Source organism: Leptolyngbya sp. PCC 6406 (genome assembly GCF_000332095.2).
Taxonomy (GTDB): domain Bacteria; phylum Cyanobacteriota; class Cyanobacteriia; order Phormidesmidales; family Phormidesmidaceae; genus PCC-6406.
The window spans coordinates 971,198-1,084,359 of sequence record NZ_KI913949.1 but is presented as its reverse complement, the minus strand read 5'-3'; the positions used below and the strand labels follow the sequence as shown (position 1 = coordinate 1,084,359).

113 protein-coding genes and 2 tRNA genes (1 of these 115 cut by a window edge) are annotated in these 113,162 nt (G+C 55.8%); 71 read left to right on the top strand and 44 right to left on the bottom strand.

The genetic code is table 11. From position 1 onward, the window contains the following. The 4 genes from LEP6406_RS29965 to LEP6406_RS0205075 form a co-directional block, all read right to left on the bottom strand. Positions 1–2,638, bottom strand: the 5' portion of a protein-coding gene (locus tag LEP6406_RS29965) for a PAS domain S-box protein (RefSeq protein ID WP_008308472.1). 1,664 nt of this gene lie to the left of the window's left edge; only the first 2,638 of its 4,302 coding nucleotides appear in the window; its start codon is at positions 2,636–2,638; the stop codon falls past the left edge of the window. Between the two features lie 129 nt (positions 2,639–2,767). Beyond that, on the bottom strand, positions 2,768–5,026 hold the full coding sequence (locus LEP6406_RS0205085; protein ID WP_008308473.1) for a transglycosylase domain-containing protein: 2,259 nt from the start codon (positions 5,024–5,026) through the stop codon (positions 2,768–2,770). A gap of 28 nt (positions 5,027–5,054) precedes the next feature. Next, on the bottom strand, positions 5,055–7,013 hold the full coding sequence (locus LEP6406_RS0205080) for an NERD domain-containing protein (protein ID WP_008308474.1): 1,959 nt from the start codon (positions 7,011–7,013) through the stop codon (positions 5,055–5,057). A 20-nt stretch (positions 7,014–7,033) separates the two neighbouring features. Further along, positions 7,034–7,240 carry a hypothetical protein gene (locus LEP6406_RS0205075; RefSeq protein ID WP_008308475.1) on the bottom strand — a complete coding sequence of 69 codons (207 nt, stop codon included), beginning with the start codon at positions 7,238–7,240 and terminating at the stop codon, positions 7,034–7,036. Positions 7,241–7,601: 361 nt separating this feature from the next. On the opposite strand from LEP6406_RS0205075, the gene LEP6406_RS33765 reads away from it, so the two are divergent. The 5 genes from LEP6406_RS33765 to LEP6406_RS32655 all read left to right on the top strand — a co-directional run bounded on the left by LEP6406_RS33765 (position 7,602) and on the right by LEP6406_RS32655 (position 10,170). Next, complete coding sequence (locus tag LEP6406_RS33765; protein ID WP_008308476.1) at positions 7,602–7,778, top strand: hypothetical protein; 177 nt, start codon at positions 7,602–7,604, stop codon at positions 7,776–7,778. After that, positions 7,736–8,176, top strand: a complete 441-nt coding sequence (locus tag LEP6406_RS26615) for a tyrosine-type recombinase/integrase (RefSeq protein WP_008308477.1) — start codon at positions 7,736–7,738, stop codon at positions 8,174–8,176. The genes LEP6406_RS33765 and LEP6406_RS26615 overlap by 43 nt, the downstream gene beginning before the upstream one ends. Positions 8,177–8,302: 126 nt before the next feature. Beyond that, positions 8,303–8,632, top strand: coding sequence for a competence protein CoiA family protein (locus tag LEP6406_RS0205065; RefSeq protein WP_008308478.1), 330 nt, complete (start codon positions 8,303–8,305; stop codon positions 8,630–8,632). A 70-nt stretch (positions 8,633–8,702) separates the two neighbouring features. Then, positions 8,703–9,497 carry an IS5 family transposase gene (locus tag LEP6406_RS0205060; protein ID WP_027268711.1) on the top strand — a complete coding sequence of 265 codons (795 nt, stop codon included), beginning with the start codon at positions 8,703–8,705 and terminating at the stop codon, positions 9,495–9,497. Positions 9,498–9,618: 121 nt separating this feature from the next. Then, positions 9,619–10,170, top strand: coding sequence for a hypothetical protein (locus tag LEP6406_RS32655; RefSeq protein ID WP_155834633.1), 552 nt, complete (start codon positions 9,619–9,621; stop codon positions 10,168–10,170). Between the two features lie 204 nt (positions 10,171–10,374). On the opposite strand, the gene LEP6406_RS26610 is transcribed toward LEP6406_RS32655, so the two are convergent. After that, positions 10,375–10,701, bottom strand: coding sequence for a hypothetical protein (locus LEP6406_RS26610; RefSeq protein ID WP_008315790.1), 327 nt, complete (start codon positions 10,699–10,701; stop codon positions 10,375–10,377). A gap of 119 nt (positions 10,702–10,820) precedes the next feature. Between LEP6406_RS26610 and LEP6406_RS0205050 the strand changes: the two genes are divergently transcribed. The 3 genes from LEP6406_RS0205050 to LEP6406_RS0205040 all read left to right on the top strand — a co-directional run bounded on the left by LEP6406_RS0205050 (position 10,821) and on the right by LEP6406_RS0205040 (position 12,818). Beyond that, a complete protein-coding gene (locus tag LEP6406_RS0205050) occupies positions 10,821–11,291 on the top strand; it encodes a hypothetical protein (protein WP_008315789.1) in 471 nt (156 codons plus the stop codon). After that, positions 11,288–11,944, top strand: a complete 657-nt coding sequence (locus tag LEP6406_RS0205045; RefSeq protein ID WP_225886417.1) for a hypothetical protein — start codon at positions 11,288–11,290, stop codon at positions 11,942–11,944. Before LEP6406_RS0205050 ends, LEP6406_RS0205045 begins: the two co-directional genes overlap by 4 nt. Before the next feature lie 82 nt (positions 11,945–12,026). Next, the gene (locus LEP6406_RS0205040; protein ID WP_027268856.1) at positions 12,027–12,818 is read left to right on the top strand and encodes an IS5 family transposase; all 792 of its coding nucleotides are present in this window, start codon (positions 12,027–12,029) and stop codon (positions 12,816–12,818) included. Positions 12,819–12,922: 104 nt separating this feature from the next. Here the strand turns inward: LEP6406_RS0205040 and LEP6406_RS0205035 are convergent. Continuing rightward, positions 12,923–12,996: transfer RNA gene (locus LEP6406_RS0205035), tRNA-Val, on the bottom strand. Positions 12,997–13,096: 100 nt separating this feature from the next. Further along, a complete protein-coding gene (locus tag LEP6406_RS30905) occupies positions 13,097–13,258 on the bottom strand; it encodes a DUF2256 domain-containing protein (protein WP_071992201.1) in 162 nt (53 codons plus the stop codon). A gap of 173 nt (positions 13,259–13,431) precedes the next feature. Here LEP6406_RS30905 and LEP6406_RS0205030 point away from each other — a divergent pair, with 173 nt between their 5' ends. After that, a complete protein-coding gene (locus LEP6406_RS0205030; RefSeq protein ID WP_008313338.1) occupies positions 13,432–14,532 on the top strand; it encodes a glycosyltransferase family 2 protein in 1,101 nt (366 codons plus the stop codon). Positions 14,533–14,572: 40 nt separating this feature from the next. Then, positions 14,573–15,559, top strand: a complete 987-nt coding sequence (locus LEP6406_RS0205025; RefSeq protein WP_008313340.1) for a glycosyltransferase family 2 protein — start codon at positions 14,573–14,575, stop codon at positions 15,557–15,559. A gap of 165 nt (positions 15,560–15,724) precedes the next feature. On the opposite strand, the gene LEP6406_RS0205020 is transcribed toward LEP6406_RS0205025, so the two are convergent. Then, a complete protein-coding gene (locus LEP6406_RS0205020; RefSeq protein WP_008313342.1) occupies positions 15,725–16,513 on the bottom strand; it encodes a hypothetical protein in 789 nt (262 codons plus the stop codon). 87 nt (positions 16,514–16,600) lie between these two features. Beyond that, positions 16,601–17,476, bottom strand: a complete 876-nt coding sequence (locus LEP6406_RS0205015; RefSeq protein ID WP_008313344.1) for an S-methyl-5'-thioadenosine phosphorylase — start codon at positions 17,474–17,476, stop codon at positions 16,601–16,603. Positions 17,477–17,740: 264 nt separating this feature from the next. On the opposite strand from LEP6406_RS0205015, the gene LEP6406_RS0205010 reads away from it, so the two are divergent. Continuing rightward, the gene (locus LEP6406_RS0205010; protein WP_008313346.1) at positions 17,741–18,994 is read left to right on the top strand and encodes a hypothetical protein; all 1,254 of its coding nucleotides are present in this window, start codon (positions 17,741–17,743) and stop codon (positions 18,992–18,994) included. Between the two features lie 104 nt (positions 18,995–19,098). Here the strand turns inward: LEP6406_RS0205010 and LEP6406_RS0205005 are convergent, their stop codons facing one another. After that, the gene (locus LEP6406_RS0205005; protein WP_263971136.1) at positions 19,099–21,369 is read right to left on the bottom strand and encodes a glycosyltransferase; all 2,271 of its coding nucleotides are present in this window, start codon (positions 21,367–21,369) and stop codon (positions 19,099–19,101) included. Between the two features lie 208 nt (positions 21,370–21,577). Between LEP6406_RS0205005 and LEP6406_RS0205000 the strand changes: the two genes are divergently transcribed. Genes LEP6406_RS0205000 through LEP6406_RS0204990 form a run of 3 tightly spaced genes read left to right on the top strand, consistent with a single transcriptional unit; the run spans position 21,578 to position 23,897 of the window. Further along, positions 21,578–23,107 (top strand): YifB family Mg chelatase-like AAA ATPase, encoded by a 1,530-nt coding sequence (locus LEP6406_RS0205000; protein ID WP_008313349.1) that lies wholly within the window; start codon positions 21,578–21,580, stop codon positions 23,105–23,107. Between the two features lie 10 nt (positions 23,108–23,117). Beyond that, entirely contained in the window at positions 23,118–23,624 is a 507-nt protein-coding gene (locus LEP6406_RS0204995; RefSeq protein WP_008313352.1) for an ureidoglycolate lyase, read from the top strand. 3 nt (positions 23,625–23,627) lie between these two features. Next, positions 23,628–23,897 (top strand): YciI family protein, encoded by a 270-nt coding sequence (locus tag LEP6406_RS0204990; protein ID WP_008313354.1) that lies wholly within the window; start codon positions 23,628–23,630, stop codon positions 23,895–23,897. Positions 23,898–24,023: 126 nt separating this feature from the next. Here the strand turns inward: LEP6406_RS0204990 and LEP6406_RS0204985 are convergent, their stop codons facing one another. Then, positions 24,024–24,692: an SDR family oxidoreductase gene (locus LEP6406_RS0204985; RefSeq protein ID WP_317133820.1), complete on the bottom strand. Its 669-nt coding sequence runs from the start codon at positions 24,690–24,692 to the stop codon at positions 24,024–24,026. Positions 24,693–25,050: 358 nt separating this feature from the next. Between LEP6406_RS0204985 and LEP6406_RS0204980 the strand changes: the two genes are divergently transcribed. Further along, positions 25,051–25,773, top strand: coding sequence for a DUF1997 domain-containing protein (locus LEP6406_RS0204980; protein WP_008313358.1), 723 nt, complete (start codon positions 25,051–25,053; stop codon positions 25,771–25,773). 81 nt (positions 25,774–25,854) lie between these two features. On the opposite strand, the gene LEP6406_RS0204975 is transcribed toward LEP6406_RS0204980, so the two are convergent. The 4 genes from LEP6406_RS0204975 to LEP6406_RS0204960 form a co-directional block, all read right to left on the bottom strand. After that, positions 25,855–26,682: a TlyA family RNA methyltransferase gene (locus LEP6406_RS0204975; RefSeq protein WP_008313360.1), complete on the bottom strand. Its 828-nt coding sequence runs from the start codon at positions 26,680–26,682 to the stop codon at positions 25,855–25,857. Between the two features lie 171 nt (positions 26,683–26,853). Beyond that, positions 26,854–27,204 (bottom strand): DUF1257 domain-containing protein, encoded by a 351-nt coding sequence (locus LEP6406_RS0204970; RefSeq protein WP_008313363.1) that lies wholly within the window; start codon positions 27,202–27,204, stop codon positions 26,854–26,856. Between the two features lie 141 nt (positions 27,205–27,345). Further along, complete coding sequence (locus LEP6406_RS0204965) at positions 27,346–28,860, bottom strand: stress-responsive protein Ycf46 (RefSeq protein WP_008313364.1); 1,515 nt, start codon at positions 28,858–28,860, stop codon at positions 27,346–27,348. A gap of 111 nt (positions 28,861–28,971) precedes the next feature. Then, on the bottom strand, positions 28,972–29,328 hold the full coding sequence (locus LEP6406_RS0204960; RefSeq protein WP_008313365.1) for a slr0373 family blue light stress response protein: 357 nt from the start codon (positions 29,326–29,328) through the stop codon (positions 28,972–28,974). 330 nt (positions 29,329–29,658) lie between these two features. On the opposite strand from LEP6406_RS0204960, the gene LEP6406_RS0204955 reads away from it, so the two are divergent. From LEP6406_RS0204955 to LEP6406_RS0204910, 10 genes are all read left to right on the top strand, one after another. Next, entirely contained in the window at positions 29,659–30,132 is a 474-nt protein-coding gene (locus tag LEP6406_RS0204955; RefSeq protein ID WP_008313366.1) for a tetratricopeptide repeat protein, read from the top strand. Between the two features lie 47 nt (positions 30,133–30,179). Further along, entirely contained in the window at positions 30,180–32,342 is a 2,163-nt protein-coding gene (recQ, locus tag LEP6406_RS0204950) for a DNA helicase RecQ (RefSeq protein WP_008313368.1), read from the top strand. A gap of 161 nt (positions 32,343–32,503) precedes the next feature. Continuing rightward, positions 32,504–33,463 carry a phosphoribulokinase gene (locus tag LEP6406_RS0204945; protein ID WP_008313370.1) on the top strand — a complete coding sequence of 320 codons (960 nt, stop codon included), beginning with the start codon at positions 32,504–32,506 and terminating at the stop codon, positions 33,461–33,463. A 218-nt stretch (positions 33,464–33,681) separates the two neighbouring features. Further along, positions 33,682–33,858, top strand: a complete 177-nt coding sequence (locus tag LEP6406_RS33515) for a hypothetical protein (protein WP_008313372.1) — start codon at positions 33,682–33,684, stop codon at positions 33,856–33,858. Positions 33,859–33,895: 37 nt separating this feature from the next. Continuing rightward, entirely contained in the window at positions 33,896–34,216 is a 321-nt protein-coding gene (locus LEP6406_RS0204935; protein ID WP_008313374.1) for a 2Fe-2S iron-sulfur cluster-binding protein, read from the top strand. A gap of 300 nt (positions 34,217–34,516) precedes the next feature. After that, positions 34,517–34,705: a hypothetical protein gene (locus LEP6406_RS0204930; protein ID WP_008313376.1), complete on the top strand. Its 189-nt coding sequence runs from the start codon at positions 34,517–34,519 to the stop codon at positions 34,703–34,705. Next, positions 34,702–35,787, top strand: coding sequence for a DUF3326 domain-containing protein (locus tag LEP6406_RS0204925; RefSeq protein WP_008313378.1), 1,086 nt, complete (start codon positions 34,702–34,704; stop codon positions 35,785–35,787). The genes LEP6406_RS0204930 and LEP6406_RS0204925 overlap by 4 nt, the downstream gene beginning before the upstream one ends. Before the next feature lie 372 nt (positions 35,788–36,159). Beyond that, a complete protein-coding gene (rpsP, locus tag LEP6406_RS0204920; RefSeq protein WP_008313380.1) occupies positions 36,160–36,417 on the top strand; it encodes a 30S ribosomal protein S16 in 258 nt (85 codons plus the stop codon). A 4-nt stretch (positions 36,418–36,421) separates the two neighbouring features. After that, a complete protein-coding gene (locus LEP6406_RS29960; protein WP_225886413.1) occupies positions 36,422–36,844 on the top strand; it encodes a KH domain-containing protein in 423 nt (140 codons plus the stop codon). A 14-nt stretch (positions 36,845–36,858) separates the two neighbouring features. Next, positions 36,859–37,842, top strand: coding sequence for a PhoH family protein (locus tag LEP6406_RS0204910; RefSeq protein WP_008313383.1), 984 nt, complete (start codon positions 36,859–36,861; stop codon positions 37,840–37,842). 126 nt (positions 37,843–37,968) lie between these two features. Here LEP6406_RS0204910 and LEP6406_RS0204905 read toward each other — a convergent pair whose 3' ends face one another. From LEP6406_RS0204905 to LEP6406_RS26600, 3 genes are all read right to left on the bottom strand, one after another. Continuing rightward, positions 37,969–38,496: a gamma-glutamylcyclotransferase gene (locus tag LEP6406_RS0204905; protein ID WP_027268854.1), complete on the bottom strand. Its 528-nt coding sequence runs from the start codon at positions 38,494–38,496 to the stop codon at positions 37,969–37,971. A 289-nt stretch (positions 38,497–38,785) separates the two neighbouring features. Beyond that, positions 38,786–40,150, bottom strand: coding sequence for a UDP-N-acetylmuramoyl-tripeptide--D-alanyl-D-alanine ligase (murF, locus tag LEP6406_RS0204900; RefSeq protein WP_008313387.1), 1,365 nt, complete (start codon positions 40,148–40,150; stop codon positions 38,786–38,788). A 204-nt stretch (positions 40,151–40,354) separates the two neighbouring features. After that, a complete protein-coding gene (locus LEP6406_RS26600) occupies positions 40,355–40,840 on the bottom strand; it encodes a pentapeptide repeat-containing protein (RefSeq protein ID WP_225886412.1) in 486 nt (161 codons plus the stop codon). A 322-nt stretch (positions 40,841–41,162) separates the two neighbouring features. Between LEP6406_RS26600 and LEP6406_RS0204890 the strand changes: the two genes are divergently transcribed. From LEP6406_RS0204890 to LEP6406_RS35580, 5 genes are all read left to right on the top strand, one after another. Then, positions 41,163–41,498: a CU044_2847 family protein gene (locus tag LEP6406_RS0204890; RefSeq protein ID WP_008313391.1), complete on the top strand. Its 336-nt coding sequence runs from the start codon at positions 41,163–41,165 to the stop codon at positions 41,496–41,498. Positions 41,499–41,514: 16 nt separating this feature from the next. Then, a complete protein-coding gene (locus LEP6406_RS26595) occupies positions 41,515–43,620 on the top strand; it encodes a serine protease (RefSeq protein ID WP_008313393.1) in 2,106 nt (701 codons plus the stop codon). Beyond that, positions 43,617–44,561 carry an IS630 family transposase gene (locus tag LEP6406_RS30900; RefSeq protein WP_027268853.1) on the top strand — a complete coding sequence of 315 codons (945 nt, stop codon included), beginning with the start codon at positions 43,617–43,619 and terminating at the stop codon, positions 44,559–44,561. The genes LEP6406_RS26595 and LEP6406_RS30900 overlap by 4 nt, the downstream gene beginning before the upstream one ends. Before the next feature lie 216 nt (positions 44,562–44,777). Then, complete coding sequence (locus tag LEP6406_RS0204870) at positions 44,778–45,035, top strand: hypothetical protein (RefSeq protein ID WP_027268851.1); 258 nt, start codon at positions 44,778–44,780, stop codon at positions 45,033–45,035. Continuing rightward, entirely contained in the window at positions 45,025–45,129 is a 105-nt protein-coding gene (locus LEP6406_RS35580) for a type II toxin-antitoxin system HicB family antitoxin (protein ID WP_409978140.1), read from the top strand. The genes LEP6406_RS0204870 and LEP6406_RS35580 overlap by 11 nt, the downstream gene beginning before the upstream one ends. Positions 45,130–45,181: 52 nt before the next feature. On the opposite strand, the gene tnpC is transcribed toward LEP6406_RS35580, so the two are convergent. Beyond that, a complete protein-coding gene (gene tnpC, locus LEP6406_RS0204860) occupies positions 45,182–46,639 on the bottom strand; it encodes an IS66 family transposase (RefSeq protein ID WP_008315340.1) in 1,458 nt (485 codons plus the stop codon). Positions 46,640–46,836: 197 nt separating this feature from the next. After that, positions 46,837–47,631 carry an IS5 family transposase gene (locus LEP6406_RS0204855; protein WP_027268711.1) on the bottom strand — a complete coding sequence of 265 codons (795 nt, stop codon included), beginning with the start codon at positions 47,629–47,631 and terminating at the stop codon, positions 46,837–46,839. 304 nt (positions 47,632–47,935) lie between these two features. Here LEP6406_RS0204855 and LEP6406_RS0204850 point away from each other — a divergent pair, with 304 nt between their 5' ends. Both LEP6406_RS0204850 and LEP6406_RS0204845 read left to right on the top strand, forming a co-directional pair. Then, a complete protein-coding gene (locus LEP6406_RS0204850; RefSeq protein ID WP_263971135.1) occupies positions 47,936–48,130 on the top strand; it encodes a type II toxin-antitoxin system HicA family toxin in 195 nt (64 codons plus the stop codon). Further along, the gene (locus LEP6406_RS0204845; protein ID WP_008315265.1) at positions 48,127–48,342 is read left to right on the top strand and encodes a type II toxin-antitoxin system HicB family antitoxin; all 216 of its coding nucleotides are present in this window, start codon (positions 48,127–48,129) and stop codon (positions 48,340–48,342) included. The genes LEP6406_RS0204850 and LEP6406_RS0204845 overlap by 4 nt, the downstream gene beginning before the upstream one ends. Before the next feature lie 586 nt (positions 48,343–48,928). On the opposite strand, the gene LEP6406_RS0204840 is transcribed toward LEP6406_RS0204845, so the two are convergent. Further along, positions 48,929–49,702 carry a transposase gene (locus LEP6406_RS0204840; RefSeq protein ID WP_263971134.1) on the bottom strand — a complete coding sequence of 258 codons (774 nt, stop codon included), beginning with the start codon at positions 49,700–49,702 and terminating at the stop codon, positions 48,929–48,931. Then, positions 49,626–50,129 carry a helix-turn-helix domain-containing protein gene (locus LEP6406_RS26585; RefSeq protein ID WP_036028160.1) on the bottom strand — a complete coding sequence of 168 codons (504 nt, stop codon included), beginning with the start codon at positions 50,127–50,129 and terminating at the stop codon, positions 49,626–49,628. The genes LEP6406_RS0204840 and LEP6406_RS26585 overlap by 77 nt, the downstream gene beginning before the upstream one ends. A 136-nt stretch (positions 50,130–50,265) precedes the next feature. Between LEP6406_RS26585 and LEP6406_RS0204830 the strand changes: the two genes are divergently transcribed. Further along, positions 50,266–50,502 carry an AbrB/MazE/SpoVT family DNA-binding domain-containing protein gene (locus tag LEP6406_RS0204830; RefSeq protein WP_027268849.1) on the top strand — a complete coding sequence of 79 codons (237 nt, stop codon included), beginning with the start codon at positions 50,266–50,268 and terminating at the stop codon, positions 50,500–50,502. Between the two features lie 671 nt (positions 50,503–51,173). Here LEP6406_RS0204830 and murD read toward each other — a convergent pair. Continuing rightward, positions 51,174–52,550: a UDP-N-acetylmuramoyl-L-alanine--D-glutamate ligase gene (murD, locus tag LEP6406_RS0204825; protein ID WP_317133816.1), complete on the bottom strand. Its 1,377-nt coding sequence runs from the start codon at positions 52,548–52,550 to the stop codon at positions 51,174–51,176. Between the two features lie 106 nt (positions 52,551–52,656). Then, positions 52,657–54,813 carry a glycine--tRNA ligase subunit beta gene (glyS, locus tag LEP6406_RS0204820; RefSeq protein ID WP_008316618.1) on the bottom strand — a complete coding sequence of 719 codons (2,157 nt, stop codon included), beginning with the start codon at positions 54,811–54,813 and terminating at the stop codon, positions 52,657–52,659. 1,227 nt (positions 54,814–56,040) lie between these two features. Between glyS and LEP6406_RS29955 the strand changes: the two genes are divergently transcribed. Continuing rightward, entirely contained in the window at positions 56,041–57,060 is a 1,020-nt protein-coding gene (locus tag LEP6406_RS29955) for a PEP-CTERM sorting domain-containing protein (RefSeq protein ID WP_051463616.1), read from the top strand. A 50-nt stretch (positions 57,061–57,110) separates the two neighbouring features. Here LEP6406_RS29955 and arsB read toward each other — a convergent pair whose 3' ends face one another. Both arsB and LEP6406_RS0204805 read right to left on the bottom strand, forming a co-directional pair. Next, the gene (gene arsB, locus LEP6406_RS0204810; protein ID WP_008316898.1) at positions 57,111–58,256 is read right to left on the bottom strand and encodes an ACR3 family arsenite efflux transporter; all 1,146 of its coding nucleotides are present in this window, start codon (positions 58,254–58,256) and stop codon (positions 57,111–57,113) included. Positions 58,257–58,826: 570 nt separating this feature from the next. Beyond that, positions 58,827–58,899 (bottom strand) — tRNA-His (locus LEP6406_RS0204805). A 211-nt stretch (positions 58,900–59,110) separates the two neighbouring features. Here LEP6406_RS0204805 and LEP6406_RS0204800 point away from each other — a divergent pair. From LEP6406_RS0204800 to LEP6406_RS0204775, 6 genes are all read left to right on the top strand, one after another. Then, positions 59,111–59,491, top strand: coding sequence for a DUF4359 domain-containing protein (locus LEP6406_RS0204800; protein ID WP_008316899.1), 381 nt, complete (start codon positions 59,111–59,113; stop codon positions 59,489–59,491). A 203-nt stretch (positions 59,492–59,694) separates the two neighbouring features. After that, positions 59,695–60,633, top strand: a complete 939-nt coding sequence (locus tag LEP6406_RS26575; protein WP_008316901.1) for a sirohydrochlorin chelatase — start codon at positions 59,695–59,697, stop codon at positions 60,631–60,633. An 18-nt stretch (positions 60,634–60,651) separates the two neighbouring features. Further along, positions 60,652–61,530: a uroporphyrinogen-III C-methyltransferase gene (cobA, locus tag LEP6406_RS26570; RefSeq protein WP_008316903.1), complete on the top strand. Its 879-nt coding sequence runs from the start codon at positions 60,652–60,654 to the stop codon at positions 61,528–61,530. A 202-nt stretch (positions 61,531–61,732) separates the two neighbouring features. After that, complete coding sequence (gene def / locus LEP6406_RS0204785) at positions 61,733–62,299, top strand: peptide deformylase (RefSeq protein ID WP_008316905.1); 567 nt, start codon at positions 61,733–61,735, stop codon at positions 62,297–62,299. Between the two features lie 108 nt (positions 62,300–62,407). Beyond that, positions 62,408–62,605: a hypothetical protein gene (locus LEP6406_RS0204780; protein WP_027268847.1), complete on the top strand. Its 198-nt coding sequence runs from the start codon at positions 62,408–62,410 to the stop codon at positions 62,603–62,605. A gap of 242 nt (positions 62,606–62,847) precedes the next feature. Beyond that, positions 62,848–63,753: an urease accessory protein UreD gene (locus LEP6406_RS0204775; protein ID WP_008316908.1), complete on the top strand. Its 906-nt coding sequence runs from the start codon at positions 62,848–62,850 to the stop codon at positions 63,751–63,753. A gap of 116 nt (positions 63,754–63,869) precedes the next feature. Here the strand turns inward: LEP6406_RS0204775 and patD are convergent, their stop codons facing one another. The 3 genes from patD to LEP6406_RS0204760 all read right to left on the bottom strand — a co-directional run bounded on the left by patD (position 63,870) and on the right by LEP6406_RS0204760 (position 65,316). Further along, complete coding sequence (patD, locus tag LEP6406_RS26565; protein ID WP_008316698.1) at positions 63,870–64,286, bottom strand: heterocyst frequency control protein PatD; 417 nt, start codon at positions 64,284–64,286, stop codon at positions 63,870–63,872. Between the two features lie 122 nt (positions 64,287–64,408). After that, the gene (locus LEP6406_RS0204765) at positions 64,409–64,711 is read right to left on the bottom strand and encodes a DUF7734 family protein (RefSeq protein WP_008316700.1); all 303 of its coding nucleotides are present in this window, start codon (positions 64,709–64,711) and stop codon (positions 64,409–64,411) included. Positions 64,712–64,722: 11 nt separating this feature from the next. Next, positions 64,723–65,316: a DUF3177 family protein gene (locus LEP6406_RS0204760; protein WP_008316702.1), complete on the bottom strand. Its 594-nt coding sequence runs from the start codon at positions 65,314–65,316 to the stop codon at positions 64,723–64,725. A 114-nt stretch (positions 65,317–65,430) separates the two neighbouring features. Between LEP6406_RS0204760 and ttcA the strand changes: the two genes are divergently transcribed. Next, complete coding sequence (gene ttcA / locus LEP6406_RS0204755; RefSeq protein WP_008316704.1) at positions 65,431–66,243, top strand: tRNA 2-thiocytidine(32) synthetase TtcA; 813 nt, start codon at positions 65,431–65,433, stop codon at positions 66,241–66,243. A 140-nt stretch (positions 66,244–66,383) separates the two neighbouring features. Here ttcA and LEP6406_RS0204750 read toward each other — a convergent pair whose 3' ends face one another. Next, positions 66,384–67,670, bottom strand: coding sequence for a Zn-dependent hydrolase (locus LEP6406_RS0204750; RefSeq protein ID WP_008316707.1), 1,287 nt, complete (start codon positions 67,668–67,670; stop codon positions 66,384–66,386). A gap of 217 nt (positions 67,671–67,887) precedes the next feature. Between LEP6406_RS0204750 and LEP6406_RS0204745 the strand changes: the two genes are divergently transcribed. Together LEP6406_RS0204745 and LEP6406_RS0204740 are read left to right on the top strand one after the other, a co-directional pair. Next, positions 67,888–68,319 (top strand): allophanate hydrolase-related protein, encoded by a 432-nt coding sequence (locus LEP6406_RS0204745; protein WP_008316708.1) that lies wholly within the window; start codon positions 67,888–67,890, stop codon positions 68,317–68,319. A gap of 496 nt (positions 68,320–68,815) precedes the next feature. Beyond that, a complete protein-coding gene (locus LEP6406_RS0204740) occupies positions 68,816–69,067 on the top strand; it encodes a hypothetical protein (protein WP_008316711.1) in 252 nt (83 codons plus the stop codon). Between the two features lie 3 nt (positions 69,068–69,070). Here the strand turns inward: LEP6406_RS0204740 and rpsU are convergent, their stop codons facing one another. Further along, entirely contained in the window at positions 69,071–69,265 is a 195-nt protein-coding gene (rpsU, locus tag LEP6406_RS0204735) for a 30S ribosomal protein S21 (RefSeq protein ID WP_008316713.1), read from the bottom strand. A 111-nt stretch (positions 69,266–69,376) separates the two neighbouring features. Continuing rightward, positions 69,377–69,703, bottom strand: coding sequence for an RNA recognition motif domain-containing protein (locus LEP6406_RS0204730; RefSeq protein WP_008316715.1), 327 nt, complete (start codon positions 69,701–69,703; stop codon positions 69,377–69,379). Positions 69,704–70,165: 462 nt separating this feature from the next. Between LEP6406_RS0204730 and LEP6406_RS0204715 the strand changes: the two genes are divergently transcribed. The 8 genes from LEP6406_RS0204715 to rpsN all read left to right on the top strand — a co-directional run bounded on the left by LEP6406_RS0204715 (position 70,166) and on the right by rpsN (position 75,844). Further along, on the top strand, positions 70,166–70,489 hold the full coding sequence (locus tag LEP6406_RS0204715; RefSeq protein WP_008313959.1) for a hypothetical protein: 324 nt from the start codon (positions 70,166–70,168) through the stop codon (positions 70,487–70,489). 124 nt (positions 70,490–70,613) lie between these two features. Continuing rightward, positions 70,614–71,000, top strand: coding sequence for a hypothetical protein (locus LEP6406_RS0204710; protein WP_008313961.1), 387 nt, complete (start codon positions 70,614–70,616; stop codon positions 70,998–71,000). 132 nt (positions 71,001–71,132) lie between these two features. Then, the gene (locus tag LEP6406_RS0204705; RefSeq protein ID WP_008313963.1) at positions 71,133–71,318 is read left to right on the top strand and encodes a TLTLP motif-containing protein; all 186 of its coding nucleotides are present in this window, start codon (positions 71,133–71,135) and stop codon (positions 71,316–71,318) included. A 151-nt stretch (positions 71,319–71,469) separates the two neighbouring features. Next, positions 71,470–71,979, top strand: a complete 510-nt coding sequence (locus tag LEP6406_RS0204700) for an inorganic diphosphatase (RefSeq protein ID WP_008313964.1) — start codon at positions 71,470–71,472, stop codon at positions 71,977–71,979. 346 nt (positions 71,980–72,325) lie between these two features. Further along, positions 72,326–73,231 (top strand): MBL fold metallo-hydrolase, encoded by a 906-nt coding sequence (locus LEP6406_RS0204695; protein ID WP_027268842.1) that lies wholly within the window; start codon positions 72,326–72,328, stop codon positions 73,229–73,231. 412 nt (positions 73,232–73,643) lie between these two features. Continuing rightward, positions 73,644–74,738, top strand: coding sequence for an RIP metalloprotease RseP (rseP, locus tag LEP6406_RS0204690; RefSeq protein ID WP_008313966.1), 1,095 nt, complete (start codon positions 73,644–73,646; stop codon positions 74,736–74,738). After that, positions 74,735–75,409, top strand: coding sequence for an endonuclease III (gene nth / locus LEP6406_RS0204685; protein WP_008313967.1), 675 nt, complete (start codon positions 74,735–74,737; stop codon positions 75,407–75,409). Before rseP ends, nth begins: the two co-directional genes overlap by 4 nt. A gap of 132 nt (positions 75,410–75,541) precedes the next feature. Further along, complete coding sequence (gene rpsN / locus LEP6406_RS0204680) at positions 75,542–75,844, top strand: 30S ribosomal protein S14 (protein ID WP_008313968.1); 303 nt, start codon at positions 75,542–75,544, stop codon at positions 75,842–75,844. A 191-nt stretch (positions 75,845–76,035) separates the two neighbouring features. Here the strand turns inward: rpsN and LEP6406_RS29950 are convergent, their stop codons facing one another. Next, the gene (locus tag LEP6406_RS29950; protein WP_008313970.1) at positions 76,036–79,032 is read right to left on the bottom strand and encodes a GGDEF domain-containing protein; all 2,997 of its coding nucleotides are present in this window, start codon (positions 79,030–79,032) and stop codon (positions 76,036–76,038) included. A gap of 222 nt (positions 79,033–79,254) precedes the next feature. Then, on the bottom strand, positions 79,255–80,139 hold the full coding sequence (locus LEP6406_RS0204670; RefSeq protein ID WP_027268841.1) for a tetratricopeptide repeat protein: 885 nt from the start codon (positions 80,137–80,139) through the stop codon (positions 79,255–79,257). 389 nt (positions 80,140–80,528) lie between these two features. Here LEP6406_RS0204670 and psb28 point away from each other — a divergent pair, with 389 nt between their 5' ends. The 8 genes from psb28 (at position 80,529) to LEP6406_RS0204630 (ending at position 90,500) form a co-directional block, all read left to right on the top strand. Further along, a complete protein-coding gene (gene psb28, locus LEP6406_RS0204665; protein ID WP_008313972.1) occupies positions 80,529–80,864 on the top strand; it encodes a photosystem II reaction center protein Psb28 in 336 nt (111 codons plus the stop codon). 8 nt (positions 80,865–80,872) lie between these two features. Continuing rightward, positions 80,873–81,379, top strand: coding sequence for a MogA/MoaB family molybdenum cofactor biosynthesis protein (locus LEP6406_RS0204660; RefSeq protein WP_008313973.1), 507 nt, complete (start codon positions 80,873–80,875; stop codon positions 81,377–81,379). Between the two features lie 212 nt (positions 81,380–81,591). After that, positions 81,592–82,671 carry a class 1 fructose-bisphosphatase gene (gene fbp, locus LEP6406_RS0204655; RefSeq protein WP_008313974.1) on the top strand — a complete coding sequence of 360 codons (1,080 nt, stop codon included), beginning with the start codon at positions 81,592–81,594 and terminating at the stop codon, positions 82,669–82,671. 332 nt (positions 82,672–83,003) lie between these two features. After that, positions 83,004–84,533 (top strand): glucose-6-phosphate dehydrogenase, encoded by a 1,530-nt coding sequence (gene zwf / locus LEP6406_RS0204650; RefSeq protein ID WP_008313975.1) that lies wholly within the window; start codon positions 83,004–83,006, stop codon positions 84,531–84,533. 113 nt (positions 84,534–84,646) lie between these two features. Then, a complete protein-coding gene (gene opcA, locus LEP6406_RS0204645; RefSeq protein WP_008313976.1) occupies positions 84,647–85,996 on the top strand; it encodes a glucose-6-phosphate dehydrogenase assembly protein OpcA in 1,350 nt (449 codons plus the stop codon). 43 nt (positions 85,997–86,039) lie between these two features. Next, the gene (locus LEP6406_RS32640; protein WP_008313979.1) at positions 86,040–86,204 is read left to right on the top strand and encodes a hypothetical protein; all 165 of its coding nucleotides are present in this window, start codon (positions 86,040–86,042) and stop codon (positions 86,202–86,204) included. A gap of 451 nt (positions 86,205–86,655) precedes the next feature. Further along, complete coding sequence (locus LEP6406_RS29945; RefSeq protein ID WP_008313982.1) at positions 86,656–89,157, top strand: NACHT domain-containing protein; 2,502 nt, start codon at positions 86,656–86,658, stop codon at positions 89,155–89,157. Between the two features lie 350 nt (positions 89,158–89,507). Then, positions 89,508–90,500: a caspase family protein gene (locus LEP6406_RS0204630; protein ID WP_008313984.1), complete on the top strand. Its 993-nt coding sequence runs from the start codon at positions 89,508–89,510 to the stop codon at positions 90,498–90,500. Between the two features lie 131 nt (positions 90,501–90,631). Here LEP6406_RS0204630 and LEP6406_RS26550 read toward each other — a convergent pair whose 3' ends face one another. Then, entirely contained in the window at positions 90,632–91,102 is a 471-nt protein-coding gene (locus LEP6406_RS26550) for a DUF29 domain-containing protein (RefSeq protein ID WP_008313986.1), read from the bottom strand. A 1,047-nt stretch (positions 91,103–92,149) separates the two neighbouring features. On the opposite strand from LEP6406_RS26550, the gene LEP6406_RS0204620 reads away from it, so the two are divergent. The 4 genes from LEP6406_RS0204620 to LEP6406_RS0204605 all read left to right on the top strand — a co-directional run bounded on the left by LEP6406_RS0204620 (position 92,150) and on the right by LEP6406_RS0204605 (position 96,205). Next, the gene (locus LEP6406_RS0204620) at positions 92,150–93,001 is read left to right on the top strand and encodes a helix-turn-helix domain-containing protein (RefSeq protein ID WP_008313988.1); all 852 of its coding nucleotides are present in this window, start codon (positions 92,150–92,152) and stop codon (positions 92,999–93,001) included. A 101-nt stretch (positions 93,002–93,102) separates the two neighbouring features. Further along, a complete protein-coding gene (gene tatC / locus LEP6406_RS0204615) occupies positions 93,103–93,882 on the top strand; it encodes a twin-arginine translocase subunit TatC (RefSeq protein ID WP_008313990.1) in 780 nt (259 codons plus the stop codon). A gap of 418 nt (positions 93,883–94,300) precedes the next feature. Then, positions 94,301–94,843, top strand: coding sequence for a universal stress protein (locus LEP6406_RS0204610; RefSeq protein ID WP_008313992.1), 543 nt, complete (start codon positions 94,301–94,303; stop codon positions 94,841–94,843). A gap of 63 nt (positions 94,844–94,906) precedes the next feature. Further along, the gene (locus LEP6406_RS0204605) at positions 94,907–96,205 is read left to right on the top strand and encodes a lipid-A-disaccharide synthase-related protein (protein ID WP_008313993.1); all 1,299 of its coding nucleotides are present in this window, start codon (positions 94,907–94,909) and stop codon (positions 96,203–96,205) included. 88 nt (positions 96,206–96,293) lie between these two features. On the opposite strand, the gene LEP6406_RS0204600 is transcribed toward LEP6406_RS0204605, so the two are convergent. Both LEP6406_RS0204600 and LEP6406_RS26540 read right to left on the bottom strand, forming a co-directional pair. Then, on the bottom strand, positions 96,294–96,722 hold the full coding sequence (locus LEP6406_RS0204600) for a hypothetical protein (protein ID WP_008313994.1): 429 nt from the start codon (positions 96,720–96,722) through the stop codon (positions 96,294–96,296). 46 nt (positions 96,723–96,768) lie between these two features. After that, on the bottom strand, positions 96,769–98,322 hold the full coding sequence (locus LEP6406_RS26540) for a GTP-binding protein (RefSeq protein WP_317133815.1): 1,554 nt from the start codon (positions 98,320–98,322) through the stop codon (positions 96,769–96,771). 75 nt (positions 98,323–98,397) lie between these two features. On the opposite strand from LEP6406_RS26540, the gene LEP6406_RS0204590 reads away from it, so the two are divergent. Further along, the gene (locus tag LEP6406_RS0204590) at positions 98,398–98,847 is read left to right on the top strand and encodes a T3SS (YopN, CesT) and YbjN peptide-binding chaperone 1 (RefSeq protein ID WP_008313997.1); all 450 of its coding nucleotides are present in this window, start codon (positions 98,398–98,400) and stop codon (positions 98,845–98,847) included. A gap of 63 nt (positions 98,848–98,910) precedes the next feature. On the opposite strand, the gene LEP6406_RS0204585 is transcribed toward LEP6406_RS0204590, so the two are convergent. From LEP6406_RS0204585 to LEP6406_RS0204570, 4 genes are all read right to left on the bottom strand, one after another. Continuing rightward, positions 98,911–99,357 carry a YaiI/YqxD family protein gene (locus LEP6406_RS0204585; RefSeq protein WP_008313998.1) on the bottom strand — a complete coding sequence of 149 codons (447 nt, stop codon included), beginning with the start codon at positions 99,355–99,357 and terminating at the stop codon, positions 98,911–98,913. Positions 99,358–99,381: 24 nt separating this feature from the next. Continuing rightward, positions 99,382–100,002 carry an ABC transporter permease gene (locus LEP6406_RS0204580; protein ID WP_008313999.1) on the bottom strand — a complete coding sequence of 207 codons (621 nt, stop codon included), beginning with the start codon at positions 100,000–100,002 and terminating at the stop codon, positions 99,382–99,384. Then, positions 100,002–100,967 carry an ABC transporter ATP-binding protein gene (locus LEP6406_RS0204575; RefSeq protein ID WP_008314000.1) on the bottom strand — a complete coding sequence of 322 codons (966 nt, stop codon included), beginning with the start codon at positions 100,965–100,967 and terminating at the stop codon, positions 100,002–100,004. The genes LEP6406_RS0204580 and LEP6406_RS0204575 overlap by 1 nt, the downstream gene beginning before the upstream one ends. A 66-nt stretch (positions 100,968–101,033) precedes the next feature. Next, on the bottom strand, positions 101,034–101,942 hold the full coding sequence (locus tag LEP6406_RS0204570) for a glycine betaine ABC transporter substrate-binding protein (protein ID WP_008314001.1): 909 nt from the start codon (positions 101,940–101,942) through the stop codon (positions 101,034–101,036). Positions 101,943–102,095: 153 nt separating this feature from the next. Here LEP6406_RS0204570 and LEP6406_RS0204565 point away from each other — a divergent pair, with 153 nt between their 5' ends. The 3 genes from LEP6406_RS0204565 to LEP6406_RS32635 all read left to right on the top strand — a co-directional run bounded on the left by LEP6406_RS0204565 (position 102,096) and on the right by LEP6406_RS32635 (position 104,644). Next, positions 102,096–103,472, top strand: a complete 1,377-nt coding sequence (locus LEP6406_RS0204565; RefSeq protein ID WP_008314002.1) for a hypothetical protein — start codon at positions 102,096–102,098, stop codon at positions 103,470–103,472. A 172-nt stretch (positions 103,473–103,644) separates the two neighbouring features. After that, a complete protein-coding gene (locus LEP6406_RS0204560) occupies positions 103,645–104,244 on the top strand; it encodes a fasciclin domain-containing protein (protein WP_008314003.1) in 600 nt (199 codons plus the stop codon). Positions 104,245–104,500: 256 nt separating this feature from the next. Beyond that, positions 104,501–104,644, top strand: coding sequence for a hypothetical protein (locus tag LEP6406_RS32635; protein ID WP_008314006.1), 144 nt, complete (start codon positions 104,501–104,503; stop codon positions 104,642–104,644). Positions 104,645–104,804: 160 nt separating this feature from the next. Here the strand turns inward: LEP6406_RS32635 and LEP6406_RS0204550 are convergent, their stop codons facing one another. After that, complete coding sequence (locus LEP6406_RS0204550; RefSeq protein WP_008307857.1) at positions 104,805–106,106, bottom strand: DUF4336 domain-containing protein; 1,302 nt, start codon at positions 106,104–106,106, stop codon at positions 104,805–104,807. 10 nt (positions 106,107–106,116) lie between these two features. Next, positions 106,117–107,910: a PP2C family protein-serine/threonine phosphatase gene (locus LEP6406_RS0204545; protein WP_155834629.1), complete on the bottom strand. Its 1,794-nt coding sequence runs from the start codon at positions 107,908–107,910 to the stop codon at positions 106,117–106,119. 217 nt (positions 107,911–108,127) lie between these two features. Here LEP6406_RS0204545 and LEP6406_RS0204540 point away from each other — a divergent pair, with 217 nt between their 5' ends. Both LEP6406_RS0204540 and LEP6406_RS0204535 read left to right on the top strand, forming a co-directional pair. Beyond that, on the top strand, positions 108,128–108,541 hold the full coding sequence (locus LEP6406_RS0204540) for an NfeD family protein (RefSeq protein ID WP_008307855.1): 414 nt from the start codon (positions 108,128–108,130) through the stop codon (positions 108,539–108,541). 170 nt (positions 108,542–108,711) lie between these two features. Continuing rightward, positions 108,712–109,665 carry an SPFH domain-containing protein gene (locus LEP6406_RS0204535; protein ID WP_008307854.1) on the top strand — a complete coding sequence of 318 codons (954 nt, stop codon included), beginning with the start codon at positions 108,712–108,714 and terminating at the stop codon, positions 109,663–109,665. Here the strand turns inward: LEP6406_RS0204535 and LEP6406_RS0204530 are convergent, their stop codons facing one another. Beyond that, on the bottom strand, positions 109,666–110,337 hold the full coding sequence (locus tag LEP6406_RS0204530) for a HEAT repeat domain-containing protein (RefSeq protein ID WP_008307853.1): 672 nt from the start codon (positions 110,335–110,337) through the stop codon (positions 109,666–109,668). A 252-nt stretch (positions 110,338–110,589) separates the two neighbouring features. On the opposite strand from LEP6406_RS0204530, the gene LEP6406_RS0204525 reads away from it, so the two are divergent. Both LEP6406_RS0204525 and LEP6406_RS0204520 read left to right on the top strand, forming a co-directional pair. Then, complete coding sequence (locus LEP6406_RS0204525; RefSeq protein WP_008307852.1) at positions 110,590–111,261, top strand: response regulator transcription factor; 672 nt, start codon at positions 110,590–110,592, stop codon at positions 111,259–111,261. A gap of 542 nt (positions 111,262–111,803) precedes the next feature. Then, positions 111,804–113,159 carry an IS110 family RNA-guided transposase gene (locus LEP6406_RS0204520; RefSeq protein ID WP_008307734.1) on the top strand — a complete coding sequence of 452 codons (1,356 nt, stop codon included), beginning with the start codon at positions 111,804–111,806 and terminating at the stop codon, positions 113,157–113,159. Positions 113,160–113,162: the final 3 nt, after the last annotated feature.

Here is a 113,162-nt window from a genome sequence, read left to right as displayed (position 1 = left end):
ACCAAACGGTGCCCTGATCAATGGCCACCTGGATGGACTGACTGAATCCTGCGACATCGTCGGGATGGACCAAGGCCCAAACAGATCTGCTGTCGGCGTACACCGTTTCGGGGTCTAGTCCCCACAGATTGCGACAGGCGGCACTGACATAGCTAAAGCTGTCCCGGCCATCGGGGTAAGTGTGGTAGCGGCAGATAATTCCCGGCATATTCGCCGCTAGTCGTTGAAAGCGGACTTCACTGGCCTGGAGGGCTGAATTGGATCGCTGACGCTCTAACTCGGCGGTGGCGCGGGCGGCAAAAATCTGCAAAATATCTCGGATGTATTCTGGATCTGCCATGGGTCGAGTATCCAGAACACAAATTTCCCCCAACGTTTCTCCATCGCGGCTCACAAGGGCAACGCCCACGTAGCTCTGGGCCTGCATAGTCACCAAATCTAAGTCCGCTGGAAACGCCTCCATTACGCCCTGGGGACAGAGGTAATACCCTTGGCGTAAGGTACGTTCGCAGGGGGTGCTGTTGACGACATAGGTAAAGCAAGATTGGGGCTGGTTGTGGCTCCAGAAGGCCAAGGTCGAGAGCTGCCCCGCCTGGGAAACTTCGCTAATGAGGACGTAAACGACGCCGAGGGCGGTGGCCAGATGTTGGGCTAGGGCGTCGAAAAAATCCTCCCCGGTGAGGGCGGCGGTGCCTTCAATCACATGACGGAGAGCCTTTTCGGCCCGGACCCGATCGGTCACATCTCGGCAGTGGGTGACAATGCCGTGAACAATGGGGTCGTGGAGCAGGTTGATGCTGCTGGATTCAAAGGTACGCCAGGAACCGTTTTGGTGTCGTAGGCGATAGGTGATGAAGGGAAGATTCACACCAGGTTGGGCCACGATCAATCGCATCCGGTCTAGAACTATAGTCTGATCTTCAGGATGCAGATATTCGGCGACATGGCGGCCCACCAGGGCTTGGGGAGTATAGCCCAGGTTCCGTTCTACGGCGGGGGACACGTACTGAATGATGTCCTGGTCGCGGGTAATCACCACAATTTCTGAGGCTTGTTCCGTCAGAGCTTGAAAATAGTGCTGCTGGCGGCGCAGGGTGTTCTCTAGCTGTTTGCGATCGCGGATGTCTCGAATGGTGGTGGAGAGCATAGACACCATGCCGCTGTCGTCCTGATGGGCGGTGATGACTTGGGAGACGGGCACAACTTCCCCCGCCGCACTAATCAAGGCAGATTCGCCCCGCCAAGTCCCCGTCGCGATCGCAGTGGGAATCCCAGTTTCCAAGAGGGTAGTCCAGGCTTCGGAGGGATAAAAATCCTGAATCAGACCCTGATGGATCCACCCGCTCTCTCCGAGCTGGGAACTGGCACTCTTGCCCAAAAAACCCTCCAGAGCCGGGTTCAGATAGATAACCCGCCCATCCAATGTGGCCATGCCAATGAAATCAGCAGTACTTTCGATGATTTCCAACAGCTCCTGCTGCCGAACCATAGCCAACTTAAGATCCGTCAAGTCTCGAATGGTGGTGACAAAGCCAGAAACCTCCCCATTGGCTTCCGCATAGGGAATGCAGGTGACACTCCGGAACCGCCGCCCTAAGTGAGGAAAGTCAAACCAACGGGCATAGTGAATGGTTTCTCCGGCCAAACATCGCTTCAGGAGGGGCTGGAGACGATGGATAAAGGCATCCCGCCCCAGCACCTCCGCCACGGTACGCCCCAAAATAGACTGGCCATCCTCGCCATACCACTCGGTATAGGTTTGGTTGGCAACTTGATAGCGATAGTTTCGATCCACCAGACAGATGCCATCGTTGGCAGCCTCCACCATTTGCACATAGCGATGGAGGGACTGTTCGGTCTGCTTTTGGGTGAGGATGTCCTCGTAGGCACCCACGACGCCGACAATGGCGTCTTCTGAAGATTCTCCAGCACCTCCCCTAGACTGCCGCAGAGGAACCTTGTTGGTCCTCACCCAACGTTGCAGGCCATCGGGGTAGTTTTGGCAATGTTCGACTTGGAGATGGGGGCGACCCGTGGCGATCACGGCCTCATCAGCCCTGCGATATTGGCTGATTTGTTGTGGACTAAGCCCCAGCTCCTCATCGGTTTTGCCAATAATCTGAGCCGGGTCCGAACGCCCCATGTCCTCGGCGAATTGGCGATTGCAGCCCAAAAATCGTCCCTGGACATCTTTCCAGAACACTCGCTGGGGCAGGGTGTCTAGGATCGTCTGGAGCAGTTGCTGGGAAGCCGAACAGTCTGCCATGGCGACGGTGGCATAGCTGGGCTGACCCGCTGTATCCCGAATACCCGATACACTCCAGGTGATGGGGCGATAGGTTCCCTCAGAGGTGACCAAATTGCAGTGAACGGTTGTGGGCTCTCCATCCCCCTGCCAGCAGCCTTGCCAAGCCTGGGTCACGGCTGATCGCGCTGGAGGGTCGATAAAGGCGATCGCAGGTTGCCCCACTACCTGCTTTCGGCTATAGCCTAGGGTCTTGAGCCAATAATCACTGACGAGGGCAATGGTGCCATTGGGGCGTAAGGTCCAGAGCAGGGCTGGGGTGCGTTCGTAGAGGGTGCGATAGCCCCTTGGGGTCGGTCTCTGACCATCACAACTATTGCTAAGGGTGACCATGATGGATTGGGGTTGGGTGAGATTCAGGAACGATCCATCCCGGCCCCGTCTTTCCACGACAGGCGGAAAGCGGAGCCCATGGGCTGCATCCAGTCTGGGTAGTCTGGATGGGTGGCTCCACCGACGACCCTACAGGCCATTCATATACCGGCCCCAGAGGGCGGCGGCTTGGCCACTACTGCCGCTGGTGGGTTCATTATCATCATTGCCTAGCCAAATACCGGTCACCAGATTGCGACTGGGGACATAGCCCACAAACCACAGATCTCGGTTGTCATTCGTGGTCCCGGTTTTCCCCGCTTCTCCCAGTCCCAGGGCCGCTGCCCGTCCGGTGCCGCTCTGTACCACCCCCTGAAGGAGGCCCGTGAGCTGATCGGCAATTTGCGGGGCCAGCACCTGCTGCTGGGTGTCTCCGGTTTGGCCAAATTCGTAGATCACCCGACAGCTATTGGCATCGTTAGGGTCGGTGCAGTCGCTGCTGTCCAGTACCCGCCGAATGCCATGGGGCGGATTCCAGACCCCGCTATTTGAGATCGCACCAAAGGCTCCCGTCAGATCTATCGGTGTCACCTCACTTTCCCCCAACACCAATCCCGGCGACAGCCGCAGTTCTGTGGTGATGCCGAGGCGCTGGGCCACCCGCACCACCGCGTCTAACCCCACCTCCTGGGCCATCCGCAGCGCCACCACATTGTCTGAGCGGGCCATGCCCCCATACATATCCACCGCGCCGCCGCCAGAGCGACAGCCTTCAAAAAACTGGCCCTCCCAGTTCAGTCCGCTACAGTCCCAAGCCCGACCGGGGGAGATCCCCGCCTCCAACGCCGCCGCAAAGGCAAACACCTTGAAGGTAGATCCCGGTTGCCGCAGGGCCTGGGTCGCCCGATTGAACTGGCTGGTCTGGTAGTCGGCCCCCCCCACGAGAGCTTGGATTTCGCCATTTTGGCTGTTCAAAGTCACCAGGGCTCCCTGGGAATAGCCCAGGGCTTGGCCATTACTGGCGATATCCTCCGCCAGGGTCCGTTCCGCCCGCGTTTGCAGGGTTAAATTAAGGCTGGTCTCAACAATGAAATTGCCCTCCCGCGCCAACTCTGCCCCCAGTACCCGATCCAGCTCATCAAAGACATGGCTGTAAAAGTAGGGAGCACGAATACTCTGCAACTCCTGCCGTGCCCTAGGGCTAATCTCAATCCGCGATCGCCGTGCCCGCCGCGCCTCCTCAGTGCTGACCATCCCCAAAGCCGCCATACGATCTAAAACGCGATCGCGATAGGCCACCGCCGCCTCATAGTTCTGCACCGGGTTAAACGCATTGGGGGCAGGCAAAATCCCCACCAGCGTCGCCGCCTCCGACAGATCCAGATCTGACGCCGACTTGCCAAAGTAAAACTGAGCCGCATCCTCAAAGCCGTAGAGATTGCCCCCCAAATACACCCGATTCAGGTACAGCAACAACAAATCATTCTTGCTGTAGAAGCTCTCCAGCTTCAGCGCCACCACCGCCTCTCGCACCTTGCGTCCGGCAGAATCCTCCGTCCCCACATATTCCCGATAGATGCTACGGGCAAGCTGCTGGGTCAGCGTACTGCCCCCCTCGCGAATCTCCCCCCCGCGCACATTGGTCACCAAGGCCCGCGTCACCCCCAGGGGATCCACCCCCAAGTGCCAGTAGTAGCGGGAATCCTCCGACGCCACCACCGCCTTGGGCAGAAAGGCCGAAAACTCCCCCAGTCGTCGCTTTTCCTGGTGGGCTTGGGTGGGCTCGGGCCGCAGAGGCACCGTCTGCCCCCCCTCCTCGGCGTAGATAATCACCGGCCCCTGCACCGACTCCGGCAGCGGTCGCAGGGGAATCCGAGGCCATTCCAACCCCACAATCCACAGCCCCACCAGCGCCGTGAGGCCACTGAAGCCGTAGAGGCTATAGCGAGCAGTCCGCACATACCAAGGCGGCGGATCAATGTAATGTACCGTTACCGCATCGGCCAAGTCCGCTGGCCCCAGGGTGAGCCGATCCCCGTGCTGCAAGATCCAGTAGTTCAGCCGCTTTTTGCCCCGATACAGGCCGTTGGTAGAGTTTTTATCCTTGAGGATAAAGGGCCGTCCGGGCCGATTGGGGTCGCGGGTGAGGGAGGCGTGAACCTGGCTGACGATGGGGCTATCAATCGTGATGTCGCTGTTCTGGGAGCTGCGGCCCACAATGTAACGGTCCCCCAGCAAGGGATAGCGCTGCTGTTCGCCCTTCACCTCTACCTCTAGGAGGGCTGGACGCGCCCCCGATTTGAGAGTCAGTTCTTTGAAGTTGACCTGCTGTTTAACCGCCTTCAGAGCATGGGTAACAGTACCCAAAAAGGTCCGAGGGGGCGGGTTCGGCGGCGGGGAGGGGCTCATACGGATCTAGAGAAAGCTTTGCCCTATTCTACGAACAATATCGGGTAACGGCGGTTTCTCCTAGGGACTGCATCTGGCCCCCTAGAAACTCAGGGCAATCCGTTTCCCCACAATCCTTCAACTCCCCCACCAGTCGCGCATACTTGCCAGCAAACAGGTGGAGCTCATCTTGGGCGCGGGTCATGGCGACATAGAGCTGACGGCGGGCGATCGCTGCAATTTCCCCATCGTCATTGCAGCAATCGGCAAACTGCTCCACCCACAGCAGCAGCACCACTTTGAACTCCAGACCCAGGGATGATAGAGCCGTTACGATGCGAATACCGGAAGCAGTGGCACTGTAGGTCTGTTTGCTGGCCGTGCTCTGGGTTACCCAGTAGGGCCGCAGATCCATATCAGTCAAGCGCTTCAACAGGTCTTGGAAGAGGGCTTCATCTCGTTTTTCCTTGCGGCGGTAGACGATGGCCAGATCTGCTGGTGAATAGCCGCTCTCACACAGCGATCGCACTTTCTCCAACAATGCCTCAACCGCATCGGGGCGGCTGGTGGCCAGGTGGAGTGTAGGCCGGGGGCCACGGCGGAGAGCCGCTGAGGGCTCGACGGCGGGAAAAGTTTCATCATCCCCATCGGTGCCTGTTCCCTGCACCACTGACCAAGCCGCTGACAAAATCTCTTGGGTGTTGCGATAGTTCTGGTTGAGGCGCTTGGAGCGGCCTAGGGCTTGGACGCCAACTGACTTCCAAGTGAACTTACGGCGCTTGTAGAGACTCTGGCTACCATCATTTACGATCAGCAAATCACCGTTCTCAGGGTCTTTCAGGGCCGCCACACAGCATAGGAACCAACTGCTGGAGAAGGTATGTCCTTCATCCACCAACACGGAATCGTAGTGATCTGTGGGGGGCAGTTCAACGAGGCGTTTCAAGACCTGCTGGCCTAGAAAGTCGTTATATTCCTCTTCATCAGCAAATTCTCGATGGTTGGGCAAACTGCCCAGCAGCGATCGCGCCCAATCGTGGAAATGTCGCACTTCTATTCGTTGGCGATACTGAGGGTTACGGCCATCCCCATGGAGAGTAGATCGCAGGTGAGCCGCTAGGGTGGTGTTGAAGCACAGCACCAAAATGCGGTGGGCCTGGAGACGATTGGCCAACGCTTTGGCACGGGCCAGCAGAATTAGGGTTTTACCGCTGCCAGCCACCCCAGAGAACACCCGATGGCCATCTTTCATGCGGCGGGTCAGGCGCTCCTGCTCCACATCCAGACTCAGCAGCACCGTGGCATCTTCAGGCAGATCTGGCACTTCATCGCCGGGGTAGAGCGGCAGGCTCATTTGGGTGGCAGGCACCTCTTTGATAGCCATTTCAGGATGAAGACAGCCCTTGATCGTGCTGATTTGATCAGGGGTGAGACAGGAAAAGGCAAAGTCCACGGTAAACATGGCTTTGAGGCGCTGGACCAAGGCATCGCCTGTGCAGTTAGCCCAGTCCAAAACTTCGTCTCGGTAGGCTGTTTGGGGCTTTTCTAGGAGGCCATAGAGGTTATCTTCACGAGCCTGGGCCTCAGTCATGTTGCTCATGATCGCCCCCACCCCCACGGGGAAGGACAATCGGCCCTGGTAGTTGCCCTCTGGTTGGCAGATGATGGGATAGCCCATCAGCACATCAGATACCTGCCCAAAGTAGCCATGACCCTGGCGCAGCGGAGAGGGATAGCTTTCTAACTTGACCGTATTTCCCCGCTTCCAGCGCACGTCAAAAGTGCGATCGCTAGCCCGTTCAATCTGCTTGGCATACCAGCCCTTCACCTCCAGAATCAGCACCCCAAACCCCGGCCCCAACACCAGGAAGTCAGGGTAGAAATTTTTCACCCGAGGTTCGTACCACACCAGAAAGTCATGGGGTAAGCGATCGCGCAAAATTGCGAACAGCATCTGCTCTCCCTGACTAGCCTTTCCCGGAATAGCTTCGGGAATCATTTGAGCCATTGGGTTTCAGCCGACAGACCCTAATGAGCCTGAAGTGCGGCCTCCAGCTTGGCAATACGGGCCTTTAGTCGTTTCGTTTGGGGGCTGCTGTCATTACTGGGACTCAGAGAATGCTCCAGCGCTGGGATAGTCACCTTGGCGCGATCGCAGCCTTCTTCAGCAGCACAGGTTTCGATTTGTTGATATAGCTCAGGCGCAATCCGCACAGAGCCCAGTGGTTTCGGCATGGTGGGTAATGATGACACTGATTTAATTCTCAGATTACCCCTGATGACAATTTAATAACGTCACCCCTGATTGCTGATGACACTCTCCGACCCAACCTGATGACAGATAGTGATGACAATCTGATTACACGATGATGGCAACTTGATGACACCCCCACAGCAGGCTATTTTCAGCCTGTCATCAGCGCTTCTTATGAATTGGCAGACAATCCACGGAAAATCAAGGGTTTCAGCCGTTTGCCCCATGATGACCACTGATAAGGAATCCTGAAGCCAACTTGCTCCAACGAGAAACCAAGGGTTTCAGCACCCCCAACTGTCCGAAAAGAAGCTATTTTATGGACAGTAGTACAGAAAGACTATGATGCTGGTTCGGCAGAAGAATTGGGTCTATCGCAGCCGCGAACACCTCACCGCCGAGGAAGTGGAGCGGTTGATCGAGGTGGCCGGGTTGCGGGGCGCTATCCATGGCGAGACAGCACCCTGCTACTGGTTATGTTTCGCCACGGCCTCAGGGCCGGGGAAGCTTGTTTGCTGAAGTGGGATGCCGTCATGGTGGAAGCCCGCAGCATCAGCATCACCAGGCTCAAAGGCAGCATGAGCGGAGTGCATCGCCTCCAGGAGGATGAACTAGAGGCCCTGGCGGAGCTGCGATCGCAGTTTCCCGACAGCGCCCACGTATTCACGGGAGAACGACGCAAGGCGTTGACCACAGGCGCGATCGCCAAAATCATGAAGCGGGCTGGGGAGTTGGCAGAGCTGCCCTTACCTGTTCACCTCCACATGCTGCGCCACTCCTGCGGTTACTTTCTGGCGGAACAGGGCTTACCCACCCGCGACATTCAGGAATACCTGGGCCACAAAAACATCCAGCACACGGTTAGGTATACCGCTGCCAACCCAGCTAGGTTTGATCGCATTCAGTGGGAATGTTGAAGGTAGTTATCTCTGAAGAATGTACGAATTTTAAGCTGAGAGTAGTCTGGCATCAGACTGGAACCCAGAATCTCTTCTCTTGCTTACGCAGTGTTTCCTGTTCGCGCTGATTTTACAATATCTGAGATGGAAAAATCCAAACAAATTCTGTACACTGCCGCGCTTGATAGCACAGGGAAATTAGTTCTTATTGATGCAGCAGACAAGATACAGATTTATGCCTGCCCAATTTGCAAGGGGCAGATGATTCCTCGGAAAGGAGAAAAAAAACGTCACCACTTTTCTCACAAAGCACTGACAGAGAACTGTACACCTGAATCAGTACTGCACTACAGCTTCAAAAAGCTTATAGCCCAAAAGCTTGAAGCACACATCGCATCCAAGGAGGCACTACAGATTACTTGGGGGTGTCGCTATTGCCTAGAAGAACATACTGGCAACTTAGAGGGTGTCTGAGAAGTAGAAAGGCCCTCAAAAACGCTACTCTATCAGTCAGTAAGTACACTTGATAGGGTTTTTGAGGGCAATGCGATTATCCTACCCCACCGATTTGACTGATGAACAATGGGATATTCTCTCTCTCTTGATTCCTCCGGCGAAGCCTGGTGGACGACCTCGGAGCACGGATATGCGAGAAGTGGTCAATGCGATTCTGTACGTTCTGGACAATAGCACCAAGTGGCGGTGCTTACCCCATGATTTCCCGAAGGCCAAAACGGTCTACCATTATTTTCGCCAATGGCGCAATGATGGGGTGTGGGAACACATCAATCACCGATTGCGGGAGTTGGTGCGGTTAACGGAGGGGCGCGAAGCGTCTCCCAGTGCAGCGGTGATGGATAGTCAGTCGGTGAACAGCGATGTCTACATTTCGGAGTCGGTCGGCTTCGATGCAAACAAAAAGGTCAAAGGTCGGAAGCGAAACGTGGTGGTCGACACAATGGGTTTAGTGCTGATGGTTGTGGTTACCGCAGCGAGTCTCCCTGAGCGGGATGGCGCACGAAAGGTGCTAGAAAAAATGCATCAGGTTAGTCAGTGGTTCACTCGCCTGTGTGTCATTTGGGTTGATGGGGGATATAGCGGTAACGATTTCATGAAAGAGATCATGGACCGCTTTCGATGGGTGATTGAGGTGATCAAGCGCCCCGACTGTGCGCAGGGATTTGTGCTGTTACCCAAGCGGTGGGTGGTGGAGCGCACATTTGGCTGGTTTACTTTTTGCCGCCGCTTGAGTAAAGACTATGAGCGCCTACCAGAGACCGCTGAGGCATGGATTTATGTGGCCAATATTCGAGTCATGTTAAGGCGACTAACGTGCTAATTCATACCTACATTCCAGCTTTTCAGACACCCTCTTAATTAAACAGGCGACTCGTGTTGCAATTGAACATGATCTTGGTCGTTGTCGGCCAGATGTCGCTCTCTTCAATGCATCAGGGAAGGTGATTGCAGTTGTTGAGATTGTCGTCACACATGAACCAGAGACCAAGGTTCTCGACTACTATGAGCGGCAAAAGATTGGGGTAGTTATTTTTCGTATCAAATCTGAAGCAGACCTTGACAGGATTTCATCCTCAATGATTCCAGACGACGTATTGTCCTGCCTGAATCCAACGTGCAAGCGCTGTGGCTGTCGCACCAACCGTAAGGACCTAGCTGTCATCCAAAGTCACTGTAAATGGTGTCAGCAGCCAATGCTGGTTGCAGCAAACTTGAGCAAGGGAATCTTATGCGGCAATTTTTTCCCTTCAGATTTAAAGGTGGCTGAACAGAAAGGCGTGCGGATTCGCTATTGGGATAATAAGCAATCTAATTGGTCATACCCCACCAGTGCCTGCCCTAAATGTAGCAGGACTGTAGGTTTGAAATGGCTTTGGGATGAACATGTAAACCCAGATCTTGACTTGCCAAAGGAGATAATAGCAACTGGACATGTCTGTAGTAACTGCGAGATTAACTTGGACGGTGAAAAAACCGTTTATCGAAAAAGATAAACTTTCACAGCATTGATGATTTACCAGTGTTGAAAATAACATGCATGTCTTCTAGAGCGAATAGAAAATAGTCAGGGTGGCTCTTACAAAGCTGTCCTATGTCCTGTAGGACTGTCCTATGGTTCCCGTGGGTTTGACGACAACCGTTGGCCGTGGCCGCAATTTTTGGCTCAGTTTTTGGCTCACTTTCCGGCCCTTGTCCTGTCAGTGGGTAAGCAACCGCAGGACAAGCAAACCACAGGCTACCCCCAGCAACGGCGTCGAGATGGCCACCACCCGACTCGATAGCCAAGGCGGTAGGTAGATATCCACCACAGGTTGCCCGGTGGGGGTGAGGCGTTCGGCCCAGGTTCTGAGGGGACACTTCATCCCATTGCTGGCATAGATCACCACCTCGATCGCGATAGTGACAAAGGCGATCGCCGTCCACACCGAGAGCTGATTCACCATCCCGCAGTAGAGCAAAAAGAGGATCGCGCCAAACATGACCCCAAAGACCAGGGTGTGTAGCGCTCTGATCAGCGTCAGCATAGCCTTCGCCCAACCGAGGGAACCCCCAAAGCATACCGGGCTCCCGCCTTAGCCCAAAGGGCATGGATGGAGCAGGTCAGGGTCTGGCATGATAGGGGTGCAGCCCCTAGGATGGATACATGAGAACGCCACATCCAGACATTGTTGTCATGAGCCCCGATGGGGAATATCTGGCGGTTGTTGAGATTAAGCTCACCGATACACCAGATGACCATAACGGTGCTGTTATGCAGTTGAAACACCTGATGACAGCTATGGGTTGCTCAGTGGGCCTAGCCGTGACAGGAGAGCGAATTTCTCTGCTAAAAGATTCGCTAGAAAAACCCCACGGAGAATCCATTGCCGTCGTCGGTGAGGCAACCTTACCCGAGTCTCTACTGCCCCCAGCGGACGATCAGTGGAAAGGGCAACGGGGCCTTGAATTTGAATCTCGGGTACAACGGTGGCTAGAACACTTGAAACAGACACCGACAAGCCTAGCAGCGCTCCCTAAAGATCTCAGAACACTGCTAGGAGAGCCGATTATCAACCTGCTAAAGTTAGGTGAAATTCGGGCCGCTGGTCCCAGATGGAGCAGAATTGCCAGTTGAAGCCGAGCATAGTTTTCGTTGAAACCAATTGGGTCGTTGATGTCACCGCCCCCGCCCACTTGCAAAGCCCACAAGCGATTCAGTTGCTAGAACGCGCTGATGCGGGTGAGTTTCAGCTTTTCGTCCCTGCCATCTCTCTGATTGAGGCCCGCGAAACCGTACCCCGTAGGTTTGCCCCGCGATCGCGGTCCACAGATTTGCGAAAATTTGTTCGATGGGCAAGGGAAGCTAATTACATTAGTGCTGATGATGCAGAGGCGACGTTTCGAGTATTTGACCAATTCGATGGACTGGTGACCAACGAAATCACCAAGGTTTCGGAGAGAATCAGTCAACTATCATCCCATTCAGGACTCAAGATTTTTCCACTTTCAGAGGCGATGCTAGCGCGTCAAATCACCATCGGCGCGATGGATCTGACTTTGAAGCCTTATGATCTAGCCATATTAGCGGCTGTATTAGTTAAATCCGAAGAATTGCAGCAAGCAGGGCACCCCTGGACTGGCTTTTGTGAACTGGATTCAGATCTCCAACCCTGGGATAAAACAGGCAGTCGAAAATCCACGCTGAGCGATCTTTACAATCAGTCGCGGGTATGGGTCTATGGCGACTTTTTGTTAGAAGATATTGACCCAATCCCGCCAGCTTGGTAAGAGGGGGTTTGATAAAGGGGTCAGGGTGTAAAAAAGCTCTCCAGGCATAAGCTGAACATGACGCATCAGTTTCCCAGAGAGCATGAGCAAAGCATATCCGAGTGATCTCACCCACGACCAGTTGGAGTTGATTGCCGCTAGATTGCCTGCCAACAAGGAACGGGGCCGGCCTCGCAGCACTGACCTATGGGCAGTCCTCAACGCCATCTTCTACGTGCTGTGCGAAGGGTGCACCTGGCGCGGTCTACCAGGAGACTTCCCCCCCTGGCAAACGGTTTACACCTACTTCCGTCGCTGGAAAAAAGACGGCACCTGGCAGAGGATTCATGACGAGTTCTATGTCCTGACCCGTTTGGTTTCGGGTCGTGCCGAAAGCCCCTCAGAGTTGATCATCGATAGTCAAAGCGTGAAAACGGCTAACTTTACGCATGAGGATGTGGGCTATGACGGGGCCAAGCACATCAAGGGTCGCAAGCGTCACCTAGTCGTCGATACCCTGGGTTTGGTGTTACGGGTGCTGATCACTGCGGCCAATGTCGGTGAACGCGATGGGGCCAAACAAGTGCTGGCAAACGTTAAGGCAATGGGGCAGAGGGTCTCTCGGGTGATCACGGTGTGGGCCGATGGCGGTTATGACGGTAACCCCCTCTATCGCTGGGGCATTGATGTGCTGGACTGGGTGATTTGGGTGACCTTACGCCCCACGGAGCGCAAGGAATTTGTCCCTGTCCCTCAGCGTTGGAAGGTAGAACGTACTTTTGGCTGGTGGAACCGCTACCGACGCTTGAGCAAGGATTATGAACGCTTGACCCAGACCAGTGAGACCTTTATCTATCTGGCCATGATCCGCATTATGGTGCGCCGATTGGCCTAATTCGATACCCGCTTCGATTTCTCAAACACCCTCTAAAGCGCGATCGCCTCTACAAAATCATCCCAGAAACACGAAAAGCCCTAGTGTCAGGGCTTTGGGGAGAATGGACGTAACTGGACTCGAACCAGTGACCCCCACGATGTCAACGTGGTGCTCTAACCAACTGAGCTATACGTCCTTGCAGAGAATCAAAGTAACATACTCGACTGAGGAGATGCAATCGAGGATTGCGGTACGGATTGCGCCAACAAGCGTGTAGAGCCACCCGACCATCCCCCCTACTCCGGCCCAGAAGCTTGGGAGCGGCGGCGGCGGCAGCGCTCCGAACAGTACTTCACCTGATCCCAACAGTCGGCCCATTTTTTGCGCCAAGTGAAGGGCCGCTGGCAGACAGGGCAGACCTTGACGGGCAGATCAGATTTAGCGCGATCGCGTCCCATTCACAGTCCTCCCATTCACAGTCCTCCCATTTACAGTCCAGGGGATGAGGGAAACGGCGAGGAGCCCAGCCCCTTACCCCTAGGCTACCCTGTCGGCAAGTTCTGGGTTCCCGCTTGGCAACCCAGGGGCAATCTGGGGCATACTCCGAAGGCTGGGATGATCTTCCAGAGCCATGCCTTACGATTCTGGAGGGGGATCTGCCCTGTCTCAGATCTACCCCGTCTCAGATCAATGCGGACCAATTGCGATCGCTGTGATGTCTAAGTCCACTGCTACCGCCGCTGCTGATCCAGCCCAGCCCCCTCGGGTGTCTGTGATCGTGCCCATCTACAACGGCGCGGCGGATATCCCCGAGTTGGGGGCTTGCCTCTTGGCCCAGACCTACCCAGCGGCAGGGGTGGAATACTTGCTAGTAGACAACAATAGCCAAGACACCACCCCTGAATTGATCCAAGACTTCGCGACCCAAGCGGCAACCCAGGGACTGCGGGTGGTGTCCTTAACCGAGGCCGAAATTCAAAGCTCCTACGCTGCCCGTAATCGCGGCATTCGGGCAGCGGTGGGGGAACTTTTGGTGTTTACCGATGCCGATTGCCGTCCTGAACCGGACTGGCTGGCAAACATGGTGCAGCCCTTTACCGATCCAGATGTGGCCCTAGTGGTGGGCGAGATCCGAGCCTTACCGGGTCGGACGTGGCTAGAGCAATATGCTGAATATCGGAGCGTGTTGACCCAGGCATACACCTTGGCCCACAGTTTCTATCCCTATGGCCAAACCGCCAACCTGGGGGTACGACGGGTGGCTTTGGAAAAGGCGGGGCTCTTTCGGCCCTACTTAACCACGGGGGGAGACGCCGATCTATGCTGGCGGGTGCAGATGGCGGGGTCTTGGCGGGTCGAGTTTGCAGAAACGGCCATTATTCGCCATCGCCACCGGGCCACGTTTTCAGAACTGGCGAGCCAGTGGCGGCGCTATGGGCGCTCCAATCGCTATCTCCATGACCTGCACGGCGTTCCCCTGCGACCCGAGATCAGCCGCCGACAGCAACAAGCCCATGTCCTGCGCTGGCTGTTTAAGGAATTACCCAAAAGTACTTGGCGCTGGCTGCGGGGGCGGGCTCCAGCGGTGGCGATGGTGGCGGGGCTGGTGGATCTGTTTTGTGCGCGATCGCGGGAGCAAGGGCAGCGCGATGCCCAGTTACCCGAGGCGGCGCGACAGATCGAATGGCTTACCCCACCAGTACCAGACGATCAAGTTTCCCCCTCCAAATAACTCCGAATAACTCCGAATAACTCCGAATAAGCCAGACCCCATGCCCAAAGTCACCGTCTGTATCCCCACCTATAACCGGGCCGAGATCCTGCCCTATGCCGTCAACAGCGTCCTCAACCAGACCTATGGCGACTTTGAGCTGATCATCTGCGATGATGCCTCCCCCGACCAAACCTCGGAAGTTGTAGCCCAGTGGCAGGATCCCCGTCTGCGCTACATTCGTCATCCCCAGAACATCCAGCGCAGCCGCAACATGCGCTCTGGCTACGAAGCTGCCACTGGAGATTATTTTGTCAAATTCGACGATGACGATGCCCTGACCCCGGAATTTCTCGCCCAAACCGTAGCGGTGCTGGATCAGCACCCTGAGGTGGATTTTGTCTGCACCGACCATTGGGTGATCAACGCCCGCAACCAGCGGGATGAAGCCGCTACCCAGGCCAACTCTGCTAAGTGGGGCAAGGATCGGCTGACCCACAGTGTCATTCCCGATCTGGTGACGGAAACCTTTGAGCACCAGAGTTTGCAGGTGGGCTCTACCCTGTTCCGCAGATCCAGCTTGGAGGCAGTGGACTTTATGCGGTTCGAGGCCGATGGCTGTGAGGACTTTGACCTGTTGGTGCGGCTGGCGCTGGCGGGGCAGGTGGGCTATTTCATCCCGGAGCGGCTAATGGAGTACCGCTTCCACGGTGGCCAAACCAGTCTACGGCAGGATATTCATTTCCTCTCCGCCAAACTGTTTTGCCTGGAGGACTATCGCTTTGACCGTCCTGAATTGGAGCAATCCCGCCGGAGCAAGATCCAGGGTCTAAAACAGGTGCTAGCCCTAAGACTGATTGAAAAAGGGGAGGATCAACGGGGGCGGCAACTCCTCACAGAACTCTGGCAATCGGGCCACAACTCCCGTCGCGCCCAGATCGGGCGGCTCCTCTCCCGCCTGCCTCTAGCCCTGCGGCGGTGGGTGTTTCAGGGTTTCCGTCAAGTTCGGGCGAAGGATTATAGTGAGCGGGTGAGGGGTGAGGGGTGAAGGGTGAGGGGTGAAGGGGTGAGGGGTGAATTGTCGCACCAGCCCAACATTTTCCGGTCCCCTCTCCCCGTGGGAGAGGGCTAGGGCTTCGGCGTGAGCTCAGTCGAACGGTGAGGGGCCGAGTGTGCCACGATGGAACGGCCAGGGTATTTACGCCGCACAGTACTAGGCCGACTTGAAAAAGCGGATGATTTCGCGAACATTTTCTAGGACGCGCCCATCCTCAGAAACTTGCGCGATCGCAGTTCGAGCATCACGAGCCAGTTGGGTATGGGCAGCCTGGTTATCGCTCATCAGATTGCGATGTTCTGCCGCCAGATTGGTTAGATCTTGACGCAGGGTTTTCAACGTAGTTTCCTGCGTTGTGGCCCAACTGTCTGAATGGGACTGATCCAGGTTGAGTTGATACCGTAGATCCTTCACCTGAGAGACCATATCCATCACCCGCTGCCGTAACTCCATGACATCCTCACGGGGATACTGCACCTCCTTGCGAATAGCGCTGAGCCGCATCGCCAGATATTGATAAAACGACACCGCAGGCCGCAACCCCGTCAGCAATAGGGCTGCCGCCGAACTGATATAGCCGATGGGACTAATGCCGATCGCCGCCAACCCATACAACCCCAGCGCCGACACCCCATGGAGGGCAATCGCCACCCACAGCGATCGCTGCGCCACCACCTGCACATAGCGCACCTGACCCATATCCACCGTGATCTCCTTCCGGCGAGACTCCGCCGCCTCCGCCAATACCCCCTTGGCATCAAAGTAGATATTCCACGGCACCGTCACAATTACCAACAGCCACCAAAAACTCGCCGTGCCAATCACCCAATCCAAAAAGTTGCCCGCAGGCACTTGCAGCCACTGCAAAAGACCAAATACCAGTAGCAGCACCAGCGCCAGAACGACCGAAGAAAAGGCAAATCCACTCATAGCCCGAGAATTCATAGCCAGCCTCCGCAGCACATATGCTGAATTATGGGCCGACCATGGGGAAATACCGGGAACCTGTGCCAGTTTGCCTAACCTGATCCCCTACAGGTACTTGCCCAGCAGAAGCCGTAGCTTCTCCAGGGTGGCGGCGGGAGCCTTGTCCAAAGGCGTAATCACCGCATATTTGAGGGCCGAGTGGGCCTCAGATGCTGGCGGATTAGCGTGAAGGCGTTCCACCACCGTTTGAATCACCCGCTGAGCATTGGTGGCATTTTTCATCAGATTGCCAATTACCATCTCCACCGTGACGCTGTCATGGTCAGGGTGCCAGCAGTCATAGTCCGTCACCAGCGCCAACGTCGCGTAGGCAATCTCCGCCTCCCGCGCTAGCTTCGCCTCTGGCAGATTAGTCATGCCAATGATCGTCGCGCCCCAACTGCGGTAGAGATTAGACTCCGCTCGGGTAGAAAAAGCCGGTCCTTCCATACAGACATAGGTGCCCCCCCGGTGCAAGGTGACCTCAGGCAGCGCTAGGCTATCCACCGCATCAGCCAGGACTGCTGCCAAATTCCCACAGATGGGGTCGCCAAAGGCAATATGGCCGACAATCCCTTCCCCAAAGAAAGTAGAGACTCGATTTTTCGTGCGATCAATGAACTGATCCGGCACCACCATGTCTAGGGGCTTGGCCGCTGCCTGCAAGGAGCCCACCGCCGAGGCGGAAATCAAGTACTCCACCCCCAGGGTTTTCATAGCGTAGATGTTGGCGCGGAACGGTAGCTCCGAAGGCATCAGGGTATGGTTGCGCCCGTGGCGGGCTAAAAATGCCACCCGTGCCCCCGCCAAGGTGCCCACAATTAGGGCATCGGAGGGAGGCCCAAAGGGGGTCTCGATGCTCACTTCTTCAATATCTGTGAGGGCATCCATTTTATAGAGGCCACTACCGCCGATGATGCCGATTTTTGCCTGGGCTGTCATGGGAATTAGGACGCAACGCCGTTAGTCGCAGCGGGTTGAATAGGAGCGAGTTGATTGTAGCGAGTTGCGTCCAGAGAACGGTACCCCTGTCTTGGATCGGAAAATTTCATCTCCATTCCTTGACAGATTGACACACTACATTTTGCGCTATGCGTAATACGTGCTATCACTGACAATAAGGCATGTGCCCTAGGCACGATCGCTAGGGCTGAGTTATGGCATTTGGATCGGTTTCTACTCCATCCAACTGGGGCATCCACCACCATGAGTTCAATGGACTCCTTTGCATCCTGGTCGAGTCGGCCAGTATCGGATCTACAGGCGCAACTATATGGCCACTTGGCCGAATGTCGCCATCAAGAAAGCACTGAAGCATTGCTCCAGCGATTCCAATCGCTATTTATCGAGGGCAATCGCTACGGGGATGAGGAAATTTGGGCGGCCCTGCTGGAGCTGATTTATCAGCCCGAAGCCGAGCGGGAGTTTAAGTACACCCTAAACCGCTGTAGCTATACCCTCGTCAATCCCTGGTATACCCAACCCCGCGATCACTGGGCTATTCCCGCCTTAGTGGATCTGTTTGACCAGATTCCCGCAACCACCACCGATACGGAGGATGCGACTTGGCGCATTCGTCAGCTTAGCCAAAACTTTACCACCACGGAACAGTTCGCCTCCCTACGACGGTTGGCGGCGCTGTTTGAGCCCACGACTGATGAGGCCGAGGCGGTAAATTTTGAGGATCAGTCCGTTGCCCAGCAGTTGCGTCACTATCCCTTCCTACATGACAGTAGTCTTTTGGTGACCAAGGACAGCGATCGCGAACAAAAGGATCGCGCTCACAATTTGCGCCAGCAGAGTGAAGCTCAGTTGGGCATCAAGCTAGCCCGCTATTGGGCACAGTGCCGATTGGGCACCGGCGGCTCCTTCCCCAACCCCACCCGGCTACCCGACGATGAGCTAAGGCAGGCGCTGGAATACTACACGGGTAAGGTGGAGGGCAATCGCAGTCACCGGGACATCGCCAAGATGTTCGAGACCTATCGACAAACCGTGCGCTCCTTCCGCGAGTTTAAGGAGGAGTTTCTGGAGTATTTACTGGCTCCCCTGACCAATGCTGATTCTCGGTATCACAACAACACCTTTACCCGCTCTCTACGGCAGTTTGTTCGGGAAACCATGCGGGAGTTTGACGATCAATGTCCCAAGGATTTCACCATCGTCACCTTCTGCCGCCGCTTGCTAAACTTCCTGGTGATCCACAGTCGCAAGGAACCTATTTTCCGTCGCTTTCGCCAACTGCTGAATGATGTCGGCTCCAGTGTGACCATGGGAGTGTTGCTACGGGTTGTACTGTTCTGCGCCACGGTGAAGCCCTGGCTGGAGAATAGGATGGCGATCCTGTTCAATCACCACGAACCAACCCGCTGTGGTGAGGCTCCCTGGCTGATTGAAGCTCTGGAGCATACGAATGTGGCCCTGATTACCAACTTCAATAACGTGGGTTATTCCTTCTAGTGCGTGTGGACAATTAACGAGTTCTGTAGGGTGCATTAGCGAAGCAATGCACCGCATAGGTGCCACGCTAAATTTCAGCATTCACAGAGCACGAGAGTCATTCTTCAGCCCTGAACAATGGGGATGGGCTTGACCTGGGTGTTACGGGTGAGGATGCGAGGACGGCAAAAAATACGCAGCAGCAGCCACAGCGATCGCAGTTCTCCTGGGGAATTCCACCGCTGCCACTGGCCGGGACGGCAAAACAGTAGTTCGACTAACTGTCTCTGCTGCGGTAGGGACAGGGGAGCAAAGCGGATCTGTGCTTCCATCCCAACATCGCCACTACCGATTGCCACCAGGGTGCCAGGAAGGGCGAGGGATTCCTCCGCCAGCACCAGCGTCACAGGGCGGGTTTCACCCGGTAGTAAAGGGGGTAAATCCGACTGAGTCAGAGTAATTTTAGCCCCCTTTTCCGAGAGTTCCACCGTGGTTCCCCACCAGGAAGTCCGGGGTGAATTTTCTGCAATGGTTAGAGACTGGCCCCAAGGGGCCATCGCACCTGGGATTTCTGCACCTAGGCCAGGGGATAGGATCAATCGCACCACCCGCCGCAGCCCCAGCCACACGGCGGGGTCTGGATCCGGCACATCCAGCAGGGTAAAAAGTGCGATCGCGATCATCACCAGGTTGTAGGCTCCCCAGATCCACCCCAGTCCCAGCCCAGGGGGAGCATTAAGCGGCGGTGGCGTTGTCCAAGCGATGGCCAGACTAACCGCCGTGAGGCCCCAGGTTATCAGCAGAGGCCATGCCAAAGACCAGTTGAAGCGAAAGCGATCGCGCCGCTGCCCCTTCGGCGTCACGGAAAAACCCTGGGCAAAGGGGCGTAATAGGGCCTGCACCACCGTCACCGCCAGGGGAAACACCAGCACCAGGGAATAGATATCCGACAACAGCGCCGATCGGGAACGGTGGTTGAGCCAGGAAAACACCGTCAGTTGAACGAAATAGTAAGGGGCAAAAAAATACAGCGCCTCCGCTGCCGTCGCCTGGATCGGAATCACGCCAAACAGGGGATAGGCCAAGGGCATCAGCAGGAACACCAAGCGGGGAATACTGCCAAACCAGTGCAATAGCCCCTCCAAATGGCCCAGCCGTTGCAGCGGTCTCAGCCCCGGAATTGTCAGGGGATTGGAGTCGATGAAAAAGGCTTGCAGCGTGCCCCGCGCCCAGCGGATGCGCTGGGTGGCCTGAATGCCGATGGTTTCCGCCGCCAAGCCCGCACTCAGCTTTTCATCCAGGTACACCACCCGATCTCCCTGGGCGGCAAGGCGAATGGCGGTGAAATAGTCTTCGCTGAGGGAATCGGTGACAAAGCCTCCGGCCCGCTCTAGGGCGCTGCGGCGCACCACAAAGGAGGTACCGGAGCAGACCACACTACCCACCCCATCCCGCATGGGCTGGATCTGGCGGTAGAACACCTCTTCATCGGGGGTGAGAATGCCCTCCAGCCCCAAATTGCGGGCAATGGGGTCGGGGTTGTAAAAGCTCTGGGGGGTTTGCACCAAGGCCAAGTGGGACTCTTGAAAAAAGCCTAGGGTGCGGTGCAAAAAGTTTCGCGTCGGCACAAAGTCCGCATCGAAGCAAGCGATGAGTTCCCCTTGGGTGTGGGCAAGGGCGTGGTTGAGGTTGCCCGCCTTGGCATGGCGATTGTCAGGCCGGGTCAGGTATTCACACCCCAGTTCCGTCGCCAAGGCCCGGATTTCAGGACGGCGGGTATCGTCCAGCAGATACACCGTCTTGTGGGGGTAGGCCAACGCCTGACAGCCGATGATTGTGCGCCGTAGGATGAATTCGGGTTCGTCATAGGTGGGGATCAACACGTCCACTGTCGGCTGGTAGTGGCCCGAGATCACGTCTTCCTGGAGTTGCGCGGCCTGGGATCTGCGATCGCGGATTCCCAGCAACAACAGCAGTTGAATCACACTGCCCGCAATCCCCAGCAACTCCATGCCCAGTAGTAGCAAACTGGCAGTCCCATTCAAGGGCGTGCTCAGGTTCAAGGTCGAGAGCATCCGCCAGCCCAGATAACGCATCAACAGCGCCAGCAAAATCACCACCACCCAAAAGCGAGACCAGCGCCTCGGCACCCGAGACCCTTTCGTAATCCCCCAAGCCACCCCACTCAGCACCACCGTCGGCAGCAATAGGGTTTTGACCGTGCCCTCAGGCGCTTGAACCCACATAGGCGGATAGGCTTGGTCTAGAGCCAAAGCCTGGAAAAATTCAGCGACGGGATTGTTCCCGACAAACCAAGCAACCATCAGTACGCAGATTCCCAGCACCGATCCCACCACAATCCCCGTCGCCCAGGGGACCCGAGACCGTTGCGTCACCCGAGGGGTAAATCTCAATGAAGGCTTAGAGGAGAGAGGTTTCACAGGAGTAGATGCCATTGGTAAAAAGAAGCCAACAGAATATTTCTTAGCGTGGAGACCAAAGCTGAAAGGACGCTGAATCTGGGGTGATAGGATAGACCGTTTTTTTCTCCCTTAGGACAGCGGGCATCCTAAACTGGGTTTATCCACAACACATACGAATGCAATGCTGGCACGGATTTGGAGTGCCGCGATCGTCGGCATTGATGCCGTCAAGGTCGGGGTAGAAGTGGATATTTCCGGGGGGTTGCCCGCCATGGTGGTCGTGGGGCTACCGGATACGGCGGTGCAGGAATCCCGAGAGCGCACCAAGGCAGCACTGAAAAATGCCGGATTCCCCTTCCCCATGCGCAAGATCGTGATTAACCTGACCCCGGCGGATCTGCGCAAGGAAGGCCCCAGCTTTGACCTCCCCATTAGTGTCGGCATCCTCGCCGCCTCAGCTCAGGTCCGCACCGAAGCCCTCAACGACCTGCTATTTCTAGGAGAAGTGTCCCTCGACGGATCTCTGCGCCCCGTGGCGGGGGTGCTGGCCATCGCCGCCGCCGCCCAGCGTATGGGCATCAAGGGTCTGGTGGTGCCCAGTGGTAATGCTCAGGAAGCGGCGGTCGTGCCCGATTTGACGGTGTATGGCTGTGCCAATTTGCAGGCCGTCGCTGACTTTTTGAATAATCCTGCCCGCCATACCCCAGTGCAAGTCGATGGACAGGCAGCTCTAGCTCGATCACCCCGCGCCAGTCTGGACTTAAAGGATGTGAAGGGACAGGCCCAGGCCCGCCGCGCCCTAGAGATCGCCGCCGCTGGCGGTCATAACCTGGTCTTTGTCGGCCCCCCCGGCAGCGGTAAAACCATGCTGGCCCGACGGTTGCCCAGCATTTTGCCGCCCCTCACCTTTAGCGAAGCCCTAGAGGTAACCCAGATCCATTCCGTGGCAGGACTGCTCAAAGAAAAGGGCTCCCTCGTCGCCCACCGCCCCTTTCGCAGCCCTCACCATTCCGCCTCCGGCCCCTCCTTGGTCGGGGGGGGGAGCTTTCCCAAGCCGGGAGAAATCTCTCTGGCCCACCGAGGCGTGCTTTTTCTGGACGAGCTGACAGAGTTTAAACGGGATGTGCTGGAGTTTCTGCGCCAGCCCCTAGAGGACGGCTACGTCACCATCACCCGCACCCGCCAGTCCGTCGAGTTTCCCGCCCAGTTCACCCTGATCGCCAGTACCAACCCCTGCCCCTGCGGCTACTACGGCGACCCGGTACAGCCCTGCACCTGTTCCCCCCGCAGCCGGGAGCAATATTGGGCCAGACTTTCCGGCCCGCTGATGGATCGCATTGATCTCCAGGTGGTAGTGGGGCGGCTCAAACCGGAGGAAATGACCCAGACCCAATCGGGGGAGCCCTCCGAAAAAGTGCGCCAGCGGGTGGATAAGGCAAGGGAACGGGCGCGTCAACGGTTCCACTCGGATCCGGAGCTTCAGTGCAACGCCGATATGCAAAGCCGCCACCTGCGCCAGTGGTGTCCTCTGAATGACACCACTCGTACCCTGATCGAGGCCGCCGTGGGCAAGTTGGGCCTCTCTGCCCGCGCTACGGACCGGATTCTCAAAGTAGCTCGCACCATCGCTGACCTAGATGGGGCAGAGCATCTGGAGGCCCAGCACGTGGCGGAAGCGATTCAATATCGCACCATTGACCGAATGCAGTAATTCCCATCCCATGATGCTCTCTACCCTGCGATCGCTACCCGCCAATCCCATTACAACGGAGGGCTTTGCCCCCTTTGGCCAGGTGATTTTTCCCAGTGGTGATGGCGCGGTATTGGGTCCCGAAGATGCCCAGCTTGACCTGAGCCAGGGCATTCCCCGGTTCTACATCATGCAACTCACCCGCAAAGGGCGGCGGTTCCACACCATCACCCGCCACCAGCGCTGTACCCAATGTCTAGGGGCGCTGGCGGGGGCGACTTGGCTCTTGGCGGTGGCTGCCCCCGGTGAAGGTGAGGAACCGGATCCCAATGCCATTCGCGCCTTCCAGATTCCGGGAGACTGTTTTGTCAAACTCCACCGGGGCACCTGGCACGCTGGCCCCTACTTTGATGCCCCTGTGGTCAATTTCTACAACCTAGAACTGAGCGACACCAACCTTACAGACCACCACACCTGTAACCTGCGCAGCCGCTACCACCTAGAATTTGAGATTGTAGATTCCGGCTCAGGAGGATGACCCATGGCGAAATATGTGATGTGGGGCAGCTATTGCGAAAATGCCCTGGAAAAGCGCACCCCCTACCGGGAGGCCCACCTCAAGGGGCTTCAGGAACAGAAGGAGACAGGCATTCTCGTAGCCCTAGGGCCAACGGTGGACAATGCCAAGGTGTTTGGCATTTACGAAGCCGAGGACGAGGCTCAGGTGCGATCGCTGATTGAGCAAGATCCCTACTGGCAAAACGGCATCTGGACCGACTATGAGGTTCACGCCTGGAATCAGGTGTTCTAGGGGCTGTGGACAATCAAAACCAGATTGTTGGTTATGGGGCGGTTACAGCCCCTAGCTTGATTCAGACGGGCGTGGTCATGCCTACCCCGCAAGGGTTTCCCCGTTAATGCTCCACACGCCCGAGAACTACCCCACCACCCCAGCGAATAGGTCACCGTAGGATTGAACGGTGGCGGTATCCTGAGCCACAATCTCCACGGTCTTGTTCTGGGCGGCGGGGAGGGATAGGGCTTCGATACAGGTTTCCGCGACCTTCCAGCGGGGAACATTGCCTTCAAACAGGGTATCGGGGGCAGCCATGATCAAGGGACGGCTATCACTATCGTCACTCTTGAGGCCACCGGGACGGACAATGGTGTAGGTCAGGCCGCTCTTCCGCAGGTAGTCCTCCGCCTGCTTTTTCCACCACAGCACCAGCCAGAACAGGTTCAGGGGATGGAAAAATTGGGAGACACAGAGGGAGGAGACCAGGACAAACTGCTGGATCTGGTGGGCCTTGGCCACGTTTACTAAGTTTTTGGTGCCTTCGTAGTCCACCTGGTAGGGGCCAGTGGGGTCAAAACTGGGTCGGGCTCCAGTTGCGCAGAGGACGACGGTGCAATCTGCGATCGCAATTTCTAAACTCTCCCGCTTCAGCACGTCACCCTGAACACATTCGACCCCAGCGGGAAGTTGAGACCGCGCCTGGTCCAGATCACGCACGAGAGCCTTCACTGAGATATTTTTAGCCACCAACTGCTGCACAATTCGCCGACCCGTCTCACCCGTAGCTCCAGCAACAAGGGCTTTCATCATGGTTTCCTTACAGGATTGAATGGATGTCCCCACAAGAGGGTCACTGGGGGAAAGCGTATCCTAGGCATCATTTTCGGGAGGCGTGCGCCTCTAAGCTACGGCAACGGGAGGCAAACCTCAGCAAATGCCAGTAGGTCTCCGTTGGGAAATAGACCCGCTCTCAGTGTAATTCCCCCTGATGGGATCAAGGATGACTGGGTTAAGCTATCTCCAGCGATCGTGGCATTGGTCCTCAAATTCACCCCCCAGGTAGATCCTGATCACAGGGTACTACTATTAGAATGGGTAAGAATTAAGGGGATTTGGTGAATTGCCCCCTTGGCATCGACGCAAAGACCTGTGAGGTTCCGGCGCATCTATGCAGACACCGTTTACTGATCTATCCTCCGCTAGCCTGCCCGAACAGCCAATCCACGCTGTATCGGGTTGGGGAGACAGCACCGCCCCTCGCGAAATGGTGGGGCCATCCTTAGTGAAGCCATTTATTTTCCATGGGGCCTACGTGGGCAGCATGGAGATGGCAGCAGATCGCCAAACTGTCGCCAATTACCTAGATATCCACCAAGACTGGTTTCGTCGCTGCGCCCACCCTATGACCGCAGAAGCCATTGGGGATACGGGCTATGCCCTGACCGTGGGCCATTTTGGCGCTATGGGCTACGACATTGAGCCCCGCATTGGTCTCAACCTACTGCCCCAAGACCATGGGGTGTATCGTATTGAGACCATTCCAGTACCCGGTTACACCCCCCAGGGGTATGACGTAGACTTCCGGGCCGCCCTAGAACTCAAGGAACAACCCGCCGCACCAGGGGCAGCGGTATTGACCACAGTGGAGTGGACTTTGGATTTAGACGTGGCGGTGCAGTTCCCCCGCTTCATCCGGGCCTTACCCCCCACCCTACTTCAGCGCACGGGGGATCATCTCCTCAGCCAGGTGGTCCGCCAAGTGTCTCGATGTCTGACCCACAAGGTCCAGGAAGACTTCCACAGCACCTTGGGGTTATCCTTGCCAGAAAGTTTCCAAAAGCGCCATCACCAGTTCTTAGAACGGTTTTCCAAGGGATTTAACCGAGCTTAGACCGAGCTTAGTAAGTATCCTTCCTGATGGACTGACAAACCATTTCCGGCAGGTTGGGTGAAACGCAGTTAGGGAACGCAGTTAGGGTTTGCCTTGTCCCAGATCTGTCTTGGCCTGACGGGTCAAGCTGAGCACGGCTTCTGGGGTCAGCAGATCCTCAGTTGGGGCGTCCATCGCCAGCCATAGCAGGTATTCCACGTTGCCCGCTGGTCCTGTGATGGGGGAGTAGGTCAGGCCGCGATCGCGCCACCCCAACGTCCGCGCTGTAGACAGCACCTGGCAGATAGCCTGAGCCTGATCCGCTGGATCTCGCACCACGCCCCCCTTGCCCACCTTATCCTTGCCCACCTCAAACTGGGGCTTCACCAGCAGCACCACCTCCCGAGGTTGCCCTAGTAATGCCCACAGGGCGGGCAGCACCTTACCTAGGGCAATGAAGGACACATCCATCACCCCCAGATCGGGGCGCGGCGCTTCTAAGGTAAATAAATCCTCTGGGGTTAGGTGGCGTAGGTTAGTCCGTTCTCGCAATACCAAACGCTCATCCTGGCGCAGTTTCCAAGCCACCTGACCGTAGCCTACATCAATGCCGTAGACCAAAGCAGCGCCCTGTTGCAGCAGGCAGTCGGTGAATCCTCCAGTGGAAATGCCGCCATCCAGGCAAACCCGGTCTGTGACAGAAATCTCAAAGGTCTGGAGCGCCTTGGCCAGCTTCTCCCCCCCTCGGGACACGTAAGGGGGCTTGGCCTTGACCTGGATCTCGGCTTCAGGTGCGATCGCAGTTCCCGGCTTATCCACCACCTGATGGTTGACCTGCACCTCCCCCGCCCGAATCACCCGCTGAGCCTGCTGGCGAGTTTCGCATAGCCCCAGGTCTACCAGCACCATATCTAGTCGCTGCTTTGCCAAGGGATACCCATTTCCTGGAGGATCGTGACCAAAGTACCATCAGGGCGGCATCGAGTCCAGCGCCCTACGCCTTTCCATGCTATCCATTTACCGATGAAAAATGGACCCATGAAAAAATGGGCTGGTCCAATGGACCAGCCCACAAAGTTTGGGAACGCTCTGGGACGTGCTTTACTGGAGCACCAGCTTGACGTTGGCGTTCTGAAGACCGGGCCGCTTGACTTCAGCCAGGGTCTTATTGACCGCGTACTTCTGGTTAATGGAGTTGATTAGCTCGGTTTGATTGTGCTTTTTAGCAACTCCCCAGAGATCAGCAATGAGATCAAAGCTGCCATCGCCATTGCGAGACCAGCCTAGATCGTACTCGCCTTCTAAAACAGCAACGATGTCGGCACGAACACGCTGACCGTTGTAGCCCCGAACATCAGCGTCATTTCTGACAGAGATGCCCAGATCCCGCAGAGATTGGGTGAGAACCTCGGCGTCGGCAACTTTCGTGCGCAGGGTGCTGAAGTGAGACATGGGTATTTCCTCCTGAAGAGAACTTGAGAGAGACAACGAGTTGAGAGAGAACGGTAACTCAAGATAAAATCAACAGTTACCTGGTGTGCTGCTAGCAAAAGTGCTAGCCCCTTTCTCCGGTGGCTCCGGAGAAAAAGCCTGTTAAAACTCCATGCGCTGATATTCAGCGACGGAGGCTGCTGCTGGTCGTGCCCGCTGCCGCGCCCAGTCCCGGAGCGCGGTGACCTGTTCACTCATGGTCTTCGATAGGGGCAACGTAGCTCGAATCGCAGCAATAATGTCCAGTTGGGTAAACTCTCGACCCTGGGCAAAGGCTTCATACATGGCGGAGATCAAGCCCTGCTCAATCTCTGCCCCGGAAAAGCCCTCACACACTTTGATGAGCTGGTCGAGGTCAAAGCGGGAGATGTCCCCTCGCCGCTTCTGGAGATGAATATGAAAGATTTCTTTGCGCTCTTCTTCGTTGGGTAGATCCACAAAGAAGATTTCATCAAATCGGCCCTTGCGGAGAAACTCACTGGGCAAACGCTCCACCCGGTTAGCCGTGGCCATGACAAACACTGGGGAGGTTTTCTCCTGCATCCAAGTGAGAAAGGTACCAAAAATCCGGCCTGAGGTGCCGCCATCGGAGTCGGAGGAGCCGCTGCTACCGGAAAACGCCTTGTCGATTTCATCAATAAATAGAATGGCGGGGGAAATGGACTCAGCGGTTCGCAGGGCATTCCGTAAATTGGCTTCCGAGCGACCTACCGTAGACCCGTCGTAGACCCGTCCCAAATCTAGGCGCAATAGGGGCAGTCCCCAGAGGCGTGAGGTGGTCTTGGCAATTAGGGACTTACCGCAGCCCGGAACCCCAAGAATTAGCATCCCTTTAGGCTGGGGCAATCCATACTCACGGGCACGCTCGGTAAAGGCATTGGAGCGCTGGGTCAGCCAATGCTTGAGTTCCTCCAAGCCCCCTACGGATTCTATGGTTTCGTCTACCTCCATAAATTCCAGGATGCCATTGCGCCGGATGAGCTGTTTTTTCTCCGACAGGACAATTTCTACCTCGGCTTCGGTCAATTGTCCGGTGATGACACGGGCTTTGCGATATACCTTCTCGGCTTCGTCCCGAGTCAGCCCCAAGGCAGCCTTCAGCAACTTTTCCCGCACATCGGTGGTGATGGTGGTGCTCTTGGACTGCCCTAGCTCCTGGGTGAGGACTTGATTCAGTTCTCCCATGGTGGGCAGTTGGAAGTCGAGGAGGACAACCTCTTTCTCTAGTTCAATGGGAATTTCCTGAACCGGAGACATCAGAATTACCGTTTTCTGGGTGTCTCGGAAGCTAGAGATAGCATCCCGCAAGCATCGAGTAACGGCGGGGGAATCGCGAAAGGGGTGCAGATCCTTAAAGATAAAAATGCCGGGTTCCCGCTGGCGCATCACCCACTCAATGGCCGCTTCGGGAGAAACGGTGCTGTTGTGCTGGGTGACATTACGGGGCTGGCCATATTCCACAATGCCGTGGGTCATGGTCCAGGAAAATATCCGGCGCTGGGGCCGTAGGCGTTGAGCAACGGCGGCGACCATCTGCTCGGCGCGTTCTTCCTCGAAGGTGACCAAATAGATCAGAGGATATTGAGCCTGTATGAGTACGTTGAGATCTTCTCTCACAATCGTCGCTCCCGCTGTGACTGGTGGCCCCATGCATACTTCCCGGTGGGGGAATTCCCTACGCGCCAGTGCTGATGCTCTGGCTTCAAATGATATTCGCCCCCTGCGGGACTAACAGGTCACCAACTCTCCTTCGTCCGGTAGATTGGCCCCTGTTGCTACGCCCTGCATGGCGACGGGTAGGTCGTCGGCCTGGGCAGGTGCGATCGCAGACTGAATCGGTATCAATTCTCCGTCCCGTACCACTAGGGACTCCGAGCAAGAAGGGCAGCTATAGAGGCGGTGGGTCTGACCATAGCCCTCGGAATGGTCATTGACCACTTCAGCATGACTCATGTAGAACTCCAGCGCCCGTTCCGCAATGGCAGACATAGCCTCACCATCGACCGCAGACCGGATCTTTAGCTGCCGGTGGAGTTCAGACGGCAGATAAAGCGTGACTTTGTTGGCCTTTTGCTGGTCTTGCATATCGCGTTTCAAATCTATTGGACCCGGGTATGGGAATTACCGTAACGACTCTGTTCGGTGCTGTCAAGACGGCATACTGGTATGACGGCATTTTGTTTACAAAGCGCAATACATTGACGGTCTGGTCTAGAGAGCGGGGTGGCTTCGGTGCTGGTGAAGTCTGGAAGTCAGATTGTACAAAGATTAGAGATGGATTAACCTGGAGTTAACGTTCTGCAACGAACTGACGGAGCAGGTTTCTCTAGCCCGGTATAGTTGGCCGCAGGGGTATAGCGAGAACACTGACGGTGATCTCTGGGCTGAACTCGAAGGGGAGGATTCGGCAGTTGTATGGAGATTGAGAAACTTATTGCCGCGCACCAATACCAAGCCGTCCTAGATTATTTTCAAGCTGTGGGGGCACCTCAGGGGAGTCGAGATTGGGCTTTTCAGGGAGAAGCCCTAATCAATCTTGGCCAGTACGCCGCCGCCCAGGCTGCCTTCGCCCAAGCGGTGAACTTGGGGGGAGAATCGGCGGACTTGTGGGTCTCTCAGTCAGTGTGCTACCTGCACCTAGAAAAGCCTGAGAAAGCTTTGACCTGCTGTAATCGGGCCTTGGTGTTGATGCCTCGCCATGAGCGGGCAGCCCTATTTCGAGGCGTAGCCCTACAGCAGCTAAATCGCCATGGAGAAGCCTACGCCAGCTACCAGCAAGCTTTGGGGGCAGCGCGTTTTCCCGCCCAGAAACGTCCCTTAGGCCGGATGAAAGCTGGGCTGAAACGCCTAGTTAAGCGCATAGAGAAATTAGCTGTCGTGCCCATGTAAGCCTGTACTACACTGAAACCATTGGGGAATGCATCAGAGTAGGCACTATGACCTCCACCTCCACCGCTGCTTTTCCTTCCCTAGAGGCAGCCCTCAAGCACTTTTTTGGCTACGACCAGTTTCGCCTTCAGCAGCGGGCGGCCATTGAAGCCGTCCTGAATCAGCAGGATGCCCTAGTGGTCATGCCCACTGGGGGCGGCAAGTCCCTCTGCTATCAGCTTCCGGCCCTTCTGCGGTTGGGGGTGACGATTGTGGTCTCTCCCCTGATTGCCCTAATGCAGGATCAGGTGGAGGCGTTGAACAATAACGGGATTGCCGCCACGTTCCTGAATAGCAGTTTAGATCTCATGGAGGCGCGATCGCGGGAATATGATCTGCTCCAGGGCCGCACCAAGTTACTGTACGTCGCTCCCGAACGGCTGCTGAGCGAGAACTTCTGGCCCTTCCTGACCCGGCTCCAGCAGCAGGTCGGACTGGCGGGATTTGCCATTGACGAGGCCCACTGCGTTTCGGAGTGGGGTCACGATTTCCGCCCAGAATATCGCCAACTCCATCGCCTCCGATCCGCCTTTGCCGGGATACCGATGCTGGCCCTGACCGCCACCGCCACAGAACGGGTGCGCCAGGATATCGTGCAGCAGCTCCAGCTTCAAAAGCCTGAAGTACTGGTGGCCAGCTTTAACCGGCCCAACCTCTACTACGAAGTCCGACCCAAGGATCGGCAAACCTACGGCCATCTACTCCAACAGGTGCAAAGTATTAACGGTGCAGGCATCATTTACTGCCTCAGCCGCAAGCGGGTGGATGAAATTGCTCTGCGGTTACAGAATGACGGCATCGCTGCACTGCCCTACCATGCGGGGCTACCGGACCTGACCCGCGCAGAAAATCAGCGGCGCTTTATTCGAGACGATGTGCGGGTGATGGTAGCCACGATCGCCTTTGGGATGGGCATCAACAAGCCAGATGTGCGCTTTGTGGTCCACTACGATCTGCCCCGCACCCTCGAAAGCTACTACCAGGAATCAGGGCGGGCGGGACGAGACGGGGAGCCTGCCCACTGCACGGTGTACTTTGGCTATGCCGATGTCTCCACCGTCAATTATTTAATCGACCAAAAGCCCGACGAACGGGAGCAAAATATTGCCCGCCAGCAGCTCCGCCAGGTGATTGACTATGCCGAAAGCACCGTCTGCCGCCGTCAAATTCAGTTGGGTTATTTTGGCGAATTTCTCAGTGAGTCCTGCGATCGCTGTGATAACTGCCGCTTTCCCAAACCCAAACAGGACTGGACCATCGAGGCCCAAAAATTCCTTTCCTGCGTAGCCCGCTGCCGAGAACGCTTTGGCATGACCCACATTATCGATGTCCTCCGGGGGTCGGGGAAAAAACGGATTCGCGATCTCCAACACGACCAGCTCTCCACCTACGGCATCGGCAAGGACCGGACGGCGGAGGAGTGGAAAATCCTGGGGCGATCGCTCCTGCACCAGGGCCTTTTGGAAGAAACCGTAGATGGCTTTCCCGTATTGAAACTGAATGCCGCCAGTTGGCAGGTATTGCGGAAACAACTCACCGTAGAGGTGGCCATGCCGGAAGGACTCCAAGGCGTAGCGACGGGAACGACTTCGGCGACGGAGGATGGACTCTTGGCCCGCCTAAAGGCGCTGCGGAAACGACTGGCAGATGCCCAGGGGGTGCCGCCCTATGTGGTGTTTACGGAAACTACCCTGCGACAAATGGCCCAGCGACTGCCTCAGTCCCTAGATGCCTTTGCCCGCATTTCCGGGGTCGGCAGCCGCAAGCTAGAACAGTACGGTCAAACCTTTGTGGAGGAAATCACGGCGTTCTGTGGAGAGCAGGGCATCACCGCTACCGCTACACCCCCGCCGCCCCTCCAAACCGGAGATACCCATGCCATTACCCGGCAACTCTACCAACAGGGCCATTCCCCCGATCAGATTGCGGAGCTCCGTGACCTGCGGCGCAGCACCATCATTCGTCATTTGTCGGACCTGATTGAGGCGGATGATGGGGTGGAGCTGGATGATCTGGTGTCGCCGGAACGACAGCAGACCATCTGGGCGGCGTTGGAGGAGGTGGGCGGTGATCGGCTGGGGGAAATCCGCGATCGCTTGGGTGATGGCTATTCCTATGACGAAATTCGCCTCGTGCGGGGCTACTATCACCGCGCCAAATTGGAGTCATAACAGGAAAATCCGACTCTATTCCCAGGGGTTGCCACCATGGGCAAGCCCCCACCTGCCCTAGGTGTCTTGAGTTATGTGTCTTGAGTCGGGAACCATAGATCCCTAGAATTGACACACATTCTTGGATCAGGTTCCCTGTCCAAGTTCAGCCAGGAGGAACTATGCCCAGCCGTCCCATCATTCTCGGTATCGTGGGCGACAGCGCAGCCGGTAAAACCACTTTGACCCGAGGGATTGCCCAAATCCTAGGCGAAGATCAAGTGACCGCCATCTGCACCGACGACTACCATCGCTACGATCGCCAGCAGCGGAAGGAAATGGGCATTTCCGCACTGCATCCGGACTGCAACTATCTAGACATTATTGAGCAGCACCTAGAGCTGTTGCGGGAAGGCAAGTCCATCCTGAAGCCAATTTACAACCATTCCAGCGGGGCCTTTGATCCTCCTGAATATATCCAACCCCGTAAGTTTGTGATTGTGGAGGGGTTGTTGGGCTACTCCACCGCCACCGCCCGCAACTGCTATGACGTGATGGTGTACTTGGCTCCCCCAGAACCCTTGCGGGCCACGTGGAAGGTCAAGCGAGATACGAGCAAGCGGGGCTACACTGAGGCCCAGGTGCTGGAGCAACTCAAACAGCGAGAATCGGATTCTACGGCCTTTATCCAGCCCCAACGGCAGTGGGCCGATGTGATTGTGTCTTTTTATCCCCCCAGCGACAAGACCGATCAGGATGACCTGCTGCTGAATGTACGCCTTGTTCTGCGTCCCACCATTCCCCACCCGGACTTTACCCATTTGTTGGATGACAAGGGCAACCACCTGGGCGATGCGGTACGGCTGGTGCTGGACCGAGACATGGGCAAGCCGGTGGATGTCCTGGAGATTGACGGCAATGCCACCCAGCAACAGGTGCAGGAACTGGAACGCATTCTCTGTAGTGAAGTGCCCTATCTGGGGCGGTTTTGCAGCATTGAGGGCAACGACAACATTGGTAAGCTGGTGGGCACCACCGGAGAAACGCTGCAAAGCTATCCTCTAGCCCTAACGCAATTGCTGATCACTTACCACATGCTGAAGGCAGACAAGGTAGAGAAGCAGCTAGAGGCAGAGAGCTGAGGTTGGTTTTTGGGTCTAAGGGATTTACACCTAAAAAAAGGCCCAAACGAAAAAAGCGCGATAATTCTGGAGCTTCTTCATAAAATTCCGTTTGGTGTTGATGCATCGGTGCTGATTAGGCATCGGTGCTGGCGGATCAAGAGGGCTTCTAGTCGCCTAAAGTGGTGAAAGTTTCCTATGCTGGGAAGCTGGAGTGTTATACAACCTGGACCTGAAGCATGGATACACAGGCGATTCGCGATCGCATTGAGCTCATCCGCAGTAAGCGGGAAGTTCTGCTGAAACTGCTGGAGCAGCCTGATTTAGGCACCCTTCGCATAGATGTCAACCAAGCCCTAGAGGAAATGGATGACTTGCTGGAGGATTTTGACAGCACCTTTACGGTGACGAATTAAGACGGCGACGAATTAACGGATTTTGATTCCAAGACCCATGGCAGAGACCTATACGGTTGAAATTAATCATCAAGGCACCCTGCATCAGCTTCAAGTGGCTGCTGACCAGACGGTACTAGCAGCGGCCCAGGATGCGGGGATCGAAATTCCCTATTCCTGTAGTGCGGGGGTTTGTACCACCTGTGCCGCCTTGATTACAGAGGGTGAGGTAAACCAAGACGAGGGGATGGGGGTAAGCCCAGACCTCCAAGCGGAGGGCTACGCCTTGCTCTGTGTGTCCTATCCCCGCTCTGACTTGAAACTGGAAACGGAAAAGGAAGATATTGTCTACGAAAAGCAGTTTGGCCAACCTAAGTAGGGTGTTACAGCACTCTGCGGCGTAAATACCCTAACCGTTCTATCGTGATACACCTCGGCCCCTCACCCTAACCCTCTCCCACGGGGAGAGGGGACCGGAAAATGTTGGGCTGACGCGACAATGGTGGGCTGATTTACACCGTGCGGTACTAGTACTCTGCGGCGGAAGTGACCCACCTATCTGCTAACGCAGAAGCCCTTATGTGTCCCGGAATCCCCTTTCATCCTTCATCCTTCTGCCTTGCAGCACTAGTCGTCCTACTAGACCATCCACAGTTTCTACACTTCAGGATTCTGACCCATGACAACCCACTTCATCAGCGCTGAGATCACCCTGACCGAAAATCCCGCCGATCTCCCCAGGGCAGTGGAGGCGGAACTGCAAAAACGGGGAGAGCCCCTGCGCTGGGCGGTGACCGCTGTAGATGAGACCGCTCAAACGGCTCAGGTAGAGGCGGTGGTGACCGCTGGCGTGACCGCTGGGGAATGACTCGGCCCTACATCGCTGTCCTGATTGTCCCCACGGGAATTGGCGCTGCCATTGGTGGCTATGCCGGGGATGCACTGCCTGTGGCGCGGGCTATGGCCCAGGTGGCTGATATCCTGATCACCCATCCCAATGTTCTGAATGGAGCCCAGCTCTACTGGCCCCTCCCCCAGGCTCTCTATGTGGAGGGGTACGGGTTGGATCGGTTTGCAGCGGGGGATTGGGGATTGGCTCCGGTGCACCATAACCGGGTGGGGCTATTGCTGGATGCGGCCATTGAGCCGGACCTGCGGGGACGCCACCTGCAAGCGGCGGCGGCGGCGCGGGCCACCCTGGGCATAACCTTGACGGATTATGGTGTCACCGATGCCCCGCTGGGGGTGACTTTAGACCGGGCTGCTTCGGGGGCCACTTGGGGCACGATTGCTAATCCGGGGGCATTGTTACGGGGGGCGGAACGGCTGTTGCAGGCGGGGGCAAATGCGATCGCAGTGGTGGCCCGCTTTCCCGATGACGTTGATTCCCCGGCTCTACACCAGTATCGCCAGGGCCAGGGGGTGGATCCCTTAGCGGGGGCGGAGGCGGTGATCAGCCATCTTGTCGTGCGCCAGTTCCAGGTGCCCTGCGCCCATGCTCCGGCCCTGTTACCCCTGCCCTTTGACGCTACAGTTGCCCCCAAGGCGGCGGCGGAGGAAATCGGCTACACCTTTTTGCCCTGTGTGCTGGCGGGGTTGAGTCGCGCCCCCCAGTTCGTGACGAAGGGGGATGGGACGAAAGGGGTAACGGAGTCTGGTTCCAGGGAGGATCCCCTTTTGGGTGGAACCCTCTGGGCGCATCAAGTGGATGCGGTGGTGGTGCCCGCGACGGCCTGCGGCGGCAGTGCGGTGCTGACCCTGAGTCGGCGGGTGCCGATCATTGCGGTGGAGGAGAACAGGACAGCGTTATCGGTGTCGCCGGAAGCCCTCGGGCTCCGGGCGATTCGGGTGCCCTCCTACCTGGCGGCGATTGGGGTGATGGCGGCCCACAAGGCGGGAATTGATCCCAATTCCCTAACAAGTGCGATCGCACCTCTCGCACCCCTATAGCGACATGCAGTTGGATTGCGTACATCCCTGAGGGCGCACAGCCGTGCGCCCCTACCTCGGAATTTAGATCCTTTATTAATCTGCAATTCTTGTGGGTCAGGCAGAATGCCTGACCCTGGGCAGCCGGGACGGCTATCCCAGGCTCAATGGACAGCCGGGACGGCTATCCCACAGGCTAATTTAATCTCTACGCCTTAGGCCCCTACAGAGGACCAATTCTGGCGATTTTGCTCAGGGGGCTTTATGAGAACCTGGGTAGCCTGCTAAGATTAGAGACTGGTCAAGAGTGTGCGTTTCCGGAATTGGGTTTCCGGGCGTTGGCTAAGTCCTGCACTCCTGCGTAACAGTGTTTAGCGAAGTCCACAACCATTCATGATTAAGTTGCGTTTGAAGCGTTTTGGTAAAAAGCGGGAGGTCAGCTACCGGATTGTAGCGGTCAACAGCACCTCTCGACGAGATGGCCGACCCTTAGAGGAACTGGGATACTACAATCCCCGGACTGATGAAACCCGTCTAGAGGTGCCCGCTATTGTGCGCCGCCTCCAGCAGGGAGCCCAGCCCACCAAAACGGTGCAGCACATTCTGACAAAGGCCAATGTCTTCGAGCAGCTTAAATCCTCCGAGTCCTGAGCCATTGGTTAACCCTGTGGCCCCCAGCCCACCGGACTATCCGGCGATGGTGCGGTTCTTGATGGAGCCCTTTTTAGAAGTAACGGACTCCCTCAAGATCGATTGTGAAACTGCGGCCAACGCCAGTAAGGTTTGGGTACGAGTCGCCTTTGAAGGGGATGATCGAGGGCGCGTCTTTGGTCGCGGGGGGCGTAATATCCAGGCTATTCGCACGGTGTTGAGGGCGACCGCCGCGATCGCCGGGCAGGTGGCTCACCTAGATGTCTATGGCATGTCCCCCGCAGACGAAGAGCACCATGCTCCCCGCCATAGTCCTCCCCATAAAAGCGCTCCCCATAAAAGCGCTCCCCAAAACAACGATGCTCCCAGCCGTGACGAGAGTCCTCGGCCCCGACCCCGGCCCCGACCTCGCACCCAAGGGGATTAGGCTCCACCTGCAATATGCAGACCATTGTCGTCAGCTTGCCCAGTCCTGAAAGTGCGATCGCACTCTCAGGCTACCAAAACGAAAATCTGAATCTCCTGTCCCAGCAAACGGGGGCCACTGTGGTCCTGCGGGGACAGGAGATTCGCATTTCTGGCCCTGAGAATGCGGTGGAGCTGAGCCGACGGCTGATCGGACTCTTGGAACCCCTGTGCAGCCAGGGAAACCCCCTCAGCCGTGCCGATATTTTGACCGCACGTCAAGCCTTGGAAGGGGATCGCCTAGAAGAATTCCAGGCGATGCAGACTGAAGTCGTAACCCGCACCCGCCGGGGTGAGGTGATTCGGGCCAAAACCTTTCGCCAGCGCCAGTACGTGCAGGCGCTCAAGCGGCATGATCTGATTTTTTGTTCGGGGCCAGCGGGGACCGGAAAGACCTTTTTGGCGGCGATGGTGGGGGTTCAGGCGCTCTTGAGTGGAGACTACGAACGCCTGATTTTGACCCGCCCAGCAGTGGAAGCGGGGGAAAGATTAGGCTTTCTGCCGGGAGATCTTCAGCAAAAGGTGAATCCCTACCTGCGGCCCCTCTACGATGCCCTCCATGAGTTGATTGACCCAGAGAAAATCCCCCATCTGATGGACCGGGGCATGATTGAAATTGCCCCCCTGGCCTATATGCGGGGCCGGACCCTCAGCAATGCCTTTGTAATCATGGACGAGGCCCAGAATACGACCCCGGCCCAGATGAAGATGGTGCTGACGCGGTTAGGATTTCAGTCCCGCATGGTGGTGACGGGGGACACGACCCAAACCGACCTGGATACGCGCCAACCATCGGGGCTAGCGGTGGCGCAGAAAATTTTGGCGGGGGTAGAGGGGGTAGCGTTTTGTCGGCTCACCGCCTCGGATGTGGTCCGCCACCCCCTAGTGCAGCGGATTGTCGCCGCCTATGAAAAATACGAAAATCACGGGCCTCAACATAGAAATCCGGGCAGTGCCTAAGAAGTAAGGATGAAGTAAGGATAAGGATAGAGTATTTATTTTGCGAACAAAAGACAGGCCAAAATATCATCCTGCGGTACTAGGATGAGGCGTGATCTCAGTCGAACGGTGAGGGGCGTTTCTGTACTAGGCAGACTGGGGTAGGGACCAGCTCTGGGAGCGTTGGAGGTGGTGCATGTGGTGGAATAATTTCCAGCAATATTGCTCCGGTAGGCCACAGGTGTAGGCCCCCCGCAGCACCACATTGAAATACCAGTCATTGGGGGCAATTTCTTGGGAGAGTTTTTCGATGACGGTGTAGGTCCGCACGGTGGAATAGGTGACGCCGTTGCAGCACACGGAGACCTTCTCTTGGTTGTAGCCGATCTCCCGCGCATCTAGGAGGGGGCTGAGGCGCTGGGGCAGACGGTAGAGGACACCTTCTACGGAGGCGGTTGGATCCTTAACTACGTCTAGGACGCCACAGTTGCGTCGCTCTGAACGCCAGAAAAATCCAAGACGATAGTGGGGCAGGGTGGCAGGGCCAAGGACGTAGTGGTGGGTGCTTTCCCCCAGGGATCGTTTGAGGTCCACTGGACACATGCAGGACCCGTAGGCGAAGTAGTAGAAGCTGGCTTCCTCGGAGTTCATCACTGCCAAATCCTGTGCCGTCATTAAAACTACTATATCCCGACTGGGATACCGGGGATTACTTTAATCCTGTTGCAGGTCTGGGTATTTATGGTGTTTAGCTGATTATGCACAATTCTGCAAAGGGCGAAAAGCCTTTCGCCCCTACGGTATGGAATATAGCGATCCGGGATGACCGTTGAGCCCGCGTCTCTGTGGGTTTTCTCTTGGCGGAGACGCTGCGCGAAGGCAGGGTTCAACCGAGGCTACGACGGTCTTTGAAAATGAAATGTGGTTATTCCGCAGGGTGGGGCAAGCCCTGTCTGCGAGGGTTTTAGGAGTTATGTAGAGACGGTAGCCCTTTTAGGAGGGTGGCCACGACTTGATCTAGGGCTACGGCGCGGGAGGCTTTGAAAAGGAGGCGATCTCCTGGCTGCATTAGGGTGCGTAGGTGAGCAGTGAGGCTGTCGGCATCGGGGAAGGCCAGGGATGGGACTGGATCGGCCCCGGCGGCTAGGGTCTCTGCCTCTGCCGGATCCGCCAGGATCAGGAGCTGATCAATGCCTAGCTGCTGTACCGTTGCTCCTACTTGGCGGTGCAGGGCTAGGGAATGGGTGCCTAATTCTTTCATCGTGCCTAGGACGGCGATGCGCCGCTGGCCAGGGGTTGCCGCCAAGAGGTGGAGGGCGGCCTGCATGGATTCCACCCCGGCATTGTAGGTTTCGTCTAGGATCACGATGTCTTCGGGGAGCGTAAGGCGACGCCCCCGACCCGCCGGTAGGGTCACCTCTATTCTGGTTTGGAGCTGGGTCCAATCCAGATCTAGGGCGCGCATGACTGCGATCGCGGCTAGGTAGTTCAAGGCATTGTGGCGACCGGGCAGGGGCAGGGGAATGGTCAGCCCATCCACGAGGAGGGTGTTTTCTGGTCCCTCTTGGCCTTGGACATCTCCCTGGGTCAGGCCAAAGCTGATCTGGCGACCTGACCACACCCCTGCTGCGGTGACCATCAGGCGCTGATTTTCAGCATTAAGGACGGCGATGCCCTCGGGGGCGAGCTGGGCCAGAAGTTCACATTTAGCATCGGCGATCGCCTGTTCTGACCCCAGGCGACCAATGTGGGCGGTGCCGACGTTGGTGATCACCGCCACGGTGGGTTGGGCGATTTGGGTCAGTAGGGCGATTTCCCCTGGTCCCCGCATCCCCATTTCCACCACGCCAAAGTCGTGGTCTGGGCTCAGCTCTAGCAGGGTTTTGGGGACGCCAATCTCGTTGTTGTAGTTGGCGCGGGTTTTGAGCACGTTGCCCTGGGTTGAGAGGGCGGCGGCGATCAATTCCTTGGTAGTGGTTTTGCCTACGGAGCCGGTAATGGCGACGATGGGGATGGCGAGGCGCTGTCGCCACCATTGGGCAAGGCGTTGGTAGGCGGCGAGGGTATCGGGTACCAGGAGGCAGGATTCGGTTCCGACCACGGGCCGCTGCACCACGGCGGCCACGGCTCCCGCTGCTAGGGCGGCGGCCACAAACTGGTGGCCATCAAAGCTGTCTCCCTGGAGGGCAAAGAATAGATCGCCGGGTTGAATCTGGCGGGTATCGGTGGAGACGCCGGTAACGGCAATGTCTTGCCGGATATCGACGGAGGGCGGGAACTTGCCTTGGAGCGCGATCGCAATATCCCTAAGTGATGCTTGAAAGGCCATGGTCAGAGAAAGAAGCAGGATATATAAACCTTGCCCAAGTCCAGAAGTGGAGTTTCCCCGGTGGAAAACTCCACTTCTGGACTTGGTATGGCTCGGGTCAATCAGGCGTGACACCCGCCAGTATTCTCAGCATCCTACCCCAGTCTGTGTCCCAGGCAATTGCCCATTAACAACCGTCCTTCTGGTTCTGCCTCAACAATGGCTTCAACAATGATCGTTGCGGACAATCCCCCCCGGCAGAGTGGTGTGGCAAAATTGAGCGCCTTCCAGATTGGCGGAGTCAATCCCCTGGGCATAACGCAGATCCACGTTGGTGAGAATAGCGCCCTGTAAGTTAATGTTCGTCACTATGGACAGACTGAGGTAGGCATCGGTCAAGTCAGCCTCCGACAAGTCCGCATCCGTGAGCACGGCCATATCAAATTCCGTGCCTCGCAGATTGGCTCCCCTGAGATTGGCCCCCCGTAGTGAGGATCCGTGGAGGGTGATGCCGGAAAGATTAGCGCCGCTGAGGTCAACACCATTCAGGTCTTTGTACTTGAGACCTGTCTCTACATGGGTACAGTCTGTGCCCGGTTCAATGACACAGCCGTTGATCTCTCGGATCTCGGCTGAGGATGAGGGGAGTTTAACCAGTGTCATTAAGGTCAGAATGATGGCAGCTCCAGTGCCCCGGCAAATTAGACTCAAGAACTGCCCCATAGCTTTCAAATCCGATAGCTGTATCTGGACTTATCCTCTGCTTTATGAGAAGCAATGTCAACTAGGCTATGGTTTATTCAGTCCTATCCCCAGCATCGATGGGATATGCACCCTACGAAACTTCTTTCCTGGTTCCCAGGCTCTGCCTGGGAATCCTCACCGAGGCTCTGCCTCGTCGTTAGAAAACGGGAAGGATATTTATGCTGCCCAGTACTAAGGGCAAACCCAAATGTTGATTCCAAATACCGATCAAGTTATGGGGCTAAAATGCGACTAACTTTTGAGCCGCATAACGTTTGAGCAACCATAAATGTCAGATTTAGATAGGCGGACTGAATTGATCTCGGTGGACTTGGGGGATGGCCTGATCGCTCAGGTTGAAGTCACGGAAACCGGACGGGAGCAGGTGCGGGCCGGAACCTTGCCTTTTGACTCGGTGGGTAGAGCGATCGCAAAAATTTCCCAGGTCATCGCGGCCCCGATTCAGGCGGCGAAGCCCACCAAAGCCACGGTGAAATATGGTTTAGCGATCGGCATTGAGCAAGGCAGTTTAGTCGCCGCCATTGTCCGGGGTACGGGCACCGCCAATTTAGAAATTACCCTGGAGTGGGAAAACAAGCCAAAATCAGACAAGCCCGCCCCTTAGCGCCCCCTACTTGCCGATGCCGTCATCCCGCGATCGCCTGCTTCAGCACTGCACGGTTAAGCTTGTCCCGGCTAATTCCAGCAATTGGGGCACGGGCTTTTTGGTCACGCCCAATCACATTCTCACCTGTGCCCATGTGGTGGCAGGGTACGAGGTGATTCCGGTCTGGTGGCGGGGGCAAGCGTGGGCGACGGCCAGGGTAGAGCAGAGTTTGCCGCCGCCCGTTGATCTGGCCCTATTGCAGATTGCACCCACCGAGGGCGAACAAACGCCCTCGGTGTTGCTGAGCGAAACCTTCAACCCCTTTGATCGGTTGTATGTCTATGGCTATCCCGATGACTTCCCCGATGGGGGATCGGTGACGATTCAGTGTGAGGGCGAGGTGCAGGAGCAAGGGGTGACCCTGATTAAGGCCCAGGCGGGGCAGGTGCGACCGGGGCACAGCGGTTCCCCGGCCCTCAACTGGGAAACGGGGCTGGTGTGCGGGGTGGTGAGTGTCACCCGCAGCCGCTCAACGGACTTGGGCGGACTCCTGATTCCGGTTTCGACCGTATTCAGCCACTTTCCCGATCTTCAAGCCCAAAACCAGGCGGCCCACCCCAAGGACTCCCTCTGGTTGACGCTGCCGCTGCAATCCCCGGCGGTATCCCAGCCTCGGTCTGCGGTGCCGCCGCCCCAATTTTCCACCTATAATCCCGCCACCTTCGTCGGACGCACCGCTGAAACGGCAACCCTCACCGCTTGTCTCCAGGGCAGTTGCCGGATTTTGGCGATCGCAGGCATGACGGGCATCGGCAAAACGGCCCTGGCGGAACGGGTGGTGGCTAATCTGATGGATGCCCCTCTCCCGATATCCCTCTCCCAAGGAGCGAGGGACTACAATCCGGTTCCCCTTCTCCCTGGGGAGAAGGGGCTAGGGGATGAGGGCAACGCCCTGCCCTACTATTGCTTTAGACTATATGAAACTCTCAGCCTCGCCCCCGACTTTGCCAACAGTGGCGCGGCCCTGTTGCGGGAACTGGGGGAAGAACCCACCCTGGCGGATCAGCAAGATCCCGCCAACCTGGTGGAGCACATTCTCCAACGGCTGCACCACCAGCCCTGCCGCTTGCAAATTGACTCCCTGGAGCGATTGCTGCGGGGCAATGAGCAGGAGGGCTGGAGTGAGTTTTGCGACCCCCTCTGGCTGGATCTGCTGCAAAAAATCCTGGCGGGTACCGACTGCCCCAGCCAACTGCTCCTCACCAGCCAATACATCCCCGGAGACCTGGATGCCGTCGCCTCCCGCTATCCCCAGTTCTGGCACTGCGAACCCCTCCAGGGCTGGACCCCCGACGAACAGCGCACCCTATTCCAAAACCTAGGCTTAACCCCCACCGATACCGACTGGGAAATCCTTCAACGCATTGGAGCCTTCTACGACGGGCATCCCCTGGTGTTGCAGGTGATTGCTGAGGAAGTCCGCCAGCGCCCCTTTCTGGGCAACATCCGCCAATACTGGCACCACTACGAGGCCGAATTCACCCCCACCACGCCTGCCACCGCCACCAAGCTCGATCGCAGCCGCCTCTTCCGTCGCCGCGTCCGTCAGCGGGTGGAGCAAACCCTCCAACGCCTCCCCGAACCCGCCCGCCAAATGCTCTGCGCCAGTGCGGTCTTCCGCCGCCCTGTGCCCATCGAGTTTTGGCACGCCATGCTGCCCGATGGCGACCCCCAAGCCGCCTTCGACACCCTCCAAGATCGCCACCTCGTCGAATACGCCTTACCCCCAAACCCATCCACCCATCCACCCACTCCCCTCTTAGTCCGCCAACACAACCTCATCCGCGCCGTCGCCTACGCCCTGCTCAAAGCTGCCCCACCCATCTGGGAAGCCGCCGAACGCCAAGCCGCCCACCTCTGGCTCACGGAGTACCAACCCGCCCCGGATGCTCCCAACCTGGAAACCGTGCGCGGCTACTTGGAGGCATTTGAGCATTTTTGTCGAGTTGAAGACTGGAGGGAAGCCGGAAAGATTGCAGAGAATAGAGATGTTAGGGATCAGCTAATTTTTGGTGGCTATAGCGGATTTCACAAAGATGTGGTACGAATAGCGGGTAGAAAAAGCGCGAGGAGCCGATGAAGGCCTACAGCACCGATTTGCGACAGAAGATTATTGAGACCTATGAGAACGAGCGCATTTCGCAGCGCCAGTTAGCCCAGCGATTTCGAGTGACTCTAAGTTTTATCGTGAAACTGCTGAAGCAGTATCGGGAAACGGGTGAGCTTGCCCCCAAGACCAGTCCTGGGCGACCGAGGGAACTGGATGAGGCGCAGATGCAGNGGGTTCAAGCCTTCGTTGAAGCGAACCCTGATCTGACCTTAGATGAGCTTCGCGCCGAAGTGGCTCAACAGTATGGGGTGACGGTGAGTCGATCCACGATGTGTCGGGTGATGAAGCGGCTTCAGTTCACCCGTAAAAAAAAAGCCCTTCACCCCAGTGACAAGGTGAGTGATCGGGTACAGCGGTTGCGAGGGGAGTACTGGGATGAGATTCGAGACATCCGAGTTGAAGACTTGGTGTTTATCGATGAGTCGGGGATTAATCTGGGGTTGATTCGGTTGTTTGCCTGGGCGCTGCAAGGCCGACGAGCCTATGGAGAACAGCCCAAGCGGGGGAAGAATGTGTCCCTGGTGGCAGGGTTAAGCTTGGCTGGGGTAGTGGCTTCGGCGGTGATTTTAGGAGCCTTTGACGGCTTGAGTTTTGAGGCATTTGTGGCCACTCGCCTGGTGCCCAACCTTTGGCCAGGGGCCTGTGTCGTGATGGACAACTGTTCCATTCATAAGGACGACATGATTCGGGAGTTGATTGAGGCCGCAGGGGCACGTCTGGTATATCTGCCGCCCTATTCGCCGGACTTCTCGCCGATTGAGAACTTTTGGTCAAAGCTAAAGTCAATTCTCAGGGCACTGGGGGCACGGACTTATCAAGCGCTATCAGAAGCCCTTGAAATAGCCTTTGAGGACATCTCTGAAGCGGACATTAAAAGCTGGTTCACCCATTGCTGCTATTGTGCCGCATAATTATGAAATCCGCTATAAGGAGGTGTGATTGTCCAAGAAAAAGTTCCGTAAGTCCGTTGACAGCATTCGACGGCAGATAGAGATCCACCATGAAAAAATTGCCCATGAACAGCAAAAAACTGTTCCAGATGAGAATCTAATTAACTATTGGCAGAAGGAAATCGCGGGTTTGCAGAAAAGTTTAGCCAGAGCAGAAAAACGATTGAGGCGAGGAAAATGATCTCTAGTATTCAGCAGCCCATCCAAGTAAGTTCCACCCTATGCACCCTTTTGGCGGAGCTAGGCGAGGAATGTGAAAAGGTTGTGTTTTTACTCAGCCAACTCAAGCTCACCAACCTCACCGATGATCAAAAAGGCGATATTCTAGCGGAGCTGACTGGCTCTGTCTGCCATCTTCACGTTCACACAGAGCAACTGCCAGCGCTCATTGAGGACGAAATCCTGACGTTACCTGATGATCTAGATGATGATTAAGTACGAACTCATTATTTACTGGAGTGAGATTGATCAAGCCTTCATTGTCGAAGTCCCTGAACTACCCGGTTGTGCGGCGGATGGCGAAACGTAATTAGTCACCGCAATAGGAGAGGCTTAATGAGAAAGCCTCCAGAGACCCAGGATTATCCCGGTAAGAGAGCAGGAGGGGAGCACCCCGATGAGGCGATGAGCTCAAAGAGGTGGTCTACGGCGTTTTTACCCTGACGACGCATGGATTCAAGAAAACTGAACATCATCGCCACTAACTGAGCGCCCCAATCACTGCGGGCACCGCCACTGACTTTGCGATGAATCACCACGGGCCGTAGACCCCGTTCTGCATCATTGTTGTCCGGTTTGACCTCAGGCTGGGAAAGAAATGTGAACCAGTCTGCCCAATGCCGCCGAAACCGATTCGCCAACCCTTGGGCATCCGCAGCCCAGCGTCCGTGGAGAGGATGCTCTAGGACATAGGCTAACTCCGCCTCAATGATGGGCCGCAGAGCCTGGAGTTCAGCCCGACTGAGCTGCCCCTGATGATAGTCCCGGTGGGCTTGGCGAGCGGTGTAGATAATGGGGAAGATCCGGTGGGCGAATTCCCGGTTTTCTGAGAACCGAGATGTGGTTAACGCCTTTAGCTCCCGCTCCAGGTGAGCCCAGCATTTCTGTTTGGCGACCGCAGATTGCGGCCCATAGGCCGACCAGCAATCGCTGCTGAGAATGCCTGCGAAGTCCTCGCCCAAAAGTGTCTTGACTTCGGCTGAACTGCGGGTCGGGGCAAAGAACAGGGCGCAGCACTCCGGGGCGGTGGCGATCCAAATCCAATGGTTCACCCCGTTCAAGCGATAGCTGGTCTCATCGACACAGCGCACCCCCGGTTGTTGAATCCAGCTCCACCATTGCTCATAGGCAGGTTGCAGAGCCTCACAAAACCACTGATGCAGCTTTGCTAAACTCCCCTGAGACATCGGAACACCGAAGATGCTCTCGACGACATAACGCTGTTTTGACCAGGATAGGTTGCCCCCATACCCCAACCAGCCCACCACACTACTCAACCGTCCGCCATAGCTAAACCCCTCCCGGCACCCCAGAGGCAACTCCTGGTGGCCTTGCCACCCGCAGGCCGGACACCGATACAACGGGCGCTCGTAATCCCAAATCTCGACGAGGTCTGGCACCAGTTCAGCTACTTGCTGGCGTTTTGTCCCCTGGGGTTGGCGCTCGACGGCACCGCCGCAGACAGGGCATTTCTCCACGTCGAGCAATATGGTGTGATCAATCCAACCAAAGCCATTGCGCGTCGTACCGGGGTGGTTGTATTTGGGGCCTCGTTTGCGTTGGGGCTTGCGTTTATCCCGGTTCGGTTTCTTTGGGCCATCAGCAGAGGGCGGCTGAGAGCTCGTTTCACTGGTGCGCCCGGTCACTTTCTTGAGCTTCTCGCCCAACGTCTCGAACTGTTCCTCTAGCTCTTTCACCCGTTGCTTGAGGCGCTCAGTCTCTGAGCATTGCTCGCAGTAGCGCTCATACCAATACCTCGCCCCTTGCTCTTCGGGGGCGATCTCCGGCAGGTTCAGGTCTGAGGGCGGCTGAATCGTCATGACTCTTACTTTACCGATTTTCCCCTCATTCGCAATAGCCCCCTCTTGTTGCGGTGACTAATTACGGCGAAACCTACCAAGAAGCGGTGCAAAATGTCGAAGTAGTGATTCAAGAATGGATTGCAACGGCACAGGAATTAGGGCGATCCATCCCAGAACCTAAGAGGGTGTCTGAAAAGCTGGAATGTAGGTATGAATTAGCACGTTAGTCGCCTTAACATGACTCGAATATTGGCCACATAAATCCATGCCTCAGCGGTCTCTGGTAGGCGCTCATAGTCTTTACTCAAGCGGCGGCAAAAAGTAAACCAGCCAAATGTGCGCTCCACCACCCACCGCTTGGGTAACAGCACAAATCCCTGCGCACAGTCGGGGCGCTTGATCACCTCAATCACCCATCGAAAGCGGTCCATGATCTCTTTCATGAAATCGTTACCGCTATATCCCCCATCAACCCAAATGACACACAGGCGAGTGAACCACTGACTAACCTGATGCATTTTTTCTAGCACCTTTCGTGCGCCATCCCGCTCAGGGAGACTCGCTGCGGTAACCACAACCATCAGCACTAAACCCATTGTGTCGACCACCACGTTTCGCTTCCGACCTTTGACCTTTTTGTTTGCATCGAAGCCGACCGACTCCGAAATGTAGACATCGCTGTTCACCGACTGACTATCCATCACCGCTGCACTGGGAGACGCTTCGCGCCCCTCCGTTAACCGCACCAACTCCCGCAATCGGTGATTGATGTGTTCCCACACCCCATCATTGCGCCATTGGCGAAAATAATGGTAGACCGTTTTGGCCTTCGGGAAATCATGGGGTAAGCACCGCCACTTGGTGCTATTGTCCAGAACGTACAGAATCGCATTGACCACTTCTCGCATATCCGTGCTCCGAGGTCGTCCACCAGGCTTCGCCGGAGGAATCAAGAGAGAGAGAATATCCCATTGTTCATCAGTCAAATCGGTGGGGTAGGATAATCGCATTGCCCTCAAAAACCCTATCAAGTGTACTTACTGACTGATAGAGTAGCGTTTTTGAGGGCCTTTCTACTTCTCAGACACCCTCTAAAGGTCGATTGCTATTTGCATAAATCGTTCAGAAGGGTTGGAGTCCCGCAGTAGCCGAGACGAGGTTTTACATAGCACGCAGCCGACAGGCGTTGGCGCTGGCAACGAAGCTAGGTATTCCCCTCCAAGCCGAGTGCAAGGCGTTACAATTAAAAATGCAAAATTCAGAATTCAAAGGTGAGGAGGATGGTGCGAGTCCATGCCCAGGAAGATCAGAGAGTTGAAAAGTTTATTGTTAAAGGCAGGATTCACTTACAAGCCTGCAAAAGGTAGTCACGGCAAATGGTCTCATCCTAGGCTATCTAAATCCATCATTATTGCTGGAAAAGACGGCAGTGATGCCAAGACCTATTTAGAAAAGCAGGTTGATGAAGCGTTGGATACATTGAAAAAACTGGAGGATTCTGAGGGATGAAGTACACAATCGTCATCCAATGGTCAGAGGAAGATAGTTGTTTTGTCGTGTTCCTACCCGAATTTGAAAATGTGATGCAGCCCGTCACCCACGGCGAAACCTACGCCGAAGCCTTTCAAAATGCCCAAGAGGTGCTGGAACTCTTGGTCGAGTCAGCGATCGCAGCGGGTGAGACTTTGCCCGTTCCCCAGCAATTCTTTCAGGTGGCTTAACCATGGTCTATCGCTATGCACTGACTCTCCAGTGGAGTGAGATTGATCAAGCCTTCATTGTCGAAGTCCCTGAACTACCCGGTTGTGCGGCGGATGGCGAAACCTACCAAGAAGCGGTGCAAACAAAATGTCGAAGTGGTGATTCAAGAATGGATTACAACGGCACAGGAACTAGGGCGATCTATCCCAGAACCCAAAGGCCGGTTGCTATTCGCGTAAATTGCTCAGAACAGTTGGAGTCCCGCAGTAGCCGAGACGAGGGTTTACATAGCACGCAGCCGACAGGCGTTGGCGCTGGCAACGGAGCTAGTACTGGACGGTGTAAATACTCTAACCGTTCTATCGTGGCACACCTCGGCCCCTCACCCTAGCCCTCTCCCAGGGGGCGAGGGGACCGGAAAATGTTGGGCTAGTGCATCATCAGGTTTGATTTTCAGGGTTTCGTAGTTTCGTAGGGTGCATAGCGCTAAGGCACGGCTTCGCCCACGCGAAGCAATGCACCGCAGAAAGGCAACGCCTAGGGGAAATGGGCACAGGATTTCCGCCCCAGAGTACTAGTACTGCTTGGCGGAAGTGGCCAAGGCATTTATGCGACCAAGGGCTTACCCGTGTAGTTCCACTTGAAGGGCTTAGCCATGGTGCGATTGAAGTAATCGACAAACGCTAAAATCTTCGCCTTGAGTTGGGCTTGACTGGTAAAACTCGAACGTCGGAGTAGCTTACGTACCAGGATGGAGAACCAAAGCTCAATTTGATTGAGCCAGGAGCAATGCTTGGGGGTGAAGTGAACGACCAGTCGATGGCTGGGGTCGCTCAAGAACGCCGCTCGGGTCGCCATAGACAGGAGAATGCCCGTCTTCCCTTTCTGGCCCAGATGAATCGGTTTTTCCTCGCGTTCCGCCACCAGTCGGACGAGAGATTCCGATTGATGAGTGTTGAGGCAATCCATGACCAGATGAATCTTGGAGGCATCTGGAACTTGGGCCAGTAAGGCTCTGAGGTGACTCTCGAGGTCTTGCTCGGTGCGGGTGTCTCCCACGGTGGCCTGATCCACCTGTCCGGTAGCGACATTGAATGAGGCAATCAGGGTTTGAGTGCCATGGCGAATATACTCAAACTCAATGCGGGTACAGCGTCCCGGCTTCATGGCGATGTCAGGCATCGTCCGTTCCAGAGCCTGGATTCCCGTCATCTCATCCAGGCTGAAGGTCAGCTCGCCGTGTTCGGCACGAGTGGCAGCCTGTTCGTAGACCTGGCAAATGTCTTTGACTTTGTCCTCGAAGTTAGGGTCGGGGGGGGGAGAGCCAGTAACGGCTCTGGTGGGGTTTGAGGTCAGCCTCGGCCAACAGTCGGCCCACATGACGGGGACTGATACTCTCGACAATTCCCTGCTTGCTCAGTTCATCGGCCAGTTCTCCAGGGGTCCAATGACTGATGGGGCGGCCATACTGCTCGGGCGGTGCACAAGCTAGGGCATAGAGTTGCGTGATTTGTTCGAGGCTAAAGGTAGCCGGAGCCCCGGGACGAGGGACATCCTGTAGGCGCTCTTCCACAGCGACCTGTTGTTGACTCAACTCCAGCCAACGCCCCCGCCAGCGGCGACTCATCTCTTTGCTGACCCCCAAGTCTCGGGCGATTTCGCCATGGCCTTTGCCCTCATCAGCTGTGAGGATAATCTTGGCGCGCAAAGCGAGCTGCTGTGACGTCCGCTGACGTCGAATCAATTGCTCTAAGTCGCTCCGCTCCGTTTCGCTCAAAGTGAGCCTGGCGGCAGTCAGTCTAGCCATTGTAGAAAAGTCCTCTTTACCCTACCTCTCAATGGTAAGGTCATTTCAGCCACCCAGTACTAGGTATTCCCCTCCAAGCTGAGTGTCAAATGCTTATGGCAGAATTGGAATAGTCCACTCAAGGAGGGCGAAAACCATGAATATACAAGTAATGGGCGATCGACAGATCACAATTCCCCTAGAAATTTGGCAGCGACTAAACCTGCGGGAAGGGGATGAACTGGCATTCAGTTTAGAGGGCAATGAACTGCGATTGCGTCCCGTCAAACAACAACGACTAAGCCAGTTTCGCGGGGTACTACCTGCTACTGTTCCCTATCCCGGTAAAGAGGCAATTCGCCAGCAGTTTGCTGAGTCTTTAGCCGAGTCATAAGCTGCCATGACTAACCTTAGCCGTAACGCATCACAACCCTTGAAGTCGATGCGTTACGCTGCCGCTTTAGCGCAGCCATGCCGCAGGCTATACACATCCTACGCAAGCGTTCGGCTTTATTAAATCCACAATCCTTAGTGTTGAACTAGTACTGGGCGGCAGAAATACCCTGGCCGTTCCATCGTGGCACACTCGGCCCCTCACCCTAGCCCTCTCCCAGGGGGCTACTGTGTACACACAAGTCTTGAAACCGTTGCCTAGTGCCTATTTCAGGCATCAGTCAGTTCTCAATAAACCCAGTCTATTGAGAACTGGCAACGAGAAATCAAGGTTCTAGAGCATCAAGATTTTGAGAAAACGAGCCAGAGATCGATTGTGTATGCAAAATAGCCTCCTGGGAGAAGGGGCTGGGGGATGAGGGAAAGCCCTGGCCGCAAGAGTTTCAGGAGTTATGTATACACAGTAGCCCAGGGGGAGAGGGGACTGGAAAATGTTGGGCTGGTGCGGCAGAATAGTACACCTATTTCGGCCTAGTAGTCTGTCAACTTTACCTTTGTGAGTTTGCGTAGGTTGGGTAAAACGAAGGGTCACCCAACAACAGTGGGCCATGTTGGGTTCCGCTAGCGCTGCACCCAACCTACAAAATTAGGTTTGACAGACTACTAGGTGTACTAGGGCAATAATGCCTGACAAAGCTGGCGGAAGTGATCTCCTCGGACTTCAAAATTGGGGTATTGGTCAAAGCTGGCGCAGGCGGGAGACAGCAGGACTGATTTCACCTTCAGATTAGGGGCGATTTCAGCGCTGCGGGTCACCGCCTGCTCCAGGGTTTCCACAATGTCGTAGGCGCGATAGCCGCTCTCATGGAGGCGCTGGGCAAAGGCATGGGCGGCGCTGCCAATGAGTAGCACTTGGGCTGCTCGCTGGTGGATGGCACGAATCCAGGCGGTGTCATTACCTTCCTTAGCTTCGCCTCCAGCAATGAGAATGGTTGGGGCCGGGACTGAGGTGAGGCCCACTTCGGCGGCGTCATAGTTGGTGGCTTTGCTGTCATTGATGAAGGTGATGCCGCGCCAAGTCAACACCGTTTCTAAGCGATGGGGAACGCCGGGGAACTGGGCGACTCCTGTTGCGATGGTCAGAGACCGGCCCAAAGGGGCCATCGCACTAGGCTCCAAACCTGCCAAACAGGCTGCTGCCACTGCCAGTAATAGGTTCTGCCGATTGTGATCTCCCCCCATCCTGAGGTCTGCTGCTGCCAAAATCCGCCGGCCTTCTACGTGGACCCAGCCCTCCTCGATGTAGGCGTAGGGGGTAAGGGGCGCGATCGCAGTTCGGCCCCCGATGCTAGTCCAGTGGGCATCGGGAAAATGGTGGGGGGCATGGGCGCGCAAATAGGGATCGTCCCCATTCAGCACCACTTGATCGGAACGATGTAGGAGACTGGCCTTGATGGAGAAGTAATTTTCCAGCGTGTGGTGGCGGGCCAGGTGGTCGGGGGTGAAGGTGGTCCAGAGACCAATGCGGGGGGCCAGGGTGGAGCTGGCCTCAATTTGATAGCTGCTCAGTTCCGCAATTACCCAGTCCGGCATCGGCTGGGCCAGGGCTAGATCACAGGCGGCATAGCCGATGTTGCCACAGGCAGGAGCTTGGCGTCCCGCCGCTTGGAAAATAGCAGCGGTGAGGGCGGTGGTGGTGGTTTTACCGTTGGTGCCAGTGATACCAACCCAAGGGCGATCCTTCAGCGCCCGCCAAGCCAGTTCCGCCTCACCAATCACCTCCCAAGCCTGGTCGCGGGCCGCCACTAGGGCCGGTAAATCCCAGGGCACACCGGGACTGACCACCACCAGATTGGCGGCGTCAGCGAGGGTGAAACTGTGGCCCAGTTGCACTGTGATCCCCGCTGCTTCCAAGGCGGCGATGGCCTCCGGGAGGTCGGGGGCGGGATTGCGATCGCTGATCACCACCCGCCAGCCGTCCTGCACCAGCAGGTGGGCAGCGGCGATCCCCGATTTTCCCAAGCCAATCACATGGGCGTTTTTCAACATGCAAGACTGTCGGCTTACCATCCCTTTCCTGCTCGATTTCTGTTCCTGCGCAAACCCTGTTTCTACTCGAATCCTATTTCTACTCGAATCCTGTTTCTACTCGAATCTATGCCTTCACGATTGCGCCAAAGTCCGCTAGTACCCGTGCGTGGTTTCGCAGCAAGCCCAAGAGATTGAGGCGGTTGCGCTGGATGGCAGGGTTTTCGTCCATTACCAAGACACTGTCGGGGCCGTCGAAGAAGCGACTGACAACAGTGGCGGCTTGGGCCAACCCCGAGACCAGTTGACGGTAATCGCGGTTCGCTTGGGCGGCTTGGGTTTGGGGCAGCAGGGTCGTTAATGCTGCTAGGAACGCCTTTTCCGAATCTTGCTGGAAGCGGCTGGCATCCACTACCCCCTCTGGATCAAGAACGATGGGATCCAGATCTCCTTGGCGGGCAAGGCGGGCGGCGCGGTTCACCGTGGCATAGATGGTATCGAGGGTGCCGTCTTGGCGGATCTGCTGCAAATACAGGGCGCGATCGCGACCATCTAGGGGATGGGCTAGAACGCGGGCAGCATAGTCTCCATCGCCATCCCCCAGCACTGCGTTCACCAAGTCGTAGTCCACACCATAGTCGTCCTGGAGCAACGTTTGAAAACGCTGGAGGAAAAAGTCTCGCAGTTGAGACCGCAGTATCTCCCCATCGGTCACCGTCACCTCAGGATTGGCCTCAAAGTCCGTTACCACCTGCTCTAATAGGGCCGCTAAATCCAGATCCAGATTGGCAGCCCAGGTGATGTGGAGAATGGCATTGGCGGCACGGCGCAAAGCAAAAGGATCAGAGGAGCCGGAGGGAATCCGCCCCAGGCTGAAAATCCCCACTAGGCTATCCAGGCGGTCGGCGATACCCACCACCTGACCCACCAAGCTCTGGGGCAGGCGATCTCCCGCCCCCTTGGGCAGGTAATGCTCAGTAATTGCGATCGCAACTGCCTCCGCCTCACCGCTATGACGGGCATATTTTTCCCCCATCACCCCCTGGAGTTCAGGAAATTCCCCTACCATTTGGGTCACTAGATCCGCCTTGCACAGGTGGGCAGCCCGCTGAATCTGGGAGCGAATATCGTCACCAACCTGAAGCTGGGTGGCAATGCGATCCGCGATCGCGGTCAGCCGCACCACCTTTGCCGCCATCGACCCCAGACTTTCCTCAAAGGTGACGGTTTCCAGCTTCGACAAAAAGGCATCTAGGGGCTGAGCGCGATCGGCATTAAAGAAAAACTTGCCATCCGCCAGCCGCGCCCGAATCACTCGGCCATTGCCCTCGGCAATCAGGGCCGACTTGGCGGGGTCACCATTGGAAATCGTGATGAAATAGGGCAACAGCTCCGGGCTGTCTTCCCCCCGACGTAGGGGGAAATAGCGCTGATGGCTCTCCATTTCCATCACCGCCACCTCTGGCGGCAATTCCAGAAACTCGGGGTCAAATGCCCCCACCACCGCCGTCGGCCATTCCACTAGGTTAGTCACCTCCGCCAGCAACTCCGGCGACACTTGGGCGTGGCCCTGCACTGAAGCAGCGGCAGCGAGAATCTGCGCCTGAATTGTGGTTTGGCGACGGCTGGGATCCACATCCACAAAGGCAGCAGCCAAGGTTTCCTGATAGCCACTGGCACGACTCAGGGTCAGGGGTTCTGGATGCAGGACGCGGTGGCCAAAGGATCTGCGATCGCTGCTACACCGCTCGGAACCATTCTCCAACGTGAGGGGAATTAAGGTGTCGTCTAGGAGGGTCACCAACCAGCGAATGGGGCGGGGAAACCGCAGGTCGCCGTCCCCCCAACGCATAAAGCGCTTGCCCTCTAGCCCCAGTACCCACTGGGGCACCAGTTCCGCCAAAATCTCGGTGGTGGCCCGTCCGGGGATACGGTGATTGACAAAGACAAAGGCTCCTTTGTCGGTGTCGCGAATTTCTAGGGCATCCACATCTACCCCCTTCGAGCGGGCAAACCCGAGGGCAGCTTTCGTGGGCTCACCGTTTTTGAAGGCAGCTTGGGCGGAGGGGCCTTTGGCTTCTTCCTGGCGGTCGGGCTGCTGCTGGGGCAACCCCTGGATCACAAGAGCTAAGCGGCGGGGGGTGGCGTAGTAGTCGATGGCCTCGGCCCCAAGAAATGCCTCCTGAAGATCGACGGGAATGCGATCGCGCCACTGGGCCAACGCAGACTCTACAAAGCTGGCGGGCAGTTCTTCTGTCCCCACCTCCAATAAAAATGTCGCCATAGCCTCTTAGTTTAGATACCCTAGGTCACGGAAAATCTGCGGCAGTGAAGGGGTGCAAGCCCCAGACGAGTCTGTGTAGCGCAGATTTTTCAGCTTCACCAGTGTATCGCGGGGGTCGTCCCCATAACGCTGGAATTTAGAGGCCGGGTGACACAGCGCAGATCTTGGCGGAGGTTCACAAGAACGGGTACTCTCCCATGCCTCTAGCGCAGAAAGGCAGAAGGAGGCCAAGAGATTCCTCGCCTCACGAAGGCTCCTGCCTAGATGTACTCGTCAATTCCTGGCCCCAGTGAATTTCTCCGCATTCCTCTCAGCCCTACCCCTCTTCGGAACTGAATTGTTGATTGCTACTGCTAAAGCCGATCATTATCTGAGCGATTCCCTGGTAGACAGCCAAATCCTTCACTGTAGGCTTTTGGTCTGAGACGAGAGGTTCAAGATTTTGGGCAGTCAACCAGAATTATCCCAAACCAAAGGCAAGAGGGTCCAGTGGAAATCTTGAGTTTAAGCACTTCTTAAGTACTTGGATTGATAAAAAATTCCAATACTTCTCCCCAATATAAGGCTGGTAATCCACCACGCCATCCTTGTCATACTGAAATCATGCAATACACCTTTGTAGGAATAAATCCTTGCACCCAGGGGGGTACGGCTACTGTCGTGATCATGAAATAAGCTATGTCCAAGCATTCTTGGTTCTGCTAGAGAATAATTTGCTACATCAACATTTACGCGAACTTGCTGGGGACGCTCTGCGGAATAGCCATGTTAAGCTTCTACACAATGAATTGTCCTGCCATGGAAGTGTGATGACGCCAGGATAGATCGAACAGTATCCCCAGCATATTGAATGGGAACTTGCCCAGTATTAAAGGAAAATAGCTTTGTCTACCGTGTAATCCCCAGTACCGCGACACCCAAATTGATACCCTCAGAACCCTATTTTGTCCTACCTTGACTAGGTGAAACGTCCGTTCTATGGGCATGTATTTTCCAAGTTGTCATTCCAATCAACTTTTTGACAGAGAATCAAGGCTTATGATTTTGCCTCGGTGATTTCACTTAATTTAGTCATTAGCAAGTTACTAGCCAATGCTAGCCAATGACTAGCTTGCCGTCGAAAACACGGTGGTCTATGGCAACGCAAGTGAAAATCTAGCGGAAATTTCCTGAATCATTATTCGTGATGAAGCGTCTATTCCGTTTGTACTTAGGAGGATTTCCAATATGAAGCATCTTGCAACGGTTACCCTAATTGCCTCAACACTATCTGTTCTGCACGCACTGCCCAGTGATGCATTTTCTCTCAGTGCTATTAACAGTAGTCCAGCACAATTTGGTCTCGGTGCCACTGAATCCGAGATCATAGCCAGTGGTGCGGCAGCAATTACCTTTGGTGACACCACGATCTACATCGGCACTCGTCAAGCCTCTGCTAATAACCAAGATCCAATCCTGGCAAGTTTTACGAATGGTGTTAGGAATTGGGTTCGGGCAGACTATGATACCTCCCCTGCGGATGCCCGAGGTATTGGCATTGTTTGGGATGGGACTGACAATTTGTATGCTGCTTTTACGATCGATGGGGGCACTCCCAGTGGGCAAGGTTTTACTCGCTTTACTCAGGGAGGCTGGCTATCAAGCTATGGTCCCGGCGGGGGGGCTCCTGCTAGTGTCTTGCTGAAATTGGACCCGACGACTGGGGATGGCATTCCCGGTATTGGAACCTATATTCGCTCGCAGACCTCAAATGGGCAAACCAATACCGTTCGCCCCACCGGCTTAGAGCTGCTTACGGGTTTAGAAATGATGAACGATAGTATTGCCTTTTTTGGCAATTCCTTCTTTTCTCCCCTTCGTGTCGATCGTACGCGGATGACCCAGACGGACACCTCTGTCTCTTCCCCGTTTGACTATCGGGTAGTGTTCAACCTAGATCTCACCCAAGCCCTCAGTGCCGAGGCCATTGGATGGGATGGGGTCACAGCCTTTAGTGATTTAGGGATTCCCGATGATGGCGAAGACCCCATTGATGGCGAAGACCCCATTGATGGCGAAGACCCCATTGATGGCGAAGACCCTATTGATGGCGAAGACCCTATTGATGGCGAAGACCCTATTGATGGCGAAGACCCTATTGGCGGTGGTGATCATGGGGGGATGGATCCACAGCCAGTTCCGGAACCTGGAACTCTCCTCGGGATTGGGGCGCTGCTAGTAGGAGGGGCCATGCTGAAGCGTCGCTAACTGCGAGGGTCATAACTTGACCGCACCCTCTCCGATCTGGATCTCTTGAGCTAGAGATCTACCCGTAGACAGCGGGGATCGGAGAGGGTAGCTTTCTCGGGTTCCCGAGGAAACCAGAAGGCGGTACCCTTGCAGACCTCAACTAGTGCCAGCATGACCGGCACCTCAATCAATACCCCGACTACGGTGGCCAGGGCTGCGCCGGAGTTGAGGCCAAACAGGGTTACTGCTGTTGCGATCGCAACTTCAAAGTGGTTGCTGGCCCCGATCAGTGCCGCTGGGGCAGCATCCTCATAGGCCAAGCCCAGCTTTTGGGCTGCGACATAAGTCAGCAAAAAAATCAGCGTGGTCTGAATAAATAGGGGCACCGCGATCAGCAGAATGTGGAAAGGATTCTGGACAATAACTTCTCCCTTAAAGGCGAACAGCAGCAATAGGGTCATCAGCAGCGCCACCACCGATATAGGACTGAGGTATTTCAAAAACACCTCATTGAACCAAGCTCGTCCCTTGTGACGCAAAATCCACGTTCGCGACACCGCCCCCGCCAACAGGGGCAAGCCGACATAAATCAGTACCGAAAGCAAAATTGTCCCATAGGGCACCGCTAGGTTATTCGCCGCCAGCAGCCATTGCCCCAGGGGAGCATAAAGAAAAAGCATAGCCAGGGAGTTAATCGCCACCATTACCAGGGTAAGTCCCTGGTTGCTGAAGGAAAGATACCCCCACATCAATACCATCGCCGTGCAAGGGGCAATACCCAGCAAAATTGCCCCCGCAATATAGGAATCCGCTAGGGCGATCTCCCCGCCTCGAAGCAGTTCTGTACCCTGAATCCAGGGCAGAAATAGCCCCCCCAAAAAGGCTTGGGCAATGAACACCATGGTAAAGGGTTTGATCAGCCAGTTCACTACGAGGGTGAGGAGTACCGGCTTGGGGGTCTGGACCGCGCGCTTGGCTTGGCCAAAGTCAATTTTCACCATGATTGGGTACATCATGAAAAAGAGACAGATGGCAATGGGCACCGACACCTGATGTATGGCCATGGCATCCAGTGCGATCGCCAGATCGGGGAACACCCGCCCCAAGACAATTCCCGCCCCAATACACAGCACCACCCATACCGTTAGATAGCGCTCAAAAAAGCTCAGTCCCCCCTGGGCTGGTCCAGCCGGGAAATTCTCGGGAGAAGTCATAGGTCAATCCTTTAGCAAGGGGCACCGCCGCAGGCACAGTCAGCGGCGAACCCCTTAATCATATCAATAGTGATTGATGTTTTTGTTTCGACTTATGAGGGAAGGTTACTGCTAATACCCATCTCGGCTCTCACCCCCAATCCCTATCGGGCAGGACTGCAACGTAGTCAGGCCAGAGCTTTGCGCTTGAGTTGAGACGAGTACACCTAGACCGTAGCCCCTTGGGAGAGGGCTAGGGCCTCGGCGTGAGACTTCGGCGTGAGCTCAGCCGAATGGTGAGGGGCCGAGGTGTACCACGATAGAACAGTTAGGGCATTTAAGCCGCAGAGCACTAGTGACGGCAGTCGAGATTGGAATGGTATCGTCTTTCAATAAAAATTGATATTAGACCCATCCAATGCTAGCGCCTGCTAGCGCCATAGGATTCAGCAGGATTCAGCCGCTTGCCTAGCTGGTAAGGGGGGCATCGCAAAATTCCAACACCCCTTTAAGGCACCCCTGCAAGGTCGAGCAGCGCTCACCCCTATCTACCCCAATACAGATGGGACTTTGTTGTTGTCTTGAAACTAGGGCGAACGATGGGATTCGAACCCACGAATGGCGGAACCACAATCCACTGCCTTAACCCCTTGGCTACGCTCGCCATGCATTTCTGCACGGTCCCCATTTTAGCACCGAGTTTTGATCTGTTGCTATCGAATTGATTTCTACATCAAAACCCGCCCTGCCCCGTAACACCTCCCCACTTTTGGCCCCCAGTTTGGGGGTTCGCCCTCTACAATGAGCCCCATACCCGTTGAGAGTCCTAATCGTGCCTGCTCATTAACACCCATGGAGTTGCGACAGAAACGGATATGAAAGTCTCAACCGTCATTGGATTTTTGATACTGGGAGCAGTAGTTGGTGGGCTTGTAGCCACCAATCCCACCCCTATCGCCTATCAAGCCTATGCCACGGAGCAAGCATCTCTTTATCTCAATGAAACACTCTGTGATGATTTGCCAGGAGCCGTAGCAGAGGTGCTTCAGGGACAATGCGCCGAGGTGATTGCCTTGGGACAGCCCCAGATTCCCACCTTGATTCGTAATCGGACAGAGCGCCTGAACCTGTGGGTCTGTAGTATTTATCGCACGTCTCTGGGGGTACCGGGCCTCGACTTTCTGCCGAGCTATGAGGTCAAGACCTTGGGAATTGTGGGGCGCTTTATTCCCCTGAGTGCTCGGCAACTGCCTTGACTAACGCCTTGACTGACAAGGTATAGCTTGTTACGACCCTTTGCTCCGGCGTGAAGTCCTTGATACAGCGACGGCGTTGGGGGATTCCTATAATTTCATTACTTGCTAGCCGTTCTTGAGAGGTGGGGCAATTGCCCCCTGAGAGTATTTCTGTTTGCGTCCTGTCACCGGAGTTTAGTCCGCTGTCGTCCAGGATGGTTTTTATGTCCACCGCCTACCTACTCGTTGCCCACGGCAGCACCGATCCCCGCCATCGTAAGTCCCTGATGCGCTTGGCCCAAACGGTGCGACAGCAATTGGCTGATCCGGCCTGGGTGGGACGCCAGGGGCAGCCCATGCGCCCAGAACATCCGGAGGGAATGCTGTCGCGGTGGCCCAGGGCTAGTCCGGGTGGTGGCCCTCGACGCTTTCCACTACCTCCCGAATCAGAGCTTCTGGTCTCGGAGGACGATGGACGGCAGCACCCGATGCCCCTTGTGGGTACCGCTACCCTGGAAACGGCGGCAGTGCCCTTGGCAGAGCAAATTGCCATTTTTGGACACCGGGCGGCGGCTCTAGGGGTACGGCAGTTAGTGGTGGTTCCGTTGTTTCTATTGCGGGGGGTCCATGTGGTTGAGGATGTACCCTCCGAACTGGCCCAAGCTCAGATCCATTTGCCTGCTGATATGCAGGTTCACATGACGGATCATTTGGGGGGCTATCAAGGGCTCCAGGCGTTTCTGGCTAGTCGTCTTGCCCGCACCACTGTCGAGACTCGGTTACTGGTGGCCCACGGTAGCCGCCGACCGGGCAGTAACCGTCTGCTGGAGCGTACCGCTGCTAAGTTGGGGGCCGCGATCGCGTTTTGGGCGGTGGCACCGGGGCTAGAGGAGCAGGTGATCCATTTGATTCAGGCGGGGCATCAGCGTATTGCGATCGCGCCCTATTTTTTGTTTGCTGGGGGCATTACCGACAGCATTACCCAACAGACCGAAGCCTTGGCAGAGCGTTTTCCCCGTGTGCGTTTCCGTTTGCTGCCCCCCTTGGGTAGCAGTGCCGATCTGGCGCGGGTGGTGAGTGATGTGGCCTTGACGGCTCCTCCCCCTTTGGAGCAGGGCAATAATATCAGCCCAGTGCTGCTGGGAAATGGTATAACGGCCTAACGCCGAGGGAGACATAGAATGACGCATGGAGCAAGGCCGCCAGGGGAAAAGCGGAACTTAGGCACGGTATATCTGGTGGGGGCAGGACCGGGGGATCCGGGGTTAATGACCCTCAAGGGCCGAGATTTGTTAGAGCGGGCTGATGTGGTGGTCTATGACGCCTTAGTGAGCGCTCCTGTTCTGGCCATGGTGAATCCCCAAGCCGAGATGATCTCAGCAGGGAAGCGCCGAGGGTACCATTCCCTCAAGCAGGAAGAGATCACGGCCTTGCTAGTGCACCAGGCCCAACACCATGCCATCGTGGTGCGTCTGAAGGGCGGCGATCCCTTTGTTTTTGGGCGCGGGGGAGAGGAAATGCTGGGTTTGGTGGAGGCGGGGATTGCAGTGGAAGTTGTTCCTGGCATCACCGCTGGTGTGGCGGTGCCCGCTTATGCCGGGATTCCCCTCACCCATCGGGACTACAGTTCCTCCGTCACCTTTGTTACGGGTCACGAGTCGGTGGGTAAGTATCGGCCTCAGGTAGATTGGGCCGCGATCGCGCGCGGGTCGGAAACCATTGTGATCTATATGGGCATCCATAACCTAACCAATATTGTCACTGCCCTGACCCAGGCAGATCTCGCCACCGATACCCCCGTGGCCCTGATTCGCTGGGGCACTCGCCCCGAACAGGAAACCTTGGTGGCGACCCTAGGTACAGTCCTCTCAGAAATGGTGGCAACGGGATTCGCCGCCCCCGCGATCGCGGTGATTGGTACCGTAGTCAACCTACGCCCCCTGCTGGCGCAAAGCCAACCCGCCCACACCCCTCTCCCCTGGATTGCCAAGGCTTTAACTGGCCCATCCTTAACGCCGGGATTAACCAAGGACGCATCTCCCATTGCTAGGATGGACTAGTGCAGCGTCAAGACTAAAGATTAGAGTACTTGTAGGTTGGGTGAAACGAAGGGTCACCCAACAGCGGTAGGCTATGTTGGGTTCCGCTAGCGCTGCACCCAACCTACAAATTGAAGCTTGACTGAGCACTAGGTAAGATTTGCAAGAATTTGAAGCCTAGGGGTTTTAAATTCCCCACCACTGTTCACGCCATTGATGTCCTATGACCACCGCCACCCAGGTAGACAAGAAAAAGCTGAAAACGCCGCCCCTAAAGATCCATACCCTGGGCGATCGTGTCCTCCGTCAGCCCGCAAAACGGGTGGCTAAGGTGGACGATGAAATCCGTCAGTTGGCTCGGGAAATGCTGCAAACCATGTACAGTTCCGACGGCATTGGCCTTGCCGCACCCCAAGTGGGGGTAAACAAGCAGGTGATTGTCATTGATCTAGAACCGGATAATCCTGCCGCCCTACCCTTAATCTTGATCAACCCCAAGGTTCTCCGCACCAGTCAAAAACTCTGCACCGGAGAAGAAGGCTGCCTAAGCATTCCTGGTGTGTATCTGGATGTGGTGCGCCCCGTCGCCATTGAGGTCAGCTACAAGGACGAAAACGGACGACCCCAGAAACTCGCCGCCGATGATCTTCTGGCCCGCTGCATTCTCCACGAAATGGATCACCTCGCTGGGGTCATGTTTGTGGATCGGGTTACCAACCAGTTGGCCATGAACCAAGCCCTCCAAAAGCAAGGGTTTTCCGCGAAGGACGTAAAGCTCGTCCACAGTTAGGGACGGGCAAAGAAAATTTCCACCCTGGCCCCATCACCGCTACTTAGGTTGTAGCCACGTCCCGGCTGTGTCACTATTGCATCAAGATCTGGGTAGAGGCTAAACACTGTGTGGACACCAAAGAGCGGGTTATTTCTATTGGGTTCCTGTGTCGCTGCGATCGCGGCAGTGGGCTCCATCTTTGAGCTCTCCTCTGGCCAACCTGACTGGGGCAACCTACCCACCAGCATTGTTCTTGCCCTCAGCATCCCCATGACTGGCGTCTTTTTCTACGCTGCCGTCAAGGATGCTCGGGCCAATATGTAGAGCCTTGGGGGTAGAGCCTTGGGGTATCAACTCAAAGCGGGACAACTCTCTTGGGGAGGAGTTAGGAGTTAGGAGTCAGCATCTAGGAGAGTACTGGATTCTGACTCCTGAATTCCTCGGAACCAATATTGTCTCGGCTTACGTTGATACCCCACAAATCTAGCTCATGGATAGGGGCGCAGGGCTTTGCGTCCTTTGCAGAATTGTACGCAATCAACCAGACATCATGTTAGGGAGTATTTGTGCCGTCGATTGAATCGTCAGCCTCAGTTTCAATCCCTGTCTCCGCTGAAATCCGCTCTCCGGTAAGTGGGGGTCGCGCTTGGCAGGGACGGGCCACCCTCACCTATCGCCGTCAGGGAGACAAAACGGTGCCCCTGGTGCAGACCCAGGCCCCCCTTAAGGTGCAGCGTCCCTTCTACCCGGAAGCAAATCGCCGTTGCCACACCATCCTGATCCATACGGCGGGGGGCATGGTGGGAGGTGACCGTTTGGCCTATGACCTGACGTTAGAGCCCCAGACCCAGGCCCTCATTACAACGGCAGCGGCGGCCAAAGTCTACAACGACCAGCCTCACCAACGACCAGCCCAGGTAACGGGGATAGTCCGAGTGGGCGAGGGAGCCCGACTAGAGTGGCTGCCCCAGGAATCTATCCTGTTTGAGGGGGCGTGCTATCACCAGACCTGGCGGGTGGAGTTGGCCCCTCAAGCCCATTGGCTGGGCTGGGATATCCTGCGGTTGGGACGCACGGCTCGGGGAGAGCGGTTTGTAGCGGGAGAAGTGCGATCGCGCTTTGAGATCTGGCAAGACGAAAAACCCCTGTGGGTTGATCCCCAAAGGTTCATCGCCAATGAAACCCGTTGGCACAGCCCCCATGCCCTAGCGGGCTGTCCCGTGGTGGCGACCCTCGCCTGGGTCGGTAGCCCAGTAGAGCGAGAATTCGTTAACCACATCCGCGACCTCTGGCAGACCACAACCCAAAACCGAGGCGAAGCCGGGGTAAGCCGCTTGCAAGCAGGGCTAGTGTGTCGCTATCGGGGCCACAGCACCAGCGAGGTACGCCGCTGGTTTGAGGCCGTCTGGGTCCAGATCCGCCACACCCACGGCGGCCAAGATCCGATCTTGCCTCGGGTCTGGCAGCGTTAAATATAGCGGTTCCCTAATGGATGAGGTACAGCTCAACTTGATGGCAATTCGGGGAACAAGGGGCTTAAGCCCCTTGCCTGTACTTAACCCGAGTGAGAACCGCTATAAATGACCCACTAGTTCCCATCAGTCCCAACGGCATCATCGCTCAGGGAAGCCAATAGCCCTTCCCCATAGTTCAAAAGGCGTTCCAGGCGATCGCCCATTTGGGCTTGACGCTTTTGCCCGGTCAAGGACTGCCGTGCCGCCTGCATAAAGGTAATATCCATCCCCAGTAACCGTAGGGCGCGACTGATTTCCGTCTGGTAGGCCACCACCGACTGAGGTGGTAACCCCTCCTGGTGGCGGGGAGTCATCTGCAAAATTCCCTGCTGGGCCGATTGTTGCAGGGCAAGAAACTGCTCCTGGAGCGATCGACCATCGGGATTGGGCTGGGTGGCAGTCTGACGCAACCTCTGCACCTGGTCCATAAAGGTGGTAACGAGGGCACGGGGGCTACCTCTCAAGTCAGCACAGTCATCTGCTGGGGCCATAGTGGGTTCACAACTGGATTCAGCAAGCTTTCTAGGGGGAGACCCTGTAAGCCCGTAGGGGCTACGAGCACCGCGCCCAATGCAGGCGATGGCAAGGAAGAACCGTAGGGACGGTTGGGGATCTACAGACCGAGATCCGTGAGACGGGTGGCGAAGGTGAGCCAGGAAATAGCACGTTCTAAATACTGGGGATTGTCAGGGGTGTAGGGGCCTTGGAGGCGATCGAGGCTGGTGATGGTGGCCTCCTCGGGTAACACTGGTACCTCGGGATCAAAGGCGGTGGGCCGCATGAGAGAACTGGAAAATCCCCGGAAAATGACCACCTGATCCGCGTCTGCGCCAATGGTGGCATTCACTAACAGCACCTCTTGGGGATACTGCTGGCTATAGGCTTCGAGGCGTTGAATGGGGAGGGGGGAGGTCATGGGTGAAGCACCTAGTTCATAGCGGAGCGGCCTTGGCGACCTAAGCGCACAATTACAAAGTAGCCCAGGGCAATCATATAAATGACTAGGCCAAGGATGCCGAAGAAGCCTAAAAAGCCATTGGGGTCTCCATCGTGGAACTGCGCTTTGTAGAGGAAGTTGGGCTGAATCCAGGCTTGGCAGCGACTGCTACCGAACAGCTCGGTGGAAAAGGCGCAGGGGATGAAGAGTAAAAGCGCGATCGCACCTAGGCCATGGTAGATTGTCACGGCCCAGCGCCAGGAAACAAAGACAAACCGGAGGATACTTTGGGGCTGTTCTCGGATCTCTTCATTGAGATCATCCCAGAACCAGAGGGTCATGGGGATGAGAATGCGCGCCATTAAGGCGGTGATGAAGCCGATCCCAAAGCCGCCGATCATCAGATACACCGTGATCATCAGCAGACTGGCAACCTTCCAGTAGATCGTGAGCAACAGGTGCAGGGCTTCAGATTTACGGATAAAGGCCCAAGTCAGTAGCACCAGCGGCATGAGGACTGAGAACAGGACCGCCAGACGGTAATCGGTCCAAACCAAGGATTCCAGTAGAACAGGGTCAATCATCAACGCTATGGGCCGGAAACATGCAGCCTTCCTAGACTATCATTTGCCGATTCTGACCATCATGTAGATTGTGAGTATCCAGCATTTCTCTCCACTCCAGAAAGTAATCGGCCCATGGTTTCCACTGCAATCCCCGCGTCTAGTACGTTTAAGAAGCTCCAGGCTCGGCTCCGTAATCAGGTGGGCAAGGCCATCCACGATTACGCCATGATTGGGGCGGGCGATCGCATCATGGTCTGCCTGTCGGGGGGCAAAGATTCCTACACGCTGCTGGATATGCTGATCAGCCTCCAGCGCAATGCTCCGGTACCCTTTGAGCTGCTCGCGGTGAACCTGGACCAAAAGCAGCCCGGATTTCCGACCCAGGTGTTGCCGGACTATTTGACAGCCTTGGGAGTGCCCTACCGCATTGTGGAGCAGGATACCTACAGCACCGTCAAGCGCGTGATTCCTGAAGGCAAGACAATGTGCAGCCTCTGCTCACGGTTGCGGCGGGGGGTGTTGTACCGGGTGGCGGAGGAGGAAGGCGTCACCAAGATTGCCCTCGGCCACCACCGGGATGACATTGTAGAAACCCTATTTCTCAACCTATTTCACGGGGCGAAGCTGAAGGCGATGCCGCCCAAGTATCTGACGGATGACCATCGCCATATTGTGATTCGGCCCCTCGCCTATTGCTCTGAGCAGATGATTGCCCGCTATGCCCGCCAGCGCCAGTTTCCCATCATTCCCTGCAATCTCTGTGGCTCCCAGACCAACCTGGAGCGGGTGCGGATCAAGGAGATGCTGGCGACCTGGGAGCGGGAATCCCCTGGGCGCATTGAGTCCCTATTTCGCAGTTTGCAAAATTTGGTGCCGTCCCACTTGGCGGACCCAGCGCAGTATGACTTTGCAGGGTTGGAGGACTTGCGGAGGGGAGGGGGGTGAGGGGGTGGCAGAGAGTTTTGAATTTTGAATTTTGAGTTTTGAATTGATCACGTAGGGGCAATCCCTTGCCTGTCGTGTCACCCTTCACCCTTCACCCTTCACCCTTCACCCTTCACCCTTCACCCTTCACTCTTCACCCTTCACTCTTCACTCTTCACCCTTTCGGCATTATCCGTGGGGTAAGCAGTGTCTAGCTTGAGAAAGGTGTGGAGCAGCACCGTGGCCCCCTGGGTGCATTGCTCCGGGGAGGTGTATTCCGCTTGGGAGTGGCTGATGCCCGCCTGACTGGGGACAAAAATCATGCCCATGTCGGTGATACGGCCAATTTCCAGGGCATCGTGTCCGGCGCGGCTGGGGAGAGAACAGTGGCTCAGGCCCAGTTCATCGCAGACAGTTGCGATCGCACCTTGAATCCCTGGAGCCGCTGGGGTCGGTTCCACACAGAGGAGGGGCTTGAAGGTGATGGCCACTCCATGGGTGGCGGCGATGCCCTGAGCCTCCTGTTTCAACCGCTGCTCCATCGTGTGGAGACAGTTGCAGGAAAGATCCCGCATATCTACCGACAGATCTACCCGCCCCGGCACAATATTGACCGCATTGGGCAAGACATTCAGATAGCCCACCGTGGCCACGGGATTACCGGGTTGCTGGAGGGCGATCCTCCGCACCGCCAGGGTGATTTCAGCGGCGGCTACTAGGGCATCATGGCGCAGATCCATCGGCGTCGTACCCGCATGGTTCGCCTCCCCGGTCAGGCTCAGAGCCCAGCGGCGAATGCCCACCACCCCTTCGACCACACCAATGCTGCGCTGCTGATGTTCCAACACTGCCCCCTGCTCCACATGGAGTTCTACAAAGGCGGCAAGATCCGACCGCGATCGCAGGGCCGTGGCAATCTCATCCCAGTTGCCCCCGACCCGCTCCAGGCAAGATTCCAGAGTGGTGCCATCGGCAGGATGGTAGTCAGCAGCCCGCGCCTGGACAGTGCCCGCCATGGCCTGACAGCCGATCATGGTACTTTCCTCGTCGGTGAAAACGATCACCTCTAGGGGATGGCGCAGGCGCAGGTGCCGCTCTTGGAGGGCAGCGATGGCCTCAATGCCCGCCAGCACCCCCAGCACGCCGTCAAAGCGCCCTCCAGAGGGCACCGTGTCAATGTGGGAGCCCGTGGCTAGGGCGGGAGCATCCTGCACCTGACCGGGGTAGCGCCCAATGATATTGCCCGCCGCGTCGATCCGCACTGTCATCCCCGCTTGCGCCATCCAGGTCTGCACCTGCTGACGGGCCTGGAGGTCTTCGGGGGTGAAGGCGAGGCGACGGATATAGCCCGATGATTGACGGCCTAGATTAGCGAGGATTTCGATGCGCTGATTGAGGCGATCGCCGTTGAGGGTCAATCGAGAGGGCTGGGAAAGCAGGGTAACCATGGACAGTCCTAGGTTGAGCGCAGTCTATAAGGGTGGGATGGGTCGTGGAATCCGACGGTATCGGACGTTACCCTCAAAGATGCTTGTATTCTGTATACAATCTACAGGGTTGATGGAGAACCTTGGTGTTTTAGGGGACACCATTTGCCCATTGAGGGATCAGCCGGTAGGTTATTTTCCTGCGAATCCCTAATCTCATTTTTGGAGTTGTCTACCGATGAGCCAGACCACGACCCAGGCCAGCCCCGATACCACGAGCACCCAGACCACCCACCGTATTTTCATCTGCGGATCGGCGTTGCGGGGACAGCCGGACCACGACAATCTGCAATCCGCCACCTTCCTGGGGGCTACCCGCACCCAGGCCCGCTATCGGCTCCATGCCGCTGAGGCCGGGTGGCATCCCGCCATCTACGAGGTGGCCGAGGGTGGCATTTCCATTCCCGGCGAAATATATGAACTCACAGCGGCCCAGTTTGAGTATCTACTCGCCCATGAACCCCCCCACATGTACCCCGCTGATGTGGTGACGGAGGATGGGACGGTGCTGACGGCGATGCTCTATCCCCAGGCGTTGGTGGAGCGCTACGGCTGGGAAGATATTTCGTGCCATGGGGGCTGGGCGGCCTACAAAGCAGCCGCAGAGTAGCTAGTACTCTGCGGCGGAAATCCTGAGCCCATTTCCCCTAGGCGTTGCCTTTCTGCGGTACATTGCTTCGCGTGGGCGAAGCCACGCCTTAGCGTTATGCACCCGACGAAACTTCTTTCCTGGTTCCCAGGCTCTGCCTGGGAATCCTCACCGAAGCTCTGCCTCGTCGTTAGAAAACGGCAAGGATATTTCCGCTACCCAGTACTAGTACCGCAGGGCGTAAATCAGTCCACTATTGTCGCGCCAGCTCAACCTTTTCCGGTCCCCTCTCCCCTTGGGAGAGGGCTAGGGTGAGGGGCCGAGTGTGCCACGATGGAACGGCCAAGGTATTTACGCCGCAGAGTACTAGTGTGGCATCTCTGCGGTGCATTGCCTCGCGTGGGCAAAGCCACGCCTTAGCGTTATGCACCCTACAACACTGCCGCACCAGCCCAACATTTTCCGGTCCCCTCTCCCGCTGGGAGAGGGCTAGGGAGAGGGGCCGAGGTGTGCCGCTATGGAACGGTTAGAGTATTTCTGCAAAAGACCAGAAGGCTACAGCGGGCGGTGCAGAGGCAACCCTGAAAATGTCAGTCTGGTTGCCTGTGTGGTGATTATGCTGCACCGCCAAACCCTTCAACTTTTCCACGATCAGAGACGATCGCCCCTGGTGTTCCGTCAGGAAAATTTTGACGGGTCGAAGACCCTCAAAATTCAACCCCAACTCAACTCCAGGATTTCGGTCACCCGTCAATCATTAATTGACTGAGCACTAGGACTGGCGACGGCGGAAGCGACGCTTTTGCCGATGTCGGGCAATTTCCTTGCGTTTCCGTTTTTCGGCGGGGGTTTCAAAATGCCGATTTTTCTTCATATCAGCAAAGATGCCTGCGCTAGACACCTTACGCTTGAACCGCCGCAGGGCTGATTCAAGTTGCTCATTTTCACCTAAGACCACTTGGGCCATGTAGTTATCTCCTATGGAACGTATGTGTACAGCGGCGAAAAAACGGGGCGGGAATAGCTCCCCCGCCCCGCCTTCGGGTTGGGAATTTGGGTATAGGTTGGACTTTGAGCCTTAGTAGCGATCGCCGCCACCGCCGCCGCCGCCACTCCAGCCACCACCACCGGCACTGCGTCCGCCGCCTGAGGGCTTGCGTTCCGTGCGGGGGCGCGCCTTATTCACTTTTAGGGTGCGGCCCATCCACTCTGCACCGTCGAGATCCTCAATGGCAGCATTTTCTTCGGCGTCTTCAGACATTTCCACAAACGCAAAGCCGCGCATGCGGCCTGTCTCACGGTCAACGGGTACTTGAACACGCTTAACAGCCCCGTATTCTTTGAAGACCTCAGTCAGATCCTCTTCCGTTGCGTTGTAGGAAAGGTTCCCTACATAAACCGTCATAGCCTACCTCATTAAGTCGTCGAACATGTCAGAGATTTGGAATACGGAGGTAAGCTTACGGACCCGAAAGGCAAGAATAGCGTTTCTAAAAGACCAGAGAAGACTCAGCCACCGATACCTAATCCAGATACCACTATAACCCCATTGTTCCTTTCTCAGCGAATTGATGTCCAGGTTCGCTGAAGTTTCTAGAACCGTTGCCCAGAGCCAACCTATGGCCATTTCCGGGGGACAATATCTCCCTCGGGGCGGCTGATTTCGCCCTGGAGGGCAGCCGTTGCGGCCTCGGCACTGTTATACTCCCAGCCCCACGAGACAACTTGCCCGATGCTGATCCCAGCTTTCGGTGTCTTGGTGAACCTGAGTTCGACAAGGAGTAGAGGGCTAAAAAACGTCAATTCGGTATCAGCGCTGTCACCCCGCCGGGAATTCAAAATTCCCGGCTAACAGGCTACCGAGTGGGTGCCCGTCCCCGACCATCCCGACCATCCCCCCCTGGATTACCAAGAACTCCTGGGTCTGGAGGATATGGGGGAACCCAGTGTCACCATCGGCAAGCTGCGCCTGCGCCTCAACCTGCGTCAGCTCCTGGATGGCTACGAGCCCATTGAAGTCCGCCAGCGCCGCGACCTGAAGCAGATGGGGATCGACTTTGAGGAGCGCGACGGCAGGCCGGGGATTCAGGTCAATATTCGCCAAGACAACAGCGCCACCCACCAGCATGGGGCGGGGGATAACTTTGGCGGCGATCGGGTCGCCGGGAAAAAGGGTTCTGGCGTTGCTTAGCACAGCTATGATTTGCCCCCAACCCCCCATTCTGCGGGAGCCAGAACCTTCACACCCCACAGCCCCAAGATCTCAACTAAACTCGTATAGACTCAATGCGATACCCGACCAGGATGACTCCACAATGGCTGAGGACTTTGGGCCTTTGCAGCAGACCGATGGCGCTGCTCCGACGTTCCCCCAAGATACCTATCTTTCGGTTGAAGATGTACAGCGCCAACTCCGCCGATCTCGGGCATCGGTATATCGCTATGCCAATACGGACCCCGACTTGCTCAATCCCCCCTTTAATCCCAGTAAACTCAACCCCGAGGTCCGCAGCGATCGCGATGCCCCCCTAACGTTTCACCTGCGGGAGGTACGGCGCTTTGCCCAAGACGTGCTGGGGCTAGCCCCCACTCTGGAGGTTCATCTCGCCGCCGAGACGGCCACCAATAGCCTATTGCGGGAAATTCTGGCGGAACTCCAGCAAATTCGTCATCATCTCCAAAAAGACGATGAGGGTCAGTAATGTCGCCCGTTTAACCAAGTTTTAAAGGGGGCTCTGTTAGCGTTAAAGGTACAGACGCCTGAGGCCATGCCCCCGTCCCAATGAATAATCCTTTCCTTTGACTTCTTTTTTCAGGTCACTTTTCATTTTTGTATGGACTCTGTCAGTTCTTCTGAACCGCCGCCGCATCCCCCCAGTCATCCCCTAGCCCATATCGTGGGCACCATCGTCGCAGTGATGACCTTGATTCTGCCCCTAGCGGCGATCGCCCATTTTTCCTCAGTGCCCCCACCAACCCCACCCAGCGGAGCCTATCCCTTCTCCTCGCCCCGCCCCTAACCACCCACCGAATCCTCCGCAAGCAACTGCCCAGATCTGCGTTCTGACGTGACAGCGTATTCGCCTACAATGCTAGGCGAAGCCTCTAAGGGCGTGCCCTGGGGGTTTCGTCCTGAGGGCCGTTGACCCTATTGATTGTTGGAGACGCACTGTGGATTTATCTCTCATTCCTGCGCAACCGGACCCAGGGCTGATCAATGTGCTGATCGAAATCCCCGCCGGGAGCAAGAACAAGTACGAGTTTGACAAAGACATGCAGGCGTTCATCTTGGACCGTGTGCTCTTTGCCTCCGTACAATATCCCTACGACTACGGGTTTGTACCCAATACCCTCGCAGATGATGGGGATCCCCTGGATGGCATGGTGATTATGGATCAGCCCACCTTCCCCGGCTGTGTGATTGCGGCCCGCCCCATCGGTATGTTGGAGATGATTGACGGTGGCGATCGCGATGAAAAGATTCTCTGTGTTCCCGCCGAAGATCCTCGCTATGCTGAGGTCAAGTCTCTGAAGGACATTGCCCCCCATCGCCTAGACGAAATCGCCGAGTTTTTCCGCACCTACAAAAACCTAGAGAAAAAAGTGACCGAAATTCTAGGGTGGAAGGATGTGGAGCAGGTGATGCCCCTGGTTCAGCAATGCATTGCGGCGAACCAGTAATCTTTCTTCCGGCGTGTGCCCCTAGGGTTAAATGGGTATCCTCTTTATAAGTAGAGGCAAAATTTGTCACCACCGAGCAATACTCTGGGACAGGATTTTGTGGGTTGCTAGAGACCCTAGGGGCAGACTGGGAAAACGGGCGATCGCTGAGGACTCTCCTCAGCCTCCTGTGGGACGACAAATCTCCAAGGAGTTTGCTAAACTTTCCCGACATCCCCGACTCAGGCCAGAATATACAGATACATTGGGCCTCAGGTGCTCCTGGTTTTTCTGGGTATAACGCTTGCAAAAGCTAAAACCTCAGTCCCTTGTCATCTACCACCATCCTTGATCCGTCAATCGCAAGATGCCAGATTCGGATTCACCATTGTTAACAGCCGCGCCTACCCAGCACACCCAACCCCAAGCTGTAGCCAAAAGCGAGTTGGGCTTTACCGTGCAGTTCTGGGGCGTTCGAGGAAGTATCCCCACACCGGGCTCTGATACCGTGCGCTACGGGGGAAATACCGCTTGCGTCGAAGCCCTTGTAGGCGGCAAACGACTTATTTTTGATGGTGGTACGGGGCTCCGGGTGCTAGGTAAACACCTACTCCACCAGCCAGACACCGTCTCTGCCCATCTTTTCTTTACCCACACCCACTGGGATCGTATCCAGGGGTTTCCATTTTTTATGCCCGCCTTTGTTCCAGGCAACTGTTTTGAGATCTATGGAGCCCCCGCTGCCAATGGAGCCTCCATCAAGCAGTCCCTTACGGATCAGATGCTGCGACCCAACTTCTTCACCCCCCTCCAGAAGATGCGGGCGGACATGCACTTTCACAATATCAATGCTGGCAGTGTGGTCACCCTAGAGGACGGATTGATTGTCGAAACCATCGCCCTCAACCGCCACACCAGTGCCCTCGGGTTTCGCATCAATTGGCAGGGGCAGTCCCTGGTCTATGCCACCGATACTGAGCCCTCCCACACCCTCACCGACCAGAACCTACTGTATTTGGCCCAAAAGGCAGATCTGCTGATCTACGACGGCACCTATGCCGATACGGCCTATCACGATCTCAATGGCAGCGCTAATATTTCCTGGGAAAGCGGGGTGGAGCTGGCTAAGGAGGCGGGAGTCCAGGAACTCATTCTTTTCCATCATAATCCTGCCCATGATGATGATTTTCTAGACCACATGGAAATGGAAATCCGACAGCGCTTTCCCAATGTGCGCCTTGCCCGAGAGGGGATGATCTCTCAGGTAGCCTAGTACTGGGCGGCAGAAACACCCTGGCCGTTCCATCGTGACACACTCGGCCCCTCACCCTAGCCCTCTCCCAAGGGGAGAGGGGACCGGAAAATAATGTTGGGCGACGCGACAATAGTGGGCTGATTTACGCCCTGCGGTCTTAGTGTTCCTGACGGAACACTAAGACCGCAGGGCCTGTGGACAGTTAACGAGGAAACCCTTGTGGGGTAGGCATGACCATGCCCGCCCTACTGAAGCAAGCTAGGGACTGTAACCGCTCTATAGCAAGGACTCTGGCTTTGATTGTCCCCAGTCCCTAGTCCCGGAAATCCCCTGGGTTGCGGGGCAGAACGATAGAATGGGAAAACGTATGAATTTGACCCTTGATTTGATCGGGTCTCCTTCACCCATTTGTCTCGTCTTCTGAGGGATTATGTCCGTTCTGGCTGCGATCTCTGTTTTGGCACTGCTGATCATCGTTCACGAAATGGGGCACTTCTTAGCAGCCCGCCTGCAAGGCATTCACGTAAATCGGTTCTCCATTGGCTTTGGTCCTATCCTCTGGAAGTACCAAGGCTCCGAGACGGAATATGCCCTGCGCGCCATTCCCCTCGGCGGCTTTGTGGGCTTTCCCGACGACGATCCCGACAGCGCGATTCCCCCGCAAGATCCAAACCTGCTGAAAAACCGCCCCATCCTCGATCGGGCGATTGTTATCAGTGCCGGAGTAGTGGCTAACCTGCTGTTTGCCTACCTGGTGTTTGTGGTGCAGTATGCCTCGGTGGGAGTGCCTCAGGATTTTGTGCCCGAACCTGGTGTGCTGGTGCCCCAAGTGCTCTCGGAAACTTCCCCTGCTGCGATCGCGGGGCTGGAATCGGGAGATGTCATTGTGGCGGCTAATGGGGTTCGATTTGATCAAGGAGAAGCTAACACCGTTGAGGATTTGGTGACGCTGATTCAAACCAGCGCGGAGCAACCCATCGAGATGACGGTAGAGCGGGGCGATCGCACCTTGAACCTCACGGTGGTCCCAGAAATCAGCGGCGAGGGTAAGCCTATTATTGGGGTTCAACTCCAGCGCAACGGAGAGTTTACCTTCCGGCGAGCTAACACGGTGCTGGAAGTATTCTCCCTGTCCGCCGAGGCATTTCAAGACATGCTGGTGCGTACCGTACAGGGTTTTGTAGCCCTCATCACCAACTTCTCAGAGATGGCGGGCCAAGTGGCTGGCCCCGTCAAGATTGTGGAGCAGGGGGCAGGCTTGGCTAGGGCTAACTTAGCCAGTCTCTTTCCCTTCACCGCCATCATCAGTATTAACCTCGCCATTATCAATATCCTGCCCCTGCCCGCGTTAGATGGGGGCCAGTTGGCGTTTCTCTTGGTGGAAGCCCTTCGGGGTAAGCCACTGCCGGATCGCCTTCAGGAGAATGTCATGCAGACGGGCATCGTCTTGCTGCTGGGGCTGGGGGTCTTCTTGATTGTGCGCGACACCACCCAACTGTCGGTATTTCAGGACTGGCTTCAGTGACCTCTCGGCGTCGCCTACCCGCTAAAAAACAGCGCATTCTAGAGATTCTCACCCGCCTCAAACGGCTCTATCCTGACGCCACCTGTTCTCTGGACTATGAAACTCCGGTCCAACTACTGGTCGCCACGATTCTCTCTGCCCAGTGTACAGATGCACGGGTAAACAAGGTCACGCCCGCTCTGTTTGCCCGCTGTCCCGATGCCTATGCTATGGCGGCAGTGCCCTTAGAGGAGTTGGAAACCCTGGTCAAGTCTACGGGCTTCTATCGCAATAAGGCCAAGAATATTCAGGCCGCTTGCCAGAAAATCGTCACCGACTTTGGGGGAGAGGTGCCTCAACGGATGGAGGATCTGATTAGTTTGGCGGGGGTGGCCCGTAAAACTGCCAATGTGGTTATGGCTCATGCCTTTGGTATTAATGCTGGGGTGACGGTCGATACCCATGTTAAGCGCCTTAGCAATCGCCTCGGGTTCACCCAACATAGCGATCCGATCAAAATCGAGCGAGATTTAATGAAGCTGCTGCCCCAGCCCGATTGGGAAAACTGGTCTATTCGGCTGATTTACCACGGTCGGGCGGTCTGTATGGCTCGCAACCCTGCCTGCGATCGCTGCCAGTTAGCAGATCTTTGTCCCTCGGCCCCACTTCCCTTGCCAGGGTCTTCGGCATAGTAGGGGAAGGCAGAAGTAAGAAGGATGAAAGTACAGGGTTTTGTCCATCAGAGCGCTTTACAGGTTCCAAGTTTTTCCGTTACCATTGAAGACTGTGGTTACAAATAGGCTTAGGAGAGCAGTAGGCGTTGCATGGCTAAGAAAAGCATGGTTGCGCGGGAGCGCAAGCGGGAAAAACTGGTCGCCCAGTATGCTAGCAAGCGGGAAGCGCTGCTAGAGGAATTCAACAACGCAAGCAACCAGCAAGAGCGGGTGACCATCCACCGCAAGATTCAGCAACTGCCCCGCAGCAGCTCTCGGACTCGCTTGCGTAACCGTTGCTGGAAGACCGGACGCCCCCGAGGCTTCTATCGGGACTTTGGCCTCTGCCGAAATCAACTGCGCCAGATGGCCCATGAGGGTCTTCTGCCCGGTGTGGTGAAGTCTAGCTGGTAGCAAGTTCAGTTTTTGTGTTTACTGTGAGACCCGCCTTGTCAATGGCACTGGTCACGGTCAGCGACGGAGTGTCCAAATACCAGCAGGGGCCATACAGGTTAGGACAAGGGGCTTAAGCCCCTTGTGGGTTGCAGCCCTTTAAATAACCTCACGATACTAACTCCTGCTATGCCAACAGGGGCGGACACATTTCATGGGCAAAGATGCAGGCAGTAGCGATCTCGACCTTGGGCCTTCGCTCGATATAGACTGGCATCGGCCCACTGAACTAACTCATCAGGGCTAGCGGCCTGCATTACTTCCCTGTGGCAGGCAATGCCCAAGCTAAGGGTGATATGGGAACTGACGGTAGAAAATCCGTGGGGCAGGTTTAGGTGGGCAATGACAGCCTGAATCCGTTCTGCCACCTGGATGGCCCCTGCCTCCGTTGTGTTGGGCAACAGAATCGCAAACTCCTCTCCCCCATACCGGGCCACCAAATCTCCAGATCGTCCTACCGCCGTCTGAAGTCCTTGGGCCACCTGCTGAAGGCAGCGATCCCCCGCTGGATGGCCATAGTGGTCATTGTAGGGCTTGAAAAAATCGATATCGCAGAGAATAAGCGCCAGGGAAGTGCGATCGCGCTTTGCCCGAATCCACTCCTGGGTTAGTGCCTGATCAAAATAGTGGCGGTTCGCGACCTGAGTCAGGCCGTCAATTGTGGCAAGGCGATAGAGGGCAGCATTAGCCGCCTGGAGTTGCTGATACAGCTCCGCCTGCCGGGTCTCCGCCTGTTTGCGTTCAGTGATGTCCACAATCGTGCCAAACAGCCGTAATCGGGGGCTATCTGGAGACACCATCGTCCCATCATGGCGATCGGCATCGGTACGGGCATTGACATGGCGAACCTCGCCATCGCTGCGAACAATGCGAAAGTCTAGCTCTTGGGATATCCCTTGCTCACAGACAGTACGGATATGCTGAAGCCAGCGGCCATAGTCATCAGGATGGATCAGTTCCGGATGATCTTTGAGAAGAACCGGAGTTTGGTCGGGACTCAGGCCAAAGATGCGAAACACCTCCTGAGACCAGTAAAGTTCTTCCCTGGCCAGATCAAACCACCAGTTACCCATTTGGGCCATGCCTTGGGCCTGCTGGAGCTGCTCCGTCAGGGTTTGGAGGGCCATTTCCGAGTGCATCTGGGCATCAATATCTTGAAATGCACCGCAAATGCGGGTGCAGGTTTCCCCATCCCAATCAGGCCGACCAATCGTTCGTACCCAGCGAACATTGCCCTTGGCGGTGACAATTTGCAGCTTTAGATCCCAAGATTTTCCCTGATGAATGGCCCGTTCGACAGCGGCTTCAATCTGGTTGCGGTGATCCCCCTCTCGGTAAAAATTTAGCCCCGTTTCCAGAGTGGGGACAAAGTCGGCCTCGACTTCATGGATTTCTCGGGTCATCTGGCTCCAAGACACGTCGTGCTGCAATAAATCCAGCTCCCAGCCCCCCACCCGTGCCAGGGTATTGGTTTGCTCTAGAAACGCTTTAGTGCGTTCTAGTTCCTGCTCAATCTGTTTGCGTGCGTTTTCCGCCACCACCCGATCCGTCACGTCCCGCACCATTACCAGCACTTCGTCCTGGTTGAGGGGCACGATGCGGGTTTCTTCATGGCAAAAATCCCCGTCAACGTCAATGGTGTGTTCGTAGCGTTGCCGTTCCCCCGTATCTAAGGCTTGCTGGATAAAGTACATCCGCTGATCAGCGATGGGCTTGGGCAGGGTCTCGTAGATAGACTGTTGTTGTCCCCATTGCACTGTTGGGAAGAGTTTGATTTCCCCTCCCGACATAAAATCCAAGCGAATGCCCTGACGATTGATCCGCAGTAGAAGATCGGGAATGGCCTCTAGCATGGCTCGTTTTGTGGCCTCGCTTTGCTGGAGGGCTAGTTCTGCGGCTTTGCGATCGCTAATATCTTGCACCATCGCGATGTCAGCAATCGGCTGCCCCGACTCATCTCGCAAAATTGACAGCACCATACTGGTCCACAAGGGGGTGCCATCCTTGCGGATATAGCGCTTTTCTATGGCTACCGAATCAATCTGCCCCTGGTAGAGTTTTTGCAAGTCTGTGTGGGTTTCTGGCCCATCCTCAGGGTGGGTAATATCTTGGTAACGCAGTTGGAGTAATTCAGCTTCGCTATAGCCCAGCATCTTACAGAAGGTCTGGTTCACCTGGATAAATCGACCATCCAGTGTTGATTGATTGATGCCAATGGCTGCTTGCTGAAACACAGCACGGGTGCGGGCCTCATTGAGACGTAGGTCCGCCTCCATCTGCTTGATGTCTGTAATATCGGTGGTGATGCCATCAATTCGCAGAGGATTTCCGGCAGCGTCGTTGACCAAATTGGATTGTTCTCGCAACCAACGCACCTGACCGTCTGACCGCACCAATCTGTACTCCAAGCACATTCGTTGGGGGTGAGGCCGGACTGAGATTTCTGCGGCGACCCGAGCCTGATCTTCGGGATGGACGAGACCAAACCAGAAACTAGGATCCGCCAAAAACGTCTCCGCCGGATAGCCATAGATCTGGGCCACTGCTGCATTCACATAGGCCACTTCCGAGGTGATGGGATTGACAGACCAGACAACGCCTTGAATGGAGCTGAGAATACTGTCAAGCCACTGTTGCTGTTTCTTGAGATCTGCCTCAGCGGCTACCAACTCTTGGGTCCGCTCAGCAACCCGTTCCTCTAGCTGCTGGGTCAACACCTGGCATTGGGTCTCCGCCCGCTTGCGCTCGGTGATATCCCGCAGAATCGACAAATGCTGGTGGGGATGAAAATTCGCCGTGGCGGCATATTCCACCTCGCGTCGCTCCCCATCCCGGCAAATCAGGGTGAATTCCCCCCTGCCCTGCCCTGCCTCTAGAAATTGCTGCCAAGTCGCCCTCCAGTCCAGTCCAGGTTCCGCAAAGTCGGCAATGGTCAGCCCCAGCAACTGCTCGCGGGGTAGCCCCAGGAGGGCACAGGCGGCGGGGTTTGCCTCCAGATAGTGGCCCTGATCATCGGCAATCAGCATGGCATCAAGGGCCATGTGAAATAGGCGGGATATCTGGGGCTGAGCTTGATACTCCTGCGCTATCCAGACGGATTCAGAGGTTGACTCCTCTGAGGGTAAGGGGGAAATCTGAGAAAAGGTCATGAATGCTCTATCGGTATGTCATTCCCCCTACGATTGTTTTTCTGAGGAGCGTTTAGGCCACTTAAATGAGGTGTCTAGTTAGGATGACATTCTCTGTGGGAAATAGCCTAATACCCCCTCCCCTTTGGGGAAAGCGTGTATTTCACAACTTTACACAATATATTTTCTCTTTCCGGGAGGAGCGGCATCTGCTCCTCCCGGAAAAAAAACCAACTTACGATGTCACTCTGTTGGGGCGGGGGGCGAGCCTTCTGCCTCCGTTACCGGGGTCTCTGAGGCGGGTACTGAGTCAGCAGGACTGGGCGCACTGCTCGCCGCCGCCAGTTGACGGACCTGATCTTTGAACTGGGCCGGAGCCAGTTCCTCTGCTTGCTGAAACAGGGGAGCGGCCTCGCCAGTGTTGCCCATATTCCTCAGCACCAGGGCTTTAGCTAGGAGGGGGCGGAAGTCATCAGATGCGATCGCAATTGTCTCGTCATAGAGGCTGAGGGCATCGTCAAAGCGTTCTTCCTGGACGTACACCTCTGCCAACAATAGCCGCACTGAGACATCATCAATAGTGCTTCCCCCAGTGGCAGTGCCCGTGGGGTTTGCCGCCTTCAGCGTGTCCTGGAGTAGTCCGACCGCCGCCTGGGGCCGGTTCTGATCTAGCAATAGTTTGACCAATCCCTGAAGGGCCTTCATATCCCCTGGGCTACTGGTGAGGACGGTGCGATAGGCTTGGGCTGCTCCCTCCAAATCTCCCAGGGCTTGTTTGGTCTGCCCCAGCAATACCCGGTACTCCGTGACATCGGGGTTCAGATCTGCCAGCTTACTGAGGGGCTCCACGACGCCCGCCAAATCGCCCAATTGGATCCGGGTTTCTACTAACCCCAGAATGGCGGTTTGATTATCGGGCTCTCGCTCTAGGACCAATTCGTATCCCCGAGCCCGATCCGCCAGTTCTGTCTGCATATCCACTGCCTCGGGGGTGCTACCCGGCGTGCTGGCGCTGGTGGGACGAGAATTACGCCCGCCCAAAATAGGCAGAATCGATAGGGTCAAAAAGGCTCCCAGAGCCACAACGAGGACCCCGGTCACAAGCCAGCGATTACGCTTTGCAGCCACGGTTGGGCACTCCATAACATCGTGCCCATCTTAGCGCCTCTACTGTCCGAGACCAGATCTCAAGGGCTCAACTCGTGATTCCCCAGGGAAACAAGGAACGAGTACTGGGCGGCGTAAATACTCTAACCGTTCTATCGTGGCACACTCGGCCCCTCACCGTTCGGCTGAGCTCACGCCGAAGCCTTGGCCCTCTCCCAGGGGGCGAGGGGACCGGAGAATGTTGGGCTGGTGCGAAGGTCTTCAGAAATAAAATGTCAGAAATAAAATGGGATTGCTATGGGATGCTGAAAAAGCTGAGAAAGGGGCTGGCTTTTGCTTAAAATAAGAGACTACAAGTTTAAGCTTTGTAAAAGACAACGGTTTGTAAAAGACAAGTAGGACATTGGTTCATGGCTCATATTGAATTTGCGCGGGGCGTAGTAGAAGAGGTCATCCCCGACGTGCGAATGACCCGCTCCAAGGACGGCAGCAATGGCACCGCCACCTTCTACTTTGAGTATCCCAAAGCGCTCTCTCAAGATGAGGGGGTCGAGGTCACAGGGATGTACCTTGTGGATGAGGAGGGGGAAATGGTAACCCGCGATGTCAATGGCAAATTCATCAACGGTGAACCAGCGGGCATCGAAGCCACCTACTCCATTAAGAGTCTGGCGGATTGGGAGCGTTTTATGCGGTTTATGAATCGCTACGCCGAGGAAAATGGCCTCGGCTTTACCAAAAGCTAGGCCGTCCCATGGCTGCTACCCCCCATGCCGATCCATCGCCCCTAGCCATTGGGTGCGCGGTACTGACAGTCAGCGATACCCGCACCCCAGAAACCGACGGCAGTGGTCAGTTGATACAGACCCAACTGACGGATGGAGGCCATCAGCTAGTGGCCTACCAGATTTTGCCCGATGAGCCAGAACTCATTCGGGCCACGGTGCTGGCCTGGTGTGCCGATGCCGCGATCGCAGTTATCCTCATCAACGGTGGCACGGGCATTGCCCCCCGCGATACCACCTACGATGCGATCGCGACAGTGCTAGAAAAAAAACTGCCCGGTTTTGGTGAGCTGTTCCGCGCCCTTAGCTACCAAGAGATCGGCTCACGGGCCATGGCCTCCCGTGCGATCGCAGGCACCCACAGCTCCACCCTAATCTTTTCCCTCCCCGGCTCTAGCAATGCCGTCCGTCTGGGCATGGAAGCCCTAATCCTGCCAGAACTCAGCCACCTATACCGCCAACTACACCTCCAGTAGCCCCCACAGACCCCTCGCGGAGATAGGGTCGCACAAGCATAGCAACGGGTAGATCCACGCCACCTCAGCCCACCACTTCTTTAGCTGATCTAAAGACTACCCCGGTTTTTAAGGCAATTTCCTTACCATGGGGGCGACACCACTTGAGTGTTGAGTAGCTCCCGCCAAAGCTGCCCTTGTGTTCATCGCATGCCAAAAGGCCGGAGGATTTTATGGCTGACGGCTATCAACCGTCCATTGAACAGACCCTAGATCGGGACTGCACCACCCTATCGCGTCATGTCCTGCAACAACTCCATAGCTTCGGACCCGAGGCCCAGGATCTCAGCACCCTCATGAACCGCATCGCCCTAGCTGGGAAACTCATTGCCCGCCGCCTCTCCCGTGCCGGACTGGTCGAAAACGCCCTCGGCTTCACTGGACAGACCAACGTCCAGGGAGAGGCGGTTAAGAAAATGGACATCTTCGCCAACGACGTATTCATCTCCGTCTTCAAACAGAGTGGCCTAGTCTGCCGCCTCGCCTCCGAAGAGATGGAGAAACCCTACTACATCCCTGAGAACTGCCCCATAGGGCGCTACACCCTACTCTACGACCCTATTGATGGATCCTCCAACGTAGACATCAATTTGAACGTCGGCTCCATCTTTGCCATTCGCCGCCAAACCGGCGACGATCTCGACCAGTCGGCCTCGGATCTATTAGAAAATGGTCGCAACCAACTGGCCGCAGGCTATATTCTCTACGGCCCCACCACCGTTCTGGTCTACTCCATTGGTCACGGGGTCCACGCCTTCACCCTCGACCCCAGCCTCGGAGAATTCATTCTCGCCTCAGAAAACATTCGCGTCCCCGATCACGGCCCCAACTACAGCGTTAACGAAGGCAACTTCTGGCAGTGGGAGGACTCCATCCGAGACTATATCCGCTACGTCCACCGCCATGAGGGCTACTCCCTGCGCTACAGCGGAGCCTTAGTCGGAGATTTTCACCGTATCCTAATGCAGGGCGGCGTCTTTCTCTATCCTGGCACCGTGAAAAATCCAGAAGGAAAACTACGACTTCTCTACGAATCCTCCCCCCTAGCCTTCCTAATCGAACAGGCCGGGGGCCTTGCCAGCACGGGCACGGAACCGATCCTAGATGTGATCCCTGGTGAACTGCACCAGCGCACCCCCCTAGTTATTGGCAGTCGCGAGGATGTCGATCTCGTCACCTCCTTTATCCAAGAGCGCATACACGAACAAAAATCTCTCACCGCCCCCCGTCGGGATCCAAAAGGAACAGCCTAGATTATCCGCCACAGGGCAGGGCAGGTTTTGAAAGCTCATCCCTGAATGACCCATCCAATACGAGCTAAACCTGCCCCTACGGGATACACCCATCCACTTCCCCAATATCAGTCACCCGCCCACCGGGCAACCACAAGGGATTGCCCCTACGAAATTCTCTATTGGAGCATCCTGCATTGGGCGCGGAAACCACGCCCCTACGACGGCATCCTGCATTGGGCGCGGAAACCGCGCCCCTACGAGACACTTAATTCAAAACTCAAAACTTAAAACTCAAAACTTAAAACGCCTGTCACCTCCCCCACTCCATCACTCCATCACCCCCTCCCCCCATGGTTAGCCTCATCGACAACCCCCTCCGCGTTGGCCTCCAGCAAGACCGGATCCCCGAGCCCCAAATTCTGATTATCTTTGGAGCCTCTGGTGACCTGACACAGCGTAAGCTAGTACCCGCCCTTTACCAGATGAAACAGGAACGGCGGCTACCGCCGGAACTCACCATTGTGGGGGTAGCCCGCCGAGACTGGAGCCACGAGTTTTTTCGAGAGCACCTACGGGAGGGGATAGACGGCTATGGCGGTGGTATTGGCAACGAAGCAGTATGGCAGGACTTTGCTCGAGGGTTGTTTTACTGCTCCGGCAACATTGACCAGCCAGAAAGCTACCACCGCCTCAAGGCATTTTTGTCGGAACTGGATGAATCGCGGGGAACCCGAGGCAACCGAGTATTTTACCTATCTGTGGCCCCCCGTTTCTTTGGAGAAGCAACCCAGCAATTGGGGGATGCGGGAATGTTGGCAGACCCTAGCAAGCAGCGGTTGGTGATCGAGAAGCCCTTTGGCAAGGATTTGGCAACAGCCCGAGTCCTCAATCGAGTAGTCCAAAAAGTCTGTCGCGAAGAGCAGATCTATCGTATTGACCACTACTTGGGCAAGGAAACCGTTCAGAACCTGATGGTGTTTCGGTTTGCCAACGCCATCTTTGAGCCCCTGTGGAATCGCCAGTTTGTGGACCATATCCAGATCACCGTATCGGAAACGGTGGGGTTGGAAGGACGAGCGGGATACTACGAGACCGCTGGGGCGCTACGGGACATGGTGCAAAATCACCTGATGCAGCTCTTTAGCCTGACGGCGATGGAGGCTCCCAACTCCTTGGATGCCGACAGCATTCGCAATGAAAAGGTGAAGGTATTGCAGGTGACCCGTCTGGCGGACTTGGACGATCTCTCCCTTTGCGCCTCCCGAGGCCAGTATGCACCGGGGTGGATGAAGGGGGAGGCGGTGCCCGGTTACCGCAGTGAAGAGGGGGCGAGTGATGAATCCACCACACCCACCTACGCTGCCCTGAAGTTGGTGGTGGATAACTGGCGCTGGAAGGGGGTGCCTTTCTATCTCCGCACGGGCAAGCGGATGCCGAAGAAGGTGTCGGAGATTTCCATCCACTTTAAGGAAGTTCCCTTCATGATGTTCCAGTCGGCGGCCAAGCAGTTGAACCACAATGTGCTGGCGCTGCGGATTCAGCCCAATGAGGGAATTTCTATGCGCTTTGAGGTGAAAACACCGGGAAATTCCCTACGGACGCGATCGGTGGCAATGGATTTTCGCTACGATGCCGCCTTTGGCAAGCCCAGCACCGAAGCCTATGGTCGCTTGCTGGTGGACTGCATGTTGGGGGATCAAACCCTCTTTACCCGAGGGGATGAGGTGGAAGCATCATGGCGACTGCTGACCCCAGTCCTCGAAGTCTGGGATGCCCCTGCGCCACCGGATGCGATTCCGCTCTATGAGGCGGGCACTTGGGGGCCAGTGGAAGCAGAATTGTTGCTCAACCGCGATCGCCGCCGCTGGCGTCGCCTCTAGGAGTTCTATGGTCTGAAGCAGACTCCCGGTGCATCTCTCAATACCTTGAAGAGTAGTAGATTTCGCTAGCATAGGGGCGATTGCGCCCGGTCCCTCACACCCCCCCATTTCCTATGACTACGACCCCAGTAGTGGCGCTTCAGCGCCCTAAAGACATCTCTATCGACGATATCGAGGCTGAACTCCGTAATATTTGGCGCAGTCAGGATGGTGGCAGTTCCGCCCCCGTTGCCACCCGAGCCACTTCCTTTAGCATTGTGGTCTACGAACCGGAGGAGTTTCAGCAACTCCTAGCAGCACTGAGCTTTTACAAAGGGGCGATTGACGGCATCCATGGGCCGGAGACTCGGGAAGCGGTACGTCAAGCCCAAATGGCCTACGGACTGCGGGTCACGGGTCGGGTCGGAGAGCACACTCTCGCCCGTCTGCGGAAGGAATATGACCAGCTTTCCCCCTCCCGTCAGAAAATTTCCAACCCAGATCTACGGGGCTTTAATCTCAGTGAGGCAATTTCAGCCCACAACCCCTGCCGGGTCATTACCCTGTGCCCCACCGTTGGCCATGATGACATCGTCACGGCCCAGGTGTCTGCCTACTGCCCAGTACAAAAGCGCAACACCAGCAACTTAATTTGCTGTGAATACATCACCCTACGGGGAGCAAAATCAGCGTTAGAACGGGCGGCAGGCATTGTGGGGTCGCTGATGATTGGCGATTTACCTAAGTTTGTCTGGTGGAAGGCGACGCCAAACCCGGAGCAGTCCCTCTTTCGCCAGCTTTCGGAAACCAGCAATTGCATCATTGTGGACTCTAGTTATTTCAGTGATGCGGAGTCAGAAATGCTGAAAATGCAGGAACTGACGGAGTCGGGCACCTACATTGCTGATCTGAACTGGCACCGCCTTTCCCCCTGGCAAGAGCTGACAGCGGAAGCCTTTGATCCCCCTGAACGGAGGGAGGCGCTGATCCATGTGGACCGCATTAGCATTGACCATGAACGGGGCAATGCAGCCCAAGCTCTGATGTTTTTGGGCTGGTTTGCTAGCCGCCTCAACTGGACTCCCATGCGCTATGTCTACGAAGGGGGAGATTACGACATCCGCAAGATTTATTTTGAAGGCATGAATGGTCTGGAAATCGAGGCGGAATTAGCGGCAACTCCGGTGGCGGACGTTGGGGAGGTGATTGGGGATCTGATTGGCATTCGCCTCACTTCAACTAACCTCTGTGCTGATTGTTGTACAATCCTCTGCTCGGAGACGACGGGCTGTATGCGGATGGAGGCGGGGGGCAGTGCCCAGTCTTGCCGGGTGGAGCAGGTCAGTGCGATGTCGGATCAGCGGGCGGATCTGATTCTAGGGCAGCAGCTTCAGCGCTGGGGTGAGGATATTCTCTATCAAGAAAGTCTCGCGACAGCGGACCAAATGCTACGTCTGCGGCCTCAAGAACTCGCAGAAAAATAAGGTGCCTGCTGATCGGGCTTGATCCCTGGGGGAGCCCTTTAAAATGCCCGCTACACTGGGGCCAACCTGTCGCGCTGATGAGGAAGCGGCCCAAGGGATGGTGCAGGTGAAGTGGTTGGCTACGGGAGAGCAGGCAGCCCAATCCCAAGCGGATCTCTTGGCCAATGTGGATGGGTTGCGATCGCAAATCCGTACTGCTCAGCATTGAAGTACGAGATGCCCAACTCACAACTTGGGCTTGCCAGGTACATGAGTTGTCTCCAAGGCAATCCCTATCGAAGGATTACTGGAATCTGTAGTGTTCTAGGGGAGGGTAGCTGTTTGGCTGCTCTCCTATTCGCCTATGGGCCGAGTGTGGATATTCCTTTCAGCGATCGCCCCCTTGCTAAGCTGCATCAACTGTCTGAAGCCTTAGATGCTGGTGTGGTGAGCGTTGTCGAGGTTGCGATCGGGCCAGTTACACTCGTGCTAACGGTACGATCTTCAATCAACTCCTTGCGCCACAAACTATAAACTCTAGCCGCTGTCTCGCGCTGAACTAAACTAATGAGACAAGGCAACATTTATTTCACACTGTCTACTGCAACAAGTGGTATGAAGTAGCCTTAACGAGATGCAACAGCAACTAATTACTTATACCTGAGCTCAAGTTGTAATTGATGTCAGAATCTCTTCAAGCAGCCATCCAAAGAGTGTTGTCGGGAAACGCTGACGACTCTGACATTCATACGATATCGACAGCTATTCAAACTGGTCAAGTAGTTCTGGCTCACGGCAATGGTGTTATCAAAGTTGATGGTGACGTTCAAGACTCACAGATTATCACTGGTAGCCACAACTTGGCGGGCGATAAAAATATCATTATTAATGGTGATAGCAACATCATTATTAATGGAGCAAAAGCTGAATTTATCCAAAGTATTCTAAATCAGCGACCACAGATTTCACTTGATACACTGATCCAGAAAGTGCGATCGCGGGCATCTGAGAAAGTTCTCAAAAATTTCGGAAAAATTCAACTCCTGAATAGACGCCAAGTTGATGTTGATCAGCTTTATGTAGATGTTTATGTTCTGGAAGTGCAGGACTATCGAACCAACATTCCAGGGTTACTCAACGGTCAGAATGTCCGAGAACAGTTTGACCGACTAGGGCTTGCAAAGAGAGGGGAGCGGTTACAGGGATTAAAAGTTGCCGAGAGTGAGGACTATCCTCGATTAATGGTGCTAGGGAAGCCCGGTTCAGGGAAAAGCACATTTCTAAGGCACTTAGCAGTAGGCTGTGCCAAAGGTATTTTTCTGAACGACTACATCCCCTATCTGCTTGAGCTACGGGATCTTGATAAAACTGATTTCAGCATATTTCAGCATATCCACGAGGAATTTGAATTAGACAAAGAGGAGCAAACCAAACAACTCCTAAGTCAAGGGAAAGTCTTGGTTTTGTTGGACGGTCTGGATGAGGTGTCCAGTGCTGTGCAGCAAAAATTACAGGATGAATTGCGAAGGCTTGCAAGACGATACGACAAAAACCGCTTTGTGCTGACTTGTCGTACTCAAACAACGGAGTATATTCCGGAGCAGTTCAGTCCCATAGAGGTAGCGGAATTTAAGCCAGAACAGGTAGAAAGCTTTGCATTGAATTGGTTTACGGCATTAGCAGAAACACCAGAACAAGGTAAAGCGCTAAAAGAACACTTCATGGAGAAGCTGAGGGAACATCAACAAACTTCTGAACTAGCCGTAACCCCAGTCCTACTAAGTTTGGCGTGTTGGATTTTTGAAGACTTGGAATGCTTGCCAGAGAGAAGGTCTGATTTATACCGGGAAGGATTGGATTTACTACTAAAACAGTGGGACGAAAAACGAGGAATAAGTCGAGAGATCAAAAGTGAGATCTATCGGCAATTATCTCTCGATTCACGCAAGCAACTACTGAGCTATTTGGCGGTTCGTAAGTTCGATCAGACAGAAAATTTTGTACTGTTTGAGGAAGCGGAAATCTGTAGTTACATTTCGGAGCATCTTCAAATTTCAGAGGAGGAAAGTAGAGCAGTACTAGAGAGTATTGCAGAGCAGCATGGAATTTTAGTTGCGCGCGCCCATGAAATTTGGTCGTTTTCACATCTGACATTTCAGGAATACTTGGTAGCGAGATGGTTTTGCGATGGAACAGACCTCCAACCTCTAATGAGGCATATTACGGACTACAGATGGCGCGAAATCTTTCTGTTGTCATCAGAAATGCTTCAGAATAGAGCCGAGCTATTGTTAGAGGTGCATAGACTTGCAAATGAGTTGATTGCTGGCAATCAGCTCATTCAACAAATCCTCAATTGGGTTAGCGAAAAGGCTACCTCCCTCGGCCTAGAGATTTTTTCATGTGAGCAAGTACAGTTGCAGGTTCAAAATGCACTCCTTCTAAATTCAGAATTCGCGGATCCGACGCAAGAAAATCAGCAGATTATTATTGAACTGACTCCCTCAGTACCAGACAAGTCAAGATATATACCAATTATTTATCAGCAGGCTCTCCTACGAGGATTTTGCCTAGATCTTATCTGCATATACAACTGTGACAATAGTCTTATCGGGGACGTGAAGATCATTTCTCAGCTGAGCCTCTATATGTCTTTCAAGAGAAAGAACCAGTTCATAGAATCAGTCATAATCCTTGACCATTCTATGAATTGTTTTTTTGCATATCTCACAAAATTTTGCGCTCCTTTTTTCGTATTTGAGCATTCATACTCTGCCTTGACAGAAGCACTTGCTAAATGTGCCGAAGAATGCTCGATATTAATCTGTATAAAGGTAGTCTCAATAACTTTATTTGAACGGATCCTTGTATTCTGGCATAGTTTTCTTAGTGTGGAAGATACTTCTTCAGAAACATTGAGGGCATGGTGGGATAATGAAGGAAATACATTGGCCGAGCAACTGCTTGAAAATTTGCGCAAAGAACGTAATATATGTCACGGTTGGGAATTAGCAGAAGAATCCAAAGAACTCATGAATAAGTATTATGCAGCAAATCGATTGCTGGCAGATTGTATAAATGATCTACCAGTCACAGAAGCCTTTTTGGCAGAAGATCTTATGAGCAAAATTTTGCTTCCCAATACTGACAACTTAATTTCAGAAGAGGAAGTTTTAAGCTAGGATGCAAACTGCTAAACGTGCCTCTGATAGCACTTTCGGCGGCTACCTATCGTTCCACAAAATATGAAAATTTAGATGATCATTCTACTTTAAGAAGAACTTCTTGAGAGCGGAAATCTTGGGCTAAGTAAATTCAGCTTTACAAGATTTAGTATGCTGAACATTCTCACTGAATCAGCCAAGATTTATACGGAGAAAAACTTTCATCAATTATACAGCCTGTAAAAGGCTGCTTTCGATTCTGGTGTACGTAAGCCTTGTTGACCAAGGACTTTAGCCTATTTGAGATATAATTAGCATGATAGATCCGGTAGGGTCGTGAATCTTGTCAACAATAAATAATGTTGGTTATGACAGAGTCCTTTGCCCATGGATATGCACTTTTAGTCGGTGTAGGGCACTGTGTTGAGCCGCAGTCGTCTTTGCCTGTAACCGTGAAAGACATGCAGGCATTGAAACAAATCTTGGTTGATCCAGAACTCTGTGCTTACCCTGACAATGACCAGCATTTGAGGCTGCTTCACGATGAGGACGCTACTCACCAAGCAATCCTGGACGGCTTAGAGTGGTTGAAGGCTCAAGCGACGGCTGATTCAGAAGCCACAGTAATTATCTATTACTCCGGTCATGGCTGGCTGGACACAACCAGTGGTAACTACTACCTCATTCCGCACGATTTTGATTCCTACGACTGGCGCAACACGGCCCTATCCGCCGAGACCTTCAATCAAGCCCTGCATCAAATTCCGGCCAAGCGACTGCTCGTGATCCTCGACTGCTGCCATGCGGCCGGTATGGCTTCACCCAAAGAAAATGTGTCGGAACCTCGTTTACCCAAAGGCATTGTGCCTACAGCCGATCCCAAAGGGCTGATTGATAACCTGGCGCAGGGCGAAGGACGAGTCGTGTTTACGTCTTGTCGAGGAGATCAGAAATCTTGGATTCGACCCGACAATACGTTAAGTCTCTATACCCATCACCTGATTGAAGCTTTGCAGGGAGCCGCTAGCCAACCGGGAGCGACGGAGGTAACCGTGTTTGACCTGGCAAACCATTTAGGAAAGGCCGTTCCAGAAAGCGCAGCAACTATAGGGAAACAGCAAACTCCTAGATTTGAAATGTCGGCGACAGAAAAATTTAGTATCGCGCTACTTCAAGGAGGCAAAGGTCTGCCTGTCGGTGGATGGAAAGCTATGGAACAACAGGCAGATGCTTCTCATCAGGTTCAAGTCAGCACATTAGGTAAAAGGAGTGTCGCAATAGGAGACAGCACTATCAGCAGCACAATTATTACTGGTAACAATAATGTGACTGGAAACGGCAATGTAATTCAACGGGGTTGAAAATAATTTGCATGATCCTCCCAGGTTTGGTAATCAATGCAAATTGACTAGCAGTGCGCTCGCCCTCGTAGGTTGGGTTGACGAAGGAAACCCAACACGCACAAGCCTTCGATTCCCACCATAATACAAATTTAACCGATGGTTTTGTCGGTTGTACTAACGCGCAACCCAGTTTGCATTTCTAACATATCTTCTAGAGTATAGGGGCATTCCTTAGGAAAGGTATCAATTGACATCTGGGTTTCTTTTGCCGCATCTCTGCGGGCGCGACGATAATATTTTGCCACCCATTCTGCATCGTTTAGAAAGCCTTGCAGGCTGGGGCTATCTTCCAAATAGTCTTGAATGCCATCGCGACAGTTCGACAGCGTAACCTCCCAACTGGCTGTTCTACGATCGGGCTGATATTGCCATTTGAGTAGGTGCATCATCAACACCATTAAGGAGCTGCCTAGCTCCTTCTGCTCGCTGCGTCCCAAATCCCCCAGTTCCTCAACCAAATTATCTCCATCTACGTTTTCCCATTGCCCTTTCTGAAGACAGGCAATTTGATGATCTGTCCACCGCAAAAAGTCGCGACCATAGAGGGTTGCTTTTACCATTAGCGTTATGTCCCTGCTCACCAAATTAGCGATAAATCCAAGGCGTTAATCACCGTTTCGGCCACTCCGACTGAGCAAGCCTTCTCCTCAGTAATCCGTAACCCTTGTTGGACAAGCTCTTTGTAGGGTGGCCATTGCCCACCATCCTGGACCGGAGGAATGTACGACATTTACGTTATGCCAGGGCTAGCATCAAAGCCAATATGCCTTTTGGGGATGTGAGAATGTTGAGTGTTCGGGGAGGTGGTTGGAGGTGGGGGAGCAAGTTTGAGCGGTGGGCAATGCCCACCCTACGACTATCCATGAATGGCCGTAGGTGGCCGAAACGATGAAAGTGACCTACCTACAGGATAGGGAAGCGCAAGTTGGTCACAGCGCACAGATTGGATCCACTGGATCGACAAGCCGCTGACCTGTTGTTGTCCCTAGGATTTAGGTTCCGGCTGGGTACGGACTAGAAGGCGGAGCCTCGGAGGAGCGCTTCCCGGCAGAGCCGGGAAGCGAGGAATAAGCTGTGTTGGATACATCCCCTGTCCCCTCTCCAGAGAGTCAAGATGTGTATACTTAACCTCAGTTCGGGTTAGGCTTCGCTGCCCATCCGCCAGGGAATCTGGCTCAGCGCAAAGCTCTAGCCTGACTACGTTGCAGCCTTCTCCCTACCCTGCGGGAAGAGCAAGCTCTACATCCCCCTTGCTTAAATGCCGTTGGTCTATCGCCCTGTCCATAAGATACAAGGGGGGGCGGAACGTCTTGTCCGGCCTCCTCTGCTCTCACTTTTGGGAGAGGAGGGCTCTATAGCCTAACGACATTCAAGAAAGGCTTAGCCTGCCCGATAGGGCTTGGGGGTGAGGGCCAAGATGTGTGTTCACAGCAGGGGACTATGGGGAGGTAACTGGGTCAAGCGTTGGGAGGCCAGACCACTTCTCCTTGCCCATTTCCCCTTACAATAAGCAACAACAATCATTCATCACATCGTTGAGATTTTTTTAGATAATTTTTTTTGGATAATTTGTCACAGAACTTTGCCAGTTCTTCCCATGGGCCACCGTGAGTAAGTTAACCGCCGCTCAGCAAGAACAGTTGTCTAGTCTTGGTCTCTACCTCCAGAGTGTTCGCAAAGAACAGGGTCGGGCTTTGGATGAGGTTGCTACCCAGATCTTTATTCGGCCTGCTTTGCTTAAAGCCCTAGAGACGGGAGATGGGGAAGAGTTGCCGGAGCCTGTCTTTATTCAAGGATTTATTCGTCGCTATGCCGATGCCCTAGGGTTGGAGGGTCGCGATATTGCCAAGCAGTTTGAATCAACCCTCGTAGCGGTGCTGCCGGACCCGACCCAGGCCAATGGTGGCGGTATGGATGGGGTGGTCTCTCAGCAGGATCGCCACCAGCTTAAGGTGATTGCCCCGGCGGACTCCGGCAACCGCCGTTCTTGGTCTGGTTCCGGGCTGGGCTGGTTAATAGGCGGTTTGATTCTACTTGCGATCGCAGGGGGAGCAATCTGGGCCGTTGTGGGTCAAGGCGGTAATCGTCCCCGCCTCAATCTGGCCGATTCCGACACCCCGACAGAGCCGGACAGTAGCGCAGAGACAGCCGACACCCTTCCCGAGAAGGAGGCTGACCCTGCTCCCCTACCTCTGACTGAACCCATCACGGTGAAAATTACCCTTACCGGCGACTCGTGGTTGCGGGTAACGGCGGATGGAGAAGAAGTCTACGAAGGCATTTTGACCGCTGGCAGTGAGGAAACCTGGACGGCTAAAACGGAACTGGTGATTATGTCGGGCAATGCCGGGGCCGTGCAACTGTCCTTTAACGGTTCAGAGAGTGCCCCCCTGGGTTCCCCCGGCACCGTCGAGCGTAGAACCTTTACCCTCGATACCACCTCAACCCTCACGCCGTAGCCGTTCCGAATCATCCCAGCCATTCTGCTTCGCCGCTATTCTGCTTAGAATGAAACCACTGGATGGAACTGCCCCATGTTTACCCAGCCCACGTCTAAGCGATGACCTCCTCGACCAAATCCGATACCCTCGCCGCCCAGGACAATCCTGCTGACCCGGATACCTTTCTAAATGAGGCTCCCGATGATGTGGAAATGTCCCTGTTCGACCATCTGGACGAACTGCGCCAGCGAATTTTCTACAGCTTGATTGCAGTCGCGATCGCAATCGGGGCCTGCTTTAGCCAGGTTAAGCGCATCGTCGAACTCCTGGAAGTACCGGCCCAGGGGGCGAAGTTTTTGCAGCTCTCGCCGGGGGAATTTTTCTTCGTATCCCTGAAGGTGGCAGGCTACAGTGGTTTACTGATCGCCAGTCCCTTAATCCTGTACCAGGTGATCATGTTTGTCCTGCCGGGATTGACTCGGCGGGAACGGCGGCTCTTGGGGCCATTGGTACTGGGGTCAGGGGTGCTGTTTTTTGTCGGGCTGTTCTTTGCCTATATTGCGCTGATTCCCGCTGCTCTAAACTTCTTCATCAGTTACGGCGAAGATGTGGTGGAGCAGCTCTGGTCTATTGACCGCTACTTTGAATTTGTACTGCTGTTGCTGTTCAGTACGGGGCTGGCATTTCAGGTGCCTGTGGTACAGCTCGTCCTAGCCCTACTGGGGATTGTCTCCTCTAGCACCATGGTGTCTAGCTGGCGCTATGTGCTTCTAGGAGCCGCCATCCTAGGGGCGGTGCTCACCCCCTCCACGGACCCTATTACCCAAAGCTTGCTGGGAGGCGCAGTGTTATTCCTCTACTTCGGCGGCATTGGCCTGGTTAAGCTCTCGGGGCGATAACGTCAGGTTATTGTTTTTGGGATCCAAGTTTTTGTGGCCCAAGTTTTTATGATCCAAGCTGTGGTGCCTATCGACAATCGGCGATGGTCAGAGACCGGCCCACAGGGGCCATCGGGCCAGACCTGCGAGTCCATGTTACGGCTCGTATCCCCCATACCACCAGCTTTCTCAGCCTTTCTATAATTGATGTAGAACTGCATACAGAGCATCGGGGTCGCTCCCATCTGTTCCACAGAAACCGCTTGCCTACGGTGCTAACCCTCCCCCGCTACAGTCTCGGAAGGGCTGCCAGCGCCTAGATGCGGCAAGTTGGCTTGCTGCTAAACGCAGCCCCTAGTTTTAAGGGAGTGATGGTCTTTGACCCACCTCTGGCCATCCCAGCCCCACTGTTCATTCAGGAGACCTCTCAGGAGCCCCTATGTACCACAAAATCTTAGTCGCACTAGACCGCTCTGCTACCCGCTCCCCGGTGGCGGAAAAGGCCATTTCCCTGGCCCAAGCCCTAGAGGCCAATTTGATGCTAGTTCATGTGTTGTCTGCCTACGACACCGATAGCCCAGGGCTACCCGTGCGGGCCTACCATTCCTACTACCCCATTCTGGACAGTGTTGCCTGGGATACCTACCAACAGCGCTGGTCCACCTACGAACAGCAGGGGCTAGAGGAACTCCGCCACACTGCGGAGGCCGCCGAAGCCGCCGGTCTTTCCACGGAGTTTACTCAAGCCGCAGGCGATCCAGGCCGAGTTATCTGTGATGTGGCCAAAAGCTGGGGCGCAGACCTGATTTTGGTCGGCCATCGGGGCCGCAGTGGGTTGAGTGAATTTTTGCTGGGTAGCGTCAGCAACTATGTCATGCACCATGCCCCTTGCTCAGTGCTAGTGGTTCACGGCGACAAGGTGACAGCGGCACAGGACAGCAATGAGGCGACAGAGTCTCATCCTATGTCAGCGGCCTCCTAGGATCTGTAGACCATTAATAATGCCAGTAATAATGCCAGCCCTGATTCTGGGGAGAAATGCCCATTGCCCTCCCCCGAGTGGGATAGTCTGAAAGACGATATTCCTACAGGAGAGTCTAACGGACAGGCCATGGCACAATCACGGCTGCTCTGCATTTGTAACGGTCATGGCGAAGACGTGATCGGCAATCGTATCCTTGCTGCCCTGCGACAGCGGGCTCCAGGGATGGAGTTGGCAGCCATGCCCCTAGTGGGAGAGGGCAGCACCTTTCAGCACCACGACATTCCCCTCGTCTGCCCCACCAAAAAACTACCTTCCGGCGGATTCATTTACATGGATAGTCGGCAGTTGGCTAAGGATTTACAGGGGGGACTAGTGCAGTTGACCCTGGCCCAAATTCGAGCCATGAAGCAATGGGCCAAACAGGGCGGCAAAATCCTGGCAGTGGGGGATCTGGTTCCCCTTCTATTTGCTTGGGTGGGGGGCTTGCCCTACTGGTTTATCGGTACTGCCAAATCAGAATATTACCTGCGGGATGAGCTCCAGCGGTTGCCCACCTTGCCCTGGTACGAGGGCTACGGATCTTCGATCTATCTGCCTTGGGAGCGGTGGCTGATGCGGCGACGGCGCTGTCTGGGAGTGGTGGTGCGAGATAGCCTTACCGCTGATCGTCTCCGCCAAACGGGACTGCCTTATGTCTACACGGGCAACCCCATGATGGATGGGCTAATGGCCAGTGATCGCAGCTCTGGTCTGGCTGCCCAGGCTGAGAATGCCCTCGTTGTGGTAATCCTGCCTGGTTCCCGCGCTCCCGAAGCCTATGGCAACTGGCACCGTATCGTCACGGCCTTAGCCGGGGTTCAGACCGCCCTCGCTCCGCGTCCTATCCATTTTCTCGGGGCCATTGCCTCTGCCCTCGATCTGGATGAGTTGGGCCGTATTCTCCACCAATCAGGCTGGACCCAAACCCCAGAGAATCCCGCGCCCCAGTACCGCCAGGGCAGGGCCACCCTAGTGTTGACTCAGACTGCCTACAGTGACTGTCTCCAGCTCGCAGACTGCGCGATCGCAATGGCAGGCACCGCCACCGAGCAGATTGTTGGGCTGGGCAAACCAGCCTTTACCCTACCGGGCAAAGGACCACAGTTTAGCTCCCAATTTGCCGAAGCCCAGACTCGACTCTTGGGAACCTCGGTGATTTTAGTTGAGTCACCCCAAGCCCTAGGCCCCCGAATGCACCAGATCCTTCAAGATCCAGATCGATTGCAAGATATCCATGCCAACGGACTCCGGCGTATGGGGCAACCTGGAGCCGCCGAGCGCATCGCCCAGCTCATCCTGAAGCCAGAACATCGGAGCTAGCGGACACCCACGCCATCTCCGCCCAGTACGCCCCTACCCATGGCATAGACATGGTATAGATTTGTGGGTTATGGGGCCGGACTTGATATTAAGACTCCAGCTTAGGGTCAGAGGCCCGCAGGAGGGTGGAGACTTCGCCGTGGATTTCCGCTACATCGATATCCCGTTGCAGTGCTTGGAAGTAGCGGATTGCCGCCTCACTCTGCTCCGCTGCCGGGGGCACGAGATCCCGCGCTTCTGAGAGCAGGGTGTGGATTTGGTTTGGGGAGATGGGTTCTTTGGACCACAGCACTTCATCCATTTGCACAATGAACTGGGACATGGGGCGCAACCAGCTAAACCATTCGTCTCCAATCACCAGTTGGAAAAATTCCCCTTTGGAGGTGATGGGGCCATGGATGCGCTCGTAGTGGTCGCGCTCTACGTTGAGGAGCGCTTTGTGGAGCTTGAGCAGAAGGGGACGGAGGGTCTTGAGCTTTTGATACGCAGGGATGGATTGAAATTCGGAGGCTGCCATGCGATCGCGAGGGACGGTCTAGACAATCGGTAACAATTCCATCTTGTCATACTCCGTGGCGGTCTTCCGGGGGCGATGTTACCCGTCCGGCCTGGGTTAATTTGGCCTGGAGTTCCCCCTTAATGCGATGCAAAATCGAGCCCTCATCTAGGCGATCTAAAATTTGGGCCACCACGGCTTTTGGCCCCTGTGGTCCCCAGGTGGCCCCATTTACCAGGTAGGCCCGCGTCACTTGGCCAATACTGTAGGTTGAGACTCCGGCTACCGCTGCTTGGGTTACAGCAACGGACAGGTAGGGGGGCAGGGACAGTCCTCCGGTCGCTGGGGTGGCTACCCCCAGCATGCCCTTGAGGGAACTGAGGCCAAAGGTCACCAGCAGTTCGCTAACAGATAGTCCTCCTAGTTCTAAGGCCACGGTCTGCAACAGTTTGATCGCCCCTACCTGGGTCATGGGTAATCCATAGAGCCGCGATAGGGTCAGTACTAAGGCCACGTCAATGGCAGCTCCGGTGAGAATATCGATGCCTGTAACAGGATTCAGGGCAATGGCAATGGCTTTGGTCATCACCCCACTCCAGATCAGCTCTTCAGCGGCGCGATCGCGAATTTGCAACTTTTTCGCCACAATCTTTTCATTCAAGTCATCGGCATAGAGCAGGGTATTCAGGGCCACTAGGGAAAGCCCCTCCTGGTGCAAGATGTCCAGAATTTTCAGCTTTAGGTCTGTGACTTGGGGCTGACCCCGCTGTCGCCGGGTGACCAGGCGACCATCGGCCCCTCGGGTTGCTGTCGCCACGAGGGGAGCCGCCGCCGTCATCACAATTTCATCCGGGGAAATCAGGCTCTTGAGGCGCTGGTCTCGTAGGGTTTCATAAATGGTCTGGCGATCGTGATCGGGATACTGATCCACTTTGTTAAACACCAGCACGATGGGCTTGCTAGCTTGACGCAGGGCCACTAGGGCGTCATATTCCACGCGGGTAATATCCCCTGCCACGACAAAAAGGATTAAATCCACCTCCCGCGCAATCTGTTGAGCTAGTCGCTCCCGCGCCGCACCGTGGACCTCGTCTAACCCTGGGGTATCAATCAACTCAATCCGCGATCTCCCCTGTCCCTGGAGGGCTACCCGCCATACTGACTGGCCCTCCGGCAGGGTTTCTTCACTGATTTCCCAAGCGGCTTGACCGATATCCTGGGTAACACCATGGGTTGGTCCCGTGGCAAATATCTCTGCCCCTAGCAGACCGTTCAACACCGAGGATTTACCCCGCCCCACCAGTCCAAAGACGGCAATGTGGATCACGGTTTGGTTGAGTTTGTCGAGCAGCCCCGTCAGGCGAGAGACCTCTGGAGCCAGCTCAGCGGTCTCCCGTGGGGTCAGCCCCAGTCGCTCTACCAGGCCCTGCACGGTACCCTGGGCCTGGTGATAGCTCAACTCTGCCTGAAGGTCGTCAAATTCCAGTACCACTGCTTCCAACTCTGCGGCCAGGGAAGGGGTCGCCGGGATTTCGGGCTGGGGTGGGTTGGTCGAGTTCGGGGGCAAGGGGGGCATGGTGGCAGCAGGATCCCAGGGACGAAAGACAGAAGGATGAGACAAGTAATGAACTTGATGATCTCAAGGTAATGAAGAAGTGCGAAAATTGGTTCGGCTCGCGATCGCTCACCCCTATTCATGGAATTTCAAACCAACGCTCAAAAAGAATGCTACGAACGCATCAGCCCTTGGATGTATGAGCTGTTTGGGGCCAATGTGCTCACCTTTGGGGATGAGCCGCTCTTTATTATCAATTTTGGCTCAGCCGTAGCCTCCACCCGCGTCACCCCCTGGGAAGAAGATGACGCCCTGATCACTACCCGCTCCTATGTGGTCACCGATGTTGATTTGAACCCAGACCTGACCTATTTTCTCCTGCGGGAAAACAATGGTCTGCGGTTTGGCCGCTTTGCCCTAGATGCGGAAAACGACATTGTCTTTGAGCACAGCCTGGTAGGATCCACCTGCGACCAGATTGAGCTGAAGTACTCGGTCACGACGGTGACCAAGTTGGCAGATAACTATGATGACGAGATTGCTAACCGCTGGGGAGGAAAACGCGCCCTAGATCGCTGGTCGTCTTGGTAACGCTGTCCATGGTCAGGCAAGATGCCTGACCCACAAGAATTGCCCAGGAAAGGATCCGGGTTCCTAAGCTTGTTTGGCCAGGAATCGATCGAGTTGGTTGGCGAAAGCTTCGCGATCTCGTTGACTAAAGGCGGGGGGGCCACCCGTCTCGACACCACTGCTGCGTAGCTGGTCCATAAAATTGCGCAGGGCCAGCCGCTCTCGAATATTACCGGTGGTGTAAAACTCGCCCCGAGGGTTTAAGGCATAGCCTCCGGCTGCAACTACGGCTGCCGCTAAGGGAATATCGGCGGTGATGACCAAATCCTGGGGCTGGAGGTGCTGGACGATGTAATTGTCGGCCACGTCTAAGCCTGCCCTGACTTGAATGGCCTCAATGTAGTCGGAGGCCGGAATTTTTAGTTCTTGATTGGCCACGAGAACGGTCTTGATGGCAACTCGCCGAGCTGCTCGAAACAGAATTTCCTTAATTACCTGGGGGCAAGCGTCGGCATCAACCCAAATTTGCATGGTCAGCGGCTCCATCCCATCCCATCACAATTTATCGCGTCTGCTGTGATGCTCTAGCCACAGCAACAGGGTGTTGACTCCTAGGGCTAGGATAGCCACTGCGATCGCACCGGCCCAGATTTTGTCGAGGCGATTGGTTTGAATGCCGTCAAAGAGGAGACGTCCCAACCCTCCGGCATTGAACTTGGCTCCAATAGTTGCGATCGCAATCGACACCACCGCCGCCATCCGTAGCCCCGCCAGAAACACCGGCAATACCAAGGGCACCTGCACCCACCACCACCGCTGCCAAGCGTCCATCCCCATACCCCGAGATGCCTCCAGTACCGCCGGGTCAATGCCCTCTAGCCCCACCGTTAAGTTACGGACCAAAATCACCTGGGTGTAGAGCACCATCGCCACCACCACCGATGTTGCATTCAGTCCAAACAACGGCACCAGGAAAATGATCAGCGCCAAACTGGGAATCGTGTACAGCACCCCCAACAAGCCCAAAATCGGCACCTGGAGCCACCGCACCGTCGTCACTAGCAGAGTTACGGGCACCGACACCACCACCGCTATCCCTAGGGTGGTGAGGGTCATAGACAGGTGTTGCCAAACCAGGGGGAGCACCACCTCAGGATTGCCCAGGAGATAGCCCATCAGTTCTGTGTTCCCCCCATGGCCGAGGTGCGAATGTGATCCAGGGTTAAGAGGCCGACGGGACGGCCATTGTGAACCACCGTGATTTCAGGAAAGCCGGTTTTCAAAATCAAAGAGAGGGCATCTCGGAGACTGTCCTCAGGGGTGAGGGTCGGTTGACCATTGCGAATCGGGGAATTGGGTAAGGGAGCCATGGCGGGGGCAATCCGTAGCAGCCCGAGTTGTCGCACCCGGTCATCGGCCCCGAGCAAATCATGGACAAAGGGATCTGCTGGCTGGGTCAGGAGACGAAAAGGGGTATCAAACTGTACGACTTCTCCCTGCCGTAAAACTAGGATGCGATCCGCCAAGCGCAGCGCCTCTTCGACATCATGGGAGACAAACAGAATGGTTTTGCGAAGCTGGTGCTGGAGGCGCAGGATTTCCCCCTGGAGGGCGCTGCGGGTAATGGCATCGATGGCCCCGAAGGGTTCGTCCATGAGGAGGTATTCCGGATCGCCAGCCAGGGCACGGGCAATGCCCACCCGCTGCTGCTGTCCACCGGACAGTTGGGCCGGATAGCGATCGCGAAATTCCCCCGGTGACAGTTTCACCAGATCCAACAACGCCTCCACCCGGCTTTGAATGCGGGGACGAGACCACCCCAGGAGCCGGGGCACCACGGCGATATTCTGGGCCACGGTCATGTGGGGAAAGAGCCCCGACTGCTGAATCACGTAGCCGATGTTTTGGCGCAGTTGGGTGGGTGGGAGGCGGCAAATGTCTTGCCCCTCTAGGGTGATCCATCCTGCCGAAGGTTCGTAGAGGCGATTTACCATTTTCAGCAGGGTGGTCTTGCCACAGCCCGATGGCCCCAACAGCACCACCAGTTCCCCCCGCTGGATCTGAACGCTGACAGCCTTCACGGCTGGACGGGGGGCCTGGGGAAAGTGGAGGGAAACTTGATGAAATTCAATCGTGCCCACGGTGGATGGCTCTTCGCTAAGGCGGGGTGCAGCCCCGGCACATCGTCCTGGGATCCTCGCAGAATCCTAGGCTCCGACTAGCCCCTGCTCTTGTAGAAACGTGCGGGCCACGGCGGCAGGTTCTTGCTGCTCCCCCGAGACGGCATAGTTCAGCCCCTGCATGACCTCATCGGTGAGGAGAGGCGCTAGGGCATTGAGGGCATCCGCGATCGCGGGGTTGGCCTCTAGGGTATCTTGACGCACCACCGGAGCCACTTGGTAGGGGGGAAACAGGCCCTTGTCATCCTCCAGCACCACCAGGTCAAAGGCGGAAATTTCCCCATCGGTGCCAAAGGCCACCACCACATCCGCTTCCCCATCCACCAAGCCCTTGTAGCGCAGGCCCGCATCCACAGCCTTGTAAGCCTTCAGGGCAAAATCTCCATAGGTGGTCTTCAAGCCCAGCAGGCCATCCTCCCGCACCTCAAACTCAGGGGGACCAATCAATGTCAACGCACTGGCCTGAGCCACTAGGTCCGAGATAGTGGTGATATTCAGTTCCGTGGCCCGCGATCGCGTCATCGCTAGGGCCTGGGTATTGTTCATGGGAGCCGGGTCGAGCCACACCAGATCGAATTGCTCTAGATACTGGCTTGATACCGTCTCGTACACCGCCGCCGGATCCGTGTTGACGGGTTCCTTCAACACCGTCAACAGACCTGTGCCCGTATATTCTGGGTAGAGATCAATATCACCACTCTCTAGGGCGGCCTGGGCCACCGGAGTGCCCCCCAGATTTAGACTGCGGCTTACGGTCAAACCCGCCTCCTCCAGCACCAAGGCGTACATCTCCCCCAGAACAAGCTGCTCGGTGAAGTCCTTAGAGCCCACAGTAATCGTGGTACCGGATCCGCCGCCACCCGTGCAGGCCACCACCGCGATCGCCATCAGCAGGGTAGCCAGGGCGTAGGTCAACCAACGGCGAAGAAGTTTCATAGCAATGCGTTGTCCTTGGGACGATAGAAGAGGGAAAAATTTCCTTTGAGGATACCACTTCCCCCCTGTTTCCCTGCTCACCCTTTCTGCTTGCTTCAAGCTCTACACTGCTGAGGCAGCGGATTATACTACTTTCCAGTAGCCGTCCTACCCATGCGTCTCAAACGTCGCCTCAATTACCTAGAGCCCACCTGGGGATACCGGACGGTCCTCTGGCCAGTGGTGCAAGTCAAGGAAGTCTGGGAAGCCGCTTACAAAACGCTGTTGTGGTTGCTGTGGGCCAACCTAATCGGTCAGTCCCTGCATGGATCCCTCCGAGTAGGACTCTTTTTTCTCGGATTCTGCGGCTTTTCTGTCGTGGTGTATGGTCTGCAAGACTACGAAAGCCAGATTTTCATTGCCTTTTTGGCTGTATGGGGGCTGGATGCGGGGGTGAGCCGTTGGCGCTATTTTCAAGGAGCCGAGGCGGCTTGGGTCTACCTAGAGGCAGGCGATCTAGGCAAAAGCGACCCAGGGCAAGGCACCCTAGAGACTACCAAGGTTCATCAGGCCCTATCTCCAGTCCCCGGCGATGGGGCTTCAAACTGGGGTGATCGACCTCTCTATTACTGTCTAGAGACCTACCAGAACCGCTTAATTCAAGGTAAATTCACCGCTGCCCAAATCGCTACTATCACGGTGACCTACAACGAAGCACGAGGGGGACCGTTTCAGACCCATCTGGGTTGGGTTTGGCGGGTCTCCCTGACCCTAAGGGATCAAACCGATTGGCTCCTGGGGGAAGAGACCGATCTGACGGTGGCCCTGCGCCAAGCTCATCAGTTGGCAGCTCAGTTTTTCTGGGTACCAATTCGGATTGCCGCCAGTGAGGGGACGGGACCCTATGCCTGCACCCATCCCCTTGCACAAATCATGCAACGCTACCGCGACCACCCGCCTGACACGGTGCGCTTACGGCCTACAACCTTGGGCTATCACCTTTGCAATCGCTGGACCTGGAGCAGTGTAGGGCGTTTTTGTCGAGACCTCTTTCAGCAATCGGGCTTTTTACTGTTTGTGGTGCTGATGACGGAGGTGATGGAGCTGTTTGGCGAGCTGCTGTACGGGTCGGCACGGATCTATGGCAACGACGCGGCTATGGGAGTTTTGCTGGTGCAGACGGTACAAACTTTGGGACTGTCCCCCCGCTGGCATGACTGGGCGGAGGTTGCGATCGCAATGGGCCTGCTGTTGATCAACGGCTGGCACCTGAGCCAAAACAAGCATCTGTTGCTCGATCGGCATCGCGTCGCCTTTTACCTCAATCGTCGTCTGGTTGCCCAACTGCCCACACCGGATATTCACACGCTACTCGTGGTTCACGCTCCCCAGCCCTTGGTGCTGATCGTGGCCCGACATCGTGCGATGGTCAAGGACCGGCCCACCGGGGCCATCGCGATTACTGGATTCCAGACTCTAGAAGATTGCCGCGCCGCCTGGGTCGCTATCCACGACAGCCTCCAGAAACTCCAACAAAACGTCCAAATGTGAACCTGAGGTGCGCTCAGCTTGCGCCTAGTGTGACAGCGGGCAAATCTCTGCCTAAAGCTCTATTTGTATTCTGTAACACATCTGTCCGATGACGGAGGGTATAGCCCAGCGAGAATCGTTAGCGTTTTCCTAGCGTTAAAAAAGCGCATTCATCTTTGGAGGTCTTTGCACCATGTCCAACGCATTTCATAACTTTTCCAAGCCCCTCACCATTGGCCTCGTTAGCTTGGGTGCAGTGTTTGCCCTAGGAGCCTGCGGCGATGCAGGAGATGTTACGGCAGATCCCGTAGAGGAAACCCCCACGGTGGAAGCTCCCGCTGAGGAAGAAATGACAGCAGCGGAAACGGGTTCCACGGTTGTGGATATCGCCGCCAGCGACGAATCCTTTAGCACACTAGTCACCGCGCTTGAGGCCGCAGGGTTAGACGAAGTCCTAGCTGGTGAAGGGCCTTACACCGTTTTTGCCCCAACTAACGAGGCGTTTGCGGCATTACCAGAGGGTGTCCTAGAGGAACTGCTGCTGCCGGAAAACCAAGCCCTATTAACCCAAATTCTGGCCTACCATGTTGTGCCCGCCGAGGTGCTCTCGGCAGATGTCACCTCCGGCGAAGCACCCACAGCCGCCGGAGTCCCCCTCTCGATTACGGTGGATGACACTACGGGGGAAATCATGATCGACGAAGCCACCGTAATCCAAGCAGATGTGCTGGCTAGCAATGGTGTCATCCATGGCATCGACCAAGTGCTTCTACCCCCTGATGTAGCGCTATAAGCGTGCCGTCCGCTTAACCTCTATTATCAGGGGGCAACTCCCCTCGCCACCGCAGGTGCCAAACGGTGCTGACGACCGCTGTGTCTCTGCCCTAGTTAGCACCTTTGGATTGGGCCAGGGCAAGATCAGGTTTCAGCGTATCCCGAACCCAGGTTGCTTACTGCCATCAGCCCAAGAAGCCATCGCTCAATCTTGACTTTGCTCTCCCTCAAGCCGCTTAACCCGAACTCAGGTTGAGTATTGGCTGGCTGACCCCGTGACCCAAACCGTGGTGGTACTGACTCTGGAAGGGGCCACCTATCGGGAGATAGGGGTGTTTGGCCCCCAGGAAACCATCACCTCGGTTGAATGGCCAGACCTGGCGCTGACGGTTGAGCAGATTTTTAGCGCTGAGCGCTAAGGGAGCTGCGGGTTAATAGTGTACCCAGTGGCCAGGTTTCGACTTCGCTCAACCTTCAGTGATCGAGGGCTGAGCGAAGTCGTTCGCTTTAGCGTCTCCCGAAGGGAGAAAGCCCGATCAGCGGAGCGGGTACGTTATTTTCCTGCGAGTCCCTAACCTTTTACTCTTCCAGGGACCGCCTCGGCGGCGTAATGCCTCGGCGCACGAGTCCGGTTTCAATCTCCCGCAGGAAGGCAAAATCTGCTGTGGGAAGGGGCGGCGGGGAATATTTTGGGGAACCCTGACCCGCAGCGTGGACGGGCAGATCTGTAACCTGGGTCGGACCCGGATTGCTACCCAGATTGCAGTCGCCCAACCCCTCGACAAGAAAGCCAAAGGCGGCTTGAAATTCTAGGGGTGTTATAGCTAGGGGGGCTGTCAGATGACAGGGAATTACTCGCTCAAATTGCCAGCGGCTCACCTGCTGCACCCAGTCCATCACCTGGGCCGGACCTCGGTTAAAAATCAGGGTTTGCAATACCGGGGCCACAAAGGGCCGCCCCTCCCCATGGAGTGCCTCAAAAGACGTTTGCCAATCGGGTTGCCAGCGGAAGGGATAGAGGCCAAAGTAGGCCCGTCGGGAGCGATCGGGGGCATGACGCGCCTCCTGCCATGCCTCCCCTAGAGTCGGTACCCCCAGGGCGCTGGGGCGAAAGTAGAAGGCAAATAGGGCAATACGCTGCCAACCCCGACGGCGGGCCTCCGGGCTGTCGTGGATCGGGTCATCGGCGCGATCTCGGCTATGGAATAGGAGGGGGTAGGGATCCAGCGCTAACACTGGGGGCGGGTCGGCGGGCACTGATACCAGACTATCTGTGAGCAGCAGCGTACGTGACTCCCGGTGAAAAAGGGCAACCTCGGCAAAAGGCCCTAACCCCAAGGCGATCGGCCCCAGCAGAGCATAGTCAAACTCAGCGGCAAAGGGCACCTGGCTGCTGTCGCTGGGGAGCCAATGGGTCCGGCGATGCGGCAACCCCAACCAACTCAAGGGCAGATTCAGGGGATAGCTCCACTGGTGGGGAGCCACATACACCTGGGCTTGGGGAAACCGCCGCGCAAAGGGACCGACAAAAACCTTATGCTCAATCCCCGTGGTGGTGGTGAGGAGAATATAGCGGACACACCCATAGCGTTGCTCTAGGTCTCGCACTAGGGCTACGCATTCCGGCGTGGGCGCGACTGGGGCATACACTAGCAATCCCCCTCCATTGAGTCGCACCACTGTCATCCGAATCGGTACCACGACATAAAAAATGCCCTGGTACTGATCAAAGGTCCAAATTCTGTCTGGAACCACCACTCTTCGCAGGGTGCGCCGCCGCCCGTAGGGATAGAGCGGTGCCGCAGGCCAAAAGGGCCAAGCAAATTCACGGTGGGGCACAGAAGCCTCAGGGGCAGAGGAGACTGGGGAAAGACGGGCCATAGGGAGAGCGCTACTCTTCGATCTGTTCTGGAGGAGCCTCAGCAGGGGGGGAAGCAAGGCGTCCTGCTAACCACCAGCCCACCAACCCCGCTAGGAGCAAAATGCCCGCTGCCGCGATCGCGACCCATTGGGCCGGGATTTGGGGTTGGGCCAAAGGTTCCGCCTCTGGGGTTGGTGGTACATCTAGATCGTCGCCGTAGAGTAGGGCACGAGACGCTGCCGTCAGGTCGTCCGGATCTGCCGGGGCATCAGGTTCTGCTTCAGGAGCAGTGGCATAACTCGGAGCCAGCAGTTGCTTGCAGTGCATCAGCACCACCGCCACATTGTCATGACCATTCTTTTGGTTGGCCAATTCCACCCAGGAGGCCACCGCTGACTCCAGGGTAATGATGTCCTTAATAATTAATCCAATGTAATTGGCCCAGGCCGATTCAATCCGGCCCCGATCGCTGAGGCCATCGGAACAGAGGAGCAGCACGCCCTCCTCATCCACCACAAATCGCTGAATGTGGGGGTGGAGGTAGGCGGCCTCGCGGGTGCCCACCGCCTGACTCAGGGCTCCAGCATCGGGGCGATCCCGCAGCGTACTGTAGAACTGCCGCCCTGCTTGGACTTCGCGCCCTGCAATATCGTCATCAATGGTGAGCAGATGGCAATAGTCGGGGGTTATCCAGTAGGCGCGACTGTCCCCTACGTGGGCAATGTAGAGTTCATTCACCGAAAGCCAGCCCTGTTCTGTCCGGAGCCGCTGGGGAACCATGACCGCCATGACCAGGGTGGTACCCATGCGCTGGCGATCACTACGGCTCTGCTGATCGTTGTGACGATTGACCAGATCATTCACGACGCGAAGGGCAGCTTCGATCTGCTGGACAATGACCTGGGGCGGCGCTAGCCCCTCGGGGCTCTCGGTTTCCACCAGTAGACCCTGGAGTTGGAGTTGCAGCGATCGCACGACTAATTGACTGGCTACTTCTCCCGCCTCATGCCCCCCGACACCATCACAGACAATGGCAATCCGGGGCATGGGGGACTCAGGGGCGACGCCATCGGGGTAGCAAGCGTCTTCATTGCGGACCTGCCGAGGACCGGGGTGGGTGCTACCCGCTACCCGCAGCCGCACGGGGGACTGGGCCGATTCCTTTAGCAGCAGATAGTTGAGATCAACGGTGACCTGCTCCGGACTGTAGTCCCCGATGATCATGGCTTCGCAGAGCTGGCTCAAGGGTTCCGCGATGGCAGGTTTGGCCTGGGGCAAGAGCGCCCGCCAACGGGTCGCCAAGTCCGCCAAAGTGGGGGTCGCCGGTTCTGGCACGAGCTCCCCCAACCGCAGCCGCCACCCCTCCACCCGCAGGTTTTCGGGCAACAGCAGACTTGCCGCCACCCCCTGGGCCATCAAAGGCATCCACAATTCCCAGATCTGCCACAGCCAAGACAGTTGCCGCACCGCCGTAGATTGCTCCCAAACCTCCCCCAAGCCGGGAAACTGTTTCCCCGATCGGGGATTGATGGGGGCATTTTCTAACAGTAGCCAGGGGGCTTTATCCCCTTGAGAGACCACGTCATAGACCCCCGGCAGATGGAGGCGATAGGGATGGAGGCGCAGATAGGGCAGCACCCGGTCGGGCACCGAGTCGGGAATGGGGGGGGGCGACTCGGGCTGGGTATCTTTCCAAATCCGAGGGGCGATGACCTCGTAGCGGTTGCTCACCCGCTGCCCCACCGCCGGAACCTCGCACCCCGGTCCAGTGGCCCAGAAATAGGGGGCATGACGGGTCGTGACAGACTCAGCATTGGTCATCATTCAGACGTTGGTGTTTCCCAACCCTTAAAACAAGTTGATTAGTGCCAAGGCACCAGCAGGCAAAAAGGATAGATTAATCCTAGTGGATCTTGGGTTAACCGCCTGATATCCCTACGGAATCCTGTCCCCCTATCCTGAAGTGAATGGCAACTGTAGATAGCGATGACGGCTGCCCAATGACCCCAGTGTTACCTTCTGTGCTGCTATGAGCCTCCCCATGTTTTGGTTTATTGCCGGGGTGGTGCTCTGTTTGATGGAGCTATTCCTGCCTACGGCCTTTGTGGAGGCTACTTTGGGAGTGAGCGCCCTTTTGGTCTCCCTCGTGGCCTTAGTGGTACCTAACTTTGGCATTCAAATTGGCCTGTGGCTGATCTTTTCGATCGCGACGGTATGGGGACTGCGGCGATTTTCCTCCAAGCGCACGCCCTATGTCTTGGCGGACTCTACGGAAGCCCGTGCCACCACCACCATTGCACCGGGGGAAACCGGGCGTGTGCTCTACGAGGGCAACTCCTGGCAGGCTCGATGTGAAGACCTGAGCACCGCGATCGCAACTGGCCAGCGCGTCATTGTGGTGGGGCGTCGAGGCAACACCCTGCTGATCATGCCGGAACCTAGCCTGGAACCCTAGGGGCTGTGGACAACCAAAGCTAGATTCCTGGTTATGGGGCGGTTCCAGCCCCTAGCTTGATTCAGTCGGGCGAGCGTGGTCATGCCTACCCCGCAAGGGTTTTCGAGTTAATTGTCCACACGCCCTAATCCCATCTCAGTGCAGTTCATTCCTCAATTCAGGAGCCTGTTATGAACCCAGTTGTTCTACTTTTCATGTTGGTCTTTGGTGGATCCGTTGCCGCCAGTTCCGTCAAAATCATCAACCAGAGCGATGAAGCCTTAGTGGAAACCCTAGGCAAGTACAACGGGAAAAAGCTGAGACCGGGTCTTAACTTTGTCGTGCCCATGATGGACAAGGTGGTCTTTAAGCAAACCATTCGGGAGCGGGTGCTAGACATCCCCCCCCAATCCTGTATTACTCGGGACAACGTTTCCATCTCCGTGGATGCGGTAGTGTACTGGCGTATTGTTGACTTGGAGAAAGCCTATTACAAGGTGGAAAACCTCCAGGCCGCTATGGTCAACCTCGTCCTGACCCAAATCCGCTCCGAGATGGGGCAATTGGAACTGGACCAAACCTTTACCGCCCGCTCTGAAATCAATGAGTTGCTGCTGCGGGAACTGGATATCTCCACCGATCCCTGGGGCGTCAAGGTCACTCGGGTCGAACTGCGGGATATTGTCCCCTCCAAGGCGGTGCAAGATTCCATGGAGCTGCAAATGGCAGCGGAACGGCGCAAGCGGGCAGCGGTGCTGACCTCAGAAGGGGAGCGAGAAGCAGCGGTCAACAGCGCCCGAGGTCGGGCAGAATCCGATGTGCTAGCGGCGGAGGCCCGTCAAAAGGCAGCTATTCTCGACGCCGAAGCCCAACAAAAAACCATCGTTCTCAAAGCTCAAGCGATGCGTCAGGATGCGGTGCTCAAGGCCCAGGCCACCTCTGAGGCCGTGCAGATCATTGCCGACAAGCTCAAAAGTGACCCCAAGGCCGAATCTGCCCTCCAGTTTCTCCTCGCCCAGAATTACCTCCAGATGGGTCAAGAAATTGGGACCAGCGGCAGTAGCAAGGTCATGTTCATGGATCCCCGCACCATCCCTGCCACCCTAGAGGGCATGAAGGCCATCGTCGGCGAGGCTGGCAATTAGTTAAAGACTATCGCGCAGGCGCTGCAAGGAAATTCGGGCGGCTTCTGCGACCTGGAAATGGCCGTCTTTTTCCAGAAACCGGAGGGCAGATTCGCTCTTGGCGCTGGGGAGGTTTCCCAGCGCCTCGGCTAAGCGCTGGCGCACCAGCCAATCTTCGGCCTGGGCAAAGTTGAGGATGTCTTTTAGGGCGGTCAGATCGCCAATTTCTCCCAAAGCCGCGATCGCGGCCTGCTGAATCACCACCTCTGGGCTTTTAAGCGCCTCGATCAAGACATCGTGGGCGCGGGGATCCTTAAGGTTGCCCAAGGAAACGGCGGCACTGAAGCGCACCAGCCAATCCGTATCTTCGTAGAAGGCCCGCACTAAGGTTTCAAAGGCGCGGGGATCCTCCAGGTAACCTAGGGCTCCGGCAGCGTCGGCCCGAATACCGTAATCGGGATCTGTTTCCACCAACTTGACCAGGGTGTCCAGCGTGTCGGCATCGGGTTTAATGCCGAGGGCAAAGACCGCCATAGATCGAATTTGCAAGTTCGTGTCGTTCAGAACCTTCCTCACCAGGGGGGCTGCCTCCGCTGAGGGCACATTTCGCAGTTTCGCTAGAGCCAGCATCCGATCTTTAGAGTCCTCACTCTCTAGCTGGGCAGCAATATGGACTAGATCTACGGTGCTCATGGCTCTCAGATTTGTTTACAAAAATTTACCAACTTGCTTGTATGGTAACGCACTGTACTGCCAGTGACGCAATCAGGAAAATTTTGACGGGTCAAAGACCCGTCAAAATTTTCCTGACGGAACACTAGGGGCTGGAAGGCATTGGAGAGCTACCAACCAATCAGAGTCCAGTGCCCTCAGATACAGTTCCCGAGTACCTTTGGCGTCACAATCCCAGACTAATGACTCACGTGACGGCCCTAGGTCTAAGCCATGCGAATTCTACTCGTCGAAGACGATCGATATCTGGCTGATTCCCTCGCCGAAGCCTTAATCGCCCAGCAGTACACCGTCGATGTGGCCTCTGATGGAGAGGCTGCATGGCAAAATATGGCCACCTATCCCTACGATCTGGCCTTGCTGGATATCACCCTCCCCCGCATGGATGGGATGCAGTTGTGCCAGCGCTTGCGTACCCAGGGTTATCAATCCCCAGTGCTGATGTTGACCGCCAGAGACACCAGTACAGATAAGGTGGCAGGACTGGATGCCGGGGCCGATGCCTATATGGTGAAGCCCTTTGACTTGTCAGAACTATTGGCCCAAATTCGGGCCTTGCTGCGGCGCGGTCAGTCGGGCGTTAACCCCTGGCTACAGCACCAAGACCTACGCCTCAATCCCACCACCTACGAGGCCACCTATCAAGATCACCCCCTGCGACTCACCCCCAAGGAATTTGCCATTCTGGAACTGCTGTTGCGCAATGGCCGCCGTGTGCTGAGTCGGCCTTTTATCATTGAAGCCCTGTGGCCCTTAGGAGAAACCCCTGGGGAAGAAACGGTGAAAGCCCACATCAAGGGGCTGCGACACAAGCTGAGGGCAGCAGGGGCACCGCGCATCTCTATTGAAACGGTCCATGGGCTAGGCTATCGCCTCAAATCTTAGTGCAACATCAAGTTTGAATTTGTAGGCTGAGTCAGCGTTAGCGTGACCCAGCAAGCTTGTATTAATGCTGGGTCGCACTTCGTTTGACCCAGCCTACGGCAGCTACTGCAACCCGCTACATTGGGCGCGGAAACCGCGCCCCTACCCCAAAACCTATGCCAAAGGCAGGCTCATCGCCAACGGGCAGGCTAACTCCCAGGGAGTAGCTTCACCAACGCCTTTCTTGAATGCCGTTAGGTTATACACGCCATCACGGGTCGTCCGGTAACAAGGGCAACCACCCTACGACGCTGTTGCTCCTCCGGAGCACCAGACCCAACCCAAAATGTTGGGTAATGCACGGAAGAAACAGGGGCATGGGTCTATCGTAATCGTAAGCTCTAACAGTTAAGGCCGCAGCGCCACTGGTGCCTCAGTGCCCGTTACGGAGCATGGTCCTGGGATATATGGTGATGACACTGGTGAAGCCCTAGCTATCCCGTTTAGAAGACTCTCTAACAACCGTCCCAGGTTAGAGCCCCTTATCTTCTCCTAGAATTGCCATGACTCAGCCATCTACCAAGAGTTCGGTGCATCAGCTCTGTCCTAACGCCGCCGGAATTGACATTGGTGCAGATACCCACTGGGTCAGTGTGCCGCCTGAGCGAGATCGGCAGCCCGTCCGCCCGTTTGGGTGCTTTACCAATGATCTCCATGGGTTAGCGGACTGGCTGCAACAATGTGGTATCACCAGCGTCGCGATGGAATCGACCGGAGTCTATTGGATACCGGTGTTTCAAATCCTAGAAATCCGAGGGTTTGAGGTCTGCTTGGTCAACGCGCATCATCTGAAAACGGTACCGGGACGAAAGAGTGATGTCTTAGATTGCCAGTGGTTGCGGCAGTTGCATAGTTATGGCCTACTGGCAGCGTCGTTTCGTCCCGACGATGCCATCTGCGTCTTACGAAGCTATATCCGGCAGCGCGAGCGGCTGACCGAGTGTGCCAGCGTTCATATTCAACGGATGCAAAAGGCGTTGACGGAAATGAATCTGCAGCTACCTCGGGTGGTCAGCGACATTACGGGGGTAACTGGCATGAAGATTATTCGCGCCATTGTGGCGGGTCAACGAGACCCGCTCCAGTTAGCGGCGATGCGAGACCCACGCACCAAACGCAGTACGGACGAGATTGCGGCAGCTTTAGAGGGGGACTACCGGGGGGAACACGTGTTTGTGCTGGAGCAAGAATTGCTGTTATATGACACCTACCTTCAGCAAATTGCCCGGTGCGACGACCAGATTCAAGCCTGTCTGGAGACCTTTGAGGATAAGAGTGCTCCGGATGCGCCGTTGCCGCCAAGACCTAAAGGTCGAAAGCCCAGTCGCAATGCGCCCCAGTTTGACCTGCGCTCCCATCTCTATCGCCTCTGTGGCATTGACTTCACCCAGATTGATGGTCTCGAAGTGCTAACCGTGCAAACGATTCTCTCCGAAGTCGGACTTGATCCCAGGCGCTTTCCGTCGGTGAAACACTTCGCCTCTTGGTTAGGGCTCTGTCCCGGTAGCCGAGTCAGTGGGGGTAAAGTCTTGAGCTCCAAAACCCGTAAAGTTGTCAACCGAGCGGCAAAGGCGTTTCGGATAGCGGCACAATCGTTGGCTCATAGTCAGACTGCTATGGGCGCGTTCTATCGACGGATTCGCAATCGCCTTGGGGCACCGAAAGCCGTTACCGCAACTGCGCACAAACTGGCATGCCTCTTCTATCGGTTATGGTCAACTGGCGAGGCTTATGTCGATATTGGAGCTGATGCTTATGAACAGCAGTATCAGCAACGAGTGCTTAAGCACCTTAAACAGCGAGCCCAGCAGATGGGGTTCGAGCTTGTCCCTAAACCCCCGCTCCCGGAAGTTTCTTAGAAG

Excerpts from the sequence above, each read along its gene's own strand:
- LEP6406_RS0205085 (WP_008308473.1), bottom strand. The coding sequence starts at position 5,026 with ATGAGCCCCTCCCCGCCGCCGAACCCGCCCCCTCGGACCTTTTTGGGT.
- LEP6406_RS0205080 (WP_008308474.1), bottom strand. The coding sequence starts at position 7,013 with ATGGCTCAAATGATTCCCGAAGCTATTCCGGGAAAGGCTAGTCAGGGA.
- LEP6406_RS0205075 (WP_008308475.1), bottom strand. The coding sequence starts at position 7,240 with ATGCCGAAACCACTGGGCTCTGTGCGGATTGCGCCTGAGCTATATCAA.
- LEP6406_RS33765 (WP_008308476.1), top strand. The coding sequence starts at position 7,602 with ATGATGCTGGTTCGGCAGAAGAATTGGGTCTATCGCAGCCGCGAACAC.
- LEP6406_RS26615 (WP_008308477.1), top strand. The coding sequence starts at position 7,736 with ATGTTTCGCCACGGCCTCAGGGCCGGGGAAGCTTGTTTGCTGAAGTGG.
- LEP6406_RS0205065 (WP_008308478.1), top strand. The coding sequence starts at position 8,303 with ATGGAAAAATCCAAACAAATTCTGTACACTGCCGCGCTTGATAGCACA.
- LEP6406_RS0205060 (WP_027268711.1), top strand. The coding sequence starts at position 8,703 with ATGCGATTATCCTACCCCACCGATTTGACTGATGAACAATGGGATATT.
- LEP6406_RS26610 (WP_008315790.1), bottom strand. The coding sequence starts at position 10,701 with ATGCTGACGCTGATCAGAGCGCTACACACCCTGGTCTTTGGGGTCATG.
- LEP6406_RS0205050 (WP_008315789.1), top strand. The coding sequence starts at position 10,821 with ATGAGAACGCCACATCCAGACATTGTTGTCATGAGCCCCGATGGGGAA.
- LEP6406_RS0205040 (WP_027268856.1), top strand. The coding sequence starts at position 12,027 with ATGAGCAAAGCATATCCGAGTGATCTCACCCACGACCAGTTGGAGTTG.
- LEP6406_RS30905 (WP_071992201.1), bottom strand. The coding sequence starts at position 13,258 with ATGGGACGCGATCGCGCTAAATCTGATCTGCCCGTCAAGGTCTGCCCT.
- LEP6406_RS0205030 (WP_008313338.1), top strand. The coding sequence starts at position 13,432 with ATGCCTTACGATTCTGGAGGGGGATCTGCCCTGTCTCAGATCTACCCC.
- LEP6406_RS0205025 (WP_008313340.1), top strand. The coding sequence starts at position 14,573 with ATGCCCAAAGTCACCGTCTGTATCCCCACCTATAACCGGGCCGAGATC.
- LEP6406_RS0205020 (WP_008313342.1), bottom strand. The coding sequence starts at position 16,513 with ATGAATTCTCGGGCTATGAGTGGATTTGCCTTTTCTTCGGTCGTTCTG.
- LEP6406_RS0205015 (WP_008313344.1), bottom strand. The coding sequence starts at position 17,476 with ATGACAGCCCAGGCAAAAATCGGCATCATCGGCGGTAGTGGCCTCTAT.
- LEP6406_RS0205010 (WP_008313346.1), top strand. The coding sequence starts at position 17,741 with ATGAGTTCAATGGACTCCTTTGCATCCTGGTCGAGTCGGCCAGTATCG.
- LEP6406_RS0205000 (WP_008313349.1), top strand. The coding sequence starts at position 21,578 with ATGCTGGCACGGATTTGGAGTGCCGCGATCGTCGGCATTGATGCCGTC.
- LEP6406_RS0204995 (WP_008313352.1), top strand. The coding sequence starts at position 23,118 with ATGATGCTCTCTACCCTGCGATCGCTACCCGCCAATCCCATTACAACG.
- LEP6406_RS0204990 (WP_008313354.1), top strand. The coding sequence starts at position 23,628 with ATGGCGAAATATGTGATGTGGGGCAGCTATTGCGAAAATGCCCTGGAA.
- LEP6406_RS0204985 (WP_317133820.1), bottom strand. The coding sequence starts at position 24,692 with ATGATGAAAGCCCTTGTTGCTGGAGCTACGGGTGAGACGGGTCGGCGA.
- LEP6406_RS0204980 (WP_008313358.1), top strand. The coding sequence starts at position 25,051 with ATGCAGACACCGTTTACTGATCTATCCTCCGCTAGCCTGCCCGAACAG.
- LEP6406_RS0204970 (WP_008313363.1), bottom strand. The coding sequence starts at position 27,204 with ATGTCTCACTTCAGCACCCTGCGCACGAAAGTTGCCGACGCCGAGGTT.
- LEP6406_RS0204960 (WP_008313365.1), bottom strand. The coding sequence starts at position 29,328 with ATGCAAGACCAGCAAAAGGCCAACAAAGTCACGCTTTATCTGCCGTCT.
- LEP6406_RS0204955 (WP_008313366.1), top strand. The coding sequence starts at position 29,659 with ATGGAGATTGAGAAACTTATTGCCGCGCACCAATACCAAGCCGTCCTA.
- recQ (WP_008313368.1), top strand. The coding sequence starts at position 30,180 with ATGACCTCCACCTCCACCGCTGCTTTTCCTTCCCTAGAGGCAGCCCTC.
- LEP6406_RS0204945 (WP_008313370.1), top strand. The coding sequence starts at position 32,504 with ATGCCCAGCCGTCCCATCATTCTCGGTATCGTGGGCGACAGCGCAGCC.
- LEP6406_RS33515 (WP_008313372.1), top strand. The coding sequence starts at position 33,682 with ATGGATACACAGGCGATTCGCGATCGCATTGAGCTCATCCGCAGTAAG.
- LEP6406_RS0204935 (WP_008313374.1), top strand. The coding sequence starts at position 33,896 with ATGGCAGAGACCTATACGGTTGAAATTAATCATCAAGGCACCCTGCAT.
- LEP6406_RS0204930 (WP_008313376.1), top strand. The coding sequence starts at position 34,517 with ATGACAACCCACTTCATCAGCGCTGAGATCACCCTGACCGAAAATCCC.
- LEP6406_RS0204925 (WP_008313378.1), top strand. The coding sequence starts at position 34,702 with ATGACTCGGCCCTACATCGCTGTCCTGATTGTCCCCACGGGAATTGGC.
- rpsP (WP_008313380.1), top strand. The coding sequence starts at position 36,160 with ATGATTAAGTTGCGTTTGAAGCGTTTTGGTAAAAAGCGGGAGGTCAGC.
- LEP6406_RS0204910 (WP_008313383.1), top strand. The coding sequence starts at position 36,859 with ATGCAGACCATTGTCGTCAGCTTGCCCAGTCCTGAAAGTGCGATCGCA.
- LEP6406_RS0204905 (WP_027268854.1), bottom strand. The coding sequence starts at position 38,496 with ATGACGGCACAGGATTTGGCAGTGATGAACTCCGAGGAAGCCAGCTTC.
- murF (WP_008313387.1), bottom strand. The coding sequence starts at position 40,150 with ATGGCCTTTCAAGCATCACTTAGGGATATTGCGATCGCGCTCCAAGGC.
- LEP6406_RS0204890 (WP_008313391.1), top strand. The coding sequence starts at position 41,163 with ATGTCAGATTTAGATAGGCGGACTGAATTGATCTCGGTGGACTTGGGG.
- LEP6406_RS26595 (WP_008313393.1), top strand. The coding sequence starts at position 41,515 with ATGCCGTCATCCCGCGATCGCCTGCTTCAGCACTGCACGGTTAAGCTT.
- LEP6406_RS0204870 (WP_027268851.1), top strand. The coding sequence starts at position 44,778 with ATGATCTCTAGTATTCAGCAGCCCATCCAAGTAAGTTCCACCCTATGC.
- LEP6406_RS35580 (WP_409978140.1), top strand. The coding sequence starts at position 45,025 with ATGATGATTAAGTACGAACTCATTATTTACTGGAGTGAGATTGATCAA.
- tnpC (WP_008315340.1), bottom strand. The coding sequence starts at position 46,639 with ATGACGATTCAGCCGCCCTCAGACCTGAACCTGCCGGAGATCGCCCCC.
- LEP6406_RS0204855 (WP_027268711.1), bottom strand. The coding sequence starts at position 47,631 with ATGCGATTATCCTACCCCACCGATTTGACTGATGAACAATGGGATATT.
- LEP6406_RS0204845 (WP_008315265.1), top strand. The coding sequence starts at position 48,127 with ATGAAGTACACAATCGTCATCCAATGGTCAGAGGAAGATAGTTGTTTT.
- LEP6406_RS0204840 (WP_263971134.1), bottom strand. The coding sequence starts at position 49,702 with ATGTGGGCCGACTGTTGGCCGAGGCTGACCTCAAACCCCACCAGAGCC.
- LEP6406_RS26585 (WP_036028160.1), bottom strand. The coding sequence starts at position 50,129 with ATGGCTAGACTGACTGCCGCCAGGCTCACTTTGAGCGAAACGGAGCGG.
- LEP6406_RS0204830 (WP_027268849.1), top strand. The coding sequence starts at position 50,266 with ATGAATATACAAGTAATGGGCGATCGACAGATCACAATTCCCCTAGAA.
- murD (WP_317133816.1), bottom strand. The coding sequence starts at position 52,550 with ATGTTGAAAAACGCCCATGTGATTGGCTTGGGAAAATCGGGGATCGCC.
- glyS (WP_008316618.1), bottom strand. The coding sequence starts at position 54,813 with ATGGCGACATTTTTATTGGAGGTGGGGACAGAAGAACTGCCCGCCAGC.
- LEP6406_RS29955 (WP_051463616.1), top strand. The coding sequence starts at position 56,041 with ATGAAGCATCTTGCAACGGTTACCCTAATTGCCTCAACACTATCTGTT.
- arsB (WP_008316898.1), bottom strand. The coding sequence starts at position 58,256 with ATGACTTCTCCCGAGAATTTCCCGGCTGGACCAGCCCAGGGGGGACTG.
- LEP6406_RS0204800 (WP_008316899.1), top strand. The coding sequence starts at position 59,111 with ATGAAAGTCTCAACCGTCATTGGATTTTTGATACTGGGAGCAGTAGTT.
- LEP6406_RS26575 (WP_008316901.1), top strand. The coding sequence starts at position 59,695 with ATGTCCACCGCCTACCTACTCGTTGCCCACGGCAGCACCGATCCCCGC.
- cobA (WP_008316903.1), top strand. The coding sequence starts at position 60,652 with ATGACGCATGGAGCAAGGCCGCCAGGGGAAAAGCGGAACTTAGGCACG.
- def (WP_008316905.1), top strand. The coding sequence starts at position 61,733 with ATGACCACCGCCACCCAGGTAGACAAGAAAAAGCTGAAAACGCCGCCC.
- patD (WP_008316698.1), bottom strand. The coding sequence starts at position 64,286 with ATGGCCCCAGCAGATGACTGTGCTGACTTGAGAGGTAGCCCCCGTGCC.
- LEP6406_RS0204765 (WP_008316700.1), bottom strand. The coding sequence starts at position 64,711 with ATGACCTCCCCCCTCCCCATTCAACGCCTCGAAGCCTATAGCCAGCAG.
- LEP6406_RS0204760 (WP_008316702.1), bottom strand. The coding sequence starts at position 65,316 with ATGATTGACCCTGTTCTACTGGAATCCTTGGTTTGGACCGATTACCGT.
- ttcA (WP_008316704.1), top strand. The coding sequence starts at position 65,431 with ATGGTTTCCACTGCAATCCCCGCGTCTAGTACGTTTAAGAAGCTCCAG.
- LEP6406_RS0204750 (WP_008316707.1), bottom strand. The coding sequence starts at position 67,670 with ATGGTTACCCTGCTTTCCCAGCCCTCTCGATTGACCCTCAACGGCGAT.
- LEP6406_RS0204745 (WP_008316708.1), top strand. The coding sequence starts at position 67,888 with ATGAGCCAGACCACGACCCAGGCCAGCCCCGATACCACGAGCACCCAG.
- LEP6406_RS0204740 (WP_008316711.1), top strand. The coding sequence starts at position 68,816 with ATGGAACGGTTAGAGTATTTCTGCAAAAGACCAGAAGGCTACAGCGGG.
- rpsU (WP_008316713.1), bottom strand. The coding sequence starts at position 69,265 with ATGGCCCAAGTGGTCTTAGGTGAAAATGAGCAACTTGAATCAGCCCTG.
- LEP6406_RS0204730 (WP_008316715.1), bottom strand. The coding sequence starts at position 69,703 with ATGACGGTTTATGTAGGGAACCTTTCCTACAACGCAACGGAAGAGGAT.
- LEP6406_RS0204710 (WP_008313961.1), top strand. The coding sequence starts at position 70,614 with ATGGCTGAGGACTTTGGGCCTTTGCAGCAGACCGATGGCGCTGCTCCG.
- LEP6406_RS0204705 (WP_008313963.1), top strand. The coding sequence starts at position 71,133 with ATGGACTCTGTCAGTTCTTCTGAACCGCCGCCGCATCCCCCCAGTCAT.
- LEP6406_RS0204695 (WP_027268842.1), top strand. The coding sequence starts at position 72,326 with ATGCCAGATTCGGATTCACCATTGTTAACAGCCGCGCCTACCCAGCAC.
- rseP (WP_008313966.1), top strand. The coding sequence starts at position 73,644 with ATGTCCGTTCTGGCTGCGATCTCTGTTTTGGCACTGCTGATCATCGTT.
- rpsN (WP_008313968.1), top strand. The coding sequence starts at position 75,542 with ATGGCTAAGAAAAGCATGGTTGCGCGGGAGCGCAAGCGGGAAAAACTG.
- LEP6406_RS29950 (WP_008313970.1), bottom strand. The coding sequence starts at position 79,032 with ATGACCTTTTCTCAGATTTCCCCCTTACCCTCAGAGGAGTCAACCTCT.
- psb28 (WP_008313972.1), top strand. The coding sequence starts at position 80,529 with ATGGCTCATATTGAATTTGCGCGGGGCGTAGTAGAAGAGGTCATCCCC.
- LEP6406_RS0204660 (WP_008313973.1), top strand. The coding sequence starts at position 80,873 with ATGGCTGCTACCCCCCATGCCGATCCATCGCCCCTAGCCATTGGGTGC.
- fbp (WP_008313974.1), top strand. The coding sequence starts at position 81,592 with ATGGCTGACGGCTATCAACCGTCCATTGAACAGACCCTAGATCGGGAC.
- zwf (WP_008313975.1), top strand. The coding sequence starts at position 83,004 with ATGGTTAGCCTCATCGACAACCCCCTCCGCGTTGGCCTCCAGCAAGAC.
- opcA (WP_008313976.1), top strand. The coding sequence starts at position 84,647 with ATGACTACGACCCCAGTAGTGGCGCTTCAGCGCCCTAAAGACATCTCT.
- LEP6406_RS32640 (WP_008313979.1), top strand. The coding sequence starts at position 86,040 with ATGCCCGCTACACTGGGGCCAACCTGTCGCGCTGATGAGGAAGCGGCC.
- LEP6406_RS29945 (WP_008313982.1), top strand. The coding sequence starts at position 86,656 with ATGTCAGAATCTCTTCAAGCAGCCATCCAAAGAGTGTTGTCGGGAAAC.
- LEP6406_RS0204630 (WP_008313984.1), top strand. The coding sequence starts at position 89,508 with ATGACAGAGTCCTTTGCCCATGGATATGCACTTTTAGTCGGTGTAGGG.
- LEP6406_RS26550 (WP_008313986.1), bottom strand. The coding sequence starts at position 91,102 with ATGGTAAAAGCAACCCTCTATGGTCGCGACTTTTTGCGGTGGACAGAT.
- tatC (WP_008313990.1), top strand. The coding sequence starts at position 93,103 with ATGACCTCCTCGACCAAATCCGATACCCTCGCCGCCCAGGACAATCCT.
- LEP6406_RS0204610 (WP_008313992.1), top strand. The coding sequence starts at position 94,301 with ATGTACCACAAAATCTTAGTCGCACTAGACCGCTCTGCTACCCGCTCC.
- LEP6406_RS0204600 (WP_008313994.1), bottom strand. The coding sequence starts at position 96,722 with ATGGCAGCCTCCGAATTTCAATCCATCCCTGCGTATCAAAAGCTCAAG.
- LEP6406_RS0204590 (WP_008313997.1), top strand. The coding sequence starts at position 98,398 with ATGGAATTTCAAACCAACGCTCAAAAAGAATGCTACGAACGCATCAGC.
- LEP6406_RS0204585 (WP_008313998.1), bottom strand. The coding sequence starts at position 99,357 with ATGCAAATTTGGGTTGATGCCGACGCTTGCCCCCAGGTAATTAAGGAA.
- LEP6406_RS0204580 (WP_008313999.1), bottom strand. The coding sequence starts at position 100,002 with ATGGGCTATCTCCTGGGCAATCCTGAGGTGGTGCTCCCCCTGGTTTGG.
- LEP6406_RS0204570 (WP_008314001.1), bottom strand. The coding sequence starts at position 101,942 with ATGAAACTTCTTCGCCGTTGGTTGACCTACGCCCTGGCTACCCTGCTG.
- LEP6406_RS0204565 (WP_008314002.1), top strand. The coding sequence starts at position 102,096 with ATGCGTCTCAAACGTCGCCTCAATTACCTAGAGCCCACCTGGGGATAC.
- LEP6406_RS0204560 (WP_008314003.1), top strand. The coding sequence starts at position 103,645 with ATGTCCAACGCATTTCATAACTTTTCCAAGCCCCTCACCATTGGCCTC.
- LEP6406_RS0204550 (WP_008307857.1), bottom strand. The coding sequence starts at position 106,106 with ATGGCCCGTCTTTCCCCAGTCTCCTCTGCCCCTGAGGCTTCTGTGCCC.
- LEP6406_RS0204545 (WP_155834629.1), bottom strand. The coding sequence starts at position 107,910 with ATGATGACCAATGCTGAGTCTGTCACGACCCGTCATGCCCCCTATTTC.
- LEP6406_RS0204540 (WP_008307855.1), top strand. The coding sequence starts at position 108,128 with ATGTTTTGGTTTATTGCCGGGGTGGTGCTCTGTTTGATGGAGCTATTC.
- LEP6406_RS0204535 (WP_008307854.1), top strand. The coding sequence starts at position 108,712 with ATGAACCCAGTTGTTCTACTTTTCATGTTGGTCTTTGGTGGATCCGTT.
- LEP6406_RS0204530 (WP_008307853.1), bottom strand. The coding sequence starts at position 110,337 with ATGAGCACCGTAGATCTAGTCCATATTGCTGCCCAGCTAGAGAGTGAG.
- LEP6406_RS0204525 (WP_008307852.1), top strand. The coding sequence starts at position 110,590 with ATGCGAATTCTACTCGTCGAAGACGATCGATATCTGGCTGATTCCCTC.
- LEP6406_RS0204520 (WP_008307734.1), top strand. The coding sequence starts at position 111,804 with ATGACTCAGCCATCTACCAAGAGTTCGGTGCATCAGCTCTGTCCTAAC.